Annotated in this window: 102 protein-coding genes (2 of these 102 running past the window's edge); 43 read left to right on the top strand and 59 right to left on the bottom strand. The window is 46.4% G+C overall.

All coding sequences use genetic code 11. From position 1 onward, the window contains the following. Positions 1-213, top strand: partial view of an FtsX-like permease family protein gene (locus AB4Z08_RS16550; protein WP_441574871.1) — the end only. Its footprint begins 2,190 nt before the window's first position; 213 of the gene's 2,403 nt are visible here — the last part of the coding sequence; its start codon lies beyond the left edge, outside the window; the stop codon is at positions 211-213. Between the two features lie 85 nt (positions 214-298). Here AB4Z08_RS16550 and AB4Z08_RS16545 read toward each other — a convergent pair whose 3' ends face one another. The 3 genes from AB4Z08_RS16545 to AB4Z08_RS16535 all read right to left on the bottom strand — a co-directional run bounded on the left by AB4Z08_RS16545 (position 299) and on the right by AB4Z08_RS16535 (position 2,541). Beyond that, positions 299-601 carry a hypothetical protein gene (locus AB4Z08_RS16545; RefSeq protein WP_441574870.1) on the bottom strand — a complete coding sequence of 101 codons (303 nt, stop codon included), beginning with the start codon at positions 599-601 and terminating at the stop codon, positions 299-301. Between the two features lie 32 nt (positions 602-633). Further along, complete coding sequence (locus tag AB4Z08_RS16540) at positions 634-1,578, bottom strand: DUF6929 family protein (protein ID WP_441574869.1); 945 nt, start codon at positions 1,576-1,578, stop codon at positions 634-636. Between the two features lie 186 nt (positions 1,579-1,764). Next, entirely contained in the window at positions 1,765-2,541 is a 777-nt protein-coding gene (locus tag AB4Z08_RS16535) for a GDSL-type esterase/lipase family protein (protein ID WP_441574868.1), read from the bottom strand. Positions 2,542-2,692: 151 nt separating this feature from the next. Here AB4Z08_RS16535 and AB4Z08_RS16530 point away from each other — a divergent pair, with 151 nt between their 5' ends. Continuing rightward, the gene (locus AB4Z08_RS16530) at positions 2,693-3,028 is read left to right on the top strand and encodes an ArsR/SmtB family transcription factor (RefSeq protein ID WP_441574867.1); all 336 of its coding nucleotides are present in this window, start codon (positions 2,693-2,695) and stop codon (positions 3,026-3,028) included. 55 nt (positions 3,029-3,083) lie between these two features. Beyond that, positions 3,084-3,518, top strand: a complete 435-nt coding sequence (locus AB4Z08_RS16525; RefSeq protein WP_441574866.1) for an SRPBCC family protein — start codon at positions 3,084-3,086, stop codon at positions 3,516-3,518. Between the two features lie 98 nt (positions 3,519-3,616). On the opposite strand, the gene AB4Z08_RS16520 is transcribed toward AB4Z08_RS16525, so the two are convergent. Beyond that, a complete protein-coding gene (locus tag AB4Z08_RS16520) occupies positions 3,617-4,282 on the bottom strand; it encodes a YiiX family permuted papain-like enzyme (protein ID WP_441574865.1) in 666 nt (221 codons plus the stop codon). Between the two features lie 52 nt (positions 4,283-4,334). Here AB4Z08_RS16520 and AB4Z08_RS16515 point away from each other — a divergent pair, with 52 nt between their 5' ends. Continuing rightward, positions 4,335-4,871, top strand: coding sequence for a GNAT family N-acetyltransferase (locus AB4Z08_RS16515; RefSeq protein ID WP_441574864.1), 537 nt, complete (start codon positions 4,335-4,337; stop codon positions 4,869-4,871). 47 nt (positions 4,872-4,918) lie between these two features. Next, complete coding sequence (locus tag AB4Z08_RS16510) at positions 4,919-5,923, top strand: phosphotransferase enzyme family protein (RefSeq protein ID WP_441574863.1); 1,005 nt, start codon at positions 4,919-4,921, stop codon at positions 5,921-5,923. On the opposite strand, the gene AB4Z08_RS16505 is transcribed toward AB4Z08_RS16510, so the two are convergent. The 4 genes from AB4Z08_RS16505 to AB4Z08_RS16490 form a co-directional block, all read right to left on the bottom strand. After that, positions 5,906-6,547, bottom strand: a complete 642-nt coding sequence (locus tag AB4Z08_RS16505; RefSeq protein WP_441574862.1) for a murein L,D-transpeptidase catalytic domain-containing protein — start codon at positions 6,545-6,547, stop codon at positions 5,906-5,908. The genes AB4Z08_RS16510 and AB4Z08_RS16505 overlap by 18 nt on opposite strands. 66 nt (positions 6,548-6,613) lie before the next feature. After that, complete coding sequence (locus AB4Z08_RS16500) at positions 6,614-6,976, bottom strand: hypothetical protein (RefSeq protein ID WP_441574861.1); 363 nt, start codon at positions 6,974-6,976, stop codon at positions 6,614-6,616. 56 nt (positions 6,977-7,032) lie between these two features. Further along, positions 7,033-7,929 (bottom strand): SMP-30/gluconolactonase/LRE family protein, encoded by an 897-nt coding sequence (locus AB4Z08_RS16495; RefSeq protein ID WP_441574860.1) that lies wholly within the window; start codon positions 7,927-7,929, stop codon positions 7,033-7,035. A gap of 411 nt (positions 7,930-8,340) precedes the next feature. After that, positions 8,341-9,171, bottom strand: coding sequence for a helix-turn-helix domain-containing protein (locus AB4Z08_RS16490; RefSeq protein WP_441574859.1), 831 nt, complete (start codon positions 9,169-9,171; stop codon positions 8,341-8,343). 103 nt (positions 9,172-9,274) lie between these two features. Here AB4Z08_RS16490 and AB4Z08_RS16485 point away from each other — a divergent pair, with 103 nt between their 5' ends. The 7 genes from AB4Z08_RS16485 to AB4Z08_RS16455 all read left to right on the top strand — a co-directional run bounded on the left by AB4Z08_RS16485 (position 9,275) and on the right by AB4Z08_RS16455 (position 18,688). Beyond that, positions 9,275-10,255, top strand: a complete 981-nt coding sequence (locus AB4Z08_RS16485) for an NAD-dependent epimerase/dehydratase family protein (protein WP_441574858.1) — start codon at positions 9,275-9,277, stop codon at positions 10,253-10,255. Further along, positions 10,252-11,019, top strand: a complete 768-nt coding sequence (locus AB4Z08_RS16480; RefSeq protein ID WP_441574857.1) for a DUF1295 domain-containing protein — start codon at positions 10,252-10,254, stop codon at positions 11,017-11,019. The genes AB4Z08_RS16485 and AB4Z08_RS16480 overlap by 4 nt, the downstream gene beginning before the upstream one ends. Positions 11,020-11,033: 14 nt before the next feature. Further along, positions 11,034-12,140 (top strand): ABC transporter permease, encoded by a 1,107-nt coding sequence (locus AB4Z08_RS16475; protein ID WP_441574856.1) that lies wholly within the window; start codon positions 11,034-11,036, stop codon positions 12,138-12,140. A gap of 105 nt (positions 12,141-12,245) precedes the next feature. Continuing rightward, the gene (locus AB4Z08_RS16470; protein WP_441574855.1) at positions 12,246-12,671 is read left to right on the top strand and encodes a VOC family protein; all 426 of its coding nucleotides are present in this window, start codon (positions 12,246-12,248) and stop codon (positions 12,669-12,671) included. Positions 12,672-12,916: 245 nt separating this feature from the next. Continuing rightward, entirely contained in the window at positions 12,917-14,056 is a 1,140-nt protein-coding gene (locus tag AB4Z08_RS16465) for an efflux RND transporter periplasmic adaptor subunit (RefSeq protein WP_441574854.1), read from the top strand. A gap of 37 nt (positions 14,057-14,093) precedes the next feature. Continuing rightward, a complete protein-coding gene (locus AB4Z08_RS16460; protein WP_441574853.1) occupies positions 14,094-17,255 on the top strand; it encodes an efflux RND transporter permease subunit in 3,162 nt (1,053 codons plus the stop codon). Positions 17,256-17,299: 44 nt separating this feature from the next. Next, positions 17,300-18,688, top strand: coding sequence for an efflux transporter outer membrane subunit (locus AB4Z08_RS16455; RefSeq protein WP_441574852.1), 1,389 nt, complete (start codon positions 17,300-17,302; stop codon positions 18,686-18,688). Here AB4Z08_RS16455 and AB4Z08_RS16450 read toward each other — a convergent pair whose 3' ends face one another. Then, complete coding sequence (locus AB4Z08_RS16450; RefSeq protein ID WP_441574851.1) at positions 18,689-19,060, bottom strand: VOC family protein; 372 nt, start codon at positions 19,058-19,060, stop codon at positions 18,689-18,691. Between the two features lie 127 nt (positions 19,061-19,187). Here AB4Z08_RS16450 and AB4Z08_RS16445 point away from each other — a divergent pair, with 127 nt between their 5' ends. Further along, a complete protein-coding gene (locus AB4Z08_RS16445; RefSeq protein WP_441574850.1) occupies positions 19,188-19,601 on the top strand; it encodes a hypothetical protein in 414 nt (137 codons plus the stop codon). Here AB4Z08_RS16445 and AB4Z08_RS16440 read toward each other — a convergent pair. Genes AB4Z08_RS16440 through AB4Z08_RS16430 form a run of 3 tightly spaced genes read right to left on the bottom strand, consistent with a single transcriptional unit; the run spans position 19,598 to position 20,982 of the window. Beyond that, entirely contained in the window at positions 19,598-20,221 is a 624-nt protein-coding gene (locus AB4Z08_RS16440) for a ClpP family protease (protein ID WP_441574849.1), read from the bottom strand. The genes AB4Z08_RS16445 and AB4Z08_RS16440 overlap by 4 nt on opposite strands. A gap of 1 nt (position 20,222) precedes the next feature. After that, positions 20,223-20,480, bottom strand: a complete 258-nt coding sequence (locus AB4Z08_RS16435) for a hypothetical protein (protein WP_441574848.1) — start codon at positions 20,478-20,480, stop codon at positions 20,223-20,225. Beyond that, complete coding sequence (locus tag AB4Z08_RS16430) at positions 20,461-20,982, bottom strand: RNA polymerase sigma factor (RefSeq protein WP_441574847.1); 522 nt, start codon at positions 20,980-20,982, stop codon at positions 20,461-20,463. Before AB4Z08_RS16430 ends, AB4Z08_RS16435 begins: the two co-directional genes overlap by 20 nt. A gap of 306 nt (positions 20,983-21,288) precedes the next feature. Here AB4Z08_RS16430 and AB4Z08_RS16425 point away from each other — a divergent pair, with 306 nt between their 5' ends. Further along, on the top strand, positions 21,289-22,890 hold the full coding sequence (locus tag AB4Z08_RS16425; protein ID WP_441574846.1) for an ABC-F family ATP-binding cassette domain-containing protein: 1,602 nt from the start codon (positions 21,289-21,291) through the stop codon (positions 22,888-22,890). A 93-nt stretch (positions 22,891-22,983) separates the two neighbouring features. On the opposite strand, the gene AB4Z08_RS16420 is transcribed toward AB4Z08_RS16425, so the two are convergent. From AB4Z08_RS16420 to AB4Z08_RS16405, 4 genes are all read right to left on the bottom strand, one after another. Then, a complete protein-coding gene (locus AB4Z08_RS16420; RefSeq protein ID WP_441574845.1) occupies positions 22,984-25,134 on the bottom strand; it encodes an ATP-binding protein in 2,151 nt (716 codons plus the stop codon). Between the two features lie 194 nt (positions 25,135-25,328). Next, positions 25,329-27,626 carry a WG repeat-containing protein gene (locus tag AB4Z08_RS16415; protein ID WP_441574844.1) on the bottom strand — a complete coding sequence of 766 codons (2,298 nt, stop codon included), beginning with the start codon at positions 27,624-27,626 and terminating at the stop codon, positions 25,329-25,331. A gap of 13 nt (positions 27,627-27,639) precedes the next feature. Further along, positions 27,640-29,946, bottom strand: a complete 2,307-nt coding sequence (locus AB4Z08_RS16410; RefSeq protein ID WP_441574843.1) for a WG repeat-containing protein — start codon at positions 29,944-29,946, stop codon at positions 27,640-27,642. Beyond that, positions 29,943-31,166: a WG repeat-containing protein gene (locus AB4Z08_RS16405; RefSeq protein ID WP_441574842.1), complete on the bottom strand. Its 1,224-nt coding sequence runs from the start codon at positions 31,164-31,166 to the stop codon at positions 29,943-29,945. Before AB4Z08_RS16405 ends, AB4Z08_RS16410 begins: the two co-directional genes overlap by 4 nt. Before the next feature lie 412 nt (positions 31,167-31,578). Here AB4Z08_RS16405 and pafA point away from each other — a divergent pair, with 412 nt between their 5' ends. Beyond that, positions 31,579-33,219, top strand: a complete 1,641-nt coding sequence (gene pafA / locus AB4Z08_RS16400; RefSeq protein WP_441574841.1) for an alkaline phosphatase PafA — start codon at positions 31,579-31,581, stop codon at positions 33,217-33,219. A gap of 70 nt (positions 33,220-33,289) precedes the next feature. On the opposite strand, the gene AB4Z08_RS16395 is transcribed toward pafA, so the two are convergent. The 8 genes from AB4Z08_RS16395 to AB4Z08_RS16360 form a co-directional block, all read right to left on the bottom strand. Then, a complete protein-coding gene (locus AB4Z08_RS16395) occupies positions 33,290-35,824 on the bottom strand; it encodes a phosphocholine-specific phospholipase C (RefSeq protein WP_441574840.1) in 2,535 nt (844 codons plus the stop codon). An 83-nt stretch (positions 35,825-35,907) separates the two neighbouring features. After that, entirely contained in the window at positions 35,908-36,753 is an 846-nt protein-coding gene (locus AB4Z08_RS16390) for a helix-turn-helix domain-containing protein (protein WP_441574839.1), read from the bottom strand. Positions 36,754-36,755: 2 nt separating this feature from the next. Further along, complete coding sequence (locus AB4Z08_RS16385) at positions 36,756-37,682, bottom strand: transporter (RefSeq protein ID WP_441574838.1); 927 nt, start codon at positions 37,680-37,682, stop codon at positions 36,756-36,758. Positions 37,683-37,692: 10 nt separating this feature from the next. Then, a complete protein-coding gene (locus AB4Z08_RS16380; RefSeq protein ID WP_441574837.1) occupies positions 37,693-38,730 on the bottom strand; it encodes a cytochrome-c peroxidase in 1,038 nt (345 codons plus the stop codon). Positions 38,731-38,735: 5 nt separating this feature from the next. Then, positions 38,736-39,551 carry an MbnP family protein gene (locus AB4Z08_RS16375; protein WP_441574836.1) on the bottom strand — a complete coding sequence of 272 codons (816 nt, stop codon included), beginning with the start codon at positions 39,549-39,551 and terminating at the stop codon, positions 38,736-38,738. Between the two features lie 128 nt (positions 39,552-39,679). Further along, a complete protein-coding gene (locus AB4Z08_RS16370) occupies positions 39,680-40,054 on the bottom strand; it encodes a hypothetical protein (protein WP_441574835.1) in 375 nt (124 codons plus the stop codon). Positions 40,055-40,167: 113 nt separating this feature from the next. After that, positions 40,168-40,884, bottom strand: coding sequence for a DUF2071 domain-containing protein (locus AB4Z08_RS16365; protein WP_441574834.1), 717 nt, complete (start codon positions 40,882-40,884; stop codon positions 40,168-40,170). Between the two features lie 106 nt (positions 40,885-40,990). Next, complete coding sequence (locus AB4Z08_RS16360) at positions 40,991-42,292, bottom strand: S41 family peptidase (RefSeq protein WP_441574833.1); 1,302 nt, start codon at positions 42,290-42,292, stop codon at positions 40,991-40,993. 157 nt (positions 42,293-42,449) lie between these two features. On the opposite strand from AB4Z08_RS16360, the gene AB4Z08_RS16355 reads away from it, so the two are divergent. The 13 genes from AB4Z08_RS16355 to AB4Z08_RS16295 all read left to right on the top strand — a co-directional run bounded on the left by AB4Z08_RS16355 (position 42,450) and on the right by AB4Z08_RS16295 (position 55,125). Further along, positions 42,450-43,043, top strand: coding sequence for a TetR/AcrR family transcriptional regulator (locus AB4Z08_RS16355; RefSeq protein ID WP_441574832.1), 594 nt, complete (start codon positions 42,450-42,452; stop codon positions 43,041-43,043). A 63-nt stretch (positions 43,044-43,106) separates the two neighbouring features. Continuing rightward, positions 43,107-44,378, top strand: a complete 1,272-nt coding sequence (locus AB4Z08_RS16350) for a TolC family protein (protein ID WP_441574831.1) — start codon at positions 43,107-43,109, stop codon at positions 44,376-44,378. Between the two features lie 13 nt (positions 44,379-44,391). Further along, positions 44,392-45,342 (top strand): HlyD family secretion protein, encoded by a 951-nt coding sequence (locus AB4Z08_RS16345; protein ID WP_441574830.1) that lies wholly within the window; start codon positions 44,392-44,394, stop codon positions 45,340-45,342. Further along, positions 45,339-46,256 (top strand): ABC transporter ATP-binding protein, encoded by a 918-nt coding sequence (locus AB4Z08_RS16340; RefSeq protein WP_441574829.1) that lies wholly within the window; start codon positions 45,339-45,341, stop codon positions 46,254-46,256. Before AB4Z08_RS16345 ends, AB4Z08_RS16340 begins: the two co-directional genes overlap by 4 nt. An 11-nt stretch (positions 46,257-46,267) precedes the next feature. After that, positions 46,268-47,011, top strand: coding sequence for an ABC transporter ATP-binding protein (locus tag AB4Z08_RS16335; RefSeq protein WP_441574828.1), 744 nt, complete (start codon positions 46,268-46,270; stop codon positions 47,009-47,011). 9 nt (positions 47,012-47,020) lie between these two features. After that, positions 47,021-48,127 (top strand): ABC transporter permease, encoded by a 1,107-nt coding sequence (locus AB4Z08_RS16330; RefSeq protein WP_441574827.1) that lies wholly within the window; start codon positions 47,021-47,023, stop codon positions 48,125-48,127. After that, positions 48,124-49,233: an ABC transporter permease gene (locus AB4Z08_RS16325; protein ID WP_441574826.1), complete on the top strand. Its 1,110-nt coding sequence runs from the start codon at positions 48,124-48,126 to the stop codon at positions 49,231-49,233. The genes AB4Z08_RS16330 and AB4Z08_RS16325 overlap by 4 nt, the downstream gene beginning before the upstream one ends. Before the next feature lie 418 nt (positions 49,234-49,651). Further along, the gene (gene leuC / locus AB4Z08_RS16320; RefSeq protein ID WP_441574825.1) at positions 49,652-51,055 is read left to right on the top strand and encodes a 3-isopropylmalate dehydratase large subunit; all 1,404 of its coding nucleotides are present in this window, start codon (positions 49,652-49,654) and stop codon (positions 51,053-51,055) included. 41 nt (positions 51,056-51,096) lie between these two features. Continuing rightward, positions 51,097-51,693, top strand: a complete 597-nt coding sequence (leuD, locus tag AB4Z08_RS16315; protein WP_441574824.1) for a 3-isopropylmalate dehydratase small subunit — start codon at positions 51,097-51,099, stop codon at positions 51,691-51,693. 19 nt (positions 51,694-51,712) lie between these two features. Beyond that, entirely contained in the window at positions 51,713-53,236 is a 1,524-nt protein-coding gene (locus AB4Z08_RS16310) for an alpha-isopropylmalate synthase regulatory domain-containing protein (RefSeq protein WP_441574823.1), read from the top strand. A gap of 20 nt (positions 53,237-53,256) precedes the next feature. Then, on the top strand, positions 53,257-54,330 hold the full coding sequence (gene leuB, locus AB4Z08_RS16305) for a 3-isopropylmalate dehydrogenase (protein ID WP_441574822.1): 1,074 nt from the start codon (positions 53,257-53,259) through the stop codon (positions 54,328-54,330). A 111-nt stretch (positions 54,331-54,441) separates the two neighbouring features. Next, a complete protein-coding gene (locus AB4Z08_RS16300; RefSeq protein WP_441574821.1) occupies positions 54,442-54,648 on the top strand; it encodes a hypothetical protein in 207 nt (68 codons plus the stop codon). Further along, positions 54,649-55,125, top strand: coding sequence for a DUF6036 family nucleotidyltransferase (locus AB4Z08_RS16295; protein ID WP_441574820.1), 477 nt, complete (start codon positions 54,649-54,651; stop codon positions 55,123-55,125). Positions 55,126-55,215: 90 nt separating this feature from the next. Here the strand turns inward: AB4Z08_RS16295 and AB4Z08_RS16290 are convergent, their stop codons facing one another. The 6 genes from AB4Z08_RS16290 to AB4Z08_RS16265 all read right to left on the bottom strand — a co-directional run bounded on the left by AB4Z08_RS16290 (position 55,216) and on the right by AB4Z08_RS16265 (position 59,493). Beyond that, a complete protein-coding gene (locus tag AB4Z08_RS16290; protein WP_441574819.1) occupies positions 55,216-56,544 on the bottom strand; it encodes a DUF3472 domain-containing protein in 1,329 nt (442 codons plus the stop codon). Positions 56,545-56,761: 217 nt separating this feature from the next. Further along, positions 56,762-57,193 carry a hypothetical protein gene (locus AB4Z08_RS16285; protein ID WP_441574818.1) on the bottom strand — a complete coding sequence of 144 codons (432 nt, stop codon included), beginning with the start codon at positions 57,191-57,193 and terminating at the stop codon, positions 56,762-56,764. A 4-nt stretch (positions 57,194-57,197) separates the two neighbouring features. Then, the gene (locus AB4Z08_RS16280) at positions 57,198-58,370 is read right to left on the bottom strand and encodes a DUF4221 family protein (RefSeq protein WP_441574817.1); all 1,173 of its coding nucleotides are present in this window, start codon (positions 58,368-58,370) and stop codon (positions 57,198-57,200) included. Positions 58,371-58,442: 72 nt separating this feature from the next. After that, positions 58,443-58,649 (bottom strand): hypothetical protein, encoded by a 207-nt coding sequence (locus AB4Z08_RS16275; RefSeq protein ID WP_441574816.1) that lies wholly within the window; start codon positions 58,647-58,649, stop codon positions 58,443-58,445. Between the two features lie 189 nt (positions 58,650-58,838). Next, entirely contained in the window at positions 58,839-59,045 is a 207-nt protein-coding gene (locus AB4Z08_RS16270) for a hypothetical protein (RefSeq protein ID WP_441574815.1), read from the bottom strand. Between the two features lie 118 nt (positions 59,046-59,163). Continuing rightward, positions 59,164-59,493, bottom strand: a complete 330-nt coding sequence (locus AB4Z08_RS16265) for a hypothetical protein (RefSeq protein WP_441574814.1) — start codon at positions 59,491-59,493, stop codon at positions 59,164-59,166. Between the two features lie 189 nt (positions 59,494-59,682). Between AB4Z08_RS16265 and AB4Z08_RS16260 the strand changes: the two genes are divergently transcribed. Then, positions 59,683-60,027 carry a DUF1801 domain-containing protein gene (locus AB4Z08_RS16260; protein WP_441574813.1) on the top strand — a complete coding sequence of 115 codons (345 nt, stop codon included), beginning with the start codon at positions 59,683-59,685 and terminating at the stop codon, positions 60,025-60,027. A 12-nt stretch (positions 60,028-60,039) separates the two neighbouring features. Continuing rightward, positions 60,040-60,609: a dihydrofolate reductase family protein gene (locus AB4Z08_RS16255; protein ID WP_441574812.1), complete on the top strand. Its 570-nt coding sequence runs from the start codon at positions 60,040-60,042 to the stop codon at positions 60,607-60,609. A 58-nt stretch (positions 60,610-60,667) separates the two neighbouring features. On the opposite strand, the gene AB4Z08_RS16250 is transcribed toward AB4Z08_RS16255, so the two are convergent. Next, on the bottom strand, positions 60,668-60,922 hold the full coding sequence (locus AB4Z08_RS16250; protein ID WP_441574811.1) for a hypothetical protein: 255 nt from the start codon (positions 60,920-60,922) through the stop codon (positions 60,668-60,670). Positions 60,923-61,260: 338 nt separating this feature from the next. Here AB4Z08_RS16250 and AB4Z08_RS16245 point away from each other — a divergent pair, with 338 nt between their 5' ends. Next, positions 61,261-61,935 (top strand): hypothetical protein, encoded by a 675-nt coding sequence (locus AB4Z08_RS16245; protein ID WP_441574810.1) that lies wholly within the window; start codon positions 61,261-61,263, stop codon positions 61,933-61,935. A gap of 55 nt (positions 61,936-61,990) precedes the next feature. Here the strand turns inward: AB4Z08_RS16245 and AB4Z08_RS16240 are convergent, their stop codons facing one another. Further along, entirely contained in the window at positions 61,991-62,689 is a 699-nt protein-coding gene (locus tag AB4Z08_RS16240; RefSeq protein WP_441574809.1) for a TMEM175 family protein, read from the bottom strand. Between the two features lie 391 nt (positions 62,690-63,080). Beyond that, positions 63,081-63,824, bottom strand: coding sequence for a hypothetical protein (locus AB4Z08_RS16235; protein WP_441574808.1), 744 nt, complete (start codon positions 63,822-63,824; stop codon positions 63,081-63,083). 323 nt (positions 63,825-64,147) lie between these two features. Here AB4Z08_RS16235 and AB4Z08_RS16230 point away from each other — a divergent pair, with 323 nt between their 5' ends. After that, positions 64,148-66,595 carry an outer membrane beta-barrel protein gene (locus AB4Z08_RS16230; RefSeq protein ID WP_441574807.1) on the top strand — a complete coding sequence of 816 codons (2,448 nt, stop codon included), beginning with the start codon at positions 64,148-64,150 and terminating at the stop codon, positions 66,593-66,595. A 19-nt stretch (positions 66,596-66,614) separates the two neighbouring features. Next, the gene (locus tag AB4Z08_RS16225; protein WP_441574806.1) at positions 66,615-67,100 is read left to right on the top strand and encodes a MarR family winged helix-turn-helix transcriptional regulator; all 486 of its coding nucleotides are present in this window, start codon (positions 66,615-66,617) and stop codon (positions 67,098-67,100) included. Positions 67,101-67,102: 2 nt separating this feature from the next. Here AB4Z08_RS16225 and AB4Z08_RS16220 read toward each other — a convergent pair whose 3' ends face one another. Both AB4Z08_RS16220 and AB4Z08_RS16215 read right to left on the bottom strand, forming a co-directional pair. Then, positions 67,103-67,489, bottom strand: coding sequence for a sigma-70 family RNA polymerase sigma factor (locus AB4Z08_RS16220; RefSeq protein ID WP_441574805.1), 387 nt, complete (start codon positions 67,487-67,489; stop codon positions 67,103-67,105). Between the two features lie 3 nt (positions 67,490-67,492). Beyond that, complete coding sequence (locus tag AB4Z08_RS16215) at positions 67,493-67,762, bottom strand: sigma factor (protein ID WP_441574804.1); 270 nt, start codon at positions 67,760-67,762, stop codon at positions 67,493-67,495. A gap of 185 nt (positions 67,763-67,947) precedes the next feature. Here AB4Z08_RS16215 and AB4Z08_RS16210 point away from each other — a divergent pair, with 185 nt between their 5' ends. Together AB4Z08_RS16210 and AB4Z08_RS16205 are read left to right on the top strand one after the other, a co-directional pair. Then, entirely contained in the window at positions 67,948-68,271 is a 324-nt protein-coding gene (locus tag AB4Z08_RS16210) for a hypothetical protein (protein WP_441574803.1), read from the top strand. A gap of 148 nt (positions 68,272-68,419) precedes the next feature. After that, a complete protein-coding gene (locus tag AB4Z08_RS16205) occupies positions 68,420-69,706 on the top strand; it encodes a Na+/H+ antiporter (RefSeq protein WP_441574802.1) in 1,287 nt (428 codons plus the stop codon). 9 nt (positions 69,707-69,715) lie between these two features. On the opposite strand, the gene AB4Z08_RS16200 is transcribed toward AB4Z08_RS16205, so the two are convergent. Continuing rightward, on the bottom strand, positions 69,716-70,105 hold the full coding sequence (locus tag AB4Z08_RS16200; protein ID WP_441574801.1) for a hypothetical protein: 390 nt from the start codon (positions 70,103-70,105) through the stop codon (positions 69,716-69,718). A 19-nt stretch (positions 70,106-70,124) separates the two neighbouring features. Beyond that, a complete protein-coding gene (locus AB4Z08_RS16195) occupies positions 70,125-72,914 on the bottom strand; it encodes a family 78 glycoside hydrolase catalytic domain (RefSeq protein WP_441574800.1) in 2,790 nt (929 codons plus the stop codon). Positions 72,915-73,316: 402 nt separating this feature from the next. Between AB4Z08_RS16195 and AB4Z08_RS16190 the strand changes: the two genes are divergently transcribed. Then, positions 73,317-75,035 (top strand): alpha-keto acid decarboxylase family protein, encoded by a 1,719-nt coding sequence (locus AB4Z08_RS16190; protein ID WP_441574799.1) that lies wholly within the window; start codon positions 73,317-73,319, stop codon positions 75,033-75,035. Between the two features lie 37 nt (positions 75,036-75,072). Further along, positions 75,073-77,070 carry a hypothetical protein gene (locus AB4Z08_RS16185; protein WP_441574798.1) on the top strand — a complete coding sequence of 666 codons (1,998 nt, stop codon included), beginning with the start codon at positions 75,073-75,075 and terminating at the stop codon, positions 77,068-77,070. Positions 77,071-77,143: 73 nt separating this feature from the next. Here AB4Z08_RS16185 and AB4Z08_RS16180 read toward each other — a convergent pair whose 3' ends face one another. The 10 genes from AB4Z08_RS16180 to AB4Z08_RS16135 all read right to left on the bottom strand — a co-directional run bounded on the left by AB4Z08_RS16180 (position 77,144) and on the right by AB4Z08_RS16135 (position 90,796). Then, positions 77,144-79,651 (bottom strand): right-handed parallel beta-helix repeat-containing protein, encoded by a 2,508-nt coding sequence (locus AB4Z08_RS16180; RefSeq protein WP_441574797.1) that lies wholly within the window; start codon positions 79,649-79,651, stop codon positions 77,144-77,146. 33 nt (positions 79,652-79,684) lie between these two features. Further along, positions 79,685-80,569, bottom strand: coding sequence for a PKD domain-containing protein (locus tag AB4Z08_RS16175; protein ID WP_441574796.1), 885 nt, complete (start codon positions 80,567-80,569; stop codon positions 79,685-79,687). 48 nt (positions 80,570-80,617) lie between these two features. Beyond that, on the bottom strand, positions 80,618-82,138 hold the full coding sequence (locus AB4Z08_RS16170) for a RagB/SusD family nutrient uptake outer membrane protein (protein WP_441574795.1): 1,521 nt from the start codon (positions 82,136-82,138) through the stop codon (positions 80,618-80,620). 19 nt (positions 82,139-82,157) lie between these two features. Continuing rightward, entirely contained in the window at positions 82,158-85,148 is a 2,991-nt protein-coding gene (locus tag AB4Z08_RS16165) for a SusC/RagA family TonB-linked outer membrane protein (protein ID WP_441574794.1), read from the bottom strand. Positions 85,149-85,292: 144 nt separating this feature from the next. Then, a complete protein-coding gene (locus AB4Z08_RS16160) occupies positions 85,293-86,408 on the bottom strand; it encodes an acyltransferase family protein (RefSeq protein WP_441574793.1) in 1,116 nt (371 codons plus the stop codon). A gap of 27 nt (positions 86,409-86,435) precedes the next feature. Beyond that, on the bottom strand, positions 86,436-87,509 hold the full coding sequence (locus AB4Z08_RS16155) for a dipeptidase (RefSeq protein WP_441574792.1): 1,074 nt from the start codon (positions 87,507-87,509) through the stop codon (positions 86,436-86,438). An 11-nt stretch (positions 87,510-87,520) separates the two neighbouring features. After that, on the bottom strand, positions 87,521-88,516 hold the full coding sequence (locus AB4Z08_RS16150) for a 3-hydroxyacyl-CoA dehydrogenase family protein (protein WP_441574791.1): 996 nt from the start codon (positions 88,514-88,516) through the stop codon (positions 87,521-87,523). A 26-nt stretch (positions 88,517-88,542) separates the two neighbouring features. Further along, the gene (locus tag AB4Z08_RS16145) at positions 88,543-88,932 is read right to left on the bottom strand and encodes a RidA family protein (RefSeq protein ID WP_441574790.1); all 390 of its coding nucleotides are present in this window, start codon (positions 88,930-88,932) and stop codon (positions 88,543-88,545) included. An 11-nt stretch (positions 88,933-88,943) separates the two neighbouring features. Further along, on the bottom strand, positions 88,944-89,690 hold the full coding sequence (locus AB4Z08_RS16140) for an SDR family NAD(P)-dependent oxidoreductase (RefSeq protein ID WP_441574789.1): 747 nt from the start codon (positions 89,688-89,690) through the stop codon (positions 88,944-88,946). 77 nt (positions 89,691-89,767) lie between these two features. Next, a complete protein-coding gene (locus AB4Z08_RS16135) occupies positions 89,768-90,796 on the bottom strand; it encodes a LacI family DNA-binding transcriptional regulator (protein ID WP_441574788.1) in 1,029 nt (342 codons plus the stop codon). 167 nt (positions 90,797-90,963) lie between these two features. Here AB4Z08_RS16135 and AB4Z08_RS16130 point away from each other — a divergent pair, with 167 nt between their 5' ends. Continuing rightward, the gene (locus AB4Z08_RS16130; protein WP_441574787.1) at positions 90,964-92,040 is read left to right on the top strand and encodes a hypothetical protein; all 1,077 of its coding nucleotides are present in this window, start codon (positions 90,964-90,966) and stop codon (positions 92,038-92,040) included. A 62-nt stretch (positions 92,041-92,102) separates the two neighbouring features. Next, positions 92,103-93,062 (top strand): hypothetical protein, encoded by a 960-nt coding sequence (locus AB4Z08_RS16125; RefSeq protein ID WP_441574786.1) that lies wholly within the window; start codon positions 92,103-92,105, stop codon positions 93,060-93,062. Here the strand turns inward: AB4Z08_RS16125 and AB4Z08_RS16120 are convergent. Then, positions 93,059-93,700 carry a hypothetical protein gene (locus tag AB4Z08_RS16120; RefSeq protein WP_441574785.1) on the bottom strand — a complete coding sequence of 214 codons (642 nt, stop codon included), beginning with the start codon at positions 93,698-93,700 and terminating at the stop codon, positions 93,059-93,061. The two genes, AB4Z08_RS16125 and AB4Z08_RS16120, sit on opposite strands and share 4 nt — an antisense overlap. A gap of 256 nt (positions 93,701-93,956) precedes the next feature. Then, on the bottom strand, positions 93,957-94,868 hold the full coding sequence (locus AB4Z08_RS16115) for a sterol desaturase family protein (RefSeq protein ID WP_441574784.1): 912 nt from the start codon (positions 94,866-94,868) through the stop codon (positions 93,957-93,959). Positions 94,869-95,232: 364 nt separating this feature from the next. Between AB4Z08_RS16115 and AB4Z08_RS16110 the strand changes: the two genes are divergently transcribed. Next, the gene (locus AB4Z08_RS16110; protein ID WP_441574783.1) at positions 95,233-95,991 is read left to right on the top strand and encodes a ferritin-like domain-containing protein; all 759 of its coding nucleotides are present in this window, start codon (positions 95,233-95,235) and stop codon (positions 95,989-95,991) included. Here AB4Z08_RS16110 and AB4Z08_RS16105 read toward each other — a convergent pair whose 3' ends face one another. Together AB4Z08_RS16105 and AB4Z08_RS16100 are read right to left on the bottom strand one after the other, a co-directional pair. Further along, positions 95,992-96,675: a GNAT family N-acetyltransferase gene (locus tag AB4Z08_RS16105; protein ID WP_441574782.1), complete on the bottom strand. Its 684-nt coding sequence runs from the start codon at positions 96,673-96,675 to the stop codon at positions 95,992-95,994. 78 nt (positions 96,676-96,753) lie between these two features. After that, complete coding sequence (locus AB4Z08_RS16100; protein WP_441574781.1) at positions 96,754-99,027, bottom strand: ATP-binding cassette domain-containing protein; 2,274 nt, start codon at positions 99,025-99,027, stop codon at positions 96,754-96,756. 64 nt (positions 99,028-99,091) lie between these two features. Between AB4Z08_RS16100 and AB4Z08_RS16095 the strand changes: the two genes are divergently transcribed. Next, the gene (locus AB4Z08_RS16095; protein WP_441574780.1) at positions 99,092-99,523 is read left to right on the top strand and encodes a MarR family winged helix-turn-helix transcriptional regulator; all 432 of its coding nucleotides are present in this window, start codon (positions 99,092-99,094) and stop codon (positions 99,521-99,523) included. A 174-nt stretch (positions 99,524-99,697) separates the two neighbouring features. Beyond that, positions 99,698-100,456 (top strand): SDR family NAD(P)-dependent oxidoreductase, encoded by a 759-nt coding sequence (locus tag AB4Z08_RS16090; protein WP_441574779.1) that lies wholly within the window; start codon positions 99,698-99,700, stop codon positions 100,454-100,456. A gap of 75 nt (positions 100,457-100,531) precedes the next feature. Here the strand turns inward: AB4Z08_RS16090 and AB4Z08_RS16085 are convergent, their stop codons facing one another. Then, the gene (locus AB4Z08_RS16085) at positions 100,532-101,062 is read right to left on the bottom strand and encodes a GNAT family N-acetyltransferase (RefSeq protein ID WP_441574778.1); all 531 of its coding nucleotides are present in this window, start codon (positions 101,060-101,062) and stop codon (positions 100,532-100,534) included. A 279-nt stretch (positions 101,063-101,341) separates the two neighbouring features. Next, a complete protein-coding gene (locus AB4Z08_RS16080) occupies positions 101,342-102,172 on the bottom strand; it encodes a 3-keto-disaccharide hydrolase (RefSeq protein ID WP_441574777.1) in 831 nt (276 codons plus the stop codon). A 111-nt stretch (positions 102,173-102,283) separates the two neighbouring features. On the opposite strand from AB4Z08_RS16080, the gene AB4Z08_RS16075 reads away from it, so the two are divergent. Continuing rightward, a complete protein-coding gene (locus AB4Z08_RS16075; RefSeq protein ID WP_441574776.1) occupies positions 102,284-104,197 on the top strand; it encodes a hypothetical protein in 1,914 nt (637 codons plus the stop codon). A gap of 81 nt (positions 104,198-104,278) precedes the next feature. Here the strand turns inward: AB4Z08_RS16075 and AB4Z08_RS16070 are convergent, their stop codons facing one another. The 6 genes in view from AB4Z08_RS16070 to AB4Z08_RS16045 are tightly spaced (at most 35 nt apart) and all read right to left on the bottom strand, a layout consistent with a single transcriptional unit that may run on beyond the window. After that, positions 104,279-105,697, bottom strand: coding sequence for an ATP-binding protein (locus AB4Z08_RS16070; protein WP_441574775.1), 1,419 nt, complete (start codon positions 105,695-105,697; stop codon positions 104,279-104,281). A gap of 21 nt (positions 105,698-105,718) precedes the next feature. Then, positions 105,719-106,903: an eCIS core domain-containing protein gene (locus AB4Z08_RS16065; protein WP_441574774.1), complete on the bottom strand. Its 1,185-nt coding sequence runs from the start codon at positions 106,901-106,903 to the stop codon at positions 105,719-105,721. Positions 106,904-106,910: 7 nt separating this feature from the next. After that, complete coding sequence (locus tag AB4Z08_RS16060; RefSeq protein ID WP_441574773.1) at positions 106,911-107,438, bottom strand: hypothetical protein; 528 nt, start codon at positions 107,436-107,438, stop codon at positions 106,911-106,913. Positions 107,439-107,443: 5 nt separating this feature from the next. After that, positions 107,444-112,024 carry an eCIS core domain-containing protein gene (locus tag AB4Z08_RS16055; protein WP_441574772.1) on the bottom strand — a complete coding sequence of 1,527 codons (4,581 nt, stop codon included), beginning with the start codon at positions 112,022-112,024 and terminating at the stop codon, positions 107,444-107,446. Between the two features lie 35 nt (positions 112,025-112,059). Continuing rightward, entirely contained in the window at positions 112,060-113,424 is a 1,365-nt protein-coding gene (locus AB4Z08_RS16050) for a contractile injection system tape measure protein (protein WP_441574771.1), read from the bottom strand. After that, positions 113,417-115,343, bottom strand: the 3' portion of a protein-coding gene (locus AB4Z08_RS16045) for a hypothetical protein (protein WP_441574770.1). It continues 38 nt past the right edge of the window; the window shows 1,927 of its 1,965 coding nt (coding positions 39-1,965); its start codon lies beyond the right edge, outside the window — the gene reads right to left on this strand; the stop codon is at positions 113,417-113,419. Before AB4Z08_RS16045 ends, AB4Z08_RS16050 begins: the two co-directional genes overlap by 8 nt.

Raw genomic sequence — 115,343 nt, 5'->3', positions numbered from 1 at the left:
AAGCTGGTCATCCTCTCTGCCACAATCGCTTTCCCATTGGCCTGGTGGGCGATGAGTAGCTGGCTGCAGGATTTTGCATACCGCGTTCCGCTGAGTGCATGGGTATTCATGATAGCAGGAGGAGGTGCATTGCTGGTAGCTTTGCTCACCGTGAGTTTCCAGGCGGTAAAAGCCGCGCTGGCGAATCCGGTAACTAGTTTGAAGTCAGAATAATTATTACCAGCGTCAGCACAGAACGCTGCTGACGCTGGCATTAAGCAAAATGCGTGATACTCCCCCGTTACTGCTGTAACCGGATTTACTTCGTAAAAAAGATCACATCCTCTCCACCCGGTTCTATGTCTGTCAGCTCTTCTTCCCAACCTGGCGACAACTTAAAGATATTATGCAATCCACCCAGGAGTTCCAGCCAACCGCTCATTTCATCGGATACCTCCAATGTTTCGCCGTCAGCCGCCTCAAATACCAGAAAGGTAGCTTCTCCCGGATACGCATATACTTTATAGCCTGAAATACGGACCACATCTCCCCAGGAAAGGGTATCATCAATGTCCTCATCATATTTCACAGCAAGTCCTGATTCATCAAATTCTATATCCATATTGCGAAGGTATTAATTTTACAGAAATCACTTTATGCCTCCAGTGAAAAGGCCACTTTGAACAACCGGCTCTCTCCGCCATCATTATCGGATACCAGGTGAAGAATCAGCTCCTCCTCCATGATCTGCTCCACACAAATGCCTTCTATCTTTTCCGTTTTAAACACGGGATCCGCTTCCGCCAGGTTCAGCCACCCATCCATTGCCACTGACGTGTGGATGAGTTTTTGAGAGATATCCGCTATCCATCCAATATAACTGTCGCCGATGGCGCCATCGTCATAGGCATTGGTAGTGGCCTCTGATGACAAAGTACATAACAGCAGATCTTTGTCCGGTACGTAACACAAATCAGATACTCCTGCAAATACAGGCGTAGGCGTTAGTAACGTTAACGGTAGTACGGAAAATGCAGGAACAACTTCCTGCTCCCAAAAACCATTGGGGACAAGGATTAGCTGATTAACCGGGTAAGACTCATTGCCCCGGTTGCTGAGCAGCAGGGTATTTCCGATCACGGTAGCGCCCTCTATGTTTAGTTCGCTGATGCCACTTGTGATCAGTTGCGAGATGAAAGCATCCTGGTAATTGATTCGTTGTATGTTGTTCACCGCCTGGGCATTCAAGACTTGTGTACCTGTTGTTGCCTCCTCCTCTACTCCGCCTGGTAACGGCAGCAGCAGCAGTTGACGACGCTTTTCCGTAGCCAATGAGCCGGATGCCAGCAAATAGGCTTGTCCGTGCAGCGTGATGAGCGCTGAAGCTTCATAATCCGGCTTCTCCGCTTTAGCGATTCTTTTACCTGGGGCATCTGCAACCGGCACACTTTTAATAACCTGATAATTACGGTCCAGCACCAAAATGCAGGTGGCGTCATCGCCTATCAGGTATAATCTTCCGTTGAGGTATTCCACTGCCGAGGCAGAAGGAAAATCCGGCAGTAGTAATGTATATAATAATGTAATCCCCGCTTTCATACGATAGCCTGTTATTTATGTTGCTGCAGCAGCCAGGTGTAAATCTCCGGCTTTTTTTTATACAAAAACTGTATGCCGTGCCCTTCATTTACCAGGGGCGGCAGGTACGCAGTTTATCAGCGATCCTGTGCCCCACTGCTGAAACCTATCAGCAGCCATATCAAAAGCCATCCTGCACGCATATTTTTACTTTAACCGGGTGACTACTGATTTTATCGTCTTTGCCCAGAAAACGCCCAGTTGCGCGGCTCCCTGCTCGTTGGGATGCAGTTGGAAGATGCCCGCTTTACCTTGTTCCTGTATAAATAGTTCCGGATGTTTTTCAAAGTATTTAAATCCGCCGGTGTAACCGATATATACCTGTTTAGGATGGGTGGTACGGTACTCGGCGACAATGGTATTTAATACCGGGAAATAGGATTGTAGTCTCGCCAGTCCTTCTGCAAGGTAGCGGGAACTGTTTTGTGTATTGGGACTATACCAGGTAGGATGATGCAAAATGATGATACACCCGGGATAATCTTTTAACAGGCGGTCCAGGATCGTCTTTACATTGACTTTATAATTTGCCGGGGATACAGGTGAGCCATTAGGTCCTTCTATGGCGCTATCGTTAGTACCGAGTACCATGGAAAATACCAGTGTAGCGTCTTTATCGCTTTTAAAGGCATCAGCTGCTTTTATAACGTTGTTGAATAAACGATTGGTGGCGGGCAGAAAATCAACGGTAGTAGAACCACTCACGCCCTGGTTGCTGTAGTTGATCACGGCATCCGGCATGGCTTGTTTCAGCCATTCCCAGGCTTTTACCGGTGGCGCGTCCTGCTGCGGATGTGCCAGGCCCCCGCCTTGTGTGATACTGTTTCCGATAAAAACAATGTTCAGTTTTTTTGACTGCGACATGGCTGTAATGCCCGACAACAGGAAAAAGAAGCAAAGGGCAAAAGATAGTTTGTTCATCATATGAATAAGCATTGAATCGTGTAAAATAATATGTTCAGCGGATAATTATGCATTTTTTACAGGAAGCTGTCTTTCGAAAAAAAAATTTTGCGTAACCAAATGGTTACTTATATTTGTAACCGAAAGGTTACACAATTTAAAAACAAACCACTTGAGAAGAGATGTATTTCAGGCAATAGCAGATCCAACCCGGCGGCAGATCATTGGGTTACTGGCAAACGCCTCTTTAAACCTCAACAGCATCGCTGATAATTTTGATATCAGCCGTCCCGCCATCTCCAAGCATATCCGGATTCTGACGGAATGTGGACTGGTGACGATTAAACAGGAAGGCAGGGAGCGCTATTGCAGCGCTGATTTAAAACAGCTGAAAACGGTGGCAGACTGGACGGCGCAGTACCATGCTTTCTGGTCGGGTAAGCTGGATGACCTGGAATCCTTTCTGGCTAAGCCATCTCGTCCCCGCAGGAAAAAACAGTCGGAATAAGCTGTCGGTATCAAACACCCGTCAATATCTATTCATTTATAAAATATAGTGCTCCATGAGTAACACTCCACTCGTTGTTGAACGTACATTGAATGCACCTGTAAAAGCAGTATGGGAAGCCATTACAGACAATGAAAAACTACAGCAATGGTATTTTAAGCTACCTGCCTTTGAGGCCAGAGTAGGCTTTGAATTTACCTTCAGCGCCGGAAAAGATGGTGAGCAGAAAGAATATCTGCATCGCTGTAAAGTAACGGCCGTAGAATCGCTTAAAAAGCTCAGCTATACCTGGAGATATGAAGGTTATCCAGGCGATTCAGAAGTGACCTGGGAACTATTCCCGGAAGGCAACAAAACAAAATTGAAGTTAACACATACCGGACTGCATACATTCCCGGTTACAGCAGATGCTGCATTTGCGGTGGAAAGCTTTACATCAGGCTGGAATCATATTCTGGGTAAGTCCCTGCCTGATTTTCTGGCGAAATAAAGAAGAAAGAATTAGGAATTAGGAATTACGAATTACGGGACTGAAAGCGAATACCAATTGCTTAAATCCCGTAATTCGTAATTCCTAATTCGTAATTCCTAATTCTTAATTGCCTCCAGCAACGGTGATTCAAACATACTTACCGGGGAAATTATTTTTTCGTCTAACGGAATGTGATCGCCATAAATGGCTTTCATCTGCTGTTTTACCGCAGTGCTGCTCAGGTCAAATTCCTTCAGGGTTTGCAGGGTCCCTATCTCCAATCCTGTAGCGGATTTATAAATTTTCCATACCAGTTCAGAACAGTAAATCCGTTCATCTGACCAGCCAAAATAAAAATCATAATCTTTCCCATTGAATGATTTACCAGCGGCCTTCATTTTCCTGATCACTGCCGGTGTAATCGCAGTGGCGGCATCTTTGAGCCGCTTAACCACATAATGCCCCTTCTTCCCCCGGGCTATCCATTCGCGCAGTGGCGTATATCTCACTGGTTGCAATGCCTCATATACGTACCATTGATCATCATCTCTCTTAAAAATTATTCCGCAATGACTATATTTGGAATGCGTTGCCAATTGAATGGCCGTACTTAAGCCCGATTGCGATACCTGAAAAATAATATCGCCTTCCCGTACATCCGGTACGGTAGTCATCTTCTTCGTGAAAAGATGGCCGGCAATGAAAGTACGTGCGGCCAGTAAGGATCCTGCTACACCAAGTAGCAGCAGAATAGTGATAATCGTTTTTCTGAACATAGACATACCCGGAAATTTAAAGTAAAAATAAATTCTATTATCAATAAGCTAAAAAGAAATGAATACTATACTTATCGTGCCCGCCATCACTGCGGAGGTAGAACTGTTACAACAAATTGCCAGACAAACATTCCAGGAGAGTTTTGCTGCTGACAATACCCCGGAAAACATGAAGCATTACCTGCAGGAAAACCTCAGTATCGCTAAATTGTCGTCCGAAATGAGTAACCCCGATTCCGAGTTTTTCTTTGCTATGCTGAAAAACCAGCCCATCGGTTATATGAAACTGAATTACAAGGGAGCACAAACCGAAGTCTTCAACAGCAGGGCGGTAGAACTGGAACGCATATACGTATTAAAGTCTCACCAGGGTCAGAAAATCGGTCAACTGTTGTTCAGTCATGCGCTCAATGCAGCCAACGAGATCAAAGCCCCTTTCCTGTGGCTGGGTGTATGGGAGCATAATACCAAAGCAATTGCGTTCTATGAAAAAAATGGATTTTTCGAATTCAATAAACATCCTTTTATGCTGGGTGATGAAAAGCAAACGGATATTCTGATGCGGCTGGATTTACCATTGCCTAAAGCGCAATAAGAAATATTTGATTATATTTGCGCCCCTTTTCACTTTAAGCGCACCCCATGAATCATTTTCCGGTTTCCAATTCCCAACTTTCGGCTGCTCACCTGGCTCCGTTGCTGCAGTCGCAGTATGATCTGGCGCCAGGTGTTGACTGCCACCTGATCAAAGCAGGTATCAATGATACCTACCAGGTAACAACCGCTTCGGATAAATATGTTTTCCGCGTATACAGTCTGAACTGGAGAACACCGGAAGAGATCCAGGAAGAAATCCGGCTCCTGCAACACCTGAAGGATCATGGAATACCCGTTTCTTCCGCGGTGGCAGATAAGAACGGACATTATCTGCAAACGCTCAATGCCCCGGAAGGTGAGCGTTTCGGAGTGCTGTTCACTTTTGCGGCAGGGGAAAAACTGCATTCCTATGCGGATGAAATTCATTTCAAAACCGGCGCCGTCATGGCCCGCATGCACCAGCTTACGCAAAACTTCCCGCTAAACCGGATCACTTATACCGCCACTACCCTGCTCGAGGATCCGATGCCTTATATCAACAAATTCCTCGAAGCAGATACGCCGGAAATGGCATTTATGCGCAGTACCCAGCAATACCTGCTGAAGGAATTGCTGGACGCAGATACCTCCGCTATCAGGCAGGGCGTAGTGCATATGGATATCTGGTTTGATAATATGAATATCAATAAGCAGGGAGATATTACCCTTTTTGATTTCGACTTTTGTGGTAACGGCTGGCAATGCCTGGACATTGCCTACTACATTTTGCAACTGCATAGTGTACTCCGGGAAATGCCGGAATGCCAGGCAAAGATGGATGCTTTCCTGGACGGCTATACCTCGGTGATGCCTATCCCCTCGGAAGAAAAACGTTTATTGCCCGTGTTGGGAGTATGCATGTATTTCTTTTACCTTGGCATACAATGCAAACGTTATGATAACTGGTCTAACTCCTTCCTGAATGAAGCCTATCTGAAAAGGTTTATCAATGTGCTGGTGAAACGTTATTATGACTTGTACCTGCCGGCTGCATCAGCGGTAAATCCATAGCAATATGGGGCGGGAAGCCTTATCCAGGTAAGGTTCCAGGGTGGCAAAATAATCCGGGTTCAGCATCGGGCAACCATCACTGCGTACAATACCTTCATTTTGCACGGTGAGTGGAACAGTGGGATAACTGTGCAACACCACAAACCGGTTAAACGCATTACTGTTGCTGCTATCCAACCCGTATAATTTATATGCCGTTCCAAAGCGGCCACTATACTTGCCGCCTATACGATATTTACCCAGTGAAGAACAACGACTACCAGAAACATTGGAAAAGACGACCTTCTCGGCCCTGAAGTCGGGGCCTTGTCCGTGTGACACTAAACCGGTGCTGATTATTTTGTGATGCAGAAGGTCGTAGCAAACAAATCTTTTACCACCGGAAAATACTTTAAAGTCTGCCAGAAAAGCGTAACGGGTATTATAACCATGCGCTGCTGCATATTGCTGCAGCTGGTCTGCTTTATGGCGCAGTACATCCGGATCAGGCGCCATCACTGGCAAAGGCGGGGTGGTCACTATGGAAGCATTACTCCGCTCTTTCTTTTTATCGTTACAGGCAACCAAACAACCTGCCAGCAGCCATACCAGCGACCATGAGTTGCCTCCTTTTTTGAATTGCATATTTTACAGATGCAGCCAGCTGTATTTTCCATATGCCTCCGCAAACTTTTTGCGGAGACATCATGATTATTCCCAGATCTCTTTAATATGAATGAGGATAGAGTAACGGCCCGTGGCAGGATAATTTTCGATGTTCAGTTGTGCTGCATCAAAAGGCTGCGGCAGTTTATCGGCGTATTGCAGGTAAAGTTCCTGCACCACCGCAATGGCTTCTTCTTTATTTTCTACCACCCATGATTTAGCGGTTTTCTGATTATCAAACAGTTGGTTAAATGCCTTCCTGCTTGTTTCGGTATGCTCAAACGGCACCACTTTCAGGGTCCACACTTCTCCAATCTTTTCCGGTTGCACGGGTGTATCCAGGTTAATTTTAAACCTTTCCAAACCTGCAGGGTCCAGGGCACGCATGATATCCATCGCAACTGACATAATCTTGTTTTTAGTTTCAAAACGCAATATTACAACTTCCCGTAAAATTAAGGCCGTTATTCCCCTCCTTTTACTTTCATCTTCAGCATATAAAGTCCTTTGCCGGCTGTAATAAACAGGATATTATTATCTTTTCCACCAAAGCAGGCATTAGCCGTCCAGCCTTCCGGGATGGGGATATGACCTGTTTGCTGCCCCTCTTTGTTAATCACCGTAATGCCGCTACCGCAGAGATACAGATTGCCTTCGCTGTCGAGCGCCAGGCCATCTGTTGTTTTGGAAGCCATTAAATGCTGACCGGACAGGGTGCCGTCTTTATTGACATCGTAGCGGTACACCTTACCACCATTTATATCTGCTACGTACACCAGTTTACCATCGCGGGTACCAATGATCCCATTAGGTTTTACAAAATCGGCGGCGGCAATCACAGGTATTTTAGTCCCTGGGGCCAGGTAGTATACTCTCTCTTCCTTTATATCCGGTTGTTTACGATCCCAGTAATCACGCTGATAGTAAGGGTCTGTAAAATAAATGCCGCCATTGGGCGCTACCCAAACATCATTGGGCCCGTTGAGCCGGTGTCCCCCGAAATTATTTACCAGTATTTTTATTTTCCCTTTGGGAGAGATGGATAATAACTCATCTTTCTCATCTGCGCAGGCAATGATATTGCCTTTGGGATCCATATACAATCCGTTGGAGCGACCGGATTTTTCCAGGAACACAGAGAATTGTCCGCGGGTATTGTATTTCCAGATCTTATCATTGGGCTGATCTGTAAAATAGAGGTTCCCTTTTTTATCCGTCACGGGGCCTTCCGTAAACGCAAATTGTTTTGAAATCAGCTCAGGGCGGGCATTTTCAGCTACGGTGGGAGGAAGAGAATCCTGCGCCATGGCATGGATACCACCTATGCAAAGTAATAACGTGGAATAAAATCTCAATCGCATAATGATTCTTCTATTTCCACAATTGTAATAATTATGGCGGAGAATTTTTACTAAAAAAATCCAGTCTCTTCACAGGCATCAAAAAAAGGGATAAACGTATGACTACGTTTATCCCACAAAGTAATCGGCCACGAATCAACGCGGCCATTTTACCGGTCATTAAAATAACCAGCCTCAAGAAGCAAAATATAAAATAATGTAGTCTGATAATAAGTTAACCGTTGACATTAATCGTGAAGACAGCCTGGAAATATTTTGGGGTAAACAATGCTGGATGATTTGTTACCCGATTTTAGAATGGCGTTCCAGTCAGGTATTTTTGATGTGCTAACAGTTTTCCAGCTGATTACGGGGCAAAGTTATCCAGAGAAGAAATAGCTACATAGTACAAAAACGACATCTTTTTTCTGCTTACCTCATTAATTTATGTAGTCTTATGGTGTTTTTCAGTTCTTCCTCATCAATAAATGACGGGGTAATGCCTGCAAATTTTTTGAAGTCCCTGATAAAATGCATCTGATCATAATAGCCATTGCTGTAAGCTATTTCAGTCCATGTTTTCTCCGGAAACTGTTCTTTCAGCTGATAAGCTTTACAGAACCGGATCAGGCTGGCATATTGCTTGGGCGGCATGCCAAGGCGTTCTATACACTTTCGTTCAAACTGTCTCAGGCTGAGACACGCTACAGAAGCCAGCTCTTCCATCGTAACATTGCCGGAAGTGCTCACCAGCGCAGCCATCGCCTGGTCTACCGGCAACAAAGGCTTTAATTGGGTGACTTTTCTCAGCAAATAAAACTCTGTGATACTTACCATGTGATCCCAGTTATCCGCTTCTTTCAGTCGCTCCGTGATGTCCGCTATTTCCTGATTGCCCAGCAACAAACGGGTATCTAAGTCCTCCCCGTAAAGTTCAGACATCGGCACCTTTAAAAGCCGGTGCAAACCACCTGGTTGAAAGGCGATACATACTGCCAGGTGATGAATTCCCATGTCGAGTGTTACCGTCTGATCCTGGGGACCAATAGTCACGCAGGTGGCCTTGGTAATAAAATCATCATCGCCTGACTTGCGTACTTTAATCGGGTCTTCCAGGTAGAAAATGATATAACGCTGATAAGCAGGCACAAATCTGTAGATATTTGTGAAGGCCTGGGTTTGAGTGAAGTCTACCCCATAAATACTTATACAATTGACCAGATCCTGCAAAGCCGGATGCGGCTTGTAAACTTTTGATTTCATTGTTATGCTCAGCTATAGGCTTTGCTGCTAATATATTAAAAAAGGCGACCAATGCTACCGATTTGCCTTATCTTTTACGGATTAAACCCATTTGATATTTAAGATGAAAATTGCAATAACAGGCGCATCTGGCTATATAGGTACTGTACTGACTCCTTTATTGCTATCCCACGCACATACACTACGCGTACTTACCCGTAAGCAACCACCTGCAAATCCGCCCGATGGCATTGAATTCGTATATGGGCACCTGTTAGATGGTGAAAGCCTGCAGGAACTTGTAGCCAATGTGGATGTAGTAATACATTTGGCGGCTATGATTTCTGTAGATGATAAACCGGACGAAAATCTTTTTCTGGTCAACACTGGCGGTACCCGTCTGCTTGCGTCAGCGGCTATGCAGGCAGGCGTTAAAAAGTTTATTCATCTCAGTTCTGTGACGGCATTTAACCAGGCGCCGTATGAAGAACGGATGGATGAAAGCCGCGGACCCGCATCAGATGTGCAGCACAGCTATGACCATTCCAAAGCGGTATCTCAGGCCATAGCATTGGAGTATAATGGCAATGGCATGGAAGTGATTGTACTGGCGCCCACCGCTGTGATGGGACCTTATGATCAGCAGCCCTCCCTGATCGGCAAAGCAGTAGTCAATATTTATAATGGAAAAATACCGGCCCTGTTTCCCGGCGGTGTTGATTTTGTAGATGTGAGAGATGTGGCCGGCGCCATTGTTAATGCTGTCAGCCGGGGTACTGCCGGTAAAGTATACCTGCTGAGCGGCACATGGGCTTCATTGGTAACCCTCAGTAAAGAAACGGGCCGGATAAAAGGTAAAAGAATATCGCTGCCGGTAGTACCTTTGTGGCTCGTATTCAGTATGCTGCCCCTGGTGAGAATGCTGGCTGCCCTCCGTGGTGGACCTCCTTTTTATACGAGACAGTCTGTGTACAACCTTATTTACAGTAATAAAAAAATAGACCATTCAAAAGCACAGGCGGAGCTTCAGTTCCAGCCCCGTGCATTTACGGAAACCTTACAGGATACCATTGACTGGTTTAAACAAACAGGTGCTATCAAATGATTGACTATTTACCACTGAAAGGATATGTTGCTTTTATTTGCTGCTGGGCAGCTACCGGCATCGGCGCCGGATTATACCTGTTACGCAAAGAAGCGCCTTATGGCCGCTACAGCAGTGAACAATGGGGCCCCATGATCAGCAACAAAATCGGGTGGCTGTTGATGGAAGCCACCGTATTGGTTTCTTTTTTTACCTGGATACCTGTTAAAACATTCAACTGGCGCAGTCCCGCCGGCGTCATGATTTTTTTATTCCTGCTGCATTACCTCCACCGTAGTTTCGTATATCCGTTCATGATACGTACCAAAGGTAAAAAGATGCCGGTGGTGATTATGTTGTCTGCCATGCTGTTTAATACGGTCAATGGCTCCCTGCTGGGCATCTGGTTTGCCGCTTTCGGGCATTATCCGGATGACTGGTATACCACGCCTGCATTCATCGTAGGGGTACTGCTGTTTCTCACGGGCATGTTTATTAACTGGAATGCAGATTACCAGCTGATACAGTTGCGAAAAAAAACGGAGACAGGTTACAAAATACCGCCTGGTCGTCTTTTTAAATATATCTCCTCTCCTAACCTGGCGGGTGAAATCCTGGAATGGGGTGGTTATGCTTTGCTCACCTGGAGTTTACCGGCGCTGGCATTCTTTATCTGGACCTGCGCCAATCTCATCCCCCGTGCGCTGGCGAATCACCGCTGGTACCGGCAACAGTTCCCGGAATATCCGGCGAACCGTAAAGCATTATTACCTTTTATCTGGTAACCTTAAAGAAGTGTATGTCAAAAAAATATAGTCAGTTTAAAGCAGCACTGGTATTGTCAAAAGCGAGTCTTATTGCTACCCTGCGCAGTCCTACCTCCATTGTATTTGCCTTATTATTTCCTATCATTTTCGTCACGGTATTTGGGGCCATGGTGGACAATACGGCCGTGAAAGTAAAAATTGTATTATCACCTCACAGCGATAGCAGCAGTCCGATGTATGCTGCCATCAAATCCATTTCTATATTTGATCTTTCTTATGGTAAAGATTCTGCCGCTATGCTGGCCGATTTAAAGAAAGGCAGAATAGCGGGCATCTTATACCTGCATCCACCGGCGTTGGTAAATGGCGTACCGCATTTTGGTACCGATCTGTTGGGCAGCAGTGCTGTAGCCGATAAGCTGCCGCTGATAAAGGCGGCGTTACAGGAAGCTGCCACCGGGGTAAACCGGAAAGTATTACCGGATCAACCTGTAGCAGCCAGTATCCGAACGGTAAATATACCGGGCCGGGTGTACCGGCAAATCGATTTTATTTTACCGGGACAACTGGGTTTCTCCTTATTGATGGCCGGCGTTTTCGGCTCCGCTTTCCTGCTGTTTAATTTACGGAATACCCTCGTACTGAAACGCATATACGTAACGCCGATCAAACGTTCTTTTTTGTTGTTGGGAGAAATGATCAGCCGCCTGTTATTCCAGATCATTTGTTTTATTATTATTACTGCCCTGGGATATTATGCGTTTCATTTCACGCTGGTGAATGGTTTCATTACCTTCCTGGAAATGTTGCTGCTATCGGTTTTCGGACTGATTATATTTATGGGCATCGGTTTTATTATCAGTGGCCTGATCCGTAATGAAAGTTCTATTGCGCCGGTAGCCAACACGCTGACGGTACCACAGATCCTGCTATGCGGATTATTTTTTCCGATTGATAACTACCCGGTATGGTTGCGCACTTTCTGCGAAATGCTGCCTCTTACTTTCTTTGTAGACGGACTGCGCAAAATAGCGTTTGAGGGCCTGCATATCTGGCAAATACCCATACAGCTGCTGGGACTGATTATCTGGGCCACTGTTGTTGCCATTCTATCCGTGAGGTTATTCAAATGGGAGTAAGTATGTCGCAATTGCCCCTATGATTGTCTTAACCAACCTCCATGCGTATGCAGGGAGGATAATACCTTTGGAGCATTAACAGTAATTCCAAAAAACTAATTTATCATGGCAGCAGTAAATCCTTATTTAACTTTCGGCAACAATTGTGAGACAGCCTTCAATCGCTACAAGGCTGCATTCGGCGGCGAATTCCTGACGCTCGTCCGTTTTGGTGAAGGTGCTCCGGACCAATGCGCGCCGGCCGAAAAGGACAAAATTATGCATGTGGCATTACCGATCGGAAAAAATACCATTTTAATGGGTAGCGACAGCATGGAAAGTATGGGACCGATAGCAGCAGGCAACCAGTTTTCCGTAGCCATCCAGGCCGATAGCGAAGCGGAAGCAGACCACCTCTTTAATAGTTTATCCGCCGGTGGCCAGGTGCATATGCCCATGGGTAAAGCTCCCTGGGGCGCCTATTTCGGCATGTTTGCTGATCAATTCGGCATACAATGGCTGATCAATTTTGATTACGCTCAACAGGGCTGATCCACTTTCCCCATTCACCTTTTTTTAAAGCCGTAAGCTATCTCCCGGGAGATAGCTTACGGCTTTTTTACTGCTCTCTCCCCTTGCTGCTACCGGCTTTAACAGTGTTTAACTATTGTGGCAATAAACCCCTCGGCATCCTGGCTGTCTAAACCGTACTATTTCTGGTAACCATGAACACAAGTACCGGGATCACTGTTACTGTATAACAAAAGAATGGATCTTCTTAAACGAACCGTAATGCTATGAGTAAATTTACTATCGCGCTTGTCCTCCTTTTTGTACTGGGTGCCTGTAAAAACAATAAGGGTGGTGGTAAACAAGCCACTGTAAAGCCTTACCCCGTCATCGTTCTACAACCACAAAGTGCGGTCATCAATTCCGATTATCCTGCTACCATCATGGGTGTGCAAAATATTGAGATCCGGCCCAAGATCGATGGCTATGTAGATGCCATTTACATTGATGAGGGAGCTACCGTAAAAAAAGGACAGTTGTTGTTCCGGATCAGCGCCCCGCAATATGAACAAAATGTAAATACGGCAGCAGCCAATATAAAAATTGCAGTAGCCGATGTAAATGCGGCGCAGATGCAGGTTAACAAGGTAAAACCACTCGTAGAAAAAGATATTGTGAGCGCCTATGAACTGGAAGCCGCGGCATACAATCTGCAATCCAAACAAGCTGCGCTGGCCCAGGCGAATGCTGCGTTCAATAATGCTAAAACCAATCTAAGCTATACTATCATCAACAGCCCCGCTGACGGCGTGATAGGCATACTTCCTTATAAAATAGGCAGCCTGGTCAACAGTACCACTACTAATCCGCTGACTACTGTTTCCAATATTTCTACTATCTACGCTTATTTTTCTATCAATGAAAGACAGGGGCTGGATTTCTTCCTGTCGTCCAAAGGCGTTACCATGCAGGATAAGCTGGCCACCATGCCGCCGGTAACCCTGGTGCTGGCCAACGGTATTGTGCTGCCCCGCAAGGGCCGGGTGGAAACGGCCAGTGGATTAATTAACCCTTCCACCGGTGCGCTGAATATGCGGGCCACCTTTGCCAATCCTGATGGACTGGTACGCAGCGGCAGCAGCGCCATTGTACGCATTCCGCAGACCATAGATACTGCGCTGCTGGTGCCTCAGAAGGCTACCTACCAGATACAGGGCAAACTGTTTGTGTATGTGCTCGATGCCGACAATAAAGTGAAGTCCGTAGATATCGGCTCCAACGCCGCTGCAGCCGGACAATCCTTCGTAGTGCAACATGGCGTAAAAAAAGGCGATAAAATTGTGATCGACGGCATCAGCAACCTGCGGGAAGACCAGGTGATTAATCCCCGTATGGTGAATGCAGACAGCGTGTATAACAGTCTCTGAGCAATAGGATCATTACCCGATCCATTAAAATAATAACATGTTAAGAAGATTTATAGAGCGGCCGGTATTGTCAACAGTTGTATCCATCATTATAGTCACGCTGGGTATACTGGGGCTGGTATCACTCCCCATCTCCCAATATCCTGATATTGCCCCACCGACCATCCAGGTGCAAACTTCTTACAGTGGCGCCAATGCGGATGTAGTGCTGAAAAGTGTGGTGATTCCGCTGGAACAGCAGATCAATGGGGTGGAAAATATGGACTATATCACTTCCACTGCCGGCAACGATGGTTCCGCCAATATTACGGTGAGTTTTAAGATTGGCAGCGATCCCAACATGGCCGCGGTGAATGTGCAGAATGCAGTAGCAAGGGCTACACCGTTACTCCCGCAGGAGGTCACCCGTTCAGGCGTTACCGTACAGAAAAAGCAAACCAGTAACCTGCTTATCTTTTCTGTATACAGTACCAATCCTTCTTTTGACCAGACCTTTCTACAGAACTTTACAGATATCAATATCACTCCGGTGATCAAACGTATTCCCGGTGTTGGCGATGCTTCCGCTTCAGGGTCCATGGACTATTCCATGCGCATATGGCTGAATACACAGGCCATGGCCAGTTATGGACTGATACCGGCAGATATTACCGCGGCATTATCTGAACAGAATATTCAGGCCGCTCCCGGGCAATTCGGCGAAAGTGGTGGGCAGGCTTTCCAGTACGTTATCAAATATCCTGGTACCCTGGTAGATACTACCCAGTTCGGCAACATTGTATTGCGGTCTAATCTGCGCAGCCGTTTGCTGCGACTGAAGGATGTGGCGCGTATAGAACTGGGGGCGCTTAGCTATTTCAATAGTACCCGTACCAACGGTTATCCGGCGGTATCCGTGAGTGTGGCGCAGGTGGCCGGTTCCAATGCACGTGATGTCATCACCCAAACGCTGAAGGTAATGGAAGCCGCTTCCAAAACATTCCCCAAAGGTGTGAAGTATGTGGTGCTGCAAAACGTGGACGACTTTCTGACCGCCTCTATCGACAAGGTATTGCATACCTTATTTGAAGCGTTTATCCTGGTGTTTGTGGTGGTATTTATTTTCCTGCAGGATTTTCGTTCTACGCTGATACCGGCCATCTCTGTTCCGGTAGCGATTATAGGTACCTTCTTTTTCCTGAAATTGTTTGGCTTCACCATTAACCTCCTCACTTTGTTTGCACTGATCCTGGCCATCGGAATTGTGGTGGATGATGCTATAGTGATCGTGGAGGCCGTGCATGCCAGGCTGGATACGGGGTATAAGTCGGCCCGCAAAGCCAGTATAGACGCCCTGGACGAAATATCCGGTGCCATCGTATCTATTACACTGGTGATGTCTGCCGTATTTATTCCGGTGAGTTTTATCGGTGGTTCCTCTGGTATTTTCTATAAGCAGTTCGGTCTTACGCTGGCCATTGCCATTGTGTTGTCGGCCATTAATGCGCTGACCCTGAGCCCTGCACTTTGTGCCATTTTCCTGCGGCCTCACGGAAACGACCATACGAAGAAAATGAACTTCCTGCAGCGTTTTTACCAGGCATTCAATGTGGCCTTTGAAAGGCTCACTAAACGATATACCAGTACCCTTACTTTTTTCAGCAGGCGGAAATGGATCCCGCTTGGGGTGCTCGCGTTATTTACTGCCGGACTGATTATACTGGCGAAGATGACGCCTACCGCCTTTGTGCCGGAAGAAGATCTGGGTACGATTAACTGTAACATCAGTTTGCCTCCCGATGCCTCTCTGCAGCGGACAGATATTGTAACACGTAAAATAGAAAAGCTGGCGGCCACCATACCTGAAATCAATAATGTGCTGGCCGTTACCGGTCGCGGACAGTTGTCCGGAACAGGTAGTAACTATGCCATGGTGGTAATGCGACTGATACCCTGGGATCAACGAAAGAGAAGCATACAGGAGATCATCAAAGAATTAAACAAGAAGTCTGCTGACATGACCGAAGCAGAGATAAAGTTCTTTGCACCGGCAACCATTCAGGGTTTTGGCGCTTCGAACGGATTTGCTTTCCAGCTGCAGGATAAAACGGGTGGCGATATTGCACACTTTTACAAAGTGAACAAGGATTTTCTCAGCGTGCTGACGCAGCGCCCGGAGATACAGTTTGCCACGACCTCCTTTAATCCCAACTTTCCGCAGTACCTGATGAATGTGAATGTGCCAAAGATCAAGGATGCGGGACTGAATGTAACAGATATTACCAATGCTATGCAGGGATATTATGGCGGCATCTATGCGTCCAACTTCAATCAGTTCGGGCAGCAATACCGGGTAATGGTACAGGCTTCGCCTGAATACCGGTTGACACAGGAAAGTCTGAATGCTGTATTTGTGCGCACCGGAGAGGGCGTGATGGTGCCGATTACGGAGTTTGTTACATTATCGCAAACGTACGGCCCGCAGTCCATCACGCGTTTCAACCTGTTCAATTCTATTAGTATCAGCGGCACACCGAATCCATCTTACAGCTCCGGGCAGGCCATTGCGGCCATACAGGAATCGGGCGCAGAAACGTTGCCAACGGGTTTCGGATTTGAGTTTTCCGGTATTACAAGAGAGGAGCTGGCCGGCAGTAGTCAAACCATCTTTATCTTCCTGCTGTGTCTCATATTCGTATACCTGCTGCTGAGCGCCCAGTATGAAAGTTACCTGTTGCCGTTTGCCATCTTACTGGCGATCCCGGTAGGTATTTTCGGCGCCTTCCTGTTTGCTTTACTGTTTGGTATCAGCAATAATATTTACGTGCAGATCACGCTGATTATGCTGATTGGGTTACTTGCGAAAAATGCGATCCTGATAGTAGAATATGCGGTAGAGCGAAGACGCAATGGAATGAGCATAGCCGAAGCAGCGGTCAGTGGTGCGCAGGCCAGGTTACGCCCCATTCTGATGACTTCCTTTGCATTCATACTGGGACTGGTACCGCTCATGATTGCCAGTGGTGCAGGCGCCAACGGTAACCGCTCTATCGGAACAGGTGCGGTAGGTGGTATGCTCGTGGGAACAGTCTTCGGTATATTCATTACGCCTACTTTGTTTATCGTCTTCCAGACACTGCAGGAAAAAATACAACGTGCACCGGAAAAGGAAGAGGAAGAAAATGATATTCCTCCGCATACGGAGCAACCTGCATCTTAAAAAACTATCCTGTTCGCAGACAGGTATATCAAAAATATCAGCACATGCATTTTCGTGTTTCATTAAATATTGTTTTTTTTATTGGCGGCCTGGCGGTCATGCTATCGGCCTGTCATATTGTACGGCCGTACCAGTCGCCAGGCATCGCGGATAAAAATCTTTACCGCGATGCAACGACTACCGATACCAACACCATTGCTACCCTTCACTGGAAAGATATCTTTACAGATACGTTATTGCAACAACTCATCACAACAGGTATTGGTAATAACCTGGATCTGCAGGTGGCGTGGTCGCGTATGCGGCAGGCGGCGGCGAGCTATTCACAAAGCAGGCAGGCGCTGTATCCTGCGGTGAATGCAGATGCCAGTGCGGCTTTTAACGGCGCGTCCAATCAAAAGAATACCGGTAGAACAGTTATGCCACAACAATACGGGGTAGAACTCACCGCCGCCTGGGAAGCCGATATATGGGGAAAGCTTCGCAGCAGCCGAAGGGCAGCACTGGCCTCCCTGTTACAGGCCACCGCAAATGCACAGGCGGTGCAAACGGCGCTGATAGCCAACATTGCCAATAACTATTATAACCTGATGGCACTGGATCAGCAGCTGAAGATAACCCAGCAAACCGTGGTCAACTGGCAGGCCACCGTGGAGGTGATGAAAGAATTGAAAAAGGCGGATGTTGTTACCGGGGCGGCGGTAGTGCAAAGTGAGGCCAGCAGATACGCAGCAGAAGTAACGATTCCTGATCTGAAGCAATCGATCCGGGAAACAGAAAACACGCTGAACCTGCTGCTGGGGCGTGTTGGAGGACCTGTTGTCCGCAGCAGCATCGACAATCAGCAGCCAATTATGTTACTGAAAACGGGTGTGCCTGCGCAACTGCTGGCTAACCGGCCGGATGTACAGGCAGCAGAATATAACCTGCGATATTATTTTGAATTAACGAATGTAGCCCGCACCTACTTCTACCCTGCCCTCACCATATCTGCGTCCGGTGGTTTTACCAGCTATTTTTCGCTTACCGGCCCGGGTTCCTGGCTGAGTAACCTGACAGCAGGATTGGCGCAACCACTCTTCAACCAGGGTATCAACAGAACCAGGTTAAAGGTAGCACAGGAACAACAGCAACAGGCTGCGCTGGGCTTCCGCACCGCCGTGCTGACGGCAGGTCAGGAAGTATCCAATGCCTTATTTTCTTATCAAACGGCGCAGGAAAAAGCCAACTCACGGCGGCTGCAATTGCAAAACCTGCAGCTGTCGGTAGATTATACACAGGAACTGGTACGATACGGATTTGCGAATTATACAGAGGTGCTGAATGCACAGCAAAGCCTGTTGTCGGCTCAACTGAATAAAATAAACGATCACCTGCAACAGCTGCAGGCCATCGTTTTCCTATACCGGGCTTTGGGGGGCGGATGGAAATAATTATTTCACCATCACCAGCACCAGCCGGAAACCATCCGGATCCAACAGCGTAATACCGTGTTCATTCCAGTATGGATTTTTTGCTTTTACTTCCGGCGTTCCCGCTCTGCGGGCCTTTTGCAGCATTTTGGTAAAGACTTCTTTTGTCCCGGGGTATAATACCAGCAGGTCATCTTCGTCTGGCTGATGCTGCGGTGCATCTTTGGAAACGGTGAACTCCAGGTGCCAGTTTTCTCCGGGCAGGCCCAGGAACACTCCATCATACTGACTGTGATCCTGAAAAGATCCCAATTGCCGGAAGCCTAATACATCCTGATAAAAACTAATGATCTGATCCAGTGAAGTGGTATGCCTGGCGACTCTTAATCTCATAACAATACGGTGCTTTAGTGCTGAAGTAGTCACTGAATTTACTAAAAAATGGGGTTGTTACTACATTGCACCGGCAAGATAATAGTAAATTGCGAAAGAATAGTTTTATACAAACCATCCACTTGCTATGCGCATTGCTATTGTTATCACCTGTGCCACCATTATGAGCATTGCCTGCCACACGGCTCCGGCCAGTCCCGATACCGGACAGCCTGTTATGGATACCGCTGTTGCCGGACAGGCGCAGCCACCCGATACCGTGGCACCGGCTTTATTGAAAAATAAAACACTGGAAGAAGCCATTGCCATCGCCGGGCCATCGGATGAAGCCACGGAGTTTTATATGTCTGATTCCTTATCTGAATTCAGGATTGAACTACTGAACTTTTATAAGCGCCGCGACTATCTGCACAAGCGTGTGCAGATCAAAGAAGTGACCTGGTATAATGGAGAAAAAAATATCACGGTATGGTACCAGGAAGAAAATCTTACCTGGCGTTTTGTGACGATGGCGGTATGGGATAAGGATGCTGTTTTTTAGGATCCGATCAGCAACTCCTGGCGGAATGGTAGTGCGGGTAATACTTCCGTAGTATTGAGTACTTCGTCTACCAGTCCGAATGCTTTCGCTTCTTCTGCCGTCATGAAGTAATCATTATTGAAAGCAGCCGCCACTTCTTCCACGCTGCGACCGGCGTGTTTGGCGATCACCTGGAACGTTTTGTCCTGTAGTCTTTGTTGTTCGCGGAAAGCGATGCGTACATCTTCCGTATACCCTTTGGCTCCACCGCTGGATGGGTGCATGTGGATGGTAGCATTCGGTAATGCATACCGTTGCCCCGTGGCCCCCGCCGTGAGGATGATGGTGCCCATGCTGCCGGTAAAACCAACCGCCATCGTAGACACCGGCGACTTCAGCATTTTCATGGTATCATAAATTGCCAGGCCGGCATAAATCACACCACCGGGGCTGTTGATGTACATATTGATAGGGCGGTGATTTTCACTGTCGAGATACAGGAGTTGCGCCACCATGAGGTTAGCCACCTGGTCATCGATCGCTGTGCCGAGAAAAACGATTCTTTCTTTCAGCAGCAGGCTGTATATATCAAAGGCGCCGCGGCTGTCGCCGTCGATCACCGTAGGAATTAAAAATGCCATGTTATTTAAAAATTGAAGTGATGGATTTGTTGAATAGTTCGTCCTGCATGAGTCGTTGAAAAACGGTATCCAGTTGTGCGCGTTTTTCCTCCCGGGCCAGCCACACCAGCAGCTGCAGGGCTTTACGCTGATGGCGTACTTTATCGCGCAGGATGGAATCTACCAGCATACGTGCCTGAAATACAAGCCGGGATGATGCGCTCATGTCCCGCTGCAGGTATTGGTCTATTTCCTGTATCTCAACTAACGGTTTCCGCATAGTCTGATTGTTTAATCTGTTCCCTTACTTTTTCAAGGCACTTATATTTCTGTACGCTGGCGGAGTGGCCGGTTTTGAAATTAAAATCTGTGGCTATTTCTTCTATGGAATGTTGCTCATAATAAAAGGCCTGCAGTAGTTGCAGACAACGTTTACCAGCGGCTTTTAAGTAGTCCAGTAATGGTTTGGCTACCGGCGGTGGCGCATAATAATCTGCCGGCACTGCTATATCGGTATTTATATGATCGAGAGATGTATACCTCCCTGTTTGTTTCATTTTCCGGATACAGCAGATCCTGGCAATGCCAGCAATATAGGCTGCCGGCGATACGTTGGCGGGCAGTGTATCCTTTTTTTGTTTTTCAAGATAGATGATCACGGCATCCTGGAAAATATCTTTGGCCATCTCCAGGTTGCCCCCCATCTGATAAACGATGCTTGCTACCCGTGGCAGGGTATTACGGTATATTTCTTCCAACCACTGATCTTCATGATGACGCATAGGAGCCTGGTTTTATATACTAGTGTCTGTAACCAACCAAATATCACCCAGAATTTAAGAATTTTTTTTTACCTTTGCCCCATCATGAAATTATAATCCACATACACAAAACAGGCTGATCCTGTAAACATGCCGTCCGGCGTGTTTTAATCCACCTATCAATATATTTATTTAACGTCAACAGATATGCTGCCGCATATGCTGATTTGTTTCACCTAAATTTTACTGACATGAAAATGATGACCATCATTTCCCGCCCCTGCCAACGGACGACGTCCGGAAACCTTCATTTCCAAACGACTTTATATGCTAATCAGCGCACAACATATCAGTTATCAGCTTCCTTCCGGAGCAATGCTATTCCAGGATATTCATTTTACGCTTAACAAAGGAGACAAAGCGGCGATTGCCGGTCATAATGGTGCCGGTAAATCTACTTTATTAAAGATCATTGCCGGCCAGGAAAGGCCCTTTTCCGGCACGGTAAGCGCCAGTGACACCTTGTACTATGTACCGCAGCATTTCGGGCACTTTAATCACCTTACTGTTGCAGAAGCATGTGGTATTGCAGAGAAGCTCCGTGCCCTCGATGCTATTACCGCCGGCGATGCCAGTCAACATTGGTTTGACATCATAGGTGACGACTGGGATATCCCTGCCCGTTACCAGGCGGCAGTGGAAAAATGGGGGATTCCGCAGGTGACACCTGATCAGCCTTTAGCTGCCCTCAGTGGCGGTGAAAAGACGAGGCTGTTTCTTTCCTGCATCGACATTTTTGATCCACCGGTGGTATTGCTGGATGAACCTACCAACCACCTCGACTATGCAGCCCGGGAACAACTCTATGCATGGGTAGCCGCTACCAGCTGCACGTTGCTGATCGTTAGCCACGACCGGGAGCTGCTGCGTTTATGCCAGCCCATCTGGGAATTACAGGCCGATGGCATCAAAGCTTATGGCGGCAACTATGATTTTTATGCCGCCCAGAAAGAAGTGGAAACAAATGCCCTGCAACAACGTATTGCCAACCAGGAAAAAACCTGGAAGGAAGCGAAGAAGCAACGGCAGATAGCCATAGAACGCAAGCAACATGCGGATGCACAGGCACGGAAAAAGGCTAAAACAGGAGGCATCCCGAAAATTCTGATCAACGGCAGAAGAAACGCTGCTGAAGTATCTACTGCAAAATTAGAACAGGTACATACCGAAAAAGTGAGCGACCTGGCGGCAGAATTACAGGAAGTAGCAGCGATGGCACAGTTACAGCGTATCATGAAAGGATACTTCGAACAGTCTGCACTACACCGTGGTAAAATACTGGCGCAGGCTACAGACATGAACTATAGCTGGACACCTGGCAGCATGCTCTGGGAAAAACCATTATCGTTTACCCTCCGCAGCGGCGACCGCCTCGCCATCACGGGGCCTAATGGCAGTGGTAAATCCACACTGCTACAATTACTGCTGGGTAACCTTGCACCGGCCACCGGTGAGCGCTATGTGGCCAACACCCGCAGCCTGCTGCTCGATCAGGATTACAGTCTCATTGACCGCAGCAAAACTATTCTCGAACAGGCTGTGATATTTAATGAAACCGGTCTGGAGATTTCTATGGTTAAAACGGTGCTGGTGAATTTTCTCTTTGGCCCCGATACCTGGGACAAATCCTGTGCGGTACTGAGCGGTGGTGAAATGCTGCGACTGGCACTCTGCAGTATGACCCTGCAAAATAAAGCACCGGATATGATTATGCTGGACGAACCCACTAATAACCTGGATCTGCCTAATATCAAAATATTGACGCAGATTTTTTCGGAGTATAAAGGAACGTTGCTATTGATATCTCACGATAAAACTTTTATAACAGAAGCTGGAATTACCGGTGAACTGGAATTGAAGAAAGCGTAAAGCCGAAAGCAAAAAGCTATTGAAGCGAATGATGATATTATTTACATTCGCTTCCATCATTCGCTTCAATAGCTTTTTGCTTTCGGCTTTACGCTACACCAGCAGATATTTCATAATCTCCTGGTAAATTTCTTTTTCCCTGAAAGGTTTCATCAGCCAGCCATTAAAGCCTGCGGCTCTGAAGGCGGCTTCATCATCTGCAGTAATATTGGCGGTCAATGCCAGTGATACTACGCCTGCTTTTACAGGGTCTTTATCCTTGCGGATTTGCTCCATCACTTCTATCCCGCTCATACCTGGCATGTGCAGGTCAAGCAATACGAGGTCATAGTTATACTGGTTAAACAGCTCCATGGCACTGTTGCCATCTGTGGCCATATCAAAACGGCATTTCCATCGGGTCAGTATAAGCTTCAGCAACAGCAGGTTCATCTCCTGGTCGTCGGCAATGAGTACGTAACGCCCTTCCATAAAAGCTCCCGTCAGCTCCTGGATGTCTTTAGGGCTTTTGGTGATCATCAGCGGCACAGATATTCTTTCATAAGGGATCTGGCAAATAAACCTGGAGCCTTTATGCAATTCACTCTTCACTAAAATTTCCCCACCCTGTAAATTGATCAGGCGTTTGGTAATGGCCAGTCCCAGCCCGGTGCCCTTGGTGCTGCTCCGCGCATTACCTGCCTGGAAGAAGCGTTCAAACAAATGTTGCTGGGCCTCCTGACTGATCCCTTCTCCGGTATCTGTCACAGTAAAACTGAATAGCGACTGCGTATCATTTTCAATACTCAGTGTAGCCGTTACAGTAATGCTGCCTTTATCGGTGTATTTAACGGCATTGCTGAGGAGATTGATCAGGATTTGTTTCAGGCGAAAAACATCGCCATTCACCTGTCCGTTTTTATCTCCTTCAAAACTTACGTGGAATTCCAGGTGCTTCTTTACGGCCTGTACCCGCATCATATCTACCACTTCGTTATATACCTGGTAGAGTACAAAGGGCTGTGGCGTGAAGGAAATATAATCGTTCTCCAGTTTGGAAAAATCCAGTACATCATTCACCACCTGTATCAGCATATTGGTAGCGGATGATATAGAAGATAACATGCCTTTTTGCGCGGGACTCAACGGAGTATATTCCAGTTGCTCCGTAAAGCCGGCTACTGAGGTCAGCGGCGTGCGCATTTCATGACTCATATTATTCAGGAAGTCCGTGCGTACCCTTGTTTGTTCCTCTGCCACCTGTTTAGCCAGTTTGAGTTGCCGATTCTTTTTCCGCATCACCCAGGCTCCTGCAATAATAATTGCAGTAAACAGCAGCAGCGCAATCAGGCCTTTCGCCGTCATGCTCTTCATGTCGAACATGCTATTGGTAACCACCCGCTGAGCCGACTGTTTGGCGAGTTGGTGCTGCTTTGCGGCATTTTCCCGCAGGGATATCAACAACTCCTTCAGCTGCTCCATCATGACGATGTTATTGCCTGCCAGCGAAGATTCCTGGTCATTCAGCTTTAGCCGGTTCGTCAGTTGCTTCTTTAGAATATCTTTATAGTAACCGTTTACATCTGTCACTACTTTTTTCAGCTGCATGGCATCATAGGTTTCTTTATCTATCACGCGGCCGTCCTTTGTTCTCACCCGGATATTGACCTGTGCTTTTACCGTATCTTTTTTGTTGGCAAATGCATTTCCCAATCTTTTAAAGAACCCCTTCTTCCCTGTTTTGGGTTCCTGCACATTATTCACGGTATCGATGGTGACTTTTTCTTTTTTAATCTGCTTTACATTGTATGCGGGGATGCTGCTGAGCAGCTTATCGATCATATCGTTTTTGAGCGAGCCGGTTAACATAGAGTCGGTGGCCTTTTTCAGCGCGGCAATGTTGCCGGATACCGTTTCTTTTTCCTTAATGAGGTCTTTAAACTGCTGATCGTTGCTACTGCTCAACGAATGGCTGATGGTATCTACCATTGATAACACGTTACCCAGCTCTGATGAAAAGGTCTGCAGGTATTTTCGTTCATACAGGACTGTATACAGGCGGAAATTATTTTCTGCATCATTCAGGGTAAAAAGTGCGGAGTCCATTAAATGAATGGAGGGGTCGTCTATCATCAGTGTATCCGTTGCCTGCAACAGCTTTACCGCACTTTGACGATGAATCCGGTAGCCAGAAAAAAACAATATTACCAGCAATACGAAAATGAGTGTCAATGACACTATGAACAATAAAATCGACTTACGCATACGGCCAAAGCGATTACAGGGTAACGAACTACCTACTTTTATTCTACGACAACCAGGGGATGATGGTACTTTTCTTGTGCAACTCCTATGAAAACGTCTATTTATTATCTATCACATGACAATATTCTATGACTAAAAATAACGAATCCCTGGTTAAATAAATCAGTAGTGGTTATATTTCCCTGCCCCGCCGGCTACAATGCAGGAATACCGTACATTTCGGCTGGTGAAAATGTAATTACCTCCGTTATTTTCAGGGGCAGTAATTTTCCATCTTCTCCCATGTACTGGTATTGCTCTCCTTGCCTGCACAGCAATGGGAAACTATACACCACACTGTTGCCTCCGTAATGCACCGGTTCGCCTGGCACCACATCATCAAAAGTTTGTGGATTCAATGGTTGACCCGCCCTGTTCAGCACGGTGAAGTTCCTTCCTTTTTGCACCAGGAATCCCAGTCCACTCCTTTCAGACAGTACCCTATCGTATACAGGTGGCACTACAATAACGCCGCTGGTGGACGCCAGGCCCTGCCTATAGCCACCATCTTCCGCATCCTTCCTGGTGAGCAGCAGGTAAGCAGTATCTTCACTACTTCCAACGCCGTAACTATCCTCCTCATATGTCAGTGGCACTATTAGTTTGCCATTAATGTCCGCATATCCCAACACTGACTGGCCCGCATCTCCCTTTTTCACCAACTGTATGCAATTGTTTTTTAAATACGTGACCTTTTCATAACTAACGGGAATGACTATATGCCCGTGTGTATCGATAATGCCGGCCCTACCTGCATGGGCAACAATTAACCTTTCTCTTTGCGGGGCTATTTTTACATAGTCATACAATAACGGTGTTTTCTGTTTCGTTTTGCTGTTGAACATACTGTACTGCTGCTTCCCCTCCTTTTCAATGCTCAGCAGGTACTGATCATCTCCCACCTGCTCAATGCTGCTATATACCGGAGGCAGCACCATCGCACCCTTGCTATCGTATAAACCTTTGTTGTAATTGTCATTCGTATATTTTGTTACCAGCAGCAGACTGCTGTCACCATCCAATAATGCTACGCTGTACCAGGTAGCCGGCAGCACGAGACGCTTACCTTTAATGTCGTAAACACCACTACCACCGTTTTGTTTCACCCATAAAAGATCGGAAGTTAATGCCGCATAATCCTGGTAGGCAGCCGGTAACAGCTGTTCTCCCGCAGCGTTATACAACCCTTTCTTCTCCTGGTAACTGACCTCCAGTAAACCATCCAATGGTGAGTCGCTGCCGGTACGATCTATCTCAAAAAAAGCAGGCGCCACTGTTTTTTTGTTCAACGGGTTATAGAAACCATACAGGGCTTTTTGTTTCAGCTTAAACAACGGCTGTCCTGTTTCTAAGTCGAAAGTGGTGTTCATACCCGTGATTTCCGTATAGTCTTTGGGCAATAACTTCTTGCCGGTGGTGTCCAGCAAATTATAATTCCCGTTAACAGGTACAATAAAACAATCGGCAAAACAGGTGATATCGCCATCATATGCCGGCGGAATGATCACTTTGCCATCTTCCCGGAGGATACCCGTTTTTCTTTTTTTGGTGATGGCTAAATATGGTCCTCCACCTGTTTCTCCATAAGGACTGTTTATTTCTTCATACACAAAATCTGCCACTGTAGTACCATCTTCATTGATCAGGCCATAGTAGCCATTCTTCTTTGCCTTCAGCAAACCGTTTCCGATCAGTTCCATATTGGTGTACTCCGGCGATACATATTCCTTTTTCGTTCCCATGTTGAGCACCACTTCCTGTCCTTTCTTTTTAAAACAAAGTACCCAGTTGTCGCTGCGCATAAAGTAATGTTCATGTTCGTATTCAAAAGGAACCAGTATTTCGTTGTTGAAGGTAACCACGCCCCATAGCCCATTTTGCTGAGCAAAAACATAATCCCCTTTCCTGCCGCAGCCACTACAAAAATCGAAGCCTTCGTATATGGCTGGTATTACCAGTTTATTTTGCCGCACACTGAATATGCCCCATTTACCATTGACTTTTACATCAAAATGATCATCGTCCAGGATGCCTGCCTCCTGGAATTGCATGGGCAGCAGTAGTTTGCCGTGCGTATCCGCATAAGCCATTTTATCGCCCTGATGCAGTTCCAGGTAGGATTTCCATCTCAGGTCGACAGTATCGTATACCGGCTGCAGCAGCCAGTTTCCCTGATCATCGACAACCCCCATTTTGCCATTATTGCTCACCAGCATCATGGTTTCTTTATCGTTGATCAACTGGTGGTTACTGTTCTTATCTGCATTACTATCTATCGGATGATACGTGGCAATGGCCTGGTCAAAGGCTTTTTCACCTTTTGTATTGATAAACCAGCTTTTGCCATTTTCTTCGATGCGGGCAAAACCATGTACAAAAACGGATCCTTTCTGCGCAGTAACTGCCTGTGTGGACAGCAGCAAACCAGCGGCCAGTAACAAACGTATGTTCATATTCCGGGGCATTTTAATCTTCATAACTTTTTTTCTTTTCTGAACGGTAAGGTAATGGCTTGCCATTTTTATCCAGGTAGAAATACCACTTACCTTGTTTTACCAGCAGCGGAAAAATGGTGTCATCACCCTGGTTTACTTCCAGCTCTTCATAGATAGCCGGGATGATGATTTTGCCATCCATGTCTGCGATACCGATTTTCCCCGCTTTGGTCACCTTGAATAGTTTCGCTCTTTCCTGGTAATAGATCTCATCAAATTCTACCGGCAAAATTACTTTCCCACCTGTATCTGCCAGGCCGCATAACTGGCCTTCATATACCTGGTAATAAGGCATGCTGTAGCTTTTATCTATACGCTGGTATTTGATGGGCAATACAGAGCTCCCGTCTTTTTTAACGAGTCCTTTCAGTTCTCCTTTCCGGACCATCAGCAGGTTGTCTTCAAAGGCAGTGATATCATCCATTTCAATGGGCAGGATCACCTGTTGCTGACGATTAATGATGCCGTAGACGATATGTTCCGGTGAAAGATTCTTGCCGGCAAGCGCCAGCCCGTTCCAGAAGTCACCCACAAAGCTGTAGCCATTGAATACCACTTCTTTTCCCTGGCTGTCTACAAAAACGTTTTCGCGTGGCTCACCCCATAATTTGAGCAGCCCATTGTTGTATTGTGCATGACCGTTCTTCAGACTGTCGGGCATCAGCGACCTGGAAAACCGGTCTTCCTTAAATTCCCAACGCGGATTGGCATATATTTTATTGCCGGCAATATCTGTGAGTATGCAAACGGTGCTGCCATCATCCGCATAAGTTGTTTCTACAATGCGGTTAGTATCTACCGCCGTATAAAATCCGTACTGTTTACCTCCCCTGATAATTTTGCCGGTTTTGGTAGCCAGTGAAGTGGTGTCGCCATTTTTCAGGTACAGGATTTCGGGGTTCTGCCATTGGATCCAATTGTATACAGGCGGCAGCAACTCCTTGCCGGTACTGGTATTAAACAAGCCGAAACTGTTACCTTTTATGACAGGCAGATAAATTCCTTTGTCCGCGCCGGCAGCATCATCCTGGTAAAAATAGCTATCCATATATCCCAAACGAATAGCATCGTATGCCGGAGGGAAGATCGTTTTCCCCTGCAAGGTGAGCAGGCCGCTACGGTTATCTTTGACTACTTCCAGGTAAGGAATATCGTGGTAAAGACTGATGGCGATGCGTTCATATTCGAAAGGCAACAACTGTTTTCCGTCCTTATCAAACAAACTAACCTTCCTGCCTTTGGTGACCATAAAATAAGCGGGGCCGCTGATGGCTTTTCCATAACCATCCGCTACCGCGCTGCCGTAAATATCTTCGCCTTTGGCATTCACTGCTTTAATTTCATCATATTGTACTGGAATAATTTCTTTACCGGCTTCATTGATCACGCCACATTTATTGCCCATCCACACTTTCATTGCATTCACCGCAGCTTCTGTTTTGGTATACTGTAAGGGCTGCACGTTTACTCCAGCGGCATTCACAAAGCCTGTTTTCCCGTTTACGGTCACTGCAAAGAGTTCCCGAGATGGACCGCGATCGCATTTATCGTATATCGCCTTTGTGATTGGTTTCCCTGTTTTATCCATGATCCCGCTTTTGCCACGGGTGGTATAACCAAAAAATGTAGTGCCCTCATAGCCCAGGTAATCAAAAGAAGTATATTCAGGTGCTACAATGATGCTGCCGTCTTCCGCCGCCAGTCCTACTTTACCGGCCTGGTTTATTTGCACGGCATTTTCCAGTACGTAGCTTTTATCTACCTCCTGGTATTTGGGAGATTGCAATACCTTGCCTGTTTTTATATCTGACCATCCCCACAAACCTTCTTTTTTAATTTTCACCAAATGAGGTGTCAGCGTACCTACTTCATTATAAATGGGGGCACAGATAACATTGCCCAGTGTATCTACGGCGCCATATTTCCCATTGAGCCGGATAATGACGAAACAATAGTTTTTCTCCGGGAGCACTTTATCTTCTTCGTCCTCGAGTGTAACTTCATCATATTTAAACGGGGCGATAATTTTACCGGCATCATTGATAGCGCCATAGGCATTATGCTTTATCCCGATGATGGTGTTATAGTACCCTATGTTTTCCAGTTTGTCGATCAGCACCGCGCCGGAATAATGCAGCATTTGTTTTTGCTGGCGGATCTTTACGGGCGCCAGCTCTCCTTCAAACTTACCAAGATAATCCGCGATAATGGGTTGCTGCGCCAGTGCAGTGAAGCAGGAAAGTAAGCAGGCGGTGGTGAGTAGATATATCGTTTTCATTTTTGTTCCGGCTTTTTAATTACTATTAATTTGCCCTCGCTGGTAACCGCAATGGCGCGGCCTTCGCTGAAGGGGGTTACTTCATTGAATTGCGGTGCAATCACCATTTTGCCGGTGGCATCCATAAAGCCCCAGCCGGACCTGGTGTCGCCGGCTACTTTCACCGCAATGAGTCCTTCTGAAAAAGCCAGCTGAGAATCGTAGATACAGTTACCGGCGGTATCACAGAGTGGTACTTTGCTGATGATGTTACCGCCCGTGTCGAGGATAAAAAGTTGTCCGTCTTTATTACGCTCCGCTTTTCCATTCACCTGCACCATGGATAATCCGCTGGCAAAGGCATAAGGTGCTTCAGCAAATTGTGGCATAAATACGGGGAGGCCGTTTTTATTCATAAAGCCCCAGGCATCATTTTTATAGAAGAGGGCCAGGCCGTTGGAAAAATCTTCTACCCTTTCGGCATCCGCCTTAAACAATACTTTACCGCTGCTGTCTATTACCAGCCAGCTGAGCTCAGGAGGTCCTTCCGGCAGGCTGTTATACAAGCCGGATAGTTCATCTTTGCCTTTCATCGTATCGCCAGAGGGGGCATGTGTAGCCACCAGTGCTACCCCATCAGAAAAAACATGCGCCGCTGTATAGGTCGGAGGAATCACCCAGTGACCACTGGTATCTACATAACCATACCATTTATTTTTCCGTACCAGCAACCGGCCATCGGAAAATTGCCGGGGCCGGGATACCAGCTCCTTGTAAGTATTCCTATGCATTTCATCAAAGAGCGTATCTGTTTCTACAAAAGCGGGCCCCAGGATGGTTTTACCGGCTTTGTCGATATACTGCCAGCTGCCTTTCTTTTTGACAGCTGCCCTGTTGTCGGAAAATTCCTTTACTTCTTCAAACTGGTATGGAATCAGGATTTGTCCGGCAGGACCTACAAAGCCGTATAACAGGTGTCCGGCAATGGTTTTACCTACTGGCGCCAGGCCGTTGTGGAAACCTTCGGCTTCTTCAAACTGTGGTTTCATCACCAGGTTCCCGGTGGTATCGATATAGCCGTAGCCGTTGGTACCGTACATCTTTACTACTGCCCGGCCTTCTGAAAAATTAGCGATGTAGGAAAGTTTACGGCCGGTTGTTTCGAAGGCTTGTGGTGGTTCCTGCGCCAGGGTAACAAAGGGCGGGAACAAAAATGGCAACATCAATATCAATTGCTTCATCAGGATATGATCTGTTTATACAATAGCCAGGGTAAATTTCAACCCCGTATTTCTGCGTACAAAGATGCCGCTCTTCCCTGGTAATCTCCAAATTTAAATACCTACATCATATATACAGGCATATCTACAAATATACTACAACACGCCCCAAACCCTTGCTGTTGCTTAGTTTATAAAAATATAGCATAAGGTGGGATAAATACCTGGCAATAGGTGGCACATGGTCGGGACCTATTGACGACAGGATATTACCACAGCCGTTTATCATAGATTATGTAAGGATATATGAGCAACTGCGTTAACACTGCTTAACACTCGTTCCTGTAAAAGTGGTGGGCATTTATTATTTTTTTCACTACGTTTGCCGATTCCCATTTTGGGGTGTGAACCAAAAAATGAAAAAATCTGCATTATGAATGGATTGACAAAATCAATGGCTACCGCTATTCTCGGCGCATTCACAGCGCTTCAGGGAATAACGGCAGTTGCCCAAACCAATGAAAAACCCAGGTTGATTGTGGGTATAGTAGTAGACCAGATGCGCTGGGATTATTTATACCGTTATTATGACCGTTACGAAGCAGGTGGTTTCAAACGTATGCTGGGCGAGGGATTTTCATGTGAGAACACATTTATCAGTCACCTTCCGTCCTTTACCGCTGTTGGACACAGCACTATATATACCGGCAGTGTACCCGCTATTCACGGCATCACCGGCAACGACTGGCCAGACCAGGTAACCGGCAGAAAATGGTATTGCACAGAAGATACCACCGTACAACCTGTAGGCAGCACCAGTTCCGCAGGTAAAATGTCTCCACGCAATCTGCTGGCATCCACCATTACAGATGAACTAAGACTGGCCACTAACTTTCGTTCCAAAGTAGTAGGCGTATCGTTGAAAGACCGTGCATCTATTCTGCCTGCAGGACATACCCCTAATGGCGCTTTCTGGCTGGATGACAGCAACGGCAGCTTTATTACCAGCACCTATTACATGAATGAACTGCCTTCCTGGGTAAAAAACTTCAACGACCGCAAAGAGCCGCAACAGTTGATGTCCAAGCCCTGGGAAACATTATACCCTATTGGCACCTACACTCAAAGCACGGAAGATAATGTAGCCTGGGAAGGGACTTTCCCGGGTGAAAAAGCACCTGTATTTCCGCATCAGCTGAAAGACGTGTACAAGAAAGATCCGGGTAATCTGCGATCTACCCCTTCCGGCAATACGCTGACACTGGATTTTGCAAAAGCGGCCGTAGATGGTTACGACCTGGGCAATGGCACCGCTACTGACTTCCTCACCATCAACTGTGCTTCTACTGATTACGTAGGACACAAGTATGGCCCTAACTCCATTGAAGTAGAAGACACTTATCTGCGCCTGGATAAAGATCTTTCTTCTTTCTTCACCTACCTGGATCAAAAAGTAGGTAAAGGTAATTACCTCGTATTCCTGACAGCCGATCACGGTGCTGCACATGCCGTTAAATTTATGCAGGAACATCATCTGCCTGCAGGTCTGGTAGAAGGACGTAAATTGATTGCAGGTCTGGACAGCACACTGGCAAAGCGTTTTGGTGTTAGCAAACTGGTCACTTCTTTCATGAACTATCATGTGAGCTATGATAAAGCGAAGATTGCTGCTGCAAAACTGGATTACGATGCAGTAAAGAAAGCATCTGTTGAATACTTCGAGGCGCAACCAGGTATACAGTTCGCGGCAGATATGGACAACATTGGTGCTAACCCATTGCCAGAGCCTATCAAAACGATGGCCATCAATGGTTACAACCGTAAACGTACCGGTTCCGTGATCGTTATTCCTGAGCCGGGATGGTTTGAAGGCTCATTAAAAGGAACTACCCATGGTAACTGGAATCCGTTCGATATCCATATTCCACTGGTATTTATGGGCTGGCATATAAAACATGGTACCAGCAATGAAACCACGCATATGACAGATATTGCTGCTACCCTGGCGGCCATGCTGCATATACAGATGCCGAGTGGATGTGTGGGCGTTCCGGTGAAAGAAATATTGCAGTAAGCATAAAGCAAAAAGCTATTGTAGCGAATGATGAATCGCGACAATAGCTTTTTGCTTTATGCTTTCAGCTTTATGCTCTCCCCATAAAAGGGTCTGTAATTCCTTCTGCTCCTGTTTCTACCCTGCCTGCATAACGTTGACTAAACGTATCAAAGCCGGTTGCCTGCACCGTGAAATCGTACCAGCCCTGGCTTTTCTGCAAAGACAATATCACTTCCAGGTTTTCGCCAGCCGCTACTTTCCGTTGAATCATCTTTCCATTATAAGCATTATCTGTGATGGTGAAATCGCGGGCGGTACTACCGGTATTGGTTACACGAAATGCCAGGTTGCCGGTAGCTTTCTTTTTTAATTTGCCGGCACTTTCATAGCCGAGTTGTATATCGAGCTGAGGATGTTGGGCACTTCCTTTGAATTCCCTGTAAAAACCGTTGGGTCCATGCAGGTGCAGGTGATAACGTCCATCTACAAAGGATTTCACCGGCCATTCGTACCGGAGTGTATCGCCGGCAGCCACGGCAAATGCCCAGCTTCTGCCGGCGGCAGTGCTACCGTCTTTTTCATCCTGGTAAGGAAGGTTGGTGTAAACGGTGAAAGGTGCGCCGGAAGCACGGTCCGCAAAGAGATCTTTAGCCGCCTGCATTTTCAGCGTGAGTTGCTGCTGTTCGGGTTGCCATTGCGCATCCGCCAATAATTCATACGTTAAAGCACAGGAAGGACGTGTGCCTTTTTCCTGCTGTAACGATACAGGTCGTTTATGGTTCTTAAAGGCTGCAACGTCTTCAGTTGTCATTTTGCGGAAACCTGTAGGCACTTCTTTAAAACGCGCGTTGTTGATATTTTCCACTACACGTTGCTGGTTCAGGAAAATTTGTCTGGCGGGTGTAGTGGTATTAAAAGGGCTAAAAGCCGCCGTCAGATCCCCGCTGATAGTACGTCTCCACTGACTGATATTTTCGAAATGCAGCTTTTTATTCAGCTTCCTATTAAAAAATGTTTCGAGGAACTGTAAAGTAGAGGTATGTTCAAACAGTTGCGAACAAGCTTTTCCACCTCTGCTCCAGGGAGAAGCAATGAGCATAGGTACCCTGAAACCCAGTCCCACCGGGGCTTCCCTCGCCTGCTTTTCACTCACCCCCTGTTTCAGTTCATGTGCCAGTCTTACCTGTTCTATTTCCGTATCAATCCCCGCTGAGCATTTACCGGTGCCGGGAATATTATTATCACAAATGGAGAAAGGCACTACGTGGTCGAAATAACCATCGTTTTCATCATAGGTAACAATGAAGATGGTTTTCTTCCATACTTCCGGACGCTGTGTGAGGATGTCGAGGATTTCCGATACGTACCAGGCGCCATACCAGGGGGCACTGGGATGATCAGAAAAGTTCTGCGGGCCCGCGAGCCAGGATACATAAGGCAATCCGCCTTCATTCACATCTTTTCTGAACTGATGTAACACATCTCCTGCCGGCACGGTGATTTCACGTGCTGTTTGTCCGTCTTTGTACGCTACTTTGGTAACGCTTCGGTAGGAAGGGTCATTACTGTTTATTACAAAGGCGCGTTGATACAGGGCTTTCTGCTGTGGCGTCAATTGCTCATAGCTCTTCTTGTTCCATTTCAGCAGTTCCTGGGTAGCGTTATCCAGTACTGCTTGTTTTTTGGAGATGTCGGTACGGATTTTTGCTGCCGCATCTTCAGAGGAAGGACTGGCTTCCTGCAGTTTATTGATTTCATCCGGGAGTGTTTCCACTTGTTTCATTAAACTGTTGATATAACGATCAGAGAACTTTACGTTATAGGCAGCAAAAAACTCCAGCAGGTTACAGCCGAAGTTGGCCAGCCAGGCTCTTTCTTCGCCTTTAAATCCTCCGCCACAGCTGATTTCATTCTGATAAAATTTCCAGGAGATGCTGTTTTCTTCCAGCAGTTCAGGGAATGTTTTCCAGGGTAATTTTGCGTAGCTATAGTCATCATTACGAATGTGTGCTTTCGGTATCCCGTCTACCTCATCCACTATTTTTCCGGTCCAGAAAAAAGAGCGGTTAGGTGTGGTGCTGGTCATGGCCGAACAAAAATTCTGGTCACAAACGGTGAAAGCATCTGCCATGGCGTAGTTAAAGGGCAGGTCTTCCCGGGTATAATAGCCCAGTGTTAAAGGCATGGCCGCGTATTCTTTGTTGCCGGGGCGTTTTGCTATCAGCCATTTATCGTAGCGGCCTTTGTTATATGCATCTACCTGGCTGGGACGTGAATGAGGCAGATCCCCCATCCAGGTGGCTTTGGTATCTTTTATATTCAGGCGAAACGGTGCATAGGTATCGCCGTGTTCATTGGTTTGAAACCATACCGGTTTTTCATCCGGCAACCATACTGCTCTAGGGTCATTAAATCCACGTACTCCCTGCAATGTTCCAAAGCAGTGATCAAAGGAGCGGTTTTCCTGCATGAGAATTACAATATGTTCCGCATCCAGGAAAGTACTGCCTGCTGCAGGATCTATTGCCAGTGCTTTTTGTATGGAGGCTGGCATCATGGTAGACAAGCCCGCTGCTCCGGATAACAGTAATGATTTTTTAAGGAATTCTCTCCGTGAGTCCATAGTATATTTGAGTAGTTTTTTACATTGTTCGGCTAAACAAAATAAAAAACATTCTCAAGGATTACAATGGCCCTGCTCATTAATTATCTGTTATCTTGTTTTCTGAAACTTTCCGGCGACATCCCCGTATGCTTCTTAAAAAAAGTAGCAAAATAGGAGGCGCTTTCAAACCCCAGCTGATCTGCAATTTCGCCTACAGACAAACCCGTGTGGTACAGCAGCCGCTGTGCTTCAATCGTGACTCTTTTGCGTATAAGTTCCCCACTGGAAATATGTCGGAACTCCTTACATAATTTATTCAGGTAGTTGGTGGTGATATGTAATTGTGTAGCGTAGAAAGAAGGCGTTTTATGGCCACTGTAATGTTCTTCCAGCAGTGTTTCAAACCGTCTTATTTTTTCATCCCTGTTGCTGGTTCTTTCCGGGTGGCTGCTTCCGCTGAAAGACTGATCCAGGCTACAAAGGAGGATATTAAGATAAGAACGTAGTATCCGGTCGCTGCATTTGTGTTGGCTATGAAACTCCTGCAGCATCAGCCCTGATAACAGCTGCCATTTCTGGAAAAGCGTTTCTTCCAACGGTACATAATTACCGGATTGTTTTGCCAGGAAAGAAAACTGGTACAGTACGTTGCTGTTATAACGCAGGGAGAAAAAATCTTCCGTAAAAAAAATCACCTGACCCTGCTGTAAGTCCATACTGCATACACTATTGGGCTTGATGCAGATGATACCCGGTTGTTCTATAAGCACGCTTTTGTCGTCTATCATAACGGTACCTCCTGTGGCATCGGTGCATAGCAACAGGTAGCAGGACAGCCGGTGAGGCTGTTCCTGCAAAGCGTATTGTTTCGTCATTTCCGCCAGACTTCCTGTCCAGAAAAAATTATTGCTGCCCATCGTGACGAGGGCAATTTCATCCCATTTCATACTCAGAACAAATAAGTGACGTGTACCATGGCCCTGTTGCCCGCTTTCACGCGCAGATCCGCCATTTGCTGGGAAATAACCGGTTGAAAGTTTACTCCTGCCGCCACGTTGCCAAAAGTGGCTTCTACACCGGTGGTGGCCAGTAAGGAATAGCCGCCGGAGATATCTACCTTAAACTTTGCGGCCTCGCGGTCCTTATCGGCGGTTTCGTATAAAACGCCTGCATTAGGCGCCACACTTACCTTTGGGGCCAGCCTGATTTTATAATAGGCGAGTATATTGGCGGTAAACTTATTGCCGTAGCGGTAGTCGTATTTATTGCTGCTGTTGATCTTGTAGCTTACGTTGGTGTTGATGCCCACATCCATTAAGCGTACATCGTAGGCGGCGTTTAAGGTGAAGTCGAGACTGGCCGTGCCCAGCTGAAAGTTATTAGGTGCATCTTCATTTTCTTTCCGCTCGGCCGCCTCATACCTGCCAGTAGGCAGTTTTACACCTCCTCCTATCCAGAGTGATTGTACCAGTAATTTGTTGTTGCCAGTGGTATGTTGTTTATCCAACAGCTGATAATAGCCTACAGCGGCGATATCGCCCAAACCGGATTTGCGCATCGTGTTGCCCTGGTTTTCACGGCTGTTGATATTTAGCGGTACAAAAGCCAGCACCCGGAAACGGCGGCCCATGTTCCAGCCTCCCCACAATTCTGCGGTCTGGTAAGTTTCATCCGTAGTCAGGTAGGAAGTAGTCCCACCCGGTCCCAGGTGGGAACGCATAGTTTTATACTGGTATCGTAGCCCAACAAATCGTTTTTTAAAATCCGGCAGGAGGCCGATGTAATAACTGCCTACACCACAGCCACAGATATCACAAGCCCGGCTTTCGTAAAAGCCGGTGAGCAGGCATACCAGGAGTATCATTATTTTTTTCATGGGTCGTCAATTATTGTGCTTCCTCAGAGAATCTTCTATCGTTAATAAATGAAGGGTCGTTCAGCGTTTGCAGAAAAGCCAGGAGTTGTTCCTGTTCTGCTGCGGTGAACGAAAAGCCGGTATGCCCATTTTGCTTCAGCAACGGATCAAGCGTAGGCATGTCCTGTACTTCCGATGTGTAATGGCGCAATACGGCAGACAAAGTATAAAAGCGGCCATCGTGCATATAAGGCGCTGTATAAGCCAGGTTACGCAGACTCGGTACTTTGAATGTATACTTGTCGGCCGGGTTAAGTGTAATAGCATAGCGGCCTTCATCGTTGTTGGGTCCTATCCCCAGACCATTGTTGCGAAACGACTGGTCCGTAAATAAAGGTTCCCGGTGGCAGTTACTGCAATGTTGCTGGTACAGGGCATATCCCTGTTGCTCCGGCACCGTGAAATGTACGCCCTGCTGCCGTTGTACGCTGTCATATTTCGATTGATCGCTGACCAGCATCACCATGAACTGCGACAATGCTTTCATCATGCGCGCCGTGGTAATGTCTGTGCTGCCAAAAGCTTTCTGAAACAGCGCCGGGTAAGGAGGTGTATTGCGTAGCTTCTGTAGCACGTTGTCCATGGTTTCATCCATTTCCACCGGATTGGTAATGGGCACAATGGGTTGCAGGTCCATATCAAATACGCCTCCATCCCACATGAAGCTGGTATTCCAGGCCAGGTTCATAATGGGCGGGGAATTGCGGCTACCAAGCCGGTCATCTATGCCATGACTCACATCATGTCCGTGATGCGTAAAGGCGGACGTTTGCAAATGACAGAAGCCGCAGGAAATGGTATTGTTGCGGGAAAGCCTGGATTCATAAAACAATTTTCTGCCCAGCTCAAAGCCTTCTTTGGTAACGGGGTTATTTTCGAATTTATACACCGCAGCCGGAAACCCGGCGGGCTGCCGGAATCCAATGAAGGCGATGAGCTGTTCACTTTTACTACAGGCAAAAAGAAAGATGACCATGCCTGTGAGTATCATCCATTGTAACTTACTCATACCGCTTAGTTTTCCGTATGATCGTGATGAAACATCTGCACATAGTTATTGGCGATGTTGGTGCTGAAGTCGCTGAACATCACGGTAGGATTGGCAGCGATACTGATATTTTTAGTACCGTTAAACATTTTCAGGATGTCTACCATCAGGTGGATATTGGCTTCGCGGCCCTGTCTGACTTTGGCGATGCCGCCGGCAGAAAGATCTACCGTAATAGTTTTGATATTATTGAGTGTAACGGCATTATATCCACCGAAGCCACCAATATGATAACGGAATTTATGCTGGCCGCTGGGGTCCAGTGGTGCTGCAGCCGCCTCTCCTTCCATCTTGAAAAAGATATAGCCACTGTTCCAGCCCCAGTACATGCCATCCATGCCACCGGCAGGATTCAGCACACCGGTTCTTTTGCTGATATCCATGGTACTGCGTAAGCTGTCTACTCCCAATACAAAAGTGAGGGAGCTATAGTCGCCTTCAGGTACTTTTACCTTTACGAACTGTGAAGCGGCGTTGGCCTCAGATACCAGGAAATAGCTGCTGTCTGCCGGTACAGTATAGACCTTACCGTTACTGTTTTTTACCTGTATATTGCTGATGAAATATTGCAGCAGGGATACTTTAAAAGGTTCACCTGCGGCGTTGGTATATATACCGGTATTCAGCTGGAGGTTTTTATCTCCGGCGATGTTATCAAATTGCACAGACAAAGTCGCTTTGGCGCTGTCATCTGCCGCAGGCGCAGTATCATCTTTTTTACAGGCAGAGAAAGTGGTTAACAGCAGGATAGCGCTGTATATAGTGTGTTTAAAATGTTGCATGATCGTTTTTTTTCCGGGCAGGCAATAGCAAGCCTCCCGCCTGCATGTGAGCAGGTGGTGTAAAGGCAATAAAATGGCTGTAGTACAGCCGGTGTACATTCAGTGATGATTAAAATAAGTGGAAATGCCTATGCCATGGGGGGACGAAATACGCCGGTAGGTTGATCAATGGGGGTGCCTATGCAATAGGGATGCAGATAGTTTTTAGGGGAAGGTGTGGCCACTGGTTTTAGCGTGGTTGGCTGTAGCCAGGCGGCGTAGAATATTTCGCTCCGGTGATCCTTACGCTCAGGATTGTCCTGATCACGTTTGTCTTCCTCTTTTAACTTTTTGCTGAGGTGACATTTACCATTACAATGCATGGCAGGCTTATCCCGGTTCTCACATAAATTGGCGGCAATATATTCCTGGTTGAGATAGAAGTCGAGCATCACGAAATAACGGCCTGAGAGCTGGCAAAGCCAGATCAGCATTAAAAATACCGTTATAAATAGTTTCCGCATGCTACGAGTAGATGTTAGCTTTTTACAAAGTTATTACTAAAATCGATTGATGCGCAAAAGTACGTATAAACAACGCTATGATTGTATGAAAAACGGGACTATTATTTAATTTTTCATGCTTTTGTTTTCAGTGTATGCCATTCGTGCGCTGTTTTGGTCATGAGCAGGGCATTATCAAATTGCACGGTTCCTTTTTCAAACAGGGTCGTATTTTCAAAGAAGCTGGAAGATACCTGCATCATACGCAGTGGGCTTAGTTCCCATGTATAGGTATCCAGGCGCAGGCCATCGAGTGTTTGTTTATTGTTGGGAGAATAGCCGGTAGCTCCTTTTGCAAAGAAGTCAGACGCATTCTCCAGTGTTTCAAAAATGGAGTCACGGGGAAATTCGCCGGAGGTTCTGGCATCAATAGAAATGCGGGTAGCATCTGAGCTGGTGAAATCGATATGATAATGACCATTTTCTTCTTTCACATTAAACAGGGCGTGATGATGTTTCCCGGGGAAAAACCGGCCGCCGGCAAAAACATTCCACCTGGATGAGGTATCGCGGCGGGGAATGTATACGCCTTCTTTTGTGACGCCGTCTTCGTCCCATTCCACCGCAATGCGGTGCGCGCCATTTTCGGACGACAGGCCCATAAAGTCCGGCCACCCTTTGGGTTTAATATGTTTCAATCTTATCAGGCAAATGCCGGCAATGGCTTTGCCCTTATATATTTTAGGCCGGAATGGAGCAGGCAGTATTTGCTGTACCGCTGCCGGTTCCACCGTAAAATTCACGAGAATGCGTCGGTCTATATAGCCATGTATAACAGGTAACTGGATCATAAGGCAAGGATGTACTGTAAGATACAGCATTATCATACTGCCTGTAGATTAAATATGTGTCCTGATCAGTTGACGCACTGCAACCGGCGCATTCAAAAAAAACGCGTTACTTATTCAGCCATGCAGCAGCACGGATAACTACCGGATCCTGTTTCGGGTTTTCAAAATTCTCCTGTCCGCCGATCGCTTCATCCGGGCTAACATTTACTTTATATACCTTCTTATTTCTGTCGGTATAATATCCGATGGCGATGACCAGCATACCCAGGTTGCCCAGCGGGAAAACGTTGGTACAGGTAATCTGACCAAAGCTGGGGGAGCCAAAGTACCTGGTATCCTGCCGCCCTTCGAGGGCCACCGCTACAGCCTCACCGGCGCTGGCTGTAACCGGACCGGTTAATATGGCTAATTTATTACCCACCGTTATGGTGGCAGGAGTATTCATCGCACTATCACCCTGGAAGAAAACACTCTGACGCATTCCCCAAAACCGCATGAATTGACCTTTATCATCGGTAAAACCACCCATGGGGGCATCTTCCAGCAAACCACTGATACCATTCAACATGGGCATCATATTGCCCCCTCCGCATACACGCAGATCCAGTACCCATTTTTGTATCTGTGGAGTGGATACGCGGGTTATTTCTTCCTTTATTTTCTGCGCCGCTTCCGCCGCCGCCACAGGATCAATAGCGTTAATCATGGGCATACGGATATAGCCTGTTTTATTATCCAGTGCTATTACGTGCAGCTCTTTGGCGTACTGATTCACTGCCTGCATTAATGACGCTGATATCCTTGACATGTCATTCGTGTCTCCGCTGGTCATGAATTTACCCCCATATATCCAGGAGGCATGATTATCATGTACGCCTTTAAAAATATGCTGCACGGCTTTAGCTAACTGCTGCAGGTCCGTACTTTTATCTGCTATCAGATAGGCGGAATCACGGATCGCGCTCCAGTTGGCCGACTCGCGGTGTAATGAATGCGTTTTACAATAACCCAGGAAAACATCTACGTTAGCATGGGTGATCACCGTTTTGGGTATGCGGTGAATGATCATTGGAATGGAGGCACTGCCTTGCCTCCACACGCCGGCAATACTGTCGGAAGAAACCTTACCGGCAAATTGCGCACGCAGCACATTGTCGCTGAAGGAAAGCGTCACGCTGTCTTTGTCACGGATTACCTGCGTCATGTTGTGCCGGAAAATTCCCTGTGATGGGATGAATATAGCACCGGTAGTATCCTGTATATCGAAATATACCGTCAGCGTTATTTCACCGGCTTTCAGCACCCCCTCCCAGGTACCGTCGCTGGCTGCGTTATTTTGTTTGTTGGAAAAGGAGAAGGCCGGGATGAAGAAAGTCAGTAATAGGGTCGACAAAATTATTCTTTTCAAGGTCATTGAGTTTAAAATAAAAATAAGGTTTAATAACAGAATCAACCGTAAAAATAAAAATTGAACAATTGTTTTGAAAAGTTGTTCAATTTTGTATATTTGCTCAAGTAATCAACTCATATACTTCGTTATGCCGGCTAGTGAAAAGAAAGTAAAAATGGATGATTCTACGGAAGAGCGCATTAAAGCCGCCGCCAGAATTGTGTTTACCAAAAAGGGATATCAGGCCACCAAAGTGCGGGACATCGCGGCTGAAGCGGACATCAACCTTTCGCTGGTCAATTATTACTTCCGCAGCAAAGAAAAACTGTTCCAGTTTGTGATGGCAGAAGTAGTAGAGAAACTCATTACCGCCGTTACTGCTGTATTAAATAACCAGCAACTGAGTTTGCAGCAGAAGATAGAACAGGTAGCGGATCATTACATTAACCTGTTGCTGAACAACCCGGATTTTCCATTGTTTATGGTGAATGAAATATTTGCCGGCAGCGATGAGCTCTTAAAGGATAACCGGAAAAATGCCATCTTCCATTCCCACTTCTTTCAGCAATTAAATGCGTTGCAAAAAGAAGGCAAGCTACAGGTCAATCCACTTCACCTGATGATGAACCTCATTGGATTTGTGGTGATGCCCTTCCTGGCCAGGCCGCTGCTGGAAAGGAATAAGGTAGTTAAAACCGGTGAATTTAAGATACTGATGGAAGAGAGAAGAAAGCTGATCCCGGTGTGGATGAAAGGTATGTTGAAATAAGATTTTTTTTGCCCGGAAATTGAACAACTTTTCAAAACAATCATTCAAACTGAATATAGCGCTATGAACCTATTCAAAGCAATATGTTGCTGTTTATTATTCGGTGTGTTACACGAAAAGGCGTTGGCACAAGTCCTTACTATTGAGGAGTGCTTTACACTGGCCCGGCAAAACTATCCGCTGATCAAACAATATGACCTGATTGTACGCAGCAGCAGGTACTCTGTAGAAAATGCCGGCAAGCTATACCTGCCGCAGCTTACTGTAAGCGGACAAGCCAGCTACCAATCGCAAACCATCAACTTCGGAGATGTATTGCCCTCGCTGCCCGGACTCACACCACCGGACCTCAGTAAGGATCAGTACAAAATACAGGCGGAAATTACCCAGCAGATCTATGATGGAGGCGTTAGCAGGTACCAGAAAGAAAGCAGTAAAGCCAATGAAGCGATGCAGCAGCAGCAACTGGAAGTAAATCTTTATGCGATCAAAGACCGGGTTACACAACTGTACTTTTCAATCCTGCTGATGGAAGCACAACTGAAACAAAACAAGCTCAGAAAAACAGACCTGCAAAGTGCGGCTGATAAAGCACAGGCAGCCCTGGCCAACGGCATAGCCTATCGCAGCAATGTGGATGAGCTGAAAGCAGAAATCATTAATACCGACATGGCGGCCACGGAATTCAGCGCTAACCGTAAAGCCTATATGAAAATGCTGGCGGTATTTATCAACCAGCCACTATCAGACAGCACCACGCTCACCTACCCTGCCCCGGTAGCCCCGCAGGAGGGTATTCACCGGCCGGAAATTACCTACTACGATATTCAGAAAAAAGCATTTGATGTACAGGAAAAACAACTCACTTCCAACTATCTGCCTAAACTCAATGCCTTTCTGCAAGGCGCCTATGGCCGCCCTACCCTGAATATAGTAGATAATAAATTCGGACCCTGGTGGATAGGCGGTGTACGACTGAACTGGTCGCTCGGCAGTTTATACTCCCTGAAAAACAACCGGCAGCAACTGGATATTAACCGGCAAAACCTCGATATCAGCAAAGAAACTTTCCTGTTTAATACCAACCTGAGCTTGCGGCAACAAAACCAGGACATCCAAAAGTACGCGGCATTAATGGAACAGGACGATGATGCGATCACCCTGCGGTCATCCGTACGAAAATCAGCACAGGCACAACTGGACAATGGCGTGATTACCGTACATGAATACATTTCACAACTCAACGCGGAGAATCTGGCCAAACAATCACGGATACTGCATAGCATACAATTATTACAGGCACAATACAATTATAAAAACACTTCCGGGAACTGATTAATTATTGCATATGAAATACAACATGATACTCGGTCTGGCTGCTGTGATATGGATGACTGCCTGTGGCAACGGCAAACCGGACTATGATGCCTCCGGGAACTTTGAAGCAGATGAAGTCATCGTATCTGCCCAACAAACCGGCGTACTGCTCGACTTCTCCGTACAGGAAGGCAACAAATTAACTGCCGGCCAAAACGTAGGACAAATTGATGTAACCATCCCTACCCTGCAAAGGGAACAGGTGCTGGCATCCATCAATGCACTGAAAGATAAAACCCATGATCCCATTCCGCAAACAGAACTGGTAAAACGGCAACTGCTGGTGCAGGAAGCACAGCTGGAGCAGCAATACCGCGAAAGAAAAAGAACGGAGAACCTCGTAAAAAGCGATGCTGCCACCCAGAAACAACTGGATGATATCAATGCCCTTATTGAACAACAGGAACGACAACTCGCCGTAACGCGGCAACAGATAAAGCTGAACGACTCCAATACCTCCACACAAAACCGGACCATCCTCAGCGAAAAAGCACCACTGGAAAAATCGCTCGCCCAATATGCTGAGCAAATCCATAAGGGACAAATTATTAATCCCATTAGCGGCGTAGTACTTACCAGGTACGCCCTGAAAGGAGAAATGGCCGCTACCGGAAAAGCCTTGTATAAGATTGCCAACATCGACACCTTATACCTGAAAGCTTATATCACTGGTGACAAACTGCCTGCCATTAAACTGGGACAAACCGTACAGGCCCGCATTGACCAGGGAGAAAAGAATTATAAAACATATACCGGCGACATTACCTGGATATCGGATAAATCAGAGTTTACCCCGAAAACTATCCAGACAAAAAACGAACGGGCCAACCTCGTATATGCGATCAAGGTAAGAGTGAAAAATAATGGCTATCTGAAAATAGGTATGTATGGCGAAATGCTGATTAACACCGATAAGAAATGAGCGCAGTCGTGCTGGATCATATCACAAAAACTTACGACCAGGGCAAGGTGCTGGCAGTAGATGATGTATCGCTGCAGGTGGCCGAAGGTGAACTGTTTGGGCTGATTGGCCCTGATGGTGCAGGCAAAACCTCCCTGTTCCGCATACTCACTACGCTGTTGCTGCCGGACAAAGGCACTGCCAGCGTAAGGGGTTATGACTGTGTGAAAGACTATAAAAAGATCCGGAGCAGAATAGGTTATATGCCCGGCAAATTCTCCCTATACCAGGACCTTACCGTAAAAGAAAACCTGGATTTTTTTGCCACACTCTTCGGCAGCAGCATAGCAGACAACTATGACCTGATCAAAGATATTTACGAACAGATCAAGCCATTTAACGACCGCCGCGCCGGCAAACTCTCCGGGGGCATGAAGCAAAAGCTGGCCCTCTGTTGCGCCCTGATCCACAAACCGGAAGTATTGTTCCTCGATGAACCTACCACCGGCGTGGATGTAGTGTCGCGTAAGGAGTTCTGGGAGATGCTGAAAAACCTGAAGCAACAGGGTATTACCATTGTGGTATCCACGCCTTATATGGACGAAGCTGTGCTCTGTGAAAGGATTGCATTGATACAGGGAGGCAAAATTATGTCGGTGGATACACCGGAACACATAATAGCGCAATTCCCGGTAAAGCTATATGCCATCAAGGCCGACAATATATACCAGCTGCTTACGGAGCTGAGAAATGAACCATCGATTGACAGTAGCTATGCTTTCGGGGAGTACATCCATATTACGCTGCGTGATGATGCTACAGACATCGCCACCATACAGCACGACATGGAGCAGAAAGGACATACACATGTGGAAGTAAAATTAATTCGTCCCAGTATAGAAGATAGTTTCATCCGGTTAATGAACCAGGCTTAAATCATGTTGCCATGGAAGAAAAAGTAATCATCTGCAAGGACCTGACCAAACGTTTTGGCGACTTTTACGCCGTCAATAAAATTTCCTTTGATGTAAATAAGGGAGAAATATTTGGTTTCCTGGGGGCTAACGGCGCCGGCAAAACGACGGCGATGCGGATCCTTTGCGGCCTCTCCCACCCGAGTTCCGGAGAAGCTACCGTAGCGGGTTTCAACGTATACAAACAACCGGAATCCATTAAGAAGAATATTGGCTATATGAGTCAGAAATTTTCTCTTTATGAAAATCTGACCGTACTGGAAAACATTGAATTTTTTGGTGGCGTATATGGCGTTCCTTCGGCGGAAATAAAGAAACGAAGCGATGAACTGGTGCAGCAACTGGGGCTCACCGCAGAAGCGAAAAAATTCGTGGGGGCGCTGCCGTTAGGATGGAAACAGAAGCTCGCTTTTTCAGTAGCCATCTTTCACCGGCCTAAAATCGTGTTCCTGGATGAACCTACCGGCGGAGTGGATCCGGTTACCCGCCGGCAGTTCTGGGATATGATCTATGAAGCAGCAGCATCGGGCATTACCATCTTCGTCACTACCCACTACATGGATGAAGCCGAGTATTGTAATCGTGTTACCATTATGGTAGATGGCAAAGTGGAAGCACTGGATTCTCCTGCCAACCTGAAAGCGCAGTTCAAGGCAGAGAATATGGATGAAGTTTTTTATCAGCTTGCACGAGGCGCCCAAAGATCCGGCGATTAAAATAACACCATGAAACAGTTCCTCGCATTTATCAGGAAAGAATTTTTCCATGTCTTCCGGGATAGGCGGACCTTACTTATCATGTTTGGTTTACCGGTAGCGCAGATTGTGCTGTTTGGCTTTGCGCTGACCAGTGAAGTAAAGGATATTACCCTTACCATTATAGATAATTCCAGAGATATAAATACGCAACAGCTGATTGGCAAAATAAAATCATCTTCCTATTTTGTTGTCCAGGAATCTACTATCGACTATAACAGCATCAGGGATTCATTTAAGAAAGGCAAGGCCAAATGCGCGCTCATTTTTCCGGCTGGTTTTGGCAATGACCTGCAACACGTTGGGAAAGCGCAGGTGCAGATCATTACAGATGGTTCAGATCCTAATACGGCCAAAACGGTAGTGAATTATATTACCGCCATCATGACCGCCTATCAGCAGGAAATAAGCCCTTCCGCACGCCTGCCTTATATGATTATTCCGGAAGCGAGGATGTTATATAATGAAGAAGGCAACGGCTCCCTCAACTTTATTCCGGGAGTAATGGCGCTGGTGCTGATGATTGTGTGTACGGCGCTCACCTCTGTATCAGTAGTACGGGAAAAAGAGCTGGGCACGATGGAAATACTGCTGGTATCTCCTTTCAAACCATTGATGGTGCTGATTGCCAAAGCTATTCCTTACCTGATATTATCGCTCGCCAATTTTATCCTCATCCTGGTATTGGCGGTGTTTGTGCTGAATGTGGGTATCAAAGGCAGTATCGTCCTGCTTTTCCTGGAAAGCATGCTGTTTATCATTACCTGTTTATCACTGGGGTTGTTGATTTCCAATGCGACTAACTCCCAGCAAACCGCGTTGTTGATATCGATGATGGGCATGATGATTCCCACCATGATATTTACCGGCTTTATGTTTCCGCTGGAAAATATGCCAATGCCGTTCCAGGTGATCTCCAATGTGGTACCATCGCGCTGGTATTTCCTGATTGTAAAGGCCGTGATGCTGAAGGGGCTTGGTATTGAATATGTGTGGAAAGAAACGCTGGTATTGCTGGGGATGACTACCGCGGCGCTGACCATTGCCCTGAGAAACTTTAAAACCCGGCTATCATGAAAGTGTTGCGTTATATTCTGAAGAAGGAGTTTAAGCAGATCTTCCGGGATAAAACCATCCTGGCGATGATGTTTGCCCTGCCCACCATACAACTGATTATTCTTCCGCTGGCGATGAATTTTGATGTAAAAAATGTGAAGCTGGCTGTGGTGGATAATGACCACAGTCCATATTCCCGTCAGATGATTGCCAAAATAGCCTCCTCTGGTTATTTCAGGATAGTGGCGGCGGAATCGTCCTTTAAGGCGGCATTAAAATATATAGAGAAAGAAAAAGCGGACCTGGTACTGGAAATACCGGCGGGTTTTGAAAGTAACCTCGTGAGAGAAGGCGTGCAGAAAGTAGGAGTTTCCATAGATGCGATCAACGGCACCAAAGCAGCCATAGGTGGCAGTTACCTGCAGGCGGTGATCATAGACTTCAATAAAGAAATTCCCGTCAATGCCGGCAGCCATGCCCCTGAAGGAACGATAGACATCACCTATTCCAACTGGTTTAATCCATTGGCGGAATACCGCTTTTATGTGGTGCCTGCTGTGCTGGTATTGCTGCTGACACTGATCGGTGGCTTTATGTCGGCCCTGAATATTGTGAGAGAAAAAGAGGTTGGCACCATAGAACAGATCAACGTTACACCGATTCAGAAATGGGAGTTTATACTGGGTAAGCTGATTCCATTTTGGGTGGTAGGCATGATTGTATTTACGCTGGGGTTAACCGTAGCGTGGGTGGTGTACGGCATCTGGCCGGTGGGTAGTTTTGTTACATTGTACCTGTTTGCCGCTATGTACCTGGTGGCCTTGCTGGGATTTGGGTTACTGATATCTACCTATACCAGTAACCAGTTGCAGGCCATGTTTGTTGCCTTCTTTTTTATCATGATTTTTATGCTCATGAGTGGTCTCTTTACTTCGGTGGACAGTATGCCTGCCTGGGCCAAAGTAATCGCCAATTTAACGCCGGTAACACATTTCATTAAGGTGATGCGGATGATTGTGCTGAAAGGCAGCGGCTTTGCAGATGTACAACGGGAGTTTTTATACCTGGTGATATTTGCGGTGATACTGAATGGCTGGGCGATATTCAATTACAGGAAGACAAGTTGAGAGATGGCGATGTTATTATAACTGCTGGGGGCATGTTATCCTCACTGATGACAGTTATCAAACAGAACAGATGGCAAACCGGAATGCCTTCTCCCGAAGGGTAATAAAACCGTCAAACACATTAAACTTATAACAACTATATATCTCCTTCCCTGCCGACTACACTGCGCTGCTGACATGTACTACGGCATTGCCCTTCAGCAGGCTGCAACCCAAAATAAGATACCAACCAACTCTCTTCTCAAAAAATTACATACCGCTGACTATCAGCCAAATACATAGTAAAATAGGCTCAAACGCTTGCCCCTGCTGCTTCTTTACTACCATTTCACAGGTATCCTTAGAAAAAATATTGAAATAAAATAGATTTTATGAATAAATTTGAACAATCAAGTAGCTACTTTTAAAAATTTAAAAAATGAGCAATAAACCCGCTACCTTATTTGACAAAGTATGGGATTCGCATGTTGTCAGGAAAATTGAAGATGGCCCGGATGTATTTTTTATCGATCGCCACTTTATTCACGAAGTAACCAGCCCTGTTGCTTTTCTTGGTATGGAAAGCCGTGGACTGAAAGTGATGTTTGCTGAGAAAACCTTTGCCACAGCAGATCACAACACGCCAACGATTAACCAGCATTTACCGGTAAAAGACCCGCTTTCCGCCAATCAGCTGAAGGCACTGGAAACTAACTCCAACAAATATGGTATCTCCCATTGGGGATTAGGTAATCCCAAGAATGGTATTGTGCACGTAGTAGGTCCGGAAAACGGTATCACCCTCCCTGGTATGACCATCGTTTGTGGTGACTCTCACACTTCCACCCATGGTGCTTTTGGCGCCATTGCATTTGGTATTGGTACCTCTGAAGTAGAGATGGTACTTTCTTCCCAGTGTATTATGCAGCCGAAGCCGAAGAAGATGCGTATTAACGTAACAGGTAAGCTGGGTAAGGGTATTACACCAAAAGACGTTACGCTCTATATTATATCCAAACTCACCGCTGCCGGCGCTACCGGTTACTTTGTAGAATATGCGGGCGATGTGTTTGAAAACATGAGCATGGAAGGTCGTATGACCGTTTGCAACATGAGTATTGAAATGGGAGCCCGTGGTGGTATCATTGCACCGGACGAAACTACCTTCAATTATATCAAAGGACGTGAGAAAGCGCCTAAAGGAGAAGCATGGGACAAAGCCCTCGCCTACTGGAAAACGCTGAAAACAGAAGAAGGTGCTGCCTTTGACATGGAATATACCTACGATGCGGCAGACATAGAACCCATGATCACCTACGGTACCAATCCGGGTATGGGTATGGGTATTACCAAACATATTCCTGCCGCACTGGTGGGTGACAGCAAATCCAGCTACGAAAAGTCATTGCAGTACATGGGCTTCCATGAAGAAGAAGCCATGCTCGGTAAAAAAGTAGACTACGTATTCATCGGCAGCTGCACCAACGGACGTATTGAAGACTTCCGTGCATTTGCCTCTATTGTAAAAGGAAGGAAAAAAGCAGAACATGTAACTGCCTGGATCGTTCCCGGTTCACATATCGTAGAACAACAGATCAAAGAAGAAGGTATCCTGGATATACTGACAGAAGCAGGTTTTCAGCTGCGTCAGCCCGGATGTTCTGCTTGTCTGGCGATGAACGATGACAAAGTACCTGCCGGCAAATACGCGGTAAGCACCAGCAACCGGAACTTTGAAGGCAGACAGGGACCAGGCTCCAGAACAATGCTGGCCAGTCCGCTGGTAGCGGCAGCAGCAGCAGTAACCGGTGTGGTAACTGATCCGAGAGAACTGATTGCTTAAACCCTTTCCTATTCAACAATAATCACGATACAACTCAAAAAATGGCTTACGATAAATTCACAATATTGAGGAGTTCCGCAGTACCCATGCCAATTGAAAATGTGGACACGGACCAGATCATTCCCGCACGTTTTTTAAAAGCCACAGAGCGTACAGGTTTCGGTGATAACCTGTTCCGCGACTGGCGCTACGAAACAGATGGCACACCGAAAAAAGATTTCGTTTTAAACAATCCTATCTACACCGGTAAAATCCTGGTAGGTGGTAAAAACTTCGGTAGCGGCAGTAGCCGTGAGCACGCTGCATGGGCCATCTACGACTACGGATTCCGTTGCGTAGTATCCAGCTTCTTTGCCGACATCTTCAAAAACAACTCTTTGAACGTAGGCTTATTACCTGTACAGGTAAGCCCTGAGTTCCTGGACAAGATCTTTACTGCCATCGAAGCAGATCCAAAAGCGGAAGTGGAAGTTAACCTGGAAGCACAAACGATTACGATCCCTGCCACCGGAGAAAGTGAATCCTTTGCCATCAACAGCTACAAAAAGCTGAACATGATGAATGGCTATGATGATATTGATTATCTGCAGGCCATGAAAGACGAAATAAAATTATTCGCCGACAAGAGTCTGTACTAAACATTCCATACAAACGATTATGCCAGTGACCCAGCGCCACGTTGAAATAATGGACACCACACTCCGCGATGGTGAACAAACCAGCGGTGTTTCTTTTTCACCCTCTGAGAAGTTAACCATTGCACAGCTTTTACTGACAGAAGTAAAAGTTGACAGGATTGAAATTGCCTCAGCCCGTGTATCTGACGGTGAATTTGCGGCAGTTCAGGCAATTACCCAATGGGCAAAGGAAAATGGTTTTTTAAATAAAGTAGAGGTATTAACCTTTGTGGATGGTGACGTATCCGTACAATGGATGCTGCAGGCCGGCGCCAAAGTAATGAACCTGCTCACCAAAGGCTCGCTGAATCATTTAACCCACCAGTTAAAGAAAACACCAGACGAACATTTTGCGGAAGTAGCAGCCGTTATTAAGCTGGCCAATGAAAAAGGGCTGGAATGCAATGTGTACCTGGAAGACTGGAGCAATGGTATGCGACATTCCCGGGAATATGTTTTCCAATACCTCGATTTCCTGCAACACCAGCCTGTAAAAAGGATCATGTTACCGGATACACTGGGCGTACTCACCCCGGATGAAGTAAAAGAATTTGTGTCTTCCATTGTAACGCGCTATCCGGACATCCATTTCGATTTCCACGCACACAATGACTACGACCTGGGCACCGCCAACGTACTGGAAGGTGTAAAAGCCGGCGCCCATGGCATTCATTTAACGATTAACGGGATGGGAGAAAGAGCAGGCAATGCCTCGCTGGCCAGCGCCATCGCGGTGCTGCACGACTTTTTACCTTCCGTGAAAACATCCGTAGTAGAAACCTCTCTGTATACTGTCAGCAAACTGGTAGAAACGTTTTCCGGTTTCCGCATAGCGGTGAACAAACCTATTGTAGGCGAAAATGTATTCACCCAAACTGCCGGTATCCATGCAGATGGTGATAAAAAGAATAAGCTTTACTTCAGTGACCTGATGCCGGAACGTTTTGGCCGTCAGCGTAAATATGCACTGGGTAAAACCAGCGGCAAAGCCAATATAGAAAACAACCTGCAACAGCTGGGCATTAAACTGTCGGACCCCGATCTGAAAAAGGTAACGCAGCGTATCATTGAACTGGGCGACCGGAAAGAAGTGCTGACGCAGGCGGACTTACCCTATATCATTTCCGATGTACTGGACAGTAACCGCATTGAGGAGCATGTGATCCTGGAAAACTATGTACTCACCCACTCCAAAAACATGAACCCCTCTGTTACCATCAGGATTTCTATTAACGGCGAAATCTTTGAAGAGCATTCACAGGGCGACGGACAATACGATGCGTTCATGAATGCCCTGAAAAAGGTGTATAAACAGCTGAAGGTGGAACTCCCACCACTGGCCGATTACGCCGTACGTATTCCTCCCGGTGGTAAAAGCGATGCGTTGTGTGAAACCATCATTACCTGGGTAAGAAATGAAAAAGAATTCAAAACCAGGGGGCTGGATAGCGATCAAACCGTATCTGCTATCAAGGCAACACTGAAAATGCTGAACTTAATTTAAACTTTACCAACAATAACTGAATGGCAACCAAACATATATTAATCGTTCCAGGTGATGGAATCGGACAGGAAGTAACCGCAGTAGGAAAAAAAGTCCTGGATAAAATTGCTGCAAAGTTCGGACATACCTTTACCTATGACGAAGCACTGATCGGGCATGTAGCCATTGAAGCTACCGGCAATCCTTTACCGGATGAGTCGCTCGAAAAAATGAGGAACTCAGATGCGGTATTATTCGGCGCGGTAGGTCATCCGAAATACGACAACGATCCTTCCGCTAAAGTAAGACCGGAACAAGGTTTGCTGAAAATGCGCAAGGAACTGGGACTGTATGCCAACCTCCGTCCTATCAAATTATTTGACGAATTATTAGGTGCTTCCAGCATCAAACCTGAAATATTAAAAGGTGCGGATATCCTGTTCTTCCGCGAGTTGACCGGTGATATATATTTTGGAGAGAAGGGAAGAAAAAACAATGGCGACACCGCGTACGACATTGCTGAATACAGTCGTTATGAAGTGGAACGTATTGCCCGCAAAGCTTTTGAAGCCGCAAGAACCAGGAGAAAAAAGCTGTGTTCTGTAGATAAAGCTAACGTGATCGAAACCTCCCGTCTCTGGAGAGAAGTAGTACAAAAGGTAGCCCTTGAATATCCGGATATTGAAGTAGAACATCAGTTTGTAGATGCCACTGCTATGTTGCTGATAAAAGACCCACGCCGTTTTGATGTGGTAGTTACCGCTAACCTGTTTGGTGATATCCTGACCGATGAAGCCTCCCAGATAGCCGGTTCTATGGGCATGCTGGCCTCCGCCTCTATCGGCGATGGTACCGGCGTATACGAGCCTATACATGGCTCTGCGCACGACATTACCGGCAAAGGTGTAGCCAACCCGCTGGCCTCTATCTTATCTGCCGCCCTGCTGCTGGATATTTCCTTTGGCATGAAAGCAGAATCTGATGAAGTAATCAGCGCAGTAGATAAAGTGTTGAAAGCCGGTTTCCGTACACGGGATATCGCCGATGCACAAACACCTGCAGATAAAATTCTTGGTACAGAAGCCATGGGTGCAGAAGTATTGAAATTTTTATAAGGAATTGGATATATAAAAAAGGGCCTGTAGGTTTAAAACTTACAGGCCCTTTTTCTTCTTACAGCTGACCATATCCCTACTAATCTGTATATTTACTGTATATCCTTGCATATGGCAGACTTTAAACTTGATAGAACAGCATTTAAAATCAGAACTTTCGAAGAAGCTGATGCAGCAAATGTATTTGGCAAAGACGTTCCATATACAGAACGCTTACGTCAGGCATATTATCTAATATCTCAAGCATATGGGTTTTCGATGTCTGATCAACCCAAATTGGATAGAAAATATTTCAGCAGCAGGAAACTTAATGCGTAAATGGGGACTATTTTCAATGATGATTTCAGAGAGTTTATTCACGCAATGAATAATCAGAACGTTGAATACATTCTGGTTGGGGGATATGCAGTGATACTTCATGGATATCGGAGAGTAACCGGGGATATGGATATTTGGGTGAATAGAACTAAGGACAATTATTTGAAATTGACCCGCGCATTTCTGGAGTTCGGTCTTCCCGTCTTTGATATGACTGAGCAAAAATTCCTAGATGCGGATAAAGCAGATGTCTTTTCATATGGACGACCACCAGTAAGCATTGATATTATCACAAATCTTAAAGGGGTTGAATTTGATGATGCTTATCATCAGTCACAGATTTTCAATGAAGAGGGGTTGATGATAAGATTTCTGCATCTGAATAATCTGATTGATGCCAAAAAAGCTGCCGGCCGGCATAAAGACTTAGACGATATAGAGAAATTAACTTCAGGAGGGCCACACGATGAAGTATAGTTAACATAATTGCATTTGCATAATAGCAAGAGGGTGCCTCTCTTTTTTTTAGAGACACCCTCTTGCTTTTGCCTATAAGCACCGCTTTTTTTACGGCAGCGTAGTCAGGTTCACCGTAGGTGTAAGACCATTCGCCGTCCGCGTAAAGCTGGTATTATAGTTTACATAGTTGGCAAAGAAACCACCGTTTTTCAGATAGAAAGCGCCGGTAGAGGCATCGATGCCACCCGCATAATCCCTGCGCTGATCATTGGTAGCTGTGGCATCGGCAGTGAAGTAACCGCCGGTGAGCTCTGTCCAGGTACCGGAAGTAGATCGTACCCATTGGTTGTTAAACAGCACTCTTCTTCCGTAGTAACCATTGTTGTCGATAAAGTTTTCCAGGAAAGAATGGGCACCGGTATAATAGCTCACGGTATTAGGTCGCTTCCAGGTAGCCAGGAAGCGCCAGGCGCCTGTTTCCGGTGTATAGATCCAGGAAGAGTAATCTGTGCCGCCTGTGCCATCCGGAACGATATGTGTGAGGAATTTATAGGTGGTTCCTGCCTGCCAGTTGAAGAGCAGGTAGCTTTGTCCACCGGTACCTTCGCCGCCGAATGAATTATCTACTACATTGGGGCCTTTTCTTACTAACGTGGTCTTACCTACGGAAGGGTCCCATACAGAAAACAATACCCTTCTTTCGGTGGCACTGTTTACCTGGATGCCGCAATAGCCGCCGGAGAAACCATTACTCATAAAATAGGAACCTATTTTATCTTCTCCGGTGGGCACCGTTAATTCGTTGTAAAACCATTCTGCCGTAGTACCGGAAGGGATGGTATAATTCATGTGCACGGAGGGGCCGCGTCTGGACCAATAGTAGTTGGCGGGATCGTTGGCATATACCACATTATTGGCCGTAGCAGCGCCGCTGATAACAACATGGGAAACATCGCCGAAATAGCTACCGGTTTTGGTAACGCCCTGCACATCTACTTTTACATAGCCGGCTGCGGTGATGTTAACCGATCCGATGCTGTAGGTCGTATAGGCGTTGCCGGTAACTGTTTTGGTAAAGGCAGTACCATTTACGGTTACTTTGATGTTACTCGTACCCGAAGGCACTTTCATTTTAATGGATACATTCAGCGTACCGGTGAGGGCCAGCCGGAAATAGGTGCTGGTGATGGCGCTGGCGCTGGTCCAGTTACCCAAACCATTGCTGGTGATTACTTCTGCCCCACCCGTTGCCGCGGTGGTTACAAATGCGTTTCCGGCCAGGGGCACATCATAACTGGATGCGGCAGGTACAGAAAGCGGAGTAACAAGTCCTGCTGCATTGGCGGCAGGTATTGTCTCTTTCAGGTTTTTGCTACAGGAAAAAAATAAAAACGTGGATATGGCAAATGCATACCACATACGGGAATTCATTTTCATTGTCAATGTTTTTAATTGGTTTTGGATAGACAAAAAGTGCTTATAGACAAGGTTTTTCATGCAAGTGAAAACGCCACCTGAGATGGCTCATAAAGACAGCGGGTTGCTTTTTCATGTTCACGGAATTACGGCATTATTTATATGCCTTGTTCAGCATCTGGTTGTTTGCTCATGTTCACATTGATATAATCAAGATAAGTATTTTATTTTAAAAATCCTAGTGTGATGCCTTTAGTAGTTCCGCAAATCCATCGGAGTCAGGGCTTTGATAGGTAATACCGGTAATATGGCCGTCTGACATCGTTATAATCATGGGATAGATGGCTTTTGCTTTATCAGGATACACGATCACATTAGCCGTATCCAGCAGCACATGGGAGCTGCCCATCACTTCACTGCCTAACTTTACTTTTAATAGTTTCGAGGATTGTATACGTGTAAAAATATACCGGATGTTTTCATTGGTGGCATAATGCTTCTTTACAAAGTCTTCCGCCGTACTAATACAGCCTTCGCATCCCTGGTTGGGAATAATAACGTAACTCCCTGCTGGCAGGGTTTTGGTATCTATCTTTTTAATGACGCTGGTCAGCTGCCCGTACTGCTCTTTACAGCTGTTGGCGAAAAGCATGAGCAGCAAAAATACCATTCCCTTACATGTTAGCTTTGCATTGAACATATTGAGCGATGTTTTGATCTTTATTACGAAGATTAAGAAAATATACACCGGCACGGGTAACAAAAAAATTATCCAATGCCAGCCCATCCGGTAGTTGTCCTTCTCCCAGGTATTTAAAATCATGGTCAAAAGCAATCAGGTAACCTTGCTTTCCGGGTAACGGCATTGCGCCTGTTTTGTCGGGTACCAGAGGCTTTTCCAGCAGGCGGTAGTAGCGATCCTGGTAGGGGTCGTAGATAATATTCCGGTACGATGGTGTACCCAGGTAGTATTGTAACGCCACCTCCGCATCCAGTACTTTCTCATTACCTTTTGCAAGGCCCATGGAGGTAATGCAGATGCTGTCAGCAGAACCGGCGACTACAGTCTTTATGCTCCAGTTGCTGTCGATGACATAGAGATGATGATCAGCAGGAAGACTCAACACCATTTCTTTCGTATGTGCGTTGTAGGTAGTGTACGGCGTGCGCAGGTGGGATCCACCCCAATTGTGCTCCCGGTATACCTCAGAATAAGGAACATGGTAGGACGGTGTGCCGGTGGTCCTGTCAATGGCAGCAAAAATCGTACGTCCATTAAAGTTATCCTTTTCTTTTTCTCCCAGCAGGAATCCCGCGCCAATAATTTTATCTGCTTTAAAAAAGACAGGTGAAGAAGGACTGGCATAAGGCGGTGCCGCTTCTATGCCTTGTGGCATTCCGGCTATTTTATTCAGAAACGTGAGCTCTTTATACACTGCTGCTTTAGGAATATTATAAAAAGATAATTTGGCTGATCCATAAGCATACAGGAGAAGGCTATCCGGAGAAATATAATTAAAGTACGTGACTTTCTCTTTCAGGTTCACCTGGCAAAGGATCTCCGGGTTAACTACCTGCCCCGGTGTATCTATTGTATATTTCAACAGGCGCTTGTTATAGGTATCCAATGAATACAGGGTATGTCCCTGTTCATGATAATCGATGGGGGTAGATATGCCCATCACCATCATGCTATCCAGGAACAGGTTCAGGGTATCATTAAAGGATAAACGTAGTGGCATCACTTTCTCACTTGCCTTACTACAGTTTGACCAGGTGTTGATATTTTCATTATTACAGGCGCTGATGGTTACCCAGCAAAGTAACAGGAACAATGATGATCGCATAGCATTTTTTAACAGGATAGTAGATATCAGCAGGTAAATAAACAAGCTATTTACCTGCTGATGAATGAGCTGTTACTGTACGTAGTAAGTACAGTCTGTTGTTAATGGATCTACAGGTGTTACACAATCATAGTGGTATACACCATTTACAACGGTAATTCTGCATTTGCCACGCAGTCCGTGGTGATCGTCCGGGCATGGTTTTCCGGAAGTGGCGCCGGATAAGAACAGCATAGCAGCTGAAATAGCCACGCAACAAAAAACAAGGGTCTTTTTCATATTATATAGTTTAAGTGTGAGAAAAGCACAGACGTTGAGCAACAGGATGGTCAGGTGTATTGCCGGTTTTACCGTTTTCATTGCCACATGTGCACGCTGCATCCTACCATAACAAAAACGATAATGATTCCAATAGGTGAATATCAGCAGATAGATAAACTGGCTACTTACCTGCTGATAAATCAGCCGTTAATGTAAATACACGGAGCAGTCGGTGTCTAAGGGATCTACTGGTGTTACACAATCAAAATAATAAACGCCATCAATCACGGTCGTTCTGCATTTGCCACGCTTACCGCGGTGATCGTCCTGACAGGGTTTTCCGAAAGTAGTACCGGATAAAAACAGCATAGCGGTTGAAATAGCTACACAGCAAAGAATAAGGGTCTTTTTCATATTATATGTTTTGAGTTGATGGAAAGCAGTACATGCCGAATTAACAGGTAACCGGGTTAACGGTCAGACAGTACATTAATTTAAGTATGTTGGCTGCCATCAGGCTGCAGTGGAAATATTAAGCCTGGTAGCCCATATTCACCAGGATGAAAAAGAAAGCCAGTAGCGCAGGGAATACTAACCATGCATAAGTAGCAGAAGGAACTTTCCTTTTACACATCTTCCCAATGGCAAAAAGCAGTAATGAAAAAAACAGCATATAGAGGGCAAACGGGATGATACGGCTTAAAAGATAGGTCTGCGGATGCGCATGTACATAAATTGCTCCTTCTACGGCAGTGCCGTTGTAAAAGTTCATGGCCACAAAGGCTACGGGGACAGCCAGGATAAAAAGCAGTAATCGTAAGGCGGGAAAGATTTTTGTCTGGCGGGTAGTATCTGAAAGCATGTCCGGTGTTGAATCTTATTAAAGGAAACGTGATCCGCTTCATGGGTGAAGATAACTATATTTGAATGAAAAGGTACTTTTGGGTCCCTTATCGGCTTTGACGTAATTGCCCCGCTAATTGTCTTAATTACACCTGTTCCAATTTACTTTTCCGCTGTAAGTTTGTTGTGTCATCTAAAAACAACGTGTATGAACCCGGAAGTTACTCAGTATATTGAAAAGTTACAGCCCTGGCAAAAAGAAGCTGCCACCACCCTTCGTAAAATGGTCCTTAAAACGATTCCTGACGCCGAAGAGCGGCTTCAATATGGCAAACCGCACTATCTGAAGAACGGGCAGTATGCCGCCGTTATTTCGGCCGCAAAAGACAAATTATCGTTTATGTTGTTTAATGCCACCGAACTGGCAGAAATAAAAGGTTACTTTCAATCCACCACGGCCCCTGACCGGAAAACTGCTACCATTAAAGATGGCCAGGCAGTAGACTACAAACAGCTCGGCGATTTCTTAAAACAAAGCAGTAAATCACTCTAAATAATATATTACATGAGAAAGATTGTTTCGTTTATGCATGTTTCCCTGGACGGCTTTGTTGCCGGTCCCAATGGAGAAATGAACTGGATTAAGGTAGATACCGACCTGTTTGACTATGCTGCTGACCGTACCAACGCGGCCGATACGGCCCTGTACGGCCGCGTCACCTATGATATGATGGATGCTTACTGGCCCACGGCAGCAGAAAAACCAAATGCCAGCAAACATGACATTGAGCACGGCACCTGGTATAACCAGGTAGAAAAGCTGGTTATATCCAAAACCCTGGAGGGACAAAAAAAGGATAAAACCACGATCATCGGCCATGACATCAACAAACAGGTGAGTGAACTTAAAAATAAAGCAGGGAAGGAAATCATTATATTTGGCAGTCCCAGCGCCACACAAACGCTGATGGCGGATAACCTGGTGGATGAATTCTGGCTATTTGTGAACCCAATATTACTGGGAGAGGGTATTCCTTTATTTAAAAATATTAAGACCCCGGTATCATTGAAGCTTCTGAAGACCACTGCATTTGCCAGCGGAGTAGTGTGTTTGCACTATGAAACTGTAAAATGATATTGAATTGGGTAAACCCCGAATAACGGCGTATGTGCTACGCCGTTATTCGGGGTTGTTATTTGTAGGATTGTAAATCTTTCTCCATTGCTACCACAACTTCCTGCAATACTTTTAATATCATGGCCCGCTCTGCGCTGCTAAGCGCGTAAATAACTTTGCCGTCTTTCTCTTTGATGTCCTTCAATCTTACTTTTCTATAGAATGTAGGGACACTCCAGTTACATTCTTCACACACCTTTTCCCTGAAAGAAACCGGTAAGCGGGACAATAATGTGTGCAGGTTCAATAATACATTTTGCGCGTTACTCATCATAAATAGTTTTAAGTGATTGTTTGGATGTATGGAGGGCAACGCGATGGAAGCTTTATGCATTGATCAGGTATACCGCCTCGATCAGTTTTTCAACACTTTCATAAATAGTAAAAATGGATCTGTTGTCTGCCGCCATTCTATTACCAGCAATGGAAAAATCATAAAGTTGGCATTAGAAAATTCAACGCTGCATTCTCCTATAACAAAGCTGACATAAGGAGGCATCATGTATGTATTTTGAGCAATATTGTAGTCTTACCATGATAGCTCCCCAAATGTTAGATCTAATGCTGGTTTTCAAAAAATACTTTACATTAGTCTCCTTAATTCTAGAAATGAAACGACTTTTCTTCTTCTCGTTCCTATTGCTCGCATTCCAAAGTATAAAGGCACAGGACAACCGGACCATCTCCATCACATTAGATGCCAGCAAGGCCAGTTACTTTACCACTGATCCCATTATCCGGAAACAGGTGGATAGTGCATTCAAAATGGCTGCCGCCGTATTCAACTCTGCTGAATTCCAGAAAGAAATTGGCAATATGACGTTTAACTGTAAAAGCTACTGTAAAGGATGCGCCAAAATACCCGCTGCCACTGAGGGACGGATATCAGGAAAAACCGTGCTGGATACATTATTTAAAGAGCGCGATGTGAAAATGGGATTTGAGTTAAAAGAGAAAGATGGTCCGCTCGGGTTAACAAGTCCAGGCGCTTATTTCACGACCGCCTGGTACGGTCCTATCCAGGAAAACATGCCAGAGTTCCATTCTTTCGCCTATGCACTGACGGCCAACCTATGTCATGAATACATGCACCAGGTAGGCTTTTGCCACCTGTATTGCATGGGCGGCTGGCTCTGCAATCCTAAAAAGAGACTGAATGAAAAAAACAATAAGCCCGATGAGAAATTTATTGGCGAAGATGTGACCTACAAAGTAGGATGGGCTGTCTATTACATCCTGATGGACTGGAAGAAAAATGGTATAGATCCGTTTAAAGGCAGGTAGAAAACCGGGAATGGAGCGGGTATGCCCCTGCTCCATTCCCCAGTGTCATCTGTCACTATTCTTCCCTGGCAATTACTTCCTCCTCTACCGGCACGGCCGCTGCTTTCAATTCCAAAGCCTTCATCTTCCGGTCGTAACCCCGTTTCAAAAACCGCATGATAAATGGAATAGCGATTAAGAGCGTACGGCTCATGCTATGAAAGGGCAACAATAATCCCAGCAGGAACACGCCCATGAAAACAGCAGGAACTGTTAGCGCTCTCTTTTGCTGATACTGCACAAACAAGCGGTTGTCCAGCCCTTCACTCAGCTGATACTTCGGATTGCTGATATATCTCCATAATACCACAATCATACTTCCTGAAAAAGCTATGTTCAGTGTGTATATCAGAAACGGGCTAATGAAATTAGAGCCTGCATACTCGCTGTCCAGCGCCGTACTGAATGGAAACAATACGATGGAAACCAAAAAGAGTAAGTTAAGCCATAACAGCCCCGGATTGTAGTTTACCAGGTAGCCCATCAGCTGATGGTGCACCGTCCAATACAATCCAATAAAGAAAAAGCTGACAAAAAAACCAAGGAACTTAGGCGCTAGTTCCAGGTAGGTATCAATGACCTGCGCCGTGGTATACTCCGGCAGTAAATGAGGGATCTTTATTTCAATAATTAACAGCGTGATGGCAATGGCAAATACGGCGTCACTGAAAAGAATCAGGCGTTCAAGCTGAAAGGCTGTTTTGGAATGAGACATACGGTGGCTACAGTTAAGGTTGTTTTGTATTGGTTGATTGATTATTTATTTCGCCCAAAAGTACAATTCATTTATTATTCTTCATTCACATATTTGTTGGACTTATGATTACCTGCAAAAACGTATTGTCATTATGTAGGTTCCGTCTAGCCTATGCTTAGCACCCGCTAAGTACCTATAGAAGCACTGCAGGAGAGGTGGACTTGATGCGGGGATGAGTTCCGGATATATAACCCCGATGAAATGGTATCAGAAGACGGATGGAGGTCAGAAGTAGCCATAGTAGGGCTGCTTCAGTATCACGCTGTAGTTGAGGGAAGATATATACTATTGAAAGGAAGCAGGTATAAAGGGATTATTCATCAAAATATCTCCAGAGGGCAAGAGCGCTTTATTCCAGTTGAATAACGGCTGGATATGAGTGCGTATAGGTAAGATTGGGTAGCAATCTTGTCCGCTTTGGGTAGGTACGTTTACGAGCATATTTGGGTGCTTGTGGCGCTGCCACCGCAATAATATCAGCCGCCATATATTGTCTGCTGCGCGATGGGCCATCCTTGTACATCGCTCTTACCTGGAAAACCACTACCAGTGAACCCTGCCCGGGTACATCCAGCGAAACATTTGTTTCCTGGAAAGTGGTATCGGGGGCTATCATGAGCGTTACCGTTTCGCTACCCGTCACCTGGCGTGATGTAAAATCAATACGCGTGGCGATCACTTTTACTTCCAGCGCAGCAATGCCTTTATACCCGGCGATGGTTTGTGCGGGAATATTTAATATCCCGCTGGGGAGAAACCGGGGAGCCACTGTAAAAAAACGATCTACTCCGGTATGCTGATTGAAACGGAAACCTGTGACGGCGGCATGATGATCGCCGGCAGCAATGAGCAGCCTGTTGAGCCGATTGATGTGGGCGCCATCACAATGGATATCCAGGTGGCCGTAGAAAGCATGACGGATAAAAGCACCTTTCCTGCTGGCGATGCCGAAACGCCTGGATGCGCGGCGGGTAGCAGCCGTTTGCTGCACACTTTCCGGCATGCTGCGCAGGAAGTATTGGCCATTGCGCTTATACCCAATCAGAGAACCGAGTTTTCCCGTAAACGGAATAATAGACATTTGTTTTGCCATGGGAGATTATTTTGATTACTATAAATATAACATAATTCGGGGAACGTGTTTTCGGGACAGATGGAAGATTGGCTAAAGGGAGTATAATCGTTATTATATAATATTCAAAGATGGTGTAGCAAGGATTTGAGAATGACAAATGCGAGTGTATTGGCCTTTAGAGCATATTGAAATTGGCATGCCCTGGCATTTAATGCGGAGTTAGTTCCCTCCTACCGCTCCTATTTAAAAAATACTTCGTAAGTCCTTACATTTACCGCAGGTGTAAATACATTCCATAAAGCCATGAAACTAGCTACATTTAAGTATTAAATTATCCCATAATGAAAAAGGAATGCACCTGGCTATTTGCCCTTATAATTTCCGTAATAACTTACATAAATAAAAGCTACTCACAGGCAAAAACGCCGATTTTCAATATTAGTGGTCAGCTCGCCTCTGCAGAAAATGCCCCGGTTAAAGAGGTAGTAATCCAGTTGCTGCATGCCGGAGATAAAAAGCTGGTGAAGATAGAGTATGCTGACAGTCTTGGTAAATTCAACTTCGAACACATACCTACCGGCACTTACCTGCTGTTAACGCAAAGTATGTATTTTACCCCCTACCAGTCAGCCCCTTTTTTGCATGATAAAAACACAGCGCTGGGCACCATCGCCTTACAGGCTGGCAGCACCCGTTTGAAAGAAGCGACGATCGTAGCCAGCAAGCCCTTTGTGCAACAGCAATACGACAAAACAATACTGAATGTTTCCGGCTCCATTTCCTCCGCGGGTAGTACCGCCCTGGAAGTACTGGAAAAAGCCCCGGGTATTACCATTGATCAGAATGATAATATTGCCATGCGGGGGCGCCAGGGCGTGCTGGTAATGATTGACGGCAAACAGGTGCCCATGTCAGGACAGGACCTGGCCAATATGCTGAGGAATATGTCCGCTAACCAGATAGAGACCATCGATTTGATTACCAACCCCTCCGCCAAATACGATGCGGCGGGCAATGCCGGCATCATCGACATACGCCTTAAAAAAGGTAAAAAGTCCGGTACGAATGGGAATGTGTCGCTCAGCTATGGACAAGGGATGTATCCTAAATTAAATCCTTCTTTTAACTTCAACAGTAAACATAAAAACCTCAATGTATTTGGATCTTATAATTACAGCTGGCGGCAGGAAGTGAATGACCTGACCATATACCGGCAGTTCTACGATGACAAAGACAAATTTACCGGTGGTATTAATTACAACAACTTCTTCAAATACCAGAGTAATGTTCATAATGCCCGTTTAGGCGCCGACTACAACATTGGAAAAAATATTATTGTTGGATTTGCCGCCAACGGCATATTCGTTGCCAACAAGATAGGAACTAACAGTGTGGCACATACGATGGATGCACAGCAGCAGCCTACCGGCTCATTTACTACCCTGGGTAATAATCTTCCTAACAGGAATAACGGGAGTATTAACCTGAACTACAAGCATACACTGGATACCAGCGGCAGAGAGATCACCGCGGATCTGGATTATGCCCGCTTCAGCTCCGATGAAACACAACGTTATAATACGCACTACTTAGATGTAAATGATATAGAAAACAGGCCCGCCTATTCGCTTTTTGGTGATTTAAACGGCAACCTGAGTATCCGGTCTTTCAAAGTAGATTATACGCAGCCACTGAAAAACATTGACGTTAAACTGGATGCAGGCATAAAAAGCAGTTGGGTACAATCAGATAATGATGTGAAATTCTTCGACAGAAGTAATGGCGGCAATAAGCTGGATAGCGGGAAGAGTAATCAGTTTATTTATAAAGAGAATATCAACGCGGCCTACGTAAATGCTTCAAAAAAATGGAAGCATCTAAGTCTGCAGCTGGGCCTGAGAGTGGAAAATACCAATGCCAACGGCAAACAGGTCATCAACTCGGAAACATTCAACCGGAATTATACGCAGCTTTTTCCCAGCGGCTATGTGGGCTACGAATTCAATGAAAAACATGACCTGGGGCTGTCTATGAGCCGCCGGATAGAACGCCCCTCCTACCGGCAGTTAAACCCGTTCCGCGTATTCCTGGACCCGCTCACATCTGCCACCGGCAACCCTTTCCTGTTGCCGGAAATCACGAATTCATTTGAGCTGACGCATACTTTCAAGGAACAATACATTACCAAAATAGGCTACAGCCGGACAAAAGATAATATGCTTACCATTTTGGCGCCGGATGTGCAACCCGGCACCGTGTTGCAAACCGATAAGAACCTCGCTAAATATGACTACTACAATTTCAGTTTTGGCTTCCCGGTAACGATCGGCAAGTGGTTTAGCAGCACGAATACGGCATTAGTCTACTATGGCCGCTACAGTGGCAACCTGGCAAATACCAACCTGGATGTAAGCCGCGTAGCTTTCAATTTCAATTCCGTGAATACGATTACCGTTAACAGTGTTACTACACTGGAAATTACCGGCAACTACGAAAGCAGGACCTACTACGGCTTCCTCGATGTGGGCAGCTTCTGGTTCATCAATGCCGGCGCCCAGCGGCAGCTGTGGAACCGGAAAGCATCTCTCAAAATAAATGTCAATGATATCTTTTTCACCAACCAAACCAATGCTGTTACCAGGCTTACCGGTTACGGAGAAACGTTTAAACAGAAAAGAGATACCAGGGTGGCTACCATTACGTTCAATTATAAATTTGGCGGCACTACTTCCGGTAATGCCAGGAGGAAAACCGGCGGTGCAGATGAAGAAAAGCGAAGGGCCGGATAAAAATTTATAAATTCACCCCATGAACTTAGTTAATGAACTGGAAGAACTGGCGCTCGCTACCCGTTTAAAACGGCTGAGCGAGCGCCTCTCTCAGGATGTAAGCCTGATATATAAAGAGTCTGATCTGGATTTTGAAGCGAAATGGTACCTGATACTGGAGCTCCTGAGCCGGCAGAAAGTAATGGCAGTAACGGAAATATCGGCGGCCTTGCAATTAAGCCACCCTGCGGTGGTACAGTTTGCCGATCAGATGCTGGAAAACGGCCTTATTAAAACCACCACCGATAGTAAAGATGCCCGGAGAAGATTGATTTCACTGACGCCGGCAGGAAAACAAATGCATAAAAAGATAGGGCCTATTTTAAACGTCATCAAGGAAGAAAACAGGAAGTGGCTGGCAACCGCCAGCGCAGACCTGTTACAGGTACTGACCGAACTGGAAAAATCTTTAGACGAACGCAGTATGTATAAGCGTATAAAAATTAACCTGGTAGAAAATGCCTGAGGCTATACGATGCCCAGGTGAGTCATCACGTTGTTCACTATCCGGTCGCACCTGATGAGATGGAAAGGGAACACCAGGTCGTTTTTGTAGTAGTCGGATATTTTACCACGCAATATCAGCTTGGCCCTCAGCAGCCGTACTTTGACATTGACCGCGGAAATATTCAGCACCTGGCTGGTTTCAGTGGTACTCAGCTGCTCGATTTCGCGCATCACAAATACCAGGCGGTATTTCTCTGGAACCTGCAACAGCGCGTGTTCTAACGCGGTACCTAATTCCTTGTTGATTACTTTTGTCACCGGAGATTCTTTTATTTCGGCCATGCTGACCGAATGATGATCATCTAATACAGACATATCTTCACTTACCACTTTCTTTCTTTTCTTCAACTGCTAACTGCACTCGTTAATCAATATTCTTTTCAGCCAGGTGCCGAAAGCAGACTCTTGTCTGAAACTGGCCAGGTGCTGGTAGGCATTGATATAAGTCGTCTGCATCACATCTTCTACGTCTGCATCGTTATTCAGGATAGACATCCCCAACCTGAAAAGACTTGTATTGTGCCGGCGCATCAGCTGCTCGAATTGTCTTTTGTCTCCTGCCAGTATCTTATTGATAATCTCGTTGTCAATATCTGCTGCTGCTAGCGAAAGTGGGCTCATGATTTATTATTGGATGATCAATTACCAGAAAAGTTACAAAAAAAGCTGACATTTTTGTAACCCTTCCCACTTTTTGTGCTCTAATAGAGGAAGGGCCTTGCCGGCGAAAATAAAAATTGATGCCGCATAGTACCTTTTAACCCATAATCAGTACTATTATTAACCGTTAAAACCTGTGCTTGCCAATGACCAGAAGTAAGATTTTCAACCTGCAAGGGATCAAAATGCCTGAACTGACCCATGAACGCATGCAGGAACTAAAACAAACGCCCAAGGGAAAACTGATTACGGGCACCGGTATCGATGCCTTTCCTGACCTATTGAAGCTGATGGAAACCTCCCTGCATGATCAACTGGCCAAATACGACCATATGAAACGCACCGGGCAGGACAGCGCCAAACGCAAACTGCTGCTGATGGAAATGTTAGAGGATCATTTGTATTGGGAGTTTGCTTACCATATGATGTTTATCAAATGGCGGGAGCAAAAGGTGAGTAAGGCTTCGTAAGAGGACGTTTTCTTTTACATTTCTGCAAATACCTTTATTACCTTTTGCCATAAACCTCTTCTGCATGATCGCGCCTGTTGTGTCTTCACGTTTTATTTTACTGCTATAGTAATGCCTAAATATATACATTTGTAACCAAATGTAAGGCATGGAGAACTACAGCATCGTCATCTTTATTCTGGCTATCATGATTGTGCTGTCGGCTGTGGCAGACAAGATAAGACTACCTTACCCGGTACTACTGATTACCGCTGGTATTGGCATTGGCTTTATTCCTGCACTACCTGACATCACGCTGAATCCGGAAGTAGTGTTCCTGCTGTTCCTCCCTCCCCTGTTATACGATGCTGCATTTAACATCTCACCACAGGAATTCAAAACCAATTTTAATACGATCGGCACGCTGGCCATCGGGCTTGTTTTTATTACCGCAGCGGCTATTGCCGTAGCGGCGCATTACCTGATACCTGGTATGAGCTGGCCGCTGTCTTTTGTTCTGGGTGCTATCTTATCGGCTACAGATGCGGTGGCTGCCATGAGCATCACCAAAGGTCTGGGGCTGTCACATAAAACCATTACCATCCTGGAAGGAGAAAGCCTCATCAATGATGCTTCTGCACTGGTAACCTATCACTTTGCTATTGCAGCGGCCATGGGGACGGCCTTTGTGTTCTGGAAAGCTTCCCTGGAATTTATTGTCCTGATGGCAGGAGGTGTATTGGTGGGGCTTGTAGTCAGCAGACTGCTGGCGGTAACCCTTAAGATGGTACATAAAAACGACCTTGTCACCATCAGCTTTATGCTGCTGATGCCCTTTGTTACTTACCTGATGGCAGAAGAAATACATGTATCAGGAGTGATTGCGGTAGTGGTCCTGGGGATAATGATTGCCAGGGTAAGCAATAAAGTTTTTCCGGAGAAATTAAAGCAGCAATCCAGATCCATATGGGATATTATCATATTCCTGCTGAACGGACTTATCTTTATCCTGATAGGATTACAGTTTCCTTATATCATTAAAAGTATTCCTTCCGACATGATATTCCCCTATATAGGATATGGATTTATCATTACCCTGATAGCGCTGGTCCTGCGCATGGCCAGGGTGTTTTCACAACAACTCAACTTACAGCAGGCCTTTAAAAAAGGTAAAGGACGTATCACAGAAAATGCCCTGCTGGATTTTAAAAACAGCTTAATCATCAGCTGGTCCGGAATGCGGGGCATCGTTTCCCTGGCCATCGCCATTGGCTTGCCTTTAACGCTGGATGAAAACCGTCCCTTTCCTGAGCGCAATCCGATTATATTTATTTCCGTGGTAGTGGTACTGATTACCCTGATAGGGCAAGGTGTGTCCCTGCCCTGGATTGTAAAAGCAGTGAAGCTTACACCAGCCGTTAAAAAAGAAGCGGAGGTAAAACATCAGCATTCATAAGGACTGCGTTTAAAATAATCCTTCCGTAAACTGTTTTACGGATTCCAGCATGTTCGGTAAACAAGTATTGGTAGTCGTAAGCGATGTAAGCGTACCCTTTGATTGAACAAATCTTACCTTGCTAACATAGCAATCATGCTGTAAAGGAGTTAGTATCGTTAGTATAAGGGTATCATTTCTCTTCTCCCAACTACCCAGAAAATCAATGGCTGGTTTTCGCTTATAGCGGGTATCCCAGCTGCTGTACTTCAGTTGAAAAGTACCTTGTTCCTTTAATATCAAATCCCATTTGTTTGTAACTGTATATGTAACTGCACAACGCTGTTCGCTATGAGAATAGAGGCTATCGGAATAAATGGGATAGAATGGCGTCAGAAAAGATAAAAGCAAAATAATCATTGGTTATTTTTTAGGGAGATTAAATACTCCTGATCGTATAACTTCCTGCGGGCAATTCAAACGAAGCATATCCATTTTGCACCCCTTTCTTTTTCAGGTGCCCGCTTACTTCCTCCACGTGTTTGGCTTCCTGCTCCGGCAGCTCCACTATTGCCGTGCAATTGGGTGGTATGGTTACCTGCAGTGTCAATTCTTTTCCATCACGATGCCATACCGTTTTAATAATCCCGGCAGACGATTCATAGGAGGCACGTGCCCAATCCATCTGGGAAGATGTTAACAGCGGTGGCCTGATAATAAAATGCTGATAGCCTTTGTCTGACGAGGGATCGCGGCGTATCCCCGCTACCCCATTGATATACCAGGCGCCCGGGTAAAGAAAAGAGCTGTGCAACAGGGAATGACCTGGCAGATTTTTTTCCCACATTTCCCAGATAGTGGTGGCATCGTTGGCTTTCATATAGCCCCAGCCGGGATAATCTGTCTGAGATGTCATACTGTAAATCAGGTCATCGCGACCTTCATCCCGCAGCAGTTTAAATAAGAGGGCACCACCGGTGATGCCTACATGAATATGTCCTTTACGGATCACGAGTATTTCTTTTTCTAGTCTGTGCATTACGGCTTCACGTTGCGCAGGAGGAGGTACTTCCGCCAGCAAGGCCGCTGCCATATTGGCCATGGAACTATCTGAATAGCTGTTGTCGGCAGCATTGTAGAAGCGGGCATTGATAGCACGACTGGATACATCTGCCTGCTGTTCCCATTGTGTGGCTTCGGCTGTTTTACCCAGTACCCTGGCTATTTTTGCGGCAGTACGTAAATTAAATACGCGGTAGCTGTTATTTAAACAGACCGTTTGTGGTTTATTGTTGTTCATGCCTTCGGCGGTAGCACCTGGCCACAGCCAGTCTCCCAGGAAATCCCAGGGGCCGCCAAATCTTTGCAGCAGGTTGTCTTTGGTTTGTGTATCCAGGAAAGCCAGCCATTCTTTTATCATCCCGAAGTTCTTTTCCAATATCCTTTTATCTCCTTCCTGCTGATATATAAACCAGGGTAGCGTTACCACAATGCCTCCCCAGGAAGGGCCGCCACCACCCATATAAGTAGGTGCGGTATGCGGCAATATCCCTTTATGGAGATAACGACCGCTCATGAGCCCTTTATGCGCCCAGGCCGTATCATACATGTTACCTACGATGGATTCTGTCCCCTGCACATCGCGCCAGTCTTCCATCCACTTGGTATAAAAGGCACCCACATGATAGTTAAACATGCCCGTTTCGCAGGTAGCATGTGCATCGCCGCCGTAGCCCAGTCTTTCGCGCTGGGGACAATCTACGATGTAACCACCGATCGATAAATTTTCGTAGGTCCAGCGCACCCGGTCGTAGATCCAGTTCTGCAAAGAATCTGAACAGGCAAAGGTGGTAGAAGGCTCATAGGCGGTACGCACCAGCCAGCCACGGATATCTTCCAATACAGGTGGCTCTTTCAATCCCACGATAGTGATCCATCTACCGGAGCTGTAATTAAAGTGATTCCGGAAAACGCCCTCGCCTGTGTTACCTATAATGTAGGCGCTATGTAGTCCGAAGGTCATATTCACCTGCTCCCGTTCTGAATATAAAAACGCTATTTTATCGCCGGGTTGTCCGTGTACGCGAACAGAAGTCCAGCCGGCAAAGTTTACCCCCATATCTACCAGGTAGTTGCCGTTGGCGAGATGGGTTACGGAGACGGGCTTAATTTCGTTCAGTACTTTGTTAGGTTCCACCATCTGTGCAGATAAGAGCAAAGAGGGATTGTATACCGTTACCTTATGCCAGCTGCTTTCATCGCAGGCGGTGGTGTTCCAGTCTTTCACTTCTTTATTGGCATCCCATAGTTCTCCGCCCATATGGTTGGAATCCCAAACGCCCAGCAGTTTATTGGGGCTTGGATGGGTAAGCCAGGAATCATCTGTTTTAAGAAGCAATACAGGCGTTTCTCTGGCTTTGTCGTACACAGCGCCCTGTGCTATCACGATCGGCGTTTGTGGCTTCCCTGGCATGATATACGGACCAAATATTGACCAGGAAGTACCCAGCCAGATGGTGATCACATTTTTCCCGGGGTGTAGTTCACTGGCAATATCGTAGGCTATGTACCGTGCTCTTTTTGTATGATTGGTAACGGCAGGCGCCATTACGCCATCGCCGATTTTTTTACCGTTGACATATAGTTCATGAAATCCTACAGAAGCAATGAAGATATTAGCCTTCTCCGGCGCCACTTTCAACTCAAATGTTTTCCTTAGCCAGGGATCTGAAATATTACAGTCTTTCTGATGCGGATCAAATAGTTCATCGGTGCCGATCCATTTTGCTTTCCAGTCGGCCGCTTGTAATAAGCCCGTGGTCCAGTGTGCAGGCGCACTCCAGGAAGATACCTGCCCTTTTTCATCTTTCACCGCTACCTTCCAGTAATATGCCTGATCGGATTGCAAGGGCTTGCCATTATACTCAATATGCTGCATCTCATCTGAACTCACCCAGCCAGACGACCATATCGTTCCTTTATTTTCGTCCAGCTCCTTTTTGGTAGCAGCTACCAGTATGCGGTAGGCGGTTTGCCGTTGGGCGAAAGCATTGGTATCAGTTGCCTGCAGGGTCCAGCTTAAGCGTGGGTGTAATTCGTCAATGCCCGGAGGATTGACCAGGTATTCGCAGCGCAGGTTGTTTGGCAGTACGGAACAGCGATCCGTGGCAAAGGCGGTGGTGGCGCAGAGAAGCAGCAACAGCCAGGTATAACAAATCCTTCTTGTCATAATAACGCGGAGCTTTAGGTAGCAAACAAAATACAAAATGGTTTTTAACTCTTTTTAATATTTATCTAACGAATATTAAATTAGGATGACAAGATGAATAGATGGCTGAACCGGGCACCATCGGATAAAGCATTCCAACAAAATAACGGTATGAAAAAATATTCGGTTAAAGAAACCCTCAACGCGGCTGACAAAATAGTTAGCATTGCCAACATTTAAAACATACCAATGAGGCGGCAATCCATTCACCACCTTGCCACTACCCTCAAAAAAATCGCCCCGCCCCCATTAATTATCATCTAATTTCCATTAACTTTAGTAACAAATCCGGTTCCCCTATTTTACCATTCCCCGGTATAAACACCCTCATATATCCATGAACACAAACATAAATCCACAAGCATGCAACAAAAACCGTTTACAGTAGCGGACTACCTGTTGACCAGGTTGAAGCAACTGGATGTCACGGAGGTGTTTCAGATACCTGGTGACTATGTTAAGCATTTCACACAGACCCTGGAACACTTCGATGGCGTAACTGCCATTGGCGCCATGAATGAACTGGATGCAGCCTATGCAGCAGATGCATATGGACGTACCCGTGGACTTGGCGCCGTATCGCTGCAATTCGGGGTAAGCACTTTCAGCGCGCTCAATGCCATCGCCGGCGCCTATGTAGAACGCAGCCCCGTGGTGGTGATCACGGCTACGCCCGGGTCGGACGACCGCCAGATGACCAAAATGTATGACGTGCTTTTTCATCATTCCACCGGCAACCTCAAAGCCGACCAGGAAGTATTTGAACACGTTACGGTGGCGGCTATCACACTCAGCACCTCCGCCGGTGCACCGGAAAAAATAGATCAGCTGCTGATCGCCGCTATCACCCACAAAAGGCCGGTATACATTGCCTGCTACGAAGAAGTATGGGGCGAAGTATGTACCCCGCCCAACGGGAAAGCCCTGCAACCCCTCGTGATCAAAAGTGAGCCTCTCGCGCTGGCAAACGCCGTAGCCCAGGCATGGACACAAATTACCGCTGCAAAGCACCCGATGATTTTTGCAGGCGTGGAAATACTCCGCCATGGCCTATCAGACCTGCTACAGGAACTCATCGATGCCAGCGGTTTTCTTTATACCACTACCACCCTGGGAAAATCAGTACTGCAGGAGAAGGGAGATAAATTCATCGGCACCTACTCCGATGCCGCGTCTATCAAAAGCGTAATCAACGAGGTGGATAAAGCAGATTGTTTCCTGACGCTCGGCACCATTCTTACAGATGACTATCTCTGGTTTGTACAAAACAAATATGCCGCCATGGTGCTGGCCGACACCGCACAGGTACGCGCCGGCTACTATACCTACCCGGATGTTACCATGAAAGATTTCATGGAAGCATTGCTGGCCCTCTTCAAAAAAACCAAAGGCTATCCGCTGAAAACGATAGCGCCCCCACAGCCAAAATACCCGGAACCCTGGATCTCCAATTCGGATCCTGACTGGGACGATAAACCGGATGTGATTACCTACAACCGCTTCTTCCAGCATTCCATGAAATATCTCCAGGACCAGAATATGCTGAAAGATATTGTGATGACGTTTGGCGTGAGTTCTGCCCTGTATGTGGCCACCAATGCCTATGGTCTGCATCGCAACAGCTTTATTTCCTCTGCCGCATGGCAGGTGATTGGTTATGAAACCGGCGCCGCCTGCGGGGCACAACTGGGAAGTGGCAAAAGAGCCTGGACGATAGCCGGCGATGGTGGCTTCATGATGATCTGCCAGTCGTTGTCTACCCTCGCCAGGAATCAACTCAACGCCGTGATTTTTGTGATGAGCAATGCGGTATATGCCATAGAACAGGTGTACGTAAACCTCGACTCCTTTAAACCCGGCCCCAAACATGTGTTCGACACCTTCGACATCCTGCCGGAATGGGATTACCTTGCATTGGCCAAAGCCTATGGGGCAGAAGGTTTCCGCGTTACTACCATCAAAGAGTTAAACGATGTGCTGGGGAAACTAAAAGGTATTACCCAAAAGCCGGTACTGGTACAGGTAGTGATTCCGGAAAAAGATCTGCCGGACCAAATGCGTCGTCTCGGACTGGAAGGATAAACAACCCATCTTATTACACCTCAAAATAATAATCTCTATGGACAGCAAAACCTATTCTATTTTCGGAGCCGGTGCAGCCGGGCTATATACGGCCTGGCGATTGCTGGACGGCAAACCTGCTGATGGCAAAAAGAACGCAAAGCTCCTGGCCAAAGGCGATACCCTCGAATTATATGACTGGGGTAAATACGATTTCACCAAAAAAGATCCCGGCACCCGCGCAGCAGGCGCCCGCGTATGCACCTGGCATTACAAGGAAGATAAAAATAACTCTTACCTGGAAGTAGGCGGCATGCGCTACTCCCAATGGAATGGCAAACCTGAAAGTGAAGGACATCGTTTAGTCACTACCGTGATATCCCAACTGGGCCTCGACAAATATTCCGTGCCTTTTAACGAGTCTGTTAATCCACTCTATTGCCTGCGTACCAAAAACATGTACCTGAACGGCATTACATCTACCAACCCTGCTCCTTATTACGTTAACAATTTCGGCGCCACCGACTCGCCGGATACCGGCTTCAATCTGGTGGAAAGCCTGGCCGTTACCAAAGACCACGGCCCTAAAACCCGCAGGGAATGGTGCGAATTTTATCAGAATGGACAAATAAACATTGACCTCCCAGAATCATCCGTATATAAAAAAGGCGATTACCTGAAAGATATCGGTTACTGGAACCTGATGTTCGATCAGCTGGGATCAGAAGGCTACAATTACACCTCTGACGGTAACGGCTACACGTCTAATGTTATCAACTGGAATGCTGCCATCGCTTTCCAGGCCAATAACGAATTTACACCGGGTACGGAATATAAAACATTGACCACCGGCTACTCCAGCATGTTCAACGCCTTGTTTGATGCCATCGGGAAACTGGCTAAAGAAAAAGGCATCCACTTTAAATATTATCCCAATACCCGGCTGCACTCTATTCTGCAAAAAGGAAAAGTCATTCATTACACCATCGCTACCCGGGAAAATCCCAACAAGAAATCAGGCGCCAGAACCACAGATGCTGCCTGGCTAGCCATGCCACGCCATTCTATTGAACTGGTAGCACAGGCCACCCGCTACGAAAGTACGGATGCCTTAGACGTGCTTAATCATGAGAAAGTGCAACTATACCTGGAATCTGCCGTGATGCAACCATCCTATAAAGTGGGCATGTTTTTCCATACACCCTGGTGGGCAGATAATTCCGACAATCCACCACCTTATCCAGCACAGATCAACAGCTACGAGGTAACCACCGCCGTACTGTCCACGCTTACCAAACAGAAATTCCCGGCTGCCTATATTAAAGCCATCGGGAACGACAAGGACATTATGGAAACACCTTTTAACGTAGCGGCCGACCTGGTAAGCCTTGTTGAAAAACTCGTTAAAGAACGGTTAACTATTGTGCAGGAAGAACAACTGCTCAACGCCTCTCAGCGTAATACCATAGGACCCAGCGTAACGGACATGCCTATACGGCAGGTGGTGTATTTTGGCAACAACGCCCTCGACCAAAGCGGTGAAAAAATATACGGACTGCTGGCCAGCTATGATGATGAACAATTCACCAGCTTCTGGTCTGAACTGGAGCTGGGTCCGCACAAAGTACGCAAAACACCGGTTTCAAGTGATTGTCAAACACTGGAAGGACCGCGCAAAGCCCCGGAGATCATGGTAAAAATGCTGCGTCAGCAACTGGCGGCAGTACATTTTGGTCCACAGGCCGATTATACCGCCGTACCGGAACCACTGGAAACAAAGTACATGGACTGGTCCAAACCGCCCTTCAACGCGGGCTATCATGCCTACGCCGGGCACTACAACATCTGCGATGTACAACAGAAAATCAGGAAGCCATCACAGCTGATAGATGGAGCAGACGCCGACATCTTTATTGTGGGGGAAGCCTACTCCAATGATCAGGCCTGGGTGGAAGGTGCTTACTGCACAGCGGAATCGGTACTGAACGACTTCTTCGGCATCGCTCCGATCATCGACCCTAAGTATTATCCGTTTATTTGTCCTCCTTGTAAATAAGGCGTAAAATAAGAACAGTGGCTGCCTGGAGCAGCCACTGTTTTTTATTTTACACCTTCTGTTTGGTATGTCTTTATTGTAACCACACCACCTTCAATGTTTCTGTTTTCCCAACACCCCTGATCACCCGCAGGAAATAAGTTCCCGGTTTCACATTTCCTTTGTTCAGCGTAATCCGGTGTATGCCCGCGTCCAGTACCGCCAGGTCCTGCCGCTGTACCAGTTTACCGTTACTGCTCCATAGTTCCAGTCGCACGGCCCCTTTCACCAATTGTTGTACCTGTACCGTTACGTGGTCCATCGCAGGATTAGGATACACACTCACGGAAGTATTCGCGGTGATCGATTTTTCCGGCGCCAATGCAGGGGCAGCAGATCTCGCAAAACTATTACAGGCAAAAGTACTGCCGCAACCCGCCGGATTATAAACGCTGTCACCCAACGTAGAAGTAACATCCAGACAGGTGTTGCTGACATACTGATGGAAGGTGGTATAAAACACATCTCCGATACCATCGCCCCCACCATTATTGGAAGTGGTGGTGTCTTTTATAAAGTATACACTACATGGATTATTATGCAGCGTATGGTAAATATTATAACGGAAGATGAGATTAGATTGTGAAAACAAAAATGCGGTCATAATATCCGAATCTATATTAATTTCATTTTCCTCGAATGTCATATAGCGCGTTCTGTTCACCACTATTTCTGCCCAGCGCTGGGAAGCACTGTCGATACCATATACATAGTTGGCTTTTTTACGTAATGCCGGTGAGATGAAATAATTATGCTCAATAGTATTCCATTTCACCACCGTACTATCTACCCAGGAAGTATGATTATTGCTACCAATATAGATCCCGGCTCCAAGGTTATGATGCAGGGTATTACTCCGGATCATATGACCGGCCCCTTTGCTGGAATCCTGCTCATTGCCCACAGAAATGCCTACGCCATTGTTGTAGCAGTCGTTATCTTCTACCGTAACTTTCCGGGAGCCATCCAGGTAAATACCAGCAGATATGGCAATCGGCGACAGGCAGCGGAACACTTCATTGCCGGTAATCAACCCGTTGCGCGACTGGTTATTTGTTTTCGTTAACCCCGGATAGTTATCCAACACCCATTTATAATTTCCCGCCGCCACAATGCCAATATTGGCAATATCATGAATGTTGTTGTTGCTGATGGTAAAAGTATCCACGTTCCCATTTATGGTAACAGCTTCTGTATACCCTGGTACAATATCGTATAAAACGTTGCTGTCTATTACAATATCATGCATGGCAGCATTGCCATTGCCCAATACCGTGATGGCTCCCAGGTTATCATTGGGCTGCGGGTATTTGGCTTTGAGTGTATCCCTCGTCCACTTCATATCGTACAGCGTGTCCTGCTTGATGCGGATATGCGCACTATTGCCCAATATGGCAATACCGTAACGCACATCTTTATACGCCACACCATTTACTACGGTGGTAAGTGTAGAGTCATTGGTGACATTGCGCAGGCGCAACCCCTGTATAGCCAGGTATTTGGCGCTATCTATCGCAAACAGGGAAGCATATTGTGCCGTCAGCAGTCCACCATCTAAAATGGCGGATTCACCAGGATAATTCCGGATGGTAAACCATTTACCATTTTGTCCGCGGTTACTGCCAATGTATACCGCTGCAGTGGGCTGATGCACGCCTCCTCTCACGTAAATATTAAGGGCAGTATCTATCAGCGTGGCAGGTGTAGTACTGAAATCGTACCCTGCCCTGTTTACTGCTGCATTAAGGGTTTTCCAGGGATTTGTTTTAGCGCCGGTACCTGTGGCATCGCTACCGGTGGTGCTTACATAAAAATCGGTACGTGGGCGTTTACGGAGAATATTTGTTTCTACCGTATGTGTTTGCGTAACGGTGCCTATGCCCGGACCTTTATACACCAGGTCTCCATAGAACCCCGGCGCAATGGTGGTGAAATGATTGCTGTCCAGTACAACACCAGTAGGATAAGAGCCGGACCCGGTGATCATCACCGGGTAAATGTTTTTATCACTGGGCGTTGGATAGGATGCTTCTGTCAGATCGCTGTTCCACACCATGTTGCTGAACGTACAGTTCCGGATATCGATGTTGCTGCTGTTGCCAATTACATACAGCCCGTAGCCGGTGATGTTTTTCAGGTTGGTGAACGTGATGCCATCCAGGCGGATATAGCTGGCTCCGGAGATGCTGGCCATGTAGGCACCATCCGTGGTTAACCCGGTACCATCAAATATCACCTGTTCGCCGGGGTAGGCTTTTAACGTATAGTATTTTCCGGCACTGCCGCTTTTACCGCTACCGATAAAAAGAATCGTATCGGGGTTAAAATGATAAGTGCCCTTTCGGAAGAAGATCACCACATCCTGTGTGGTAGGTGCTGTGGTGGCGTACATGGCATATGCCAGGCTGTTCCAGGGATTGCCAATGGTTCCATCTCCATTGGTAGGTTTGTTATTATCTACATAATAACTTTGCGCGGTGGCCTGCTGACTGTAGCAGAACAGGCCCGCAGCGAAAAAGAGACATAGTAAAATTGTTTTCATGGATTAATTTTTAGGGAAAAGTGGTAAATCATTTTACAATACATCCAGGTCTATTAAAATACCCCCGGTCTTGTTATTGGGAATATGGCCGGCTTCCGCCCAGCCTTTATCATATACCGTTAATGCGATCACTATTTTTTTATTGAATAATCCGGGCAGCACACTTCTTTTCAGCGCCAGTTCATACCTGAACAAGCCGTCTGCTGTTTTGGAAGTGCCCATGATATAAAACGGAGGTACCGTTAGCGCGCCCCAGCTCCAGCCGCTTTGCGCGGCGCCACCGGTAAAAGTAAAACCACCCCACCAGCTGCCACTGCCTGCCAGCATAGGCTGCCCTTCCAGGTAAAGATCTGCTGCCATACCGGGATACATAAAGTGCAGGAACCCTGTTTTGTTGTTATTATCACTATCGATAAAAAGACCGAGGATAGTAGAATCTGTTGCACTACCCTTCTGTTCTATATATACGTATACGTTAGTGCCATCATAATCCCATTTGATCTTTTTCACCAGGTCGGCGGTAGGATTTACAAATTCATTTTTCACGCCATCCCAATCAGCTAAACTGCCATCTTCCAGTAATACCGGCGATTTTTTGTCGATGATCAGCACAGTAGAAGCTTCTGTTTTTTGTCCATTTGCGGCGGTGGCATACAACGTAATCACATAACGGCCTTTGGCGGGATAAGTATGTATGGGATCTTTATCTGCTGTATTGCTGCCATCCCCAAAGTCCCAGCTATAGGTAATTGCCTGGGTGGATAAATTTTTGAAAGACACGACTTTGCCATCTACCGAATAAGAGAAGAAAGCCTCAAAAGGCCCATCCGACAAGGTATCGTCTTTTTTACAGGCCGTAAAAAAGAGCAAAGAGAAAACCACCGGTACTAGCTTACTACAAGAAAAATATGCTTTCATTTTATACATTTTGGATGACTAACCAGGACAGCTATACGAACATGCTGGTTAAGGATTTTGTTTGCAGGCGGAATTTGCCAGGATTTCATCTACTGGTATATAAAAAATAGTTTTAGGATCGTTCCAGTTGATGGTGATGTTGGCGTACCCTGTTGGTTCTACCGCCAGGTTTACATCTGTTTCCTGCAAACCGGCTAAGTGATAACCCCAGTAGTTACGCACCATATTCATCTTATTACGGTATACATCAAACGTACGATGCCCTTCGAAAGCCAGTTCTATTCTACGTTCCAGCAGCACGGTTTCCAGCAGACTTTTATTACGAGGCACCTGTCCGTTATATAGTGCACCTTGTAAACCGCGGTGTTTGCGTATTTCATCTACATCACCCAATGCTCCTGCCACATTACCTTTGATGGCATAGGCCTCTGCGCGGTTCAGGTATACCTCTGAGAGGCGCAACATCACCGGTGAACTTAAATTAGGATCGCCGTCCTGGAAAGAGAACTTGGTGATATAATAAATTTCAATGCCGTTCTTTTTGGCTACCAGTCCGGTGGCAGGGTCTTTCAGCGGCAGTATATAAGACCATCTTACATCTTCCGGATGCTCGCTCATGGCCTTACGAATGGAAGGAGATGCAAATTCTTCCCCCCAGCCGGAGTTACCATCGGAGTATACCATAGAAGCCACAGAACCTTCTTTACCCCTGCTGTCCACCTTTGTTTGGGCGATGAGGAAAATGCTTTCGGAAGAGGCACTGGCTTTCTGGAAATACGTTTTGAATCCTTCTGCTGACTCCAGCTGAAAACGGCCGGAATTAATAACGGTATTAGCGGCGGCAATAGCATTATCAGCATCATTCATATACAGGTACACACGTGATAAATAGCCCAGCGCGGCTTCTTTGGAGGCATACTGTGCGCCACGGGGCCGGTCCATCAGCGAGGCGGCTTTTTTCAGATCGTCTACTACAAAATTGTATACTTCCTTTACGGAGGCTCGTGGTGCTAAGGCATCATCGGTGGTAGTACGGCGGATAATCACACCCGGGCCATCCGGCGCCTGGGTGTAGGGTCTGGCGAATACACGCAGTAAATTAAAATGCAGGAAGGCCCGTAAAAAATAGGCTTCTCCAATCAGTTGTTTGATCTCTGAAGTGGGATTAGGAATTTTTTCACCCAACTCAATCACAGTGTTGGCGCCATTGATAATCTTGTAAGAGATATACCAGAAAAAGCGGATGTTCTCCTGGTCAGGTGAATGCGTATAGGTGAAACTGTAAAACAAAGGATGCTCTGTTACCTGTCCGCATACAATATCATCTCCGGCATAGTCGCTGAACTGGTAATATTGCCATAAGTAGTTTTGCCCGGGATCTATATAGCCATTAAACATTACATTATTCTTCAGCAAGGCATAGCAGCCATTCATCACATTAGGCAAGCCATCGGGCGTACCCGCCACATTCTCTGTATTTAAGGCATCGGTAGGCAACACACTCAAATTACACGCAGGAGAAAAACATGCCAGGCAAAGAACAATCAGCAGCCATTTTTTTGCTATCATGGTAATGGAATTTGAGCGGTTAAAAATTGATTTCTATGGTGCCTAAATATTGTCTGTTAGCCGGATACCTGAAGTCCGCCACACCAGGCATAGAAAAATCGGCACGGTTCACGGTCACTTCCGGATCCTGGCCCCAGAACTTTGTCCAGGTATAGAGATTATCACCACTGAGTGCCAGTCGTAGCCCCTGCAGGTGCAGGCGTTGCACAATGCTCATGGGCACATCATAGCTGAGACTGATATTCCGCAACTTAATGAAGCTGCCATCTTCCTGGTAGCGGCTGGATATTTCGGTAGAGAGTGCAGCTTTCTGCATACTGGGATGGGTGGCCATGTCGCCGGGTTTCGTCCACCTGGACCAGTCACTTTTTGGCTGCATCTGGTTGTAGTAAGGTTCATGCCCGTCCACATCCATAAAGCGGCGGATGAAGTTCATGATCTGCGCTCCTTGTGAATAGGCGAAGCTGGCGGAGAGACTAATCCCCTTCCAGGAAAAGTTGGTACCAAAACCGCCCTGGAAGCGGGGCAGCGCGTGCCCTGTTTCCTGACTCTGCGCCTGGCTGTAATCTGATGTGGGGGTACGTTTCACAATATTACCGGCATCATCTTTTGAGATGCTTTCCCACAGCGGGCGTCCGGTGGCGGGATCTACGCCCAGCCATTTAGGAATATTGAACGTATACAATTCCCCGCCATCACGGTAGATCTGCGTGATGCCGTTAATGGTTTGATATACCGGTTTGCCGATGCCTGCCAGTTCGTTTTTATTCATCCCGAAAGTGAAGTCCATACCCCACTGGAAGTTTTTCGTTTTTACATTGACGGTAGACAGTGTGATTTCGAGTCCTTTATTTCTGAGCTGTCCTACATTTTCCCAACGCGATTCAAAGCCTACGGATAAAGGCTGGGATACCTGCAGGAGTAAGTCTTTCGTGACATTGCTATATACATCCACATTCAGTGTAATGCGGTTCCACAGGCCCAGGTCCAGGCCTATATTGCGCTGATGCGTTTTTTCCCAGGTGAGTTTATCATTGGGTAACTGGTATGGAATAGCGGCTGCCTGTGAATTATACTGCGCACTTAAGGAGAATAAGCCAAGGTATTTGTAGGCGCCTATATCCTGCATGCCCGTGATGCCATAGGTAGCCCTGAGCTTTAACAGGTTTAACCAGGGGTTGCCTTTCAAAAATGTTTCGTTGGATGCCAGCCAGGACACGCCCACCGCGGGGAATTGCGCATACCTGTTGGTAGGAGGAAATGCCGAAGTACCGTCTATTCGGTAAGAAGCTGTGAGGTAATACTTCTCTGCATAATTATAATTTACCTGGGAAATCAGCGACTGCATCACCGAATGATTTCTGACGCCACGGAGTTGCTGCTCGCTGGAAATCACGCCGGGAACATCAAATCCTACCGGCAGCCCTTTGCCCTGTCCTCCCAGCAACTCATCCCAGCTACCCTGGAACTCTACACCTGCGAGGCCGCTGATAGAATGCAGTCCTTTGCTGACAGAAAATTTCAGGAGGTTGGTGGAGATGCCACTGTAATACAGGGAAGAAGATTCATCCAGGAAACCTTTGTCGTGATAAGATCCTGCCACCAATGGAGAGAAGAAACTATGTGATTTATTAGTACCCACACCCACCCTGTTGGAACTGGTAAACGTGAGCCAGTCAGTGATTTTCACGTTGCCGATGAAATCGTAGTTGATGTTGAAGTCTTTCGTGGAGTGATCGGAATTGGCGAGTGTATGCAGTGGATTAATTTTATCTCTCGACCACCAGCCTGGTGTTCTGGCATCCACATACCTGGGACTCCCCAACGAATCATACGGGTTATCCCAGGGCAGTGAAAGATAGGAATAGAAAAGATCCATGTAGTCGTAGCTCTTCCCGGTGGAAGCGCTGATATTGATATTATTGGAAACGGAAACGCGTTTTGAAAACTCGTAGGTAGTGTTACTGCGCAGGTTTACCCGTTGAAATCCGGTGTTTTTAAAGGTGCCTGCCTCTTTGTAATAGGAGCCACCGAGGTAATAGGTAAACTTATCTGTTTTGCCGCTGGCAGAGAGGTAATAGCTTTGTACCATCGCCGGATGAAAGGCGTTACCTACCCAATCGAAATTACGGGTGGCAAGGTCCCGGGGACGTTCGTTGTAAAATTTCAGGATATCTATTTTCCCGGAGAGCGTATCCCGGTATAATTCTTTGGAGGCATTAAAAAATTCGGAGCCGCTCATCATATTCAGGTGGCCTTTATTCACCTCTCTGCGGCCCAGAGTGGTCTTAAAATCGAAGCGCGGGGCGCCGGGCTTTCCTTTCTTCGTAGTGATGATAATCACGCCGCCATTGGCCTGAGAACCGTACATGCCGGTGGCGCCGGCATCTTTCAGGATGGTTACAGACGCCACATCACCGGGATCGTAGTTACCGCCGATGATACCATCCACTACTACCAGCGGACCTTTGGGTGCACTCAGCGAAGCGATACCACGGATACGGATATCCGGCTGACTGCCGGGCGCACCTGAGCTGTTCACCACCTGTACACCGGCAACTTTGCCCTGCAGCATGGTACCAATATCATTGGCGGTTACATCTTTCAAACGCTTGCCAGACAATACACTCACCGCACTGGTAATTTCGTTGCGTTTTTTATCATCGTAGCCCATCACTACCACTTCGTTGATATCTGTGAGCGTGGCCACCAACTGTACGTTTATGGTGGTGTTATGACCGATCACGCGCGACACAGGCATATAACCCATCATCCTGAACAACAACGTATCCTGCGTAGCATTAGCGGTAATGCTGTAGCTGCCGTTTGCCGTACTGACTACACCGCTGCTTTGCCCTTTCACCGCAATACTTACCCCCGGAATGCCCTGATTGTCGGTGCCCACCACCTTACCTTTTATCAATACCTGTGTCCAGCCGGTTGCGGCAAATAAAAGCAGGCAACATAACAGTGAGAGAAACAGGTGGGCGCTCTTAAAGCTCATTTTCATACAGGTACGTTTTCTGTTGTTTTCGTAATAATTGATACGTTGGTTGATAGCGCGGGTTGGATGAAGTTGGTTGCTCATCTAAAATAAGACATCATCACGCGTAAAAGATCATCAATCGTTTGACCTGATTTTGCACAGGGCATCCTACAACTTAAAAAAGACCTGGTGTTTATATAGCCACCAGCATAAATACCATTCCGCTGCCAGCGTAGCCAGGGCTGTAATGACTAATCTTATTTTTTCGGGTATATGGAGTAAAGCCATAAAGCCGTTGGTAAATACCCCCACGGCACCATTAAACCATTCCCCACCCACTGTTTCAAAAAAGAGATAGATAAAAATGGCGTTCATTCCTACCACTACCGCGATCCAGGCTTTGCTGTTGACTTTTCGTATATCCGTGAGCCAGTACATACCAGCCATGATCAGGAACACCCAACCACCGGATGCCAGCACAAAAGAGCTGGTGCTGATTCGTTTAATGATGGGCGTTATAGCCGCTGCGTCCAGTGTGAAACCCATGGCCAGAGCAGCCACACCGGCCAGCAGCAGCGTAACTACCTTTTGTTTTTGAGATACTTTACTAACCAAAACTCGTCCTGCCAGCACGCCCCAGATGGTGTGTGCCGCAGTGGGGATACAATTGATGGTTACCCATCCATCGGGGTTTAGCTTGCCCATAAGGACCATGTCCATCCAGGCACCAAAATTATGATGCTCCACAAAGGGCTGATCAAAGCCGGGCATCAGCACGCCGCGGTACAATAATTCCGTGAGGCACAGTAAAATAACGGTAACGACTATTTGAAAAACGCCGGACTTGCGGATGATCAGGTAGGCCAGCAGCGTGGTGAAAGATAATTGTGTTAATACATTCCATAGTTCCCATACAAGATGACCGGCCTGTATACAGTACAATCCCGTGCCACAGAGAAACAGTTTAAAGCAGCGGACAGCGATATGCCTGAAATGCTGTTGCCAGGTTTCGCCTTTCAGCGAGCGGTAATAATAAGACAGGTACATGGCTGTACCGGCGATGGTCATAAACGCTGGCTGTACCAGGTCCCAGGCGTGCAGCCCATGCCAGGGATGGTGAAAAAACTGCCGGATCAGGCTATGCCAGAATGCCGGCAGTGATAAATCATACAGAGAATCATAAAGCCTGCAGCTTTCAGCTGCCAGTAAAATCATAATGCCTCCCCGCATTACATCCAGCGATAACAAGCGGTTAGCCGTAATTTTATTTTCGGAAGATGTCATACGAATAGTTGTTAGCGGGTAAGCAATTTATTGCCAGGCCTGCCGGATAAACCGGAGCCAGTTTTTGTAAAAGATATTTTCTACGTCTTCTTTTTCGTAGCCCCGTTTACGTAATAGCTGTTCCAGCTTTGGTAAATCAGCGATTGTATCCAGATCCCAGGGCGACTGTTCCTGTCCGAACATTCCATCCAGGTCGCTGCCAATGGCAATGTGGTGGCTGTTGCCTGCGATCTGGCAAATATGATCGTAGTGATCAATCAGTTTATCGAGGGTAATATTTTCTTTACGTGGATCTGATTGGCCACGTACCCAGCCGGGTGTGAGCATCCAGGCATCGAGCACACCGCCAATGACGGCGCCTCTTTCTATCAATGCGTGGAGCTGATCATCGGTCAGTTGCCGCTGATGCGGTACCAGCGCGCGACAGTTGTGGTGGCTCGCCCATACAGGTCCTTTATACAATGCAAGTGCCTGCGCAAATCCATCATCCGTGAGATGTGTAACGTCAAGGATCATACGTAGCGCATCCATCTCCCTTAATAACTCCACACCGGCAGGCGTTAAAGCCCCTTGCATACCGGTGCCGGGTGCATATCGCCCGGGGCCGTAATGTGCAGGCCCCAGGGCACGTAACCCATTACCATAGGCTTTTTCGAGGTAAGAAAGATTCACCAGCGAATCCGCACCTTCCAGGCTCAGGATGAAGCCCACCGGCTTTTGTTCGTCGGGAAGCGCATCATCTTCCCAGCGCTGCAAATGCTTTTCCAGTGTAACCGTATCCGTTATTTGTTTCATTTCACCGGCAGCCACCATCGCACGGTACCAGGCCAGTTGTCCCTGTGTTTGCGCCCAGGCCTGTTCCGGTGAATGCCAGCCCGGCAAAGTACTGCCTGGCGCCACGTAGCGCGCAATCTGTGTGGCGACTACCAATCCTATTTTCCCTTGTCGCAGTGCCGGCAGCGACACCACGCCTTTCCCACGATCCAGCTTATCAGTCATGCCCTGCTCCCGTTCCCGGATGCTGTTAACCGGCATTTTAAGATCCCTGTTCCATTCCAGCGCATTCATGGCCAGGTCCAGGTGTGCATCTATCATTAACATGTTATAGTCGTTTAATGCGCGTTATTCTCCGCTACTTTTTTCTTCACTACATCCACCGGGTATTTCAATGCCAGCTTGCGGATTTCATAACTGAAGGCAGCGAATGTTTCTTCCCACATCTTCGCTTCTTCCGGCGTATAGTCGTAAAACCCTTTGGCATTGGCTACGCCGCGGGCACCGGACTTCACCAGTTCATCTATCAGCGGCGGCACCTCCGTGGTGTTATTAAGCGTTGGAAACAGGTCTTTCATGACCGTATGATAGGCCTGCACACCGGTAAGGTCCATCCAGCGGAACACCCCCACCAATGTCATCCAGTAGCCCGCGTTATTACGACAGGCCCTGTCTACATCTTCTACGGTAGCATAGCCATTTTCCACGAGATAAAATGCTTCCCGGTACATGGCATACATAAGGCGGTTAGTAATAAAACCCCGGATGTCTTTGCGTACCAGCGTTGGCTCTTTACCCCAGTAATGAGAAATAGCGTAGAGGTATTCCCCTTTGGTGATATCACTCTTATCGCCGCAGATCACTTCCAGGAAGCGGGTGGTATGCGAAGGTTCTGCCCAGTGCAAACCGAAAAAGCGTTCCGGATGTTTCACCTGTCCCTGTAAAATGCTGATAGGTATGGCCGATGTATTACTTGTCAGCAGCGCGTCTTCACTGATGGCCGCTTCTATTTTTTCATATACTTTTTTCTTGATTACCAGGTTTTCCAGGGTACATTCAATCACCAGCACACAGTTGGCCAGTTGCGCATAGTCTTCTGTGATGGAGAGTTGCTGCAAACAGGTGGCGGGTGTTTTAGTGGTCAGTCCTTCCTCTGCGGATCTGCTCAGATGTCCGGTGATCCGTTTGGCAGCATGCTGCAGGTCTACCGCCACCGGGGCTACTGCAATCACCGGGTGACCAGCCATCAGCAAACAAGCCGTAATACTACATCCCATTAAACCCAGTCCTACTACACCTACCGGCATTATTGTCGGATCTATTTGATATTCCATCTGCGGTTAATTTTTATTTAAAGCAATCACGCAATCCTTGCAATGGCATCTATTTCTATTTTGATACCACTGCCTAACGCCGACTGTACTGTCGTTCTCGCGGGTTTTATACCGGGAAAGAAGTCGGCATAGATTTTATTAAAGGCAGGGAAGTCGTTGATATCTGCCAGGTGCACGGTGCATTTCACGATACTCTCTACAGTGCCACCGGCGGCTGTTACAATACAGCGCAGGTTATGCAGGGTAAGCGCGGTTTCTGCTTCAATTGTTCCCAATGCAAAAGCAGCTTTTGTAAAATCGATCGGACCTTGTCCGCTGATATACAACCAACCATCTATTGCTATTGCATCTGAATAAGCGCCGGTAGAAAAATGACGGTCTTTTTTTTCGGGATGAAATATTTCCCTTTTATCCATAGAATTCTGTTTTAGTAGGTAGCGCGGCCACCGGACAAATCAAAGGTGAAGCCGGTAGTAAAACTATTTTGCGGAGAAACAATGTATAAGGCCATGGCAGCTGCTTCATCGAGCGTACCACAACGTTTCATGGGAATTTTATCAGTCATATATTTCACCTGTTCAACTGGCATGGCGTCTACCAAAGCAGTACGGATTACTGCAGGGGCCAGCGCATTCACGGTAATGCCTGTTTCCGCATAGTCCTTGCCCTGTACTTTAGTCATGCCAATAACAGCAGATTTGGAAGCAGAATACGCCAGCATACCGGCGTTACCTTCTTTACCTGCAATGGAAGCAATGTGCAGAATACGCCCGTAGTTTTGCTCCAGCATGTAAGGCAGTACGTGCTTACCGGTATACCAGGAGCCCATGAAGTTCACCTCCCATACGAGGCGCAGGTTAGCGGTGTCTGTTTCGTGGCTTTTCAGGTTGGTCATGCCGGTGATGCCGGCACTGTTAACGAGGATATCAATTTTTCCGAACCTGCTTTTGACCAGGTCTATCACATCTTTCACAGCCCCTTCATCGGTGATGTCTACGGCATACAATGCTACTTCACCGGAAAACTGCGATTGTGCACTTTTCAGCAAAGAAGGATTTTTATCCAGCAGGGCCAGCTTCACGCCGGCTTCCGATAACTTCAGTGCAATCGCCAGGCCGAGACCTGAGCCGGCGCCGGTAACAATACCAACCTGGTGGTGGAAATCTGTATACATACAATCGTTGATTAAGGATGATACTGCCAAAGTACATGATCACCTCACAGGAATCACCATCAAACGATTGAGTAAAATTATAGCTGGGGTTCGTGTATAATTAATTGTGGTGGCAATAAAATTTTATGAAAGGCAGTACCACTGTCGGTTTTATTATCTCCCTCCAGCAACTGCAACAGGATCTCCGTTGCCTTCTCTCCCTGTTTGTAAGGGAACTGTTCTACAGAAGCCATGGGTGGATTGTCCATGTAATTGCAGATAGGTTCATTCGCAAAACTCACAAAACAGATGTCTTCATTGATCTTAATGCCCGCTTTCTTCGCGTACTTGATGGCATCCATGGCGACATAGTCATTGAAGGTAATAATGGCGGTGGGCCTGCGTTTCATATCAAGGATCTGTTGCATGGCCTGCTGATTGCCTTCTTTAGATAAATTAGAAGACACTACACTGCCCAGGTCTATTTTAATCCTCAGTTTCTGCAATGCATGCATATACCCTTCCAGTCTTTCTTTGCTGGCCAGCAAACTATCCGGGCCGTTGATCATCCCTATATTGCGGTGCTTCTTTTTTGCGAGGAAGCGGATAGCTGCTTCCATACCGGATTCCAGCTCACTGGCAATGTAGTGGATATCGGGCATGCGGGGAATGCGGTCAAAAAACACCACGGGAATATTCATTTTCTTCAGCAAATCGAAGTGGGCATAATCGGCGGTATTTTTAGCTATAGATACCAGCACACCATCTACCCGATGGCTTTTCATGGATTCTACCAGTCGCTTTTCCCGGTCTTCCTCATCGCGGGATTGCCCCAGTAGCAACGTATAGTTTTTACGATAAGCCACATCTTCAATGGCACTTACGATAGCGGCAAAAAAGTCCTGGTTCAGATTGGGCAATATCACCCCTATCATCGAGGTTTTACTTCTTTTGAAAGACAGCGCCACCTGGTTGGGTTCATAGTTGAGTTCAGCAGCCAGTTGATGCACCCGGGCACTGGTTCGCAGGCCAATACTGGGATGATTATGTAATGCTCTTGAAACAGCAGAGACAGAAATATTCAGGCGTTTAGCAATTTCCTTGAGCGTAGGGACTTGCGTACTCATGACATAAGGTTTTAGATGATTACACAGACTTCAATACCAGGCTTCTATCACACAGTTATCCGGTTTACAGGGATATGATTGAATGGAAAAGTAAGACAAAAAAATGATTCTCTGCAAGGGAAGGTGATACCTAGAATAATTACCTTATATTTAAGTAACCAATATTTATGAGTGCAACTTTTTTAGAGATCGCGTTACCCATCTCCCAACAACTATCCCCCGGTATTAAAGGCGCCAGTATCATATCCCTAACCGATGGCGGTTATCTCCTGAGCTTTGAAGAAAGACCGGAAGTAATTCGGCTGGACAGGGATTTAAAGGAAGTCTGGCGAAGAGATCTGCAGGCGCAAAATATCCGTTATGTTTCCTGTCATATCAGCGCCAATGCAGATGCCAGCCTGATTGGCGTATCCGGCTATAACGATATCCGGATCTTTGACGCCGCAGGACAGTTACGCTGGACATTTACACATGAGCCCTGGAATAGTTTTACCGGCGCCAACTGTTTCTTCAGTCCGGATAATTTACTCCTCTGGATCATCGCGCCCGGAGATCCCGACCACTTATACGTGATTCGCTGCACCGACTTTGCTATGCTCGATCATTATACCCTGAATGGCCACCAGGAAAACAATTACAACTTCATGGCCACGCCGGATAAAGAAAAAGTGCTGATGGAAGTAGCGGCCGGCCAGGACGACGCCAGCCTGTTTCTTATACAGCTCACCGATGGAAAAATAACATTGCAGGAATTGCTATCCTGCAATGATCGGATTGCCGGTAATTTCTCTCCCAACGGAAATGAATTTGTGACAGGCCCACACAACAGCGAAGGCATCGAAATTTTTGCGTTCCCTTCTTTCGAAAATACCGCCAGCCTGGAACAGGCAGACCTGTTTGCATCAGCCGCCGGCTACGCCGACAGCGAAGACCCGGATACCCTGAATTTTATTTCGTTGTTTCTGAGCGATACCACCTTGCTGGCATTCACCCGGTTCGGCAGACTATTACTGGTAAACAGACAAACGATGGCCTGCATGGGAGAATTAGTGGCAGAAGGCAACATCATTCAGGCTTATGATGATAGCTGGAATGTGACAACCAATCCTGCAGCTATTACGGAATATGCAGGTGATATTGTAACGGTGCAGGTAGACCAGCAACGGCTAGTACTCACCTATGGCACCGGGGATATCAGGTGGCACGACTTATCGCCACTGAAGGACCTGGCAGGACTAACGTAATTTGCGTTATCTTTATCCGGAATGCAAATGGCTGATTGCTCATCTTTCTAAAAAATAAATAAATGAAAAAAGCATTGCCGCTTTTGATTTGTTTCATTTTATCTGTTACCCTTTCCCAGGCACAGGATGCCCCTCCTGATACTGTTAAAACCGGTATATACATTACCAGCATACATGATATTGATTTCAAACAAAGTGAATATACCATTAACCTCTGGCTATGGTTAACTTATAAAAACAAACAGTTCGACTTTATACAAAACCTGGAAATACCACAGGCAAAGTCCTTTACCAAATCATTTTCCACGATAGACTCCAGCAATGGCCGCATTTATTTGCTGATGAAATTGCAATGTGTGATGAAGGATTCCTGGAGGATCAACAACTTTCCTTTTGACCGGCAGCGACTGCGTTTTTCCATTGAAAACTCACAGTATGATTCCCGGGCAATGGTATTTGTCGTTGACTCACTCGGGAAACAGTTTGATCCTCGTTTTACACTGAGGGGCTGGAATATTGACAGCTTTAAAATGTCTACCGGCACCAAAGCATACGAAACTGCTTTTGGTGACAGCAGTGTAGCGAAACCACATACGGAGTACAGCTCTTTTACGGTTAAAATAGGTATTGGCAGAGATGCCGGTCAACTGTTCTGGAAAATGTTCCTGGGCATGTATGTATCCTTCCTGATCGCCTATATCTGTTTTTATATCCACCCCGACAATATTGATTCCCGCTTTGGATTGGGGGTAGGCTCTTTGTTCGCCGCTATCGGAAATAAATATATCATTGACTCTTCACTACCGGATTCTACCACCTTCACGTTGGTGGATACACTACACGGCATTACCCTGTTTTTCATCTTTGCCGTCATTACCTCTTCCGCATGGTCGCTGAAGCTGATCAAAGCCAATAAGCTCAGGGAAGCGCACAGAATGGACCTGATACTGGCACAGGTAGTATTGTTATTGTATGTGGGGCTGAATGTTTATTTTATTACGAAGGCAAGTAGCGGCAGTTAAAACCTGCTCATCAATTCTTCAAACTCAATTTGCTCCGTGGTCAGATGCCCCGGACCTCCGTACTTTTTTAAATACTTCCATTTAGATTTGGCGTCAATTACCCTGGGTTGTATTCTTTCGCTTAACGCATGCACCGGGCGGCCTGTTAATGAAGTAAAATCGGCTGTATAGATTTCAAACTGCTGACAGGGAAACCGCTTTTTCAGCTGATCATCGTAGTCCCAGAGGTACAGCACTTCGCCGGCCTTATACTCAATGATGAACAAATCTCCTTCATCTTCATACTCTTTCGCAACGGCTACCTGCAGGGCATTTACACGGGTTACCTGTATGCCGTTTTCCATGAGTAGCTGATTGAGCTGCGACCATCTTTTTCTCGATTGCGCACGTTGTTTATACATTTCATAAGGTGCAAATAACACAAAAGAAAAGCATAGCGCTGCTATTGTTCCGAATACAATAACCGCCATCCTCACATCCATCAACATAGCCATATTTGTGAATACTGCACCGGCAAGAAAGATAAAGACGAAATCGTGCAGTTTAAATTTTGATACCCGTTCCTTTATGGCGTTGCTTTTCAGCTTGTTTAACAAACGTATTTCATTGGCAAGGAGTGGCCTGCTGATCTTTTCCATTTAAAAATAAAGTTGGTCAGGTAAAGGATAACAATATCAAAAAATTAAGTCGTTTTAAAAAGATGTTCTACAAATAACGATAGGCCAGAGTATCATTCATTATCCGGGTAACAGTTTACTGCATAGATATTACGTCCTGATTGGATACCGGAAAAGCCGTACTGAAAAGGTAATAAATTTTGGGGAAGAAAAACGTATCCATGCGACCAGGCTGCAGCAGGAAGGAATTATACTTCCCTCCTGCTGCATGTTTTCATTAGCTTTCCAGGCAGGCGCCATTTTCCTCTGCTTCCAGTTGCCGCTGCAGGTCTTTACTGGTTTGCGAGTGACCATCATGGCTCCAGCCGGGCGCAAAAAGCAGGTATTTCAACTTATCCGATAACGAATCTGCTTTCTTCATATCCTGCGACAAGGCTATGAACTCATGGAAAATGATGTTTACAGGCCCCCTGTTCTCCAGATCTTTCACGAGGCCGTACCTAACCTTATCTTCCGGCAACTCCTCCTGGAAGGTGCCAAAAATCCGGTCCCAGAGAATCAGGAGCATTCCCATATTCTTATCCAGGTAGCGGTAGTTGCTGGCATGGTGCACACGGTGGTGTGAGGGCGTGACGAAAATATATTCAATGACCGGATGTAGTTTACCGATGGTTTGCGTATGCACCAGGTTACCATAAATCTGGGTAACATAGTAGGCGATTAAAATATCGATCGCACTAAAGCCCATCAAACTCAGAGGCACAAAGAAGAACAACCGGTACATGGGTTCAAATACACTGGAACGGAACCCGGTGGTGAGATTAAAATGTTCTGAAGAGTGGTGAGTAACGTGTACCGCCCAAAACAGGCGTATATAGTGCCCGGTGGCATGCAGCAGCCAGTACAGGAAATCCTGCAACAGGACCAGCACTGTCCAGTAAAGAAATACATTGGGAATAGTAAAGAGATGATAGTGCCGGAAGCAGTAATCCAGGAGCAGGTAGGTACCTGACTTCATGACCACATTGACCAGGAAATTTACACTCATCAGGTAAATAGTTGTCAGCGTGTCTTTTGATTCGTAGTGTTTTTTGTCGTGTGCATAACTGAAATACGATTCGATCAGGCTTAAAATGATGATGGCGCCGAATAAATAGAAAATAACTGAATTTAAAGTTGTTTCTGTCATAGGTATTACTTTTCCGAAGGGATATCTTCCCAATTACAGGTTTCTTTTTCGACAATAAGACGATTCCCGTGAATTAAACCCCTATAGTACTACTAAAAAAGATTTCCTGCAAGGAAAATCCATCATAAAAGAAATTCTCCCTGCCAATGCTACAAATAACGCTGCAAGGCGGAATCCCTTTACATTGTAATACATAGGCAATTCCTTCAACTTCTCTTCACCATTAAATAAATTTTGGGGTTGAATATTTATCATTTACTTTGCAGTACAAAGTACTTTTAAAAACACGAAACACAAGCCTATCCGGGGTATTGTACCGGAGAAGGCATGTTTTATCTCTTCATCACCCTTAAAATCCCATATTATGAACCCAAGCGAAAAATGGATTGAACACTTCGCATTCAGCGCACAGCAACAGCGGATAAACTGGCAGCTAACGCCTCGTCTGTCGGCGGCAGAAAGAAAAACGATCCTGCGATCCATGCAGGCATGGCAACTGGGAGAAACCTCCGATGGTGCCAACCTGATACGTGCGGCCAGGAAATATGCCGCCAAAGGCAATGACCCGGACTATGTAAGCGCCATTGAGCTTTTCATTAAAGAAGAGCAAAAGCATGGGAACAGCCTGGGCAGGTACCTGGATGCTATCGGGGAAAAAAGAATAAAGAAAGACTGGGGAGATACTTTGTTCAGGAAAGTACGGCATTTCAATACCAGCATGGAAATATGGACAATTAGTGTGATCGTGGTGGAAAGCACCGCGCAGATCTATTACCAGTCACTCAAAGACGCGACCCGTTGTTTGTTATTAAAACAGATCTGCACAGATATACTGATTGATGAAGCTTATCATATCCGGTTTCAGACAGAAAGGTTAGCTGACCTCTTTCAGCAGAAAAGCAACAACAGCAGAATGATCTGTGCAGCTATTTACCGGGCCTTCTTTTTCATGACCACTTGTGTGGTATGGCTTGGGCACCGCAATTTATTTAAAGCCGGTGGCAATACATTTAAAGACTTCATGCATAAGATGAAATACAAGTACATCAAAATATTTCAACGATCCATGCAGGTGGATTATAATAGCCCCACCTACCATGCATTTTTTCACAGCGGCAACTAACTATTTACGCACGCGCCGGAAAACGATTTCCCTCCGCGTTTCAAATCCCATATGCTCATAAATACGAATGGCCCGCTCATTGGCCAGGGATACGTGCAGGTAAGAAACCACACCGGCGGCAGCATGTTGCTGACAAAGGCGGTTAATCAGTCTTTGTGCATATCCCCGCCCGCTGTAATCCTTATGTGTGCAAATCGCGCTTAACTCCGTGAATCCGTTAAGCCGCATACGTTCTCCGGCCATGGCCACCAGCTCACCTCCCTGCCTGATGCCATAGTAAGTTCCCAGCAAACGGGTATCCTTATTATAATATCCCGGCTGTAAACTATTGATCAGGTTATACATATCGGTGGCATCCGCCTCGCCGAGCAATGAAACGGGAATGCCTTCATCGTCCATCATTGGTGGCATACTGCTCTCCAGTACCATTTGGGCACAGGGCAATTCATGTTCTACTACCCAACCTGCCGGTAAAGCGGGCAGATCACCGATGATAAAAAATGTTTCCCCTGCATTCATCCAGGGGTCCAGTTCTTTTAAACGGTCTGACTGCGCATCATCAACGGCAACAAAAGGAACAATTCCTGGCTTATATCTCTTAGCATGATCTGTTCCCTGTGCAAAATCCGCGTGTACGCTGGTTAACGCACCCCAGGCGGGGTTGTCTAATACGGTTTCCTTCATCCGGCTAATGTATGTTTTTTCATAAAATCTACCTTTATTTTTTTGATGAAAGAGATATTTTTTTAAGCGTCATATGCGCTAACTATGATGGATATACTTTTTCAGAAATACACCGGTCAAAGACGCTTTTTCCCGCATCATATCTGCCGGCGTACCTTCAAAAACAACTGTACCGCCCTCCCGTCCTGCTCCCGGTCCCATATCAATGATCCAGTCGGCCTGACTGATGACATCGAGATTATGTTCTATTACCATCACCGTGCTGCCGCGGTCTACCAGCTTGTTCAGCAACACTATCAGGTGCCCCACATCCGACAGGTGCAGCCCGGTAGTGGGTTCATCCAGCACATAAATATTACCGGTATGTTCTAATTCCGTGGCCAGTTTTATCCGTTGTCTTTCCCCACCGGATAAGGAGTCCAGTGGCTGTCCGAGCGACATATATCCGAGTCCTACTTCCTGCAAACGATGCAATATGGTAAGCACTTCTTCTTCCTGGAAAAACTTCATCGCTTCCGCCACATTTAACTGCAACACTTCATCAATAGCCTTGCCTCTGAATTTATAACGCAGCACTTCTGGTGTAAACCGCCGCCCATGACATACTTCGCAGGTAGTTACTATATCATCCATAAACGCCAGGTCCAGAGAAGTCACGCCCAACCCCTTGCATGCCGGACAAGCGCCGGCAGAATTAAAACTAAAAAGTCCTGCACTGACGTGATTGCTTTTTGAGAAGAGATGGCGGATGATATCCGATATCCCTGTATACGTAGCCGGATTGGAGCGTATGGAGCCCGCCAGCGCGCCCTGGTTAATGCAGATGGTATCAGGATACAGGCGTGGAATCATGCCGTTAATCAGGCTGCTTTTGCCAGATCCGGCCACGCCCGTGACTACCGTTAAAACACCTTTGGGAATATGCACGCTTATATTTTTCAGGTTATGCAACGTGGCATTTCGGATGGTTAAACTGTCTTTCCATGTTCTCACCACCTGTTTTACCGGTGTGGGTTTCCGGAGATATTTACCGGTAAGTGTACCCGATTTCAATAATCCCTTGACCGTGCCTTCGAACACAATTTCGCCGCCATTCTTTCCGGCTCCCGGCCCCATATCAATGATGTGGTCTGCTTCCAGGATCACATCCGGATCATGCTCTACCACCAGCACTGTATTTCCTTTATCACGCAATCGCTGCATCAGTACATTCAGTTGATGCACATCCCGGGCATGGAGTCCACTGCTGGGTTCATCAAAAATGTACAACATATCACTCAAACTGCTCCCCAGGTGGCGTACCATCTTTACCCGTTGTGATTCGCCACCTGATAAAGTAGATGTTTCCCGGTTCAGGCTCAGGTACCCCAACCCTATTTCTGTTAAATGAGTAAGTCTTTCTATGATAGCAGCTACCATCGTTACGGCCTGCGTCGATTTGATCCGTGCAATTTCTTTTACCAGGTCGCTTACCTGTAAGGCGGCATAGTCTGCAATATTTTTACCATGGATTTCAGCACTCAGTATCTTTTTATTTAACCGTGCGCCTTTGCATTCCGGGCAAACGCCCTTCTTTACTACATGCTTAATCGCTTGCTGGAGGTTCTTTTTATTCTCCTCTGCTTCTTTGCCAAGGAATCTTTTCGTAAACCGCGGAATAACGCCTTCATACTTTGCAGAAGGCCACCAGCCAGACTTAGGATGGGGAGGTTTAATTTCTTCCTGGTATAATAATAACTCCCACTCTTCCTTTGTGTATTGCCCCAGCTTTTTGTTATTGTCGAAATAACCAGATAATACAAAGCGTTTCCATAAGGCAGTGCCTACATCAAACGAAGGGAACAATATGGCCCCTTCATTCAACGATTTACTGCGGTCAAAAAGCTTTTCCTCATCTATGGCTGTTACTGTACCCAGGCCATCACAAACAGGACACATCCCTTCCGGGTGGTTAAAAGAAAATACGTTGGAGTAACCTACAAATGGCTTCGCGATCCGGGAAAACAACAGCCGCAGCAGCGAATATATATCCGTGATGGTGCCTACGGTAGAGCGGGCATTTCCTCTGATGGGCTTCTGATCTACAATAATAGCCGGGCTCAGGTTTTCCATCAGGTCGGCATCCGGCTGTCCGTAATGCGGCAACCGGTGCCGGATAAAGCTGCTGAAGGTTTCGTTTAACTGCCGCTGTGCTTCCGCAGCAATGGTATCAAATACCAGTGAGGACTTTCCCGAACCAGACACGCCGGTTAACACAGTGATCTGTTTCTTTGGAATATTTACATCGATGTTTTTCAGGTTATTTTCCCTGGCACCTTTAATTATGATCCCGTCATGTTTGCTACTATTCATACACAGAAAAAATTAAATGGTTAACATAGTAAATGATTAACTTTGTTAACAAATAGCAATTATTATGCCCGGGCAACCAGCTGAACAATTCGAGCAAGCCTATACAAATCTGCAATGCCTGATCATTGCGCAGGTAAACAAATTCAGTACAGAGCATCTAACTGCCACACAATACCTCATCCTCGATTTCATAATACGTAGTGGAGAAACTGCCACAGGGCAGCTCGCAAAACAATTCAGAATTTCCCCACCGGCTATTTCCCGGCAAATAAAAAAGCTGATGGAAGATGGATTGATTGTACAAAAGCGGGATACAACAGACCGGCGTATTTACTTTAATGCAGTAACACCTAAAGCCGTAAAACTGGTGAGTCAGGCCAAAAAACTCCGGAAAACGATGTCGCTCCAACTGCAGCAAATCCTGTCCGACAGCGATCGTAAAACATTTATACGGCTATGTAACCTGATTACGGAGAAAATAAAGCTGGAAGAATAAATTTATTCATGCAGACTTTTTATATATCTTATTGAAACGTTAAACCATTGACGACCCTAACACAAATGCTGTACCTTTGCCATACAAAAAAACAAACCGAGCTATTTACCTCCTACAGCCACTGTAATGTGTTACAGTTCAATATTTGTATTGAGTTACTTTAAAATATAAAATATGAAACGACTGGAGAACAAGGTTGCCCTGATCACGGGTGGCGCAGGAAGTATCGGACAAATAACAGCTAAATTATTTATCGAAGAAGGTGCTAAAGTAATATTGGTAGACCTCGATGAGGCCTCCCTAAAGAAAATAACAGCAGCATTAGGAAGCAATGCAGCCTATGTAGCTGCCAACGTAAGCATTGCTGCTGATGTAGAAAGATATGCAAAAGAGGCCGTGCAAAAATTCGGTAAGATTGACATTTTCTTTAACAATGCAGGTATAGAAGGTGTAGTAAAACCTATCATAGATTTCCCGGAAGAAGTGTTTGACAAAGTGATAGCCGTAAACGTAAAAGGCGTTTTCCTGGGCTGTAAATATGTGCTGCCACAAATGAATGATGGGGGTAGTATGATCATCACCTCTTCTGTAGCAGGGTTAACGGCATCACCTAACTTTGTTGCCTATACGACCAGCAAACATGCCACCATAGGCATTATGAAAACAGCTGCCCTGGAAGCCGCACCGAGAAAGATCCGGGTAAACTCCATACATCCGTCACCGGTAGATAATAGAATGATGCGTTCTATCGAAGAAGGATACGAACCAGGCAAGGGTGCAGATGTGCAGAAAGCTTTTGCTGCCAGCATTCCATTAGGCAGATATGCCGCTCCGCTTGAAATCAGCAAACTCGTGTTGTTCCTGGGCTCTGACGATAGTCAGTTTATTACCGGCGCACAGTATGTAATTGATGGTGGCCTAACCACAAAATAAAGATAGTTTTATAGCCGATCCAATGATGCAAGCGACTTCCCCTAAAAAGGAAGTCGCTTTGTTATTATCATTATTTTACTCAATTCCAAACTCCGGTGCATATACAACTACGCCTGAAATAGCATCCAATGCACCCGGTATTAATTCCAGCGCCATAAAATTATTGTCCGGCACTTCCATCGGCGCTTTTATATTCCATTTAATCGCCGGCCGGAATCCGAATTTTGGATAATAATGTTCATGACCTAATACAACCACCGCTTTATATCCCATATCCGTAGCTACTTCCAGCCCCTTCCGAATTAATACCCCGCCAATACCCTGGTTTTGATACGCAGGCAATACTGCCACCGGCGCCATTGCCAGCACACCGGAAATCAACGCCTCTCCGGACTTAACAGGCAGGTTTGTAAACAGGATATGCCCTACTATTGTATTGTCCCGTTCAGCGACCAGTGAAAGCCCGGGAATAAAAGCGGTACTTGTCCGCAGCCGGTCTACCAGGAGCGCTTCTTCTTCCCGTTTAAATGCGGCTGCCTCTACTTCAAAAACTGTTTTTACGTCTGTGATATTTTCGGGACGTATATGAATGGAGAATGATGACATAATGCTAAAATTGTAATATTTATATACGCTCAAACACGACCATATTGATGATGGTTCAGGATTTCCAGCGTACATTATTAAATAAAAAAGGTAGGCCCTTCCGGTCTGTCCGAAAGGGGAAGCCGTGAAACCGGCGGTGTAGAGGTATTTTAGACAATATCCATCTTACAAAAGTAAAAAAAAACGGGAATAAAAAAAGACCGGCCAATTGCCGGTCTTTGAAATGTATTGGGTTATGTTAATAATGTCTGCCCCGTGGTTCTTCATTATGCCCATCGCTTACGGCTTCTTAGCCGGCGCCAGGTTCTTTATTTCTATCTTCCTGAAGTCCACCGGCTGACCTTCGCTCTGCAATGCAATAAATCCTTCCGATAATAACTTTCCATCAATCTTAATGGCAGGATCATAGTTGTTGACTACGCCGCCACCAATCTGTGGCTTCGAATACTGCAATACAGTATCTCCGTTGATAATATGCGTAATCAGGGAATCACCCAGCACAATCAATTCTCCACGCACCCACTGTTCTCCTTCATAGGTTTTGGAAGTAGACTCCAGGCAATGTTGCGGCTCCAGTTGCCCTTTGTATACCACATTGGTGCCCGGCGAGCACATGTTGCCGGTAGGTCTGGGCTTACCGTCTCCCAAACCGGCCAACAGCTGCATTTCTACGGAAATAGGCCAGTCCTGCTCTTTGGGCATAGTCCGGGGATCCTGCGAATGAAACATCACGCCACTGTTCAACAGGGTATATTCCGGTGCTGTAGGACACCATTTCCCTACAAACCGGTATTCAAATTTCAAATGGTAATGTGAAAAGGGTTGCTTGTAATACAGGTGGCCAAACTGTTCATTAAAATCGCCGTACTGGTCATAGCGCACTTTAATGATGCTATCCTCTACCCGGAAAGTATTTCCAAAATTATCCCCCACTTCGTGGTGATGAATTTTCACAATCCAGTCGTTGATATCCCTGCCATTAAAAAGGGATATCCATCCCGTATTTTTATCTTGTGCAGGATCACCGTGTTTAGGAGTATGGGCACAGGACATGCAGCCGGCAGACAACGTTAGTATCAGCATCAAACGGGAAAAACAGTATTTCATCATATAAATACGCAGTTATGGGTGTAAATCAGCGTACAAAATAACTTTTTAATACAAAGAATGAAAGGGTTTATTTATTCCTATATTTGAAACCGTTCAAACTGGAATATATTGATGAATAAGCTGGTATTATTAACTGCCCTCTGTTTGTTATCCTTAAAGATGAATGCCCAGGATATCAATGAAAACCTACGCAAACAACATTTATCCGTACGCGGTGCCATTACTACAAAGGACTGGATACTCCGCGGACCAGTGAAATCCCTGAAGGAATGTACTTACGGATATGCGGCAAATGGAGAGAAGGAAACCACCTTCTACTGCAACAATACCGATTATAGTACTGCCGGGCTATTATTAAAACAAAGCTATTACAGCAATAAGGAAAAAAATACCACAGATAGCAGGTATTACTATTCCAACAACCACCTGGACAGCATCACCGGGTTTCAGAAAAAAGTATATCACTATGATGATCATGACAAGCTGGAGAAAATACGTACCTATGGCTACTATGATGAAAACAGGAATACCGTTGTCATGGAGGAAATATTCGGCTACGATAAAAAAGGGATGATTGTCCAAAACACACAGACTTCCATACCTGACAAAGCAGTCACCAATTTCACTTACGCCTACCGTAAAACCGGGGAGTTAATGGAACAGCATATCGTGAGCGAGGGAAACGATATCCTGTATGTGAATGAATTTGACACAAAAGGACAAGCCTACAAAACCAAAATCATACAGGCAAAATCGCCCGACAATAATAGTTTCAGCAGTATTGAACTGAATCAGCAGGGAGATATCTCCGCCATGACCAGCAGTGGAAAAAATACAGCCACTGTGCGTACTTACCAGTACGAATACGATGCACAGGGCAACTGGCTGAAACAAACCGTTACAGAAAACAGTAAATTGAGATTTAGCATTGTCCGCACCATCACCTATTATCCAATAGGCAGCGGCGATACTATTACTACCGCCTCACCCGATATGCCGGTGGTGAAGCCCCCGCTGATGCCGGCTGAAGTAGTCGATTCTTTTATAACGGCACTGGATCAACGTCAATACAATCGTGCGTACAACTACTGTAGCGGCGGCCGTTGGGGCACACCGGCACAGTTTTCCAGCATTAATATGTATGGCGGCATCACTGCTGCGAGGATACTGAAAGCACAGCCGGCTCCCCTGTTGATCGGGCAAAACGATATTAATATAGAAGCCACCGTATACGTAGAAGATCCCACCAACGGCAGCGGCACCTTTGTACAACAGTTCCAGTTGCGGAAAAGAGACAACGTCTGGAAAATTGCCGGTATCAAATTAATCAGCAGTACCCGCCCATCGGACAACTGGAGCCTGAACGTTCCTACCCAGCCCGATCTGACCAAGGCACAGGTGCTCCGCCTGGCGAAGGCGGTATATGATACCGTTTCCCTGGTATCGCCAGTGGGCGATGGAACAGAAAAAATGAACCGTGAGCTGGACACACTGCGCTTTTTCAAAGATGACAAGATGCTGTACTGCGCAGCCGTATTTGCTATCCAGGGGCCTCAGTACGGCGCTTCTGTCGGCTGGTGTGATATTCTGCTCTTCGCCAAATCCGGCGATAAATGGCAGCTGCAGACGTTTTTATTAAACGCCGGCGGTGGTGGTATGTATGGCTACTCCGGTCACTTCAGCAAGCTACTGCGCATGGGCGATGAACATGTGGCCATTGTACTCGAGGGAGGACTTACTCATATGGGAGATAATGTGACGTGGTCCGATTTAGTGGCTTTCCACCAGGGAAAACTGCAACCGCTCCTCCACATCAACACAGATTATATGTACGAGGATGGTAGTGATACCAGCCATAGCAAATGCTTCGAAATTAAATTCCGCTTTGAACGAAATAGCAAAAAAGTGTATGATCTCTTACTGGAAAGGTATGGTTGCGATAATAATAAGATGCCTGTAAAGAAAGCAACGGTACCTTACGCCAACGGGTATACGTTGCCCGAGTCTTTTAATGAAACGTTCTGATGTAAGCTGCGGCTGTAGGGAACTCCCCATACAGCCGCAGTGCTACTTTAAGCAGCCGGCGATTACGTATAGCTGTTGCCGTTAAACCGACTTACCATTTTTATAATACTCATGCTGTATACCTTCCAGCAGGTCCTGCGTATCTATGGGTCTGTCTTCCGATAAAGCGCGGATAGAGGCAGCCTGTACAATGTTCAGGATAGACGCGCCCGTTAGTTCATATTTCCTGGCAAAATCCTGCAGACTGATATCTTCACTCCACGGAATATCTGCCGGCATGGTATTATTCCACAGCACCAGGCTTTCCTGTTCATTAGGTGCATTGAAAGGTACCACTGTCTGGAAGCGGCGGATAAAAGCCTGGTCCATATTATTACGGAAATTGGTCGCCAGGATCACCAGTCCGGGGTGCTCTTCAATTTTTTGCAGGAGATAAGATACTTCCTGGTTAGCGAAACGATCGTGCGCAGATTGTACATTAGTACGCTTACCGAATAATGCATCTGCCTCATCAAAAAACAGGATCCAGTCTTCTGCCCTGTCAAAGATCTGTTGGAGGTTTTTCTCTGTTTCCCCGATATATTTTGACACGACAAGGGACAAATCGATCCGGTATACATCCAGTCCGAATTGCTTTCCGAGCAAACTGGCCGTCAACGTTTTCCCGGTTCCCGGAGGGCCATAGAACAACGCACGGTAGCCCGGCTTGGTCCTTCTGCCCAGGTTGGCATCCGACTCTATGCGGCCGTGATATTTCAGCCAGTGCCGGATCATTTTCAATTCCCGATCTGTTTGCCGGGAAATGACAATATCATTCCATTCCATTTTTGTCTCCAGCAAAGTAGCCGGGAAATTGGAACCAAAAGAAGGCCGCCATTTTCTACCGGTCAGGAATTCCGCCAGTCTTGATTGAGAAAGTAATAATCGACCACTCATTTCAGGTTCTCCTTCCCGCATGTCTTCCAGCGTGATGATGCCCGTCTGGAAAATAGTGGGACGTTCTACCGCCGCGCCGTTTATTTTCCCGCCATACACTTCCCCTTTTAACCAGGAGGAATAATGCAGGCGCATATCCATGTTCATTCCTGCGAGCAGGAAAAGGGCCGTTTCTCCCGTAGGAATGATTCCGCGATAGTTGCCCCCTTTCACCCCGCCAAACTCCGGGAAATCGCCTCCTTTAGGCATGTATTGCCTGATCAGGGAAGTGAAGAGATCCGGATGTGCATGTGGAGAGATCGCCAGCATCAGGGTGATATATTCTTCCACAGAAAGATGATTGTCTATCACATATCTCGCCAGCGGAGAGTCGTCATCTGTTAATTCAAATGGGGGCTGCACAAAATCCGCCTGTTTACCGAAATAATGATCCAGTCTTGCTGCGGCCACTTTCAGCAACACCGTCATAGATGCCGCCAGGAAAGACTGCCCGATGACACCAGGTACGGCGGTTTCTTCTGTTTCCTCCGGTGTGGAGATGGTTTCTTTTTTCTTCCAATACATAATATTAATTTTTCAGGGTCATCAGGGTTTGCAGGCAGCATCTTTGGTACCTGTACAATCCACTGCTTTTTCGTTGGCAGCATCCAGCTTAGCCATATATTCCGCTACTTTTTCGTTGTATTTTTCACCCGCTTCTACAAATTTGTCAACGGATTGCCCTACGGCTCCGCCAAAGGATGGCACTTTATGTTTGGCCAGGTAGCTGAATACAAAAGAACCATGACTACCTTCATGGAAACGCAGCGTGGTATGACCAGCTTTCTTATCCTTTTTGGTAGTACCGCGTCCGTAGACAGATGTAGACTTAGGATCAGCCCCCGGTTTATAGGTGGTTTGAATCGTAATTTCCAGGGTAGCGGATCCTACGATTTTGGATATCTTATCGTTTTTAGATTCGTAAGACGGGCCTCCTGCAACATAGGAGGTACGGGTCATCGCAGATTTTCCCGGCGGCACCTCTCCTATGATATCCGGCAGTATGATCACTTTTACTTTACCTACCTGTCCGGATGCACTCACCACATGACCAGCGGTATCGGTGTCTGTTTTCATTTTCTTAGGTACGGGAGTAGATATTTCGGGAACATCTTTCTTTTGTACGATGCTGAGTTGTTGTCCCTGTTGCTGTACCACATGCGTTAGTTCATGTGCCAGCAGCCATTTACCCTCCCTGGTACCGGGGTTATATTTTCCTTTGTTGAAATAAATTTCGCCACCATAAGTAAATGCCTGCGCCTGTAATTGTGCCGCGGCGGCCTGTGCTTCCGTGCCGGTGTGAATACGCACCTTCCCAAAATCATAACCGAAGCTACCTGACATCTCTGCTGCAGTACCGGTGGGCAACGTATTGCCACCTCCTTTGGGCACCACGCCTGAGGGTGCATGTGCATTCCCCACCGCTTTAGGTGCAGATGCAGCGCTGCCTTCTTTTTTTGTGGCGATGCCTACCTGGTCATCCCGCTGATCCATGTTATGGGTATCTATGGAAGCGCGTTGTATCACCTTATCCGCCATTTGATCGGCTTCCTGCTCCTGGGGATCACCGGGAGTGCTGACGGTTAATTTGGCTTGTGGCTTTGCACCTGGCGGAAAAAACTGCGCATTGGCTTCTGCCGTTTCATGCGATGGCTCCGCCTGGAAGAATTGCTGCGCCGGCCTTCCTTCTCCTTTGTTCTTTTTTCGGCGCAGTTGTTTTTTTACAGCCATGGTATTATTATTTAGAGAGATGTTGAATTTCTTTTCTCACGAAATAATCGGTCGTGATTCCCATGTCCTCGCGCATTGCCAGCAGCAGCCGTTGCCGGGCCGCCACCGATGCAGCTGCATGTACACCATCTGTTGCCGCAGCGTGTTGCAGTTCGCGGAATGCTTTGATTACTTTAGCAGATGCGATCAACCCCAACTGAACTTCCAGTTCCTGAAAATCCAGGTTGACTTTCTCTTGTTGCTCCGCTGCCAGCTCATCTACTACAGACTGCCAGGCATCCAGGCATTTTTCGTATAGGTCTGCCCGATAGGTGAACTGCTTTCCCTGCATAATCTTATCACCATGATTGCTGATCGCATTACTGAGGATGAAGGTGCAAATAATACCCACTGCCGCAAAGATGATTACCATGGCCCGCGTACCGGGTTCCAGTCCCAGCTGCTCCTGCCTTAACAGCAGGTATCCCTGCCATACTACCCAGATCATCACCGTCAGTGTAAGCAATGCCAATAACATTTGAATGAAGCTTCGCATAGATGTTATGTTGTATATAGTTTTACATATGTTGGAGCCAGTATTACATTTAGCTTATCCCGTTCTCTTTTACTGAATACAAACTTACCGTTCAGTTTATATTCAATGAGCGACTGGTAAGTGGCAAATCTTACACCTTTGCGGTCCTTCATGATCTTAACAATCGCCTTGGCCCAGTCTTCCGTCATGTTATCAATTCCCTTCTCTATTTTTTTGGCGTTACCACAATCCAGGTATACGGGATCCTTCGTCCGTTCAGTTAAATAATAGGATTCAGGTCGCTGATCGACTTTATTATCTATCGTTTTACTTACTATTTTCGTTTGTTTCAAGGTAGCTGGATCCACAAATAATGCGGTACAACTAAGGGAGGATGGCACATTCCGCTCATCCTTTCTAATGGAAAGTATCTCTTTCAAATCCTCTCCGGGAGGTATTTTGGCGGCTTCTGCTGCCGACCATGGAGCCGGTGTCGTCAGGTTATAAGTAGGTTTTACCAGGTAGTCCACCATTAAACCGCTTTCCACGGCTTTTTTAACATTCTGCTCTACCATGTCACGATGAGTAGCATTTGCCTTTCCGGTCAACGGCGTCAGATTTCTGTAGTCGTCACCGCTTCCTCCCACCTGTTGATTTAATAAATGCCCGAGTATATAGTATGGACCGCTATCTTTCCTACGGCGTTTCATATTTTTATATGATGCAGGAGCCATACCCTGATTCGGTTCAGTGCCTACCAGCTTGCTCTTCTTCGTCAGCTTTTTCGTATGCATTTCCGTACCGAATTGGGTCGTTGCGTTAAGGGCGCCAAACGTCAGTTCCGGATCAATAAATCCAACGATGTCTTTCTTGAACAAAGGCCCCATTATAACGCTTAGTTGATCCATCAGTGCCCTGATCTCTTTTTCTTTGTCTTCCGCAGTATACTTAGGTGTTTCTTTCTTCTTTTCAACTGCCGTGATCTGTGCATATTTATTTTTTGCTTTGTCTTTCCTGGCCTGCATTTTCTTTCCTTCCGGACTGCGTGGTTTATCAACTACAATGGCAGCCAGCCAATTGTCAAACTTCATAGGGGTACTCTGTACCATCAGCTGCGCACTTTGTTCCGAACCGGCAAAAGAGATGGTATGCATTTCTCCGTCTTCGGCTTTAAACTCCTTACGTAGTCCCAACCATCCCAGCACTTTGTTCAATGCGGCCTTTCCTGCTTTGAGGATCGTATCTATCACGCTGAGTGCGCCATTGATCAGCCAGTCTATCGCATCATCTACTTTTTTGCGGCCCGCGGTTACGATATCTTTGATCTTATCACCTACTGGTCCGATAATTACTTCTACCGAAAATCCAATTACTACCGGTACTGCCTTGGCAAGCACTTCTTCAAAAGCTATCTGTGCGTGCTCCAGTTTTCCGCCGATGATCTCTGCCAGGTTATCCATAGCCTGGTTCGCCAGGTTGAGCATTTTGTTTACATAAGCAATGCCTGTCTTCATCGTATCATACACCAGGATAAGTGTATTGATGGTAGCGCCTATGCCCAGCGGGTCTGCACTGGTAGCAAGGCGTTTCATAATTTCTGCAGATATTTTTTCTGACACCCAGCTAACAATGCCACTGATGACCATATCCGTGAGGTCGTCCAGTTTTGCTTTGGCTTTGCGGAGCAGTCCTTCTGCGCCTTCCTTTATCCAAACGGTCACCCATTCCAGGGCGCCTGTCAACACATCCTGCATTTTCCGCATCTTGGCTACACGCTCCTTGCCTATCTTTGGATTCTCTTCCATCCGTTTGTATACATTCTCCATGTTGATGCCGAAAAGATCCAGCACATATCCCAGTATATTACGCAGAGAAAAATCAGCTGGCGGTGCTACAGCCACGGCTCCTTTCACTTCACCAAACAGCCATTCCAGCGCGCCATGCAGCATATGTGTACCGAGATTATCATAGAAGCGGACAAAGCCTCCTTTGATCACGTTCCATACATTCTTCAGGAACTCACCCGGTTTTTTGATGATGTCGGAGAAGTTATGAGCGGCCTTCGCAATAACTGCAGTGACGAGTGTAGGATCGATGCCGATCAAACTCAGCAGATTGCGGAAGAACGTCCAGAGGCCCCGGGCCAGTTTACCATCCACGAACACCTGTTGTATCACAGTGAGCGCTGCTGCTTTGATCTGCGGCCACTTTTCTTTCAGGTCTATGAACTCGGCAATGACCGGGATCTTTTTCAGGATCACCTCTGTGAGCCAGTCCATGACAGGATCTTTAATACACTTCGGTACCAGGGCAAAAGGGCCGAGGATGAAATCGCCCAAAAAGTCCAATACATTTCCCGCTACTGCCACCAGCTTCAGGAGCATATCTATTACGCGCTGCATAAATGCACGCACATCTTCCATGCCGGCGTAAATACGTTCAAAGATCCATACCACTTTATCTTCCGCCCAATCCTTGATGCTGTCGATAGCTTTAGGCACCCAGCTCACGAGTGAATACACCGGGCTGAGATATTCGTTGCTTTGCAGCCCACTGAAGAAGCTACTTACGTTAACGGCTATATTATTTACTTTTTCCAGAACCCATTGGCCTGCGGCAATGATGGTTACTTTTATCCGGTCGATCGATTTATTGAGAGCCGGCAGTAATACATCCCGCAGCGTCATTTGTTTGTTGGCTACCGCATCATCATCATTCCCCATGGCAGTAGCTGTATCTGCTACACTGTCCAGCCATTTGGTGGCATCCTCCTGCATCTTGCGGATGGCATCCATATTAATCATCGCGCCGATACCGCTGATCACGCTCTGTATTGGTTCTATCACCGGGCGTAGCTGTGTTTTAATAAACTGCCACGCTTCGTTTAGTTTGGCCGACACAAAGTCCATGAAGCCACCTTCATCGGAGCTGTTGATGCCCAGTTTTTTACAGATCCAGGCCCAGGCATCGCGGTAGGGCTGAATGATGATGGCATCAAATTTATTCCAGATCCATCTGCCAAAATCCTTGATGCGGTCCCACACTTTGCCCGCAAAGGCGGTAACCTTGTCGAGTGCGGGCGCCATATAGGTATCCCAGATCTTATTCAGCCATTGTCGCAGTGGCTCGATGGCTTCCATCAGCCGGTCCCATACGGCACCTGCAATGGCTTTCACCACCACAGAGAGCAGGTTTAATGCAGCAAACAACGGCTTACAATCGCCTTTGGAAAGCCCATCGAGGATAACGGGAAGCTGATTTTTAAGATGAATAAATATCTGGATGATGAGCATAAACTGCTCATCTGAAAATCCTAATCCATTGAAGAGTTCCCGGAAAAGGTCGAACAATGCGCCTTTGATATAACCAAAAACACCTTGTGTTTTTACGTCTTTATAGAACTCGTAAATATCTGCCGGCAAATGCGATTGCAATACAGATTCAGCGCCATTGAGCAGCATATCTGTCCAGGAGGTTTCCTTTTCTTCCCCTTTCTCTTCATCGCGTTGCACGGTTTTAGCAGCGCCCTGTTGGACAGTATGCGTAAGTTCATGTGCCAGCAGGAAACGGCCACTGGTCGATTCCGGCTGGTACTTGTTTTCTCCGAAATAAATATGATGCTGGTAAGCAAATGCCTGCGCTCCGATTTCCTGGCTCAGCGAAGCCGCTTCTGTGCCGGTATGAATACGCACTGCGCTGAAATCGGCCTGGAACGCACTTTCCATGTTTTTCCGTACCGGCTCGGCCAGCGGAGTTCCGGACTCGCTTGTTTTGAGACGGGCAGAAAAACTATCACTGGTATGGAAACTGCCATCACCGGCGCGTTGTAACCCCTTTACGGGTTTAGTGAGTACCTCTTCTCCCTCCTCCTCACTCCGTTGAATATTATTATTGCCATTACCTTCCGGGCGACTGCCGCCACCACCGGTAAACGATAGCTGCGGCATGCGCAATACTTTTTCGGCCATCCGGTCGGCTTCTATTTCCTGTGGATCATCGGGGCTGCCTACTTTCAGACTGGCCTGCACCGGCATAGGCACTGTGGCGGTGGCTTCGTCTGGCTTGGTATGCAGTTGCTCCACGCCTTCACAATCTGCACATTTTGCCTGTACGGTTTCTTCTTCCTCAGCAGAACGTTGCACGGACGCTTCCTCTTCTGTACTTTTTGCCTGCACCGTTGCTTCTTCTTCCGATGCGGTACGTTTTATTTCTTCCTCCTGTTCACAGTCTTTGCATTTCGCCTGCACCATTGCTTCTTCTTCCGAAGCGGTGCGTTTTACTTCTTCCTCCTGTTCGCAGTCTTTGCATTTCGCCTGCACCGATGCTTCTTCTTCCGAAGCGGTGCGTTTTATTTCTTCTTCCTGTTCACAGTCCTTGCATTTTGCCTGCACGGGTGCGGCTTCGGCGGTCCTGCTGATACCGGGTATAAATAAAGATTGAATATCCGGCATGGCCGCTTCTGTATCCATTTCCCTGGAAATAGTGGCGGCAAAAAAAGGTGGTGCCTGTTGGGACGCACGCCGCTGCGGCGACTCTTCTTTCCGGAAAAGTTTACCTGCTTTGAGGCCAGCCTTGGGAGGCGCGTTATGGACACCGCTTTCGCTCATGGAGTCATTTCAGGGTAAATCAATACATCTGCAGCTTACCACTGCACGTATAATATTTGTGGCATCCAGGCATATTTCACCATCGATACCTTGTTAATGAGAATATCTTCTGTCCGGGTATTTACGGTCAACATCCAGGCACCATCGTTGCGGCGTGACAGTTGTCCTTCTCTTTGCAGGAAAGCAGTACTGAACCAGGATGCTGAAAATTTCCGGTCTTTGCGCCATGCTTCCATGTATGCTGACAGCATTTCTTCTGCTGCCTGCTTCGCTGTGTCATCAGGCGACAATCCCGGATCTACGGGCATATGCAGGGGCCAGTCGCAGAGCAGTTTATTCAACAACCAGTCTTCTTCCCCACCGGTGGCAGCATTGCCGTAACAGATATAGTGCAGCAACAGGATGGCCCGTTGCTGTGCGGCTTCATCAATAAATTGCCGGTCCACCACATAACCCAACGTTCTGAAAAGCCGGCCACATTCCATCCAGAGCAATACCAACCCGGCATTTTCGATTTGCAGTCCGCGTTGCAACTGGGCTGCCAGTGACATGGCAACAGCTACCGGAGAAGCAGCTGAAGTAACAGTAGGATTAACGGCGTTAGTACGGATAGAGGCACCGGTATTTTCTCTGTTGGTCGCCATTGGAACAAAAAGCGGCCGTTCCTTTTCCAACAGCATGTGTTGAAAAAATACCGGCCACTGCTCCGCATTTGGCAATAGGTTATTAGGTAAAAGTGTGACAGTATCTGCCGTGGTGGCATTTCCCTGGGCTGTAATAGCGTATGACGTTGACTTACCTGTTCTTGCAGATTCCTGCTCCATCAGTGTCTTCAGGGTGGCTTCATCGCAGGAAAATGTGCGCAGGAAAAATTGTTTCATACCAACCGCGCCCAGCAGATAATATAATCGCGTCCATACAATCGGATCTTCCTTGCCCGCCGTTTTCAACAGCTGTTCCAGTTCCGGTTGTGCGCGGTCGGGTAATGCTTTTATTTCCTCCTGCAATGCGGTAATCATATCCGCACCATTGTAAAAAGCACGGATTCCATATTTTAAAAAGAACAGGCGAAGTGCAATCGTGTATTCGCTTCCGTTAGTCAGGATAATATTCTCCGGCTGCTGCTTTGCCAGCTGTTCTTTGATGGCAATAGACAGCTGTGATAATAATTGTTCATGAAAACCTGCATCATCGGCGCATTCCAGCGAAAGAGAAATAGTTGGAATTTCTATATACTCCGTTTCACCGACCAACCCATCCAACATGGCCGACAGTTGCCTGATAAAATCTGCGGTATGCAAACGATAGCCCAGTTGCTGTTGCAATTGGGTTGCCAGCAATGGTTGGGAGGCATTTACCTGCACTTCCATCCGTCCGATGATGTGTTGTTGATCACCCACGATTTATTGGTTGCGGATTCAGGGTGTAGTAATCAATACTCGTAACAGGGCAGCAGCCAAAGCGATAGGGTAAAAAGAAATCTGCCACAACAGTGTATCCTTTTATTTCCGCCCGGTCTGTTTTGCTGCACTCATTCAGTTCTATCTGTTCATCGTTGTCGGTGAAGATCAACACCAGTGTTTGTCCCTGCTGCATGGCGGGCCTATGTTCCAGCCCGGGCAGGTATTGCAGCTGCGCGAGCGTGGTGGCACTGTTAATCATCACGGCAATGACATCCACACAGAGATTGTATTCCAACAGGTATTTCCCCAGATCAAAGCCTACGAGATAAAAGGTTTTGCTATCACCATTTAAAGCAATGGTTTTTCCCATATGCCCTTCTACCCGCAACCAGTGCATGGGTTCAAAGTTGAAAGCCAGTGGCATCAATACTTCCGGCCGCGTGCTGTAGCTATCGTTGACCACATCGGTAGACGACTTATCTTCATCGCCTGAATATGCATTATACGACAACAGGGTATCTGTACGCCGCAACACGGTGGTTTCATAATCCCAGAACTGGTGCACAGAATAAATGCTGTTGCTGTCCAGCGGGTAATAGTAAGGAATAGCCGTTTTGCCCAGGAGACCCGCACTACTGCGTGTAGGCGTTAACTTTATGGGAAGATTTTTAACCTCATCATTGTCATCCGGATTAACGAGCGATTCCCAGTAGTCTGTTGAATCCAGTTTCTCCTCTATCGCCTGGTTAGTATAGGCCAGGGCTTTATCCAGCTGTAAAAAGGGAAGATCAAAAGTGCGTATCATCACCATCATGCGCCAGTGCATACAGCGTACTTCCCGGATAGCGGCATCTCTTTCCGCGATGATGGCCAGGTCGCGGAATATCAGGGGCTGATAGGTGGTACGGCCACCGAGTACAGGTCCCAGCAATACCACTAAACCTTTGCTGTCCTGTGCAGTGAGGTCCGTACAGGTGCATTTGCCGCGGTAGCCATTCAGTTTTAGCACCAGTTCGTTATAGGCCGTAGTCAGATCGCGTAACCAGTCGTACACATATTGAATGTAATAGAGATGCAATCCTTCTTCATAAAAAGCATTCAGTTTAAGCACCAGGATTTTCCGGTACAACTCCAGCGTAGCCGCGCCCTTATGAGAAAGCAGCGGACCAAAAAGGTCATGCAATAATTTCAATGCATCGCGGAATTCCTGCATATAGTCATCGATGATACCTTTGTATTCAAAGAAGATCTGCTCGTAGGTAGTCACCGTTTGGAAAGGTGGTTGCAGGTTACTTTCCTTTAAACCTATTGCCGGATTAACAATCGCCAGTTTCCGGTAACCGAAGCGGGGAATGGTTAACAGCGGAAGTTGTAATACAGGGCGCAGAAAGGAATCTACTGCGGCAATGTCAATATCATCGGGCGAAAATGCTTTGGAAAAAAGCGACTGGTCATCGTCTTCTTTCGGTGCTTCTATCCCTGCCGCTCTTGCCATGGCATTGCGGGTAACGAGTATCCAGTATAAATCAGGCCCTGATTCCTCATTACCGGGGAGCGCCAATAATAAAATAATTTTATCCCTGTTAAGATTCCGTTCCGGAATATCATCTGGGTGTTGTTGCTTCAATGAGTCTACGGTATCGGGTGCTGCGCCATCTGCTGCCAGTTGCAGGAACTCCATATGTTTCGGATCCAGCTTATCCAGTTTCAGGTAAGCGAGCATAAACTGACTAACCGCCTGGCTGTTATTGGTGGTTGTCTCCCCATTATCATTCCCTGCGGGCAGGGGCTTTACGTAATACCGGAACTTCTTTTGCGGGGTATGTAATATCGTGCCATCAGGGAGTATAACGGTACCTTCTGTTACTTCAATAGAGCAATCTGTATTTACGTGTACATCAAGACCGCAAACTACG

This window comes from Chitinophaga sp. RAB17 (assembly GCF_052114225.1).
Classification (GTDB): domain Bacteria; phylum Bacteroidota; class Bacteroidia; order Chitinophagales; family Chitinophagaceae; genus Chitinophaga.
This window is presented reverse-complemented; position numbering and strand designations above follow the sequence as displayed.

Bases quoted from the DNA above. Each gene is read 5' to 3' on its own strand.
- AB4Z08_RS16210 (WP_441574803.1), top strand. From the start codon at position 67,948: ATGACCAGAAGTAAGATTTTCAACCTGCAAGGGATCAAAATGCCTGAA.
- AB4Z08_RS16545 (WP_441574870.1), bottom strand. From the start codon at position 601: ATGGATATAGAATTTGATGAATCAGGACTTGCTGTGAAATATGATGAG.
- AB4Z08_RS16275 (WP_441574816.1), bottom strand. From the start codon at position 58,649: ATGAAAAAGACCCTTGTTTTTTGTTGCGTGGCTATTTCAGCTGCTATG.
- AB4Z08_RS16490 (WP_441574859.1), bottom strand. From the start codon at position 9,171: ATGAAATCAAAAGTTTACAAGCCGCATCCGGCTTTGCAGGATCTGGTC.
- AB4Z08_RS16500 (WP_441574861.1), bottom strand. From the start codon at position 6,976: ATGTCAGTTGCGATGGATATCATGCGTGCCCTGGACCCTGCAGGTTTG.
- AB4Z08_RS16535 (WP_441574868.1), bottom strand. From the start codon at position 2,541: ATGATGAACAAACTATCTTTTGCCCTTTGCTTCTTTTTCCTGTTGTCG.
- AB4Z08_RS16300 (WP_441574821.1), top strand. From the start codon at position 54,442: ATGGCAGACTTTAAACTTGATAGAACAGCATTTAAAATCAGAACTTTC.
- AB4Z08_RS16375 (WP_441574836.1), bottom strand. From the start codon at position 39,551: ATGCAACATTTTAAACACACTATATACAGCGCTATCCTGCTGTTAACC.
- AB4Z08_RS16410 (WP_441574843.1), bottom strand. From the start codon at position 29,946: ATGAAAACGATATATCTACTCACCACCGCCTGCTTACTTTCCTGCTTC.
- AB4Z08_RS16515 (WP_441574864.1), top strand. From the start codon at position 4,335: ATGAATACTATACTTATCGTGCCCGCCATCACTGCGGAGGTAGAACTG.
- AB4Z08_RS16120 (WP_441574785.1), bottom strand. From the start codon at position 93,700: ATGGAAAAGATCAGCAGGCCACTCCTTGCCAATGAAATACGTTTGTTA.
- AB4Z08_RS16285 (WP_441574818.1), bottom strand. From the start codon at position 57,193: ATGGTATTTTTGCTGCTCATGCTTTTCGCCAACAGCTGTAAAGAGCAG.
- AB4Z08_RS16330 (WP_441574827.1), top strand. From the start codon at position 47,021: ATGAAACAGTTCCTCGCATTTATCAGGAAAGAATTTTTCCATGTCTTC.
- AB4Z08_RS16425 (WP_441574846.1), top strand. From the start codon at position 21,289: ATGCTAATCAGCGCACAACATATCAGTTATCAGCTTCCTTCCGGAGCA.
- AB4Z08_RS16055 (WP_441574772.1), bottom strand. From the start codon at position 112,024: ATGAGCGAAAGCGGTGTCCATAACGCGCCTCCCAAGGCTGGCCTCAAA.
- AB4Z08_RS16460 (WP_441574853.1), top strand. From the start codon at position 14,094: ATGTTAAGAAGATTTATAGAGCGGCCGGTATTGTCAACAGTTGTATCC.
- AB4Z08_RS16335 (WP_441574828.1), top strand. From the start codon at position 46,268: ATGGAAGAAAAAGTAATCATCTGCAAGGACCTGACCAAACGTTTTGGC.
- AB4Z08_RS16175 (WP_441574796.1), bottom strand. From the start codon at position 80,569: ATGAAAGCATATTTTTCTTGTAGTAAGCTAGTACCGGTGGTTTTCTCT.
- AB4Z08_RS16205 (WP_441574802.1), top strand. From the start codon at position 68,420: ATGGAGAACTACAGCATCGTCATCTTTATTCTGGCTATCATGATTGTG.
- AB4Z08_RS16080 (WP_441574777.1), bottom strand. From the start codon at position 102,172: ATGATGAAATACTGTTTTTCCCGTTTGATGCTGATACTAACGTTGTCT.
- AB4Z08_RS16195 (WP_441574800.1), bottom strand. From the start codon at position 72,914: ATGACAAGAAGGATTTGTTATACCTGGCTGTTGCTGCTTCTCTGCGCC.
- AB4Z08_RS16495 (WP_441574860.1), bottom strand. From the start codon at position 7,929: ATGCGATTGAGATTTTATTCCACGTTATTACTTTGCATAGGTGGTATC.
- AB4Z08_RS16290 (WP_441574819.1), bottom strand. From the start codon at position 56,544: ATGAAAATGAATTCCCGTATGTGGTATGCATTTGCCATATCCACGTTT.
- AB4Z08_RS16185 (WP_441574798.1), top strand. From the start codon at position 75,073: ATGGACAGCAAAACCTATTCTATTTTCGGAGCCGGTGCAGCCGGGCTA.
- AB4Z08_RS16505 (WP_441574862.1), bottom strand. From the start codon at position 6,547: ATGCAATTCAAAAAAGGAGGCAACTCATGGTCGCTGGTATGGCTGCTG.
- AB4Z08_RS16525 (WP_441574866.1), top strand. From the start codon at position 3,084: ATGAGTAACACTCCACTCGTTGTTGAACGTACATTGAATGCACCTGTA.
- AB4Z08_RS16095 (WP_441574780.1), top strand. From the start codon at position 99,092: ATGCCCGGGCAACCAGCTGAACAATTCGAGCAAGCCTATACAAATCTG.
- AB4Z08_RS16520 (WP_441574865.1), bottom strand. From the start codon at position 4,282: ATGTCTATGTTCAGAAAAACGATTATCACTATTCTGCTGCTACTTGGT.
- AB4Z08_RS16115 (WP_441574784.1), bottom strand. From the start codon at position 94,868: ATGACAGAAACAACTTTAAATTCAGTTATTTTCTATTTATTCGGCGCC.
- AB4Z08_RS16225 (WP_441574806.1), top strand. From the start codon at position 66,615: ATGAACTTAGTTAATGAACTGGAAGAACTGGCGCTCGCTACCCGTTTA.
- AB4Z08_RS16230 (WP_441574807.1), top strand. From the start codon at position 64,148: ATGAAAAAGGAATGCACCTGGCTATTTGCCCTTATAATTTCCGTAATA.
- AB4Z08_RS16420 (WP_441574845.1), bottom strand. From the start codon at position 25,134: ATGCGTAAGTCGATTTTATTGTTCATAGTGTCATTGACACTCATTTTC.
- AB4Z08_RS16340 (WP_441574829.1), top strand. From the start codon at position 45,339: ATGAGCGCAGTCGTGCTGGATCATATCACAAAAACTTACGACCAGGGC.
- pafA (WP_441574841.1), top strand. From the start codon at position 31,579: ATGAATGGATTGACAAAATCAATGGCTACCGCTATTCTCGGCGCATTC.
- AB4Z08_RS16350 (WP_441574831.1), top strand. From the start codon at position 43,107: ATGAACCTATTCAAAGCAATATGTTGCTGTTTATTATTCGGTGTGTTA.
- AB4Z08_RS16440 (WP_441574849.1), bottom strand. From the start codon at position 20,221: ATGGCATTTTTAATTCCTACGGTGATCGACGGCGACAGCCGCGGCGCC.
- AB4Z08_RS16445 (WP_441574850.1), top strand. From the start codon at position 19,188: ATGCGCATTGCTATTGTTATCACCTGTGCCACCATTATGAGCATTGCC.
- AB4Z08_RS16465 (WP_441574854.1), top strand. From the start codon at position 12,917: ATGAGTAAATTTACTATCGCGCTTGTCCTCCTTTTTGTACTGGGTGCC.
- leuC (WP_441574825.1), top strand. From the start codon at position 49,652: ATGAGCAATAAACCCGCTACCTTATTTGACAAAGTATGGGATTCGCAT.
- AB4Z08_RS16100 (WP_441574781.1), bottom strand. From the start codon at position 99,027: ATGAATAGTAGCAAACATGACGGGATCATAATTAAAGGTGCCAGGGAA.
- AB4Z08_RS16265 (WP_441574814.1), bottom strand. From the start codon at position 59,493: ATGCTTTCAGATACTACCCGCCAGACAAAAATCTTTCCCGCCTTACGA.
- AB4Z08_RS16155 (WP_441574792.1), bottom strand. From the start codon at position 87,509: ATGTTAATGATAGATGCACACCTGGACCTGGCCATGAATGCGCTGGAA.
- leuD (WP_441574824.1), top strand. From the start codon at position 51,097: ATGGCTTACGATAAATTCACAATATTGAGGAGTTCCGCAGTACCCATG.
- AB4Z08_RS16145 (WP_441574790.1), bottom strand. From the start codon at position 88,932: ATGGATAAAAGGGAAATATTTCATCCCGAAAAAAAAGACCGTCATTTT.
- AB4Z08_RS16245 (WP_441574810.1), top strand. From the start codon at position 61,261: ATGAAACGACTTTTCTTCTTCTCGTTCCTATTGCTCGCATTCCAAAGT.
- AB4Z08_RS16250 (WP_441574811.1), bottom strand. From the start codon at position 60,922: ATGAGTAACGCGCAAAATGTATTATTGAACCTGCACACATTATTGTCC.
- AB4Z08_RS16310 (WP_441574823.1), top strand. From the start codon at position 51,713: ATGCCAGTGACCCAGCGCCACGTTGAAATAATGGACACCACACTCCGC.
- AB4Z08_RS16200 (WP_441574801.1), bottom strand. From the start codon at position 70,105: ATGATTATTTTGCTTTTATCTTTTCTGACGCCATTCTATCCCATTTAT.
- AB4Z08_RS16280 (WP_441574817.1), bottom strand. From the start codon at position 58,370: ATGCGATCATCATTGTTCCTGTTACTTTGCTGGGTAACCATCAGCGCC.
- AB4Z08_RS16105 (WP_441574782.1), bottom strand. From the start codon at position 96,675: ATGAAGGAAACCGTATTAGACAACCCCGCCTGGGGTGCGTTAACCAGC.
- AB4Z08_RS16480 (WP_441574857.1), top strand. From the start codon at position 10,252: ATGATTGACTATTTACCACTGAAAGGATATGTTGCTTTTATTTGCTGC.
- AB4Z08_RS16470 (WP_441574855.1), top strand. From the start codon at position 12,246: ATGGCAGCAGTAAATCCTTATTTAACTTTCGGCAACAATTGTGAGACA.
- AB4Z08_RS16430 (WP_441574847.1), bottom strand. From the start codon at position 20,982: ATGCGTCATCATGAAGATCAGTGGTTGGAAGAAATATACCGTAATACC.
- AB4Z08_RS16140 (WP_441574789.1), bottom strand. From the start codon at position 89,690: ATGTATACAGATTTCCACCACCAGGTTGGTATTGTTACCGGCGCCGGC.
- leuB (WP_441574822.1), top strand. From the start codon at position 53,257: ATGGCAACCAAACATATATTAATCGTTCCAGGTGATGGAATCGGACAG.
- AB4Z08_RS16295 (WP_441574820.1), top strand. From the start codon at position 54,649: ATGGGGACTATTTTCAATGATGATTTCAGAGAGTTTATTCACGCAATG.
- AB4Z08_RS16135 (WP_441574788.1), bottom strand. From the start codon at position 90,796: ATGAGTACGCAAGTCCCTACGCTCAAGGAAATTGCTAAACGCCTGAAT.
- AB4Z08_RS16510 (WP_441574863.1), top strand. From the start codon at position 4,919: ATGAATCATTTTCCGGTTTCCAATTCCCAACTTTCGGCTGCTCACCTG.
- AB4Z08_RS16455 (WP_441574852.1), top strand. From the start codon at position 17,300: ATGCATTTTCGTGTTTCATTAAATATTGTTTTTTTTATTGGCGGCCTG.
- AB4Z08_RS16475 (WP_441574856.1), top strand. From the start codon at position 11,034: ATGTCAAAAAAATATAGTCAGTTTAAAGCAGCACTGGTATTGTCAAAA.
- AB4Z08_RS16370 (WP_441574835.1), bottom strand. From the start codon at position 40,054: ATGCGGAAACTATTTATAACGGTATTTTTAATGCTGATCTGGCTTTGC.
- AB4Z08_RS16160 (WP_441574793.1), bottom strand. From the start codon at position 86,408: ATGACATCTTCCGAAAATAAAATTACGGCTAACCGCTTGTTATCGCTG.
- AB4Z08_RS16170 (WP_441574795.1), bottom strand. From the start codon at position 82,138: ATGATAGCAAAAAAATGGCTGCTGATTGTTCTTTGCCTGGCATGTTTT.
- AB4Z08_RS16060 (WP_441574773.1), bottom strand. From the start codon at position 107,438: ATGCGAAGCTTCATTCAAATGTTATTGGCATTGCTTACACTGACGGTG.
- AB4Z08_RS16270 (WP_441574815.1), bottom strand. From the start codon at position 59,045: ATGAAAAAGACCCTTATTCTTTGCTGTGTAGCTATTTCAACCGCTATG.
- AB4Z08_RS16405 (WP_441574842.1), bottom strand. From the start codon at position 31,166: ATGAAGCAATTGATATTGATGTTGCCATTTTTGTTCCCGCCCTTTGTT.
- AB4Z08_RS16485 (WP_441574858.1), top strand. From the start codon at position 9,275: ATGAAAATTGCAATAACAGGCGCATCTGGCTATATAGGTACTGTACTG.
- AB4Z08_RS16415 (WP_441574844.1), bottom strand. From the start codon at position 27,626: ATGAACATACGTTTGTTACTGGCCGCTGGTTTGCTGCTGTCCACACAG.
- AB4Z08_RS16365 (WP_441574834.1), bottom strand. From the start codon at position 40,884: ATGATCCAGTTACCTGTTATACATGGCTATATAGACCGACGCATTCTC.
- AB4Z08_RS16385 (WP_441574838.1), bottom strand. From the start codon at position 37,682: ATGAAAAAAATAATGATACTCCTGGTATGCCTGCTCACCGGCTTTTAC.
- AB4Z08_RS16165 (WP_441574794.1), bottom strand. From the start codon at position 85,148: ATGAAAATGAGCTTTAAGAGCGCCCACCTGTTTCTCTCACTGTTATGT.
- AB4Z08_RS16380 (WP_441574837.1), bottom strand. From the start codon at position 38,730: ATGAGTAAGTTACAATGGATGATACTCACAGGCATGGTCATCTTTCTT.
- AB4Z08_RS16235 (WP_441574808.1), bottom strand. From the start codon at position 63,824: ATGGCAAAACAAATGTCTATTATTCCGTTTACGGGAAAACTCGGTTCT.
- AB4Z08_RS16390 (WP_441574839.1), bottom strand. From the start codon at position 36,753: ATGAAATGGGATGAAATTGCCCTCGTCACGATGGGCAGCAATAATTTT.
- AB4Z08_RS16215 (WP_441574804.1), bottom strand. From the start codon at position 67,762: ATGAGCCCACTTTCGCTAGCAGCAGCAGATATTGACAACGAGATTATC.
- AB4Z08_RS16355 (WP_441574832.1), top strand. From the start codon at position 42,450: ATGGATGATTCTACGGAAGAGCGCATTAAAGCCGCCGCCAGAATTGTG.
- AB4Z08_RS16180 (WP_441574797.1), bottom strand. From the start codon at position 79,651: ATGAAAACAATTTTACTATGTCTCTTTTTCGCTGCGGGCCTGTTCTGC.
- AB4Z08_RS16150 (WP_441574791.1), bottom strand. From the start codon at position 88,516: ATGGAATATCAAATAGATCCGACAATAATGCCGGTAGGTGTAGTAGGA.
- AB4Z08_RS16075 (WP_441574776.1), top strand. From the start codon at position 102,284: ATGAATAAGCTGGTATTATTAACTGCCCTCTGTTTGTTATCCTTAAAG.
- AB4Z08_RS16255 (WP_441574812.1), top strand. From the start codon at position 60,040: ATGAGAAAGATTGTTTCGTTTATGCATGTTTCCCTGGACGGCTTTGTT.
- AB4Z08_RS16190 (WP_441574799.1), top strand. From the start codon at position 73,317: ATGCAACAAAAACCGTTTACAGTAGCGGACTACCTGTTGACCAGGTTG.
- AB4Z08_RS16110 (WP_441574783.1), top strand. From the start codon at position 95,233: ATGAACCCAAGCGAAAAATGGATTGAACACTTCGCATTCAGCGCACAG.
- AB4Z08_RS16125 (WP_441574786.1), top strand. From the start codon at position 92,103: ATGAAAAAAGCATTGCCGCTTTTGATTTGTTTCATTTTATCTGTTACC.
- AB4Z08_RS16260 (WP_441574813.1), top strand. From the start codon at position 59,683: ATGAACCCGGAAGTTACTCAGTATATTGAAAAGTTACAGCCCTGGCAA.
- AB4Z08_RS16085 (WP_441574778.1), bottom strand. From the start codon at position 101,062: ATGTCATCATTCTCCATTCATATACGTCCCGAAAATATCACAGACGTA.
- AB4Z08_RS16065 (WP_441574774.1), bottom strand. From the start codon at position 106,903: ATGGCTGTAAAAAAACAACTGCGCCGAAAAAAGAACAAAGGAGAAGGA.
- AB4Z08_RS16070 (WP_441574775.1), bottom strand. From the start codon at position 105,697: ATGTATTGGAAGAAAAAAGAAACCATCTCCACACCGGAGGAAACAGAA.
- AB4Z08_RS16540 (WP_441574869.1), bottom strand. From the start codon at position 1,578: ATGAAAGCGGGGATTACATTATTATATACATTACTACTGCCGGATTTT.
- AB4Z08_RS16325 (WP_441574826.1), top strand. From the start codon at position 48,124: ATGAAAGTGTTGCGTTATATTCTGAAGAAGGAGTTTAAGCAGATCTTC.
- AB4Z08_RS16090 (WP_441574779.1), top strand. From the start codon at position 99,698: ATGAAACGACTGGAGAACAAGGTTGCCCTGATCACGGGTGGCGCAGGA.
- AB4Z08_RS16435 (WP_441574848.1), bottom strand. From the start codon at position 20,480: ATGCGGAAACCGTTAGTTGAGATACAGGAAATAGACCAATACCTGCAG.
- AB4Z08_RS16345 (WP_441574830.1), top strand. From the start codon at position 44,392: ATGAAATACAACATGATACTCGGTCTGGCTGCTGTGATATGGATGACT.
- AB4Z08_RS16240 (WP_441574809.1), bottom strand. From the start codon at position 62,689: ATGTCTCATTCCAAAACAGCCTTTCAGCTTGAACGCCTGATTCTTTTC.
- AB4Z08_RS16450 (WP_441574851.1), bottom strand. From the start codon at position 19,060: ATGAGATTAAGAGTCGCCAGGCATACCACTTCACTGGATCAGATCATT.
- AB4Z08_RS16395 (WP_441574840.1), bottom strand. From the start codon at position 35,824: ATGGACTCACGGAGAGAATTCCTTAAAAAATCATTACTGTTATCCGGA.
- AB4Z08_RS16130 (WP_441574787.1), top strand. From the start codon at position 90,964: ATGAGTGCAACTTTTTTAGAGATCGCGTTACCCATCTCCCAACAACTA.